The organism is Paenibacillus sp. IHBB 10380 (assembly GCF_000949425.1).
GTDB lineage: Bacteria > Bacillota > Bacilli > Paenibacillales > Paenibacillaceae > Paenibacillus_AQ.
On the sequence record NZ_CP010976.1, the window covers coordinates 5188631 to 5303973 of the forward strand.

94 protein-coding genes and 2 riboswitches (1 of these 96 cut by a window edge) are annotated in these 115343 nt (G+C 41.7%); of the genes, 55 read left to right on the forward strand and 39 right to left on the reverse strand.

The window, feature by feature from the left end:
* Nucleotides 1–70 precede the first annotated feature (70 nt).
* The 11 genes from UB51_RS23545 to UB51_RS23595 all read left to right on the forward strand — a co-directional run bounded on the left by UB51_RS23545 (nt 71) and on the right by UB51_RS23595 (nt 16310).
* A complete protein-coding gene (locus UB51_RS23545) occupies nt 71–1474 on the forward strand; it encodes an ABC transporter substrate-binding protein (protein WP_044879395.1) in 1404 nt (467 codons plus the stop codon).
* Between the two features lie 81 nt (nt 1475–1555).
* A complete protein-coding gene (locus tag UB51_RS23550) occupies nt 1556–4528 on the forward strand; it encodes an extracellular solute-binding protein (RefSeq protein ID WP_044879396.1) in 2973 nt (990 codons plus the stop codon).
* Entirely contained in the window at nt 4525–5412 is an 888-nt protein-coding gene (locus UB51_RS23555; RefSeq protein ID WP_044879397.1) for a carbohydrate ABC transporter permease, read from the forward strand. The genes UB51_RS23550 and UB51_RS23555 overlap by 4 nt, the downstream gene beginning before the upstream one ends.
* Before the next feature lie 14 nt (nt 5413–5426).
* A complete protein-coding gene (locus UB51_RS23560; protein ID WP_044879398.1) occupies nt 5427–6299 on the forward strand; it encodes a carbohydrate ABC transporter permease in 873 nt (290 codons plus the stop codon).
* A gap of 11 nt (nt 6300–6310) precedes the next feature.
* Nucleotides 6311–8350: a YIP1 family protein gene (locus tag UB51_RS23565; RefSeq protein ID WP_052676050.1), complete on the forward strand. Its 2040-nt coding sequence runs from the start codon at nt 6311–6313 to the stop codon at nt 8348–8350.
* Entirely contained in the window at nt 8337–10589 is a 2253-nt protein-coding gene (locus tag UB51_RS23570; RefSeq protein ID WP_044879400.1) for a DUF5696 domain-containing protein, read from the forward strand. The genes UB51_RS23565 and UB51_RS23570 overlap by 14 nt, the downstream gene beginning before the upstream one ends.
* Nucleotides 10589–11449, forward strand: coding sequence for a carbohydrate ABC transporter permease (locus tag UB51_RS23575; RefSeq protein ID WP_199924967.1), 861 nt, complete (start codon nt 10589–10591; stop codon nt 11447–11449). The genes UB51_RS23570 and UB51_RS23575 overlap by 1 nt, the downstream gene beginning before the upstream one ends.
* A 13-nt stretch (nt 11450–11462) precedes the next feature.
* On the forward strand, nt 11463–12398 hold the full coding sequence (locus UB51_RS23580) for a carbohydrate ABC transporter permease (protein WP_044879401.1): 936 nt from the start codon (nt 11463–11465) through the stop codon (nt 12396–12398).
* The gene (locus tag UB51_RS23585; RefSeq protein ID WP_052676051.1) at nt 12399–13283 is read left to right on the forward strand and encodes a glycoside hydrolase family 16 protein; all 885 of its coding nucleotides are present in this window, start codon (nt 12399–12401) and stop codon (nt 13281–13283) included. It begins immediately after the preceding gene.
* A 20-nt stretch (nt 13284–13303) separates the two neighbouring features.
* Nucleotides 13304–15277, forward strand: a complete 1974-nt coding sequence (locus UB51_RS23590; protein ID WP_044879402.1) for a glycoside hydrolase family 2 — start codon at nt 13304–13306, stop codon at nt 15275–15277.
* A 73-nt stretch (nt 15278–15350) separates the two neighbouring features.
* Nucleotides 15351–16310, forward strand: a complete 960-nt coding sequence (locus UB51_RS23595; RefSeq protein ID WP_234405686.1) for an acetylxylan esterase — start codon at nt 15351–15353, stop codon at nt 16308–16310.
* Between the two features lie 221 nt (nt 16311–16531).
* Here UB51_RS23595 and UB51_RS23600 read toward each other — a convergent pair whose 3' ends face one another.
* From UB51_RS23600 to UB51_RS23610, 3 genes are read right to left on the reverse strand one after another with little or no spacing between them, the layout of a single operon-like run.
* On the reverse strand, nt 16532–17095 hold the full coding sequence (locus UB51_RS23600) for a DUF4825 domain-containing protein (RefSeq protein WP_044879404.1): 564 nt from the start codon (nt 17093–17095) through the stop codon (nt 16532–16534).
* Nucleotides 17085–17768 (reverse strand): permease prefix domain 1-containing protein, encoded by a 684-nt coding sequence (locus UB51_RS23605; protein WP_044879405.1) that lies wholly within the window; start codon nt 17766–17768, stop codon nt 17085–17087. Before UB51_RS23605 ends, UB51_RS23600 begins: the two co-directional genes overlap by 11 nt.
* On the reverse strand, nt 17765–18115 hold the full coding sequence (locus UB51_RS23610) for a PadR family transcriptional regulator (protein WP_044879406.1): 351 nt from the start codon (nt 18113–18115) through the stop codon (nt 17765–17767). Before UB51_RS23610 ends, UB51_RS23605 begins: the two co-directional genes overlap by 4 nt.
* A 370-nt stretch (nt 18116–18485) precedes the next feature.
* On the opposite strand from UB51_RS23610, the gene UB51_RS23615 reads away from it, so the two are divergent.
* Together UB51_RS23615 and UB51_RS26645 are read left to right on the forward strand one after the other, a co-directional pair.
* Entirely contained in the window at nt 18486–18713 is a 228-nt protein-coding gene (locus UB51_RS23615; RefSeq protein ID WP_044879407.1) for a MerR family transcriptional regulator, read from the forward strand.
* A 140-nt stretch (nt 18714–18853) separates the two neighbouring features.
* Entirely contained in the window at nt 18854–19498 is a 645-nt protein-coding gene (locus UB51_RS26645; RefSeq protein ID WP_052676052.1) for a stalk domain-containing protein, read from the forward strand.
* A gap of 116 nt (nt 19499–19614) precedes the next feature.
* Here the strand turns inward: UB51_RS26645 and UB51_RS23625 are convergent, their stop codons facing one another.
* The gene (locus tag UB51_RS23625; protein ID WP_044879408.1) at nt 19615–21186 is read right to left on the reverse strand and encodes an FAD-dependent oxidoreductase; all 1572 of its coding nucleotides are present in this window, start codon (nt 21184–21186) and stop codon (nt 19615–19617) included.
* 233 nt (nt 21187–21419) lie between these two features.
* Here UB51_RS23625 and UB51_RS23630 point away from each other — a divergent pair, with 233 nt between their 5' ends.
* Complete coding sequence (locus UB51_RS23630) at nt 21420–21875, forward strand: GreA/GreB family elongation factor (RefSeq protein WP_044879409.1); 456 nt, start codon at nt 21420–21422, stop codon at nt 21873–21875.
* Between the two features lie 161 nt (nt 21876–22036).
* Here UB51_RS23630 and UB51_RS28380 read toward each other — a convergent pair whose 3' ends face one another.
* Both UB51_RS28380 and UB51_RS23635 read right to left on the reverse strand, forming a co-directional pair.
* Complete coding sequence (locus UB51_RS28380; RefSeq protein ID WP_160297296.1) at nt 22037–22174, reverse strand: hypothetical protein; 138 nt, start codon at nt 22172–22174, stop codon at nt 22037–22039.
* 25 nt (nt 22175–22199) lie between these two features.
* Nucleotides 22200–22391, reverse strand: a complete 192-nt coding sequence (locus UB51_RS23635; RefSeq protein ID WP_044879410.1) for a sporulation protein Cse60 — start codon at nt 22389–22391, stop codon at nt 22200–22202.
* A gap of 234 nt (nt 22392–22625) precedes the next feature.
* Between UB51_RS23635 and rnhA the strand changes: the two genes are divergently transcribed.
* Nucleotides 22626–23273, forward strand: a complete 648-nt coding sequence (gene rnhA / locus UB51_RS23640) for a ribonuclease H (protein WP_044879411.1) — start codon at nt 22626–22628, stop codon at nt 23271–23273.
* Between the two features lie 74 nt (nt 23274–23347).
* Here the strand turns inward: rnhA and UB51_RS23645 are convergent, their stop codons facing one another.
* Nucleotides 23348–23734, reverse strand: coding sequence for an SHOCT domain-containing protein (locus UB51_RS23645; RefSeq protein WP_044879412.1), 387 nt, complete (start codon nt 23732–23734; stop codon nt 23348–23350).
* Between the two features lie 207 nt (nt 23735–23941).
* Nucleotides 23942–24802, reverse strand: a complete 861-nt coding sequence (locus UB51_RS23650) for a helix-turn-helix domain-containing protein (protein ID WP_044879413.1) — start codon at nt 24800–24802, stop codon at nt 23942–23944.
* Nucleotides 24803–24933: 131 nt separating this feature from the next.
* On the opposite strand from UB51_RS23650, the gene UB51_RS23655 reads away from it, so the two are divergent.
* The 3 genes from UB51_RS23655 (at nt 24934) to UB51_RS23665 (ending at nt 27833) form a co-directional block, all read left to right on the forward strand.
* The gene (locus tag UB51_RS23655; protein WP_044879414.1) at nt 24934–25992 is read left to right on the forward strand and encodes a Gfo/Idh/MocA family protein; all 1059 of its coding nucleotides are present in this window, start codon (nt 24934–24936) and stop codon (nt 25990–25992) included.
* A 22-nt stretch (nt 25993–26014) separates the two neighbouring features.
* The gene (locus tag UB51_RS23660) at nt 26015–26893 is read left to right on the forward strand and encodes a sugar phosphate isomerase/epimerase family protein (RefSeq protein ID WP_044879415.1); all 879 of its coding nucleotides are present in this window, start codon (nt 26015–26017) and stop codon (nt 26891–26893) included.
* Nucleotides 26894–26975: 82 nt separating this feature from the next.
* A complete protein-coding gene (locus tag UB51_RS23665; RefSeq protein ID WP_044879416.1) occupies nt 26976–27833 on the forward strand; it encodes a sugar phosphate isomerase/epimerase family protein in 858 nt (285 codons plus the stop codon).
* A gap of 61 nt (nt 27834–27894) precedes the next feature.
* Here the strand turns inward: UB51_RS23665 and UB51_RS23670 are convergent, their stop codons facing one another.
* From UB51_RS23670 to UB51_RS23680, 3 genes are all read right to left on the reverse strand, one after another.
* Entirely contained in the window at nt 27895–28764 is an 870-nt protein-coding gene (locus UB51_RS23670; protein WP_044879417.1) for a cation diffusion facilitator family transporter, read from the reverse strand.
* 228 nt (nt 28765–28992) lie between these two features.
* A complete protein-coding gene (locus tag UB51_RS23675; protein WP_044879418.1) occupies nt 28993–29583 on the reverse strand; it encodes a hypothetical protein in 591 nt (196 codons plus the stop codon).
* A 144-nt stretch (nt 29584–29727) separates the two neighbouring features.
* On the reverse strand, nt 29728–30591 hold the full coding sequence (locus tag UB51_RS23680; RefSeq protein ID WP_044879419.1) for a hypothetical protein: 864 nt from the start codon (nt 30589–30591) through the stop codon (nt 29728–29730).
* A gap of 343 nt (nt 30592–30934) precedes the next feature.
* Nucleotides 30935–31081, forward strand: a riboswitch (cyclic di-AMP (ydaO/yuaA leader).
* A gap of 119 nt (nt 31082–31200) precedes the next feature.
* Between UB51_RS23680 and UB51_RS23685 the strand changes: the two genes are divergently transcribed.
* The 6 genes from UB51_RS23685 to UB51_RS23710 all read left to right on the forward strand — a co-directional run bounded on the left by UB51_RS23685 (nt 31201) and on the right by UB51_RS23710 (nt 40748).
* Complete coding sequence (locus tag UB51_RS23685; protein ID WP_044879420.1) at nt 31201–33018, forward strand: APC family permease; 1818 nt, start codon at nt 31201–31203, stop codon at nt 33016–33018.
* 158 nt (nt 33019–33176) lie between these two features.
* On the forward strand, nt 33177–34391 hold the full coding sequence (locus UB51_RS23690) for a GTP-binding protein (RefSeq protein ID WP_044879421.1): 1215 nt from the start codon (nt 33177–33179) through the stop codon (nt 34389–34391).
* A gap of 133 nt (nt 34392–34524) precedes the next feature.
* Complete coding sequence (rpmG, locus tag UB51_RS23695) at nt 34525–34674, forward strand: 50S ribosomal protein L33 (RefSeq protein WP_044879422.1); 150 nt, start codon at nt 34525–34527, stop codon at nt 34672–34674.
* 42 nt (nt 34675–34716) lie between these two features.
* On the forward strand, nt 34717–35679 hold the full coding sequence (locus tag UB51_RS23700; RefSeq protein ID WP_052676053.1) for a metal ABC transporter substrate-binding protein: 963 nt from the start codon (nt 34717–34719) through the stop codon (nt 35677–35679).
* Between the two features lie 184 nt (nt 35680–35863).
* The gene (locus UB51_RS23705) at nt 35864–36796 is read left to right on the forward strand and encodes an AEC family transporter (RefSeq protein WP_044880392.1); all 933 of its coding nucleotides are present in this window, start codon (nt 35864–35866) and stop codon (nt 36794–36796) included.
* A gap of 163 nt (nt 36797–36959) precedes the next feature.
* On the forward strand, nt 36960–40748 hold the full coding sequence (locus tag UB51_RS23710; protein WP_234405492.1) for a copper amine oxidase N-terminal domain-containing protein: 3789 nt from the start codon (nt 36960–36962) through the stop codon (nt 40746–40748).
* A gap of 171 nt (nt 40749–40919) precedes the next feature.
* Here the strand turns inward: UB51_RS23710 and UB51_RS23715 are convergent, their stop codons facing one another.
* Both UB51_RS23715 and UB51_RS23720 read right to left on the reverse strand, forming a co-directional pair.
* Nucleotides 40920–41870, reverse strand: coding sequence for an ATP-dependent DNA ligase (locus UB51_RS23715; protein WP_044879423.1), 951 nt, complete (start codon nt 41868–41870; stop codon nt 40920–40922).
* A gap of 215 nt (nt 41871–42085) precedes the next feature.
* On the reverse strand, nt 42086–42910 hold the full coding sequence (locus UB51_RS23720) for a hypothetical protein (RefSeq protein WP_044879424.1): 825 nt from the start codon (nt 42908–42910) through the stop codon (nt 42086–42088).
* A gap of 401 nt (nt 42911–43311) precedes the next feature.
* Between UB51_RS23720 and UB51_RS23725 the strand changes: the two genes are divergently transcribed.
* Together UB51_RS23725 and UB51_RS23730 are read left to right on the forward strand one after the other, a co-directional pair.
* The gene (locus UB51_RS23725; protein ID WP_144407061.1) at nt 43312–45648 is read left to right on the forward strand and encodes an Ig-like domain-containing protein; all 2337 of its coding nucleotides are present in this window, start codon (nt 43312–43314) and stop codon (nt 45646–45648) included.
* 180 nt (nt 45649–45828) lie between these two features.
* The gene (locus UB51_RS23730; RefSeq protein ID WP_044879426.1) at nt 45829–46734 is read left to right on the forward strand and encodes a diacylglycerol/lipid kinase family protein; all 906 of its coding nucleotides are present in this window, start codon (nt 45829–45831) and stop codon (nt 46732–46734) included.
* Between the two features lie 113 nt (nt 46735–46847).
* Here UB51_RS23730 and UB51_RS23735 read toward each other — a convergent pair whose 3' ends face one another.
* Both UB51_RS23735 and UB51_RS23740 read right to left on the reverse strand, forming a co-directional pair.
* Entirely contained in the window at nt 46848–48587 is a 1740-nt protein-coding gene (locus UB51_RS23735; RefSeq protein ID WP_052676054.1) for a hypothetical protein, read from the reverse strand.
* Between the two features lie 46 nt (nt 48588–48633).
* A complete protein-coding gene (locus UB51_RS23740) occupies nt 48634–49548 on the reverse strand; it encodes a hypothetical protein (RefSeq protein ID WP_044879427.1) in 915 nt (304 codons plus the stop codon).
* Between the two features lie 521 nt (nt 49549–50069).
* Here UB51_RS23740 and UB51_RS23745 point away from each other — a divergent pair.
* From UB51_RS23745 to UB51_RS23790, 10 genes are all read left to right on the forward strand, one after another.
* Nucleotides 50070–51854 (forward strand): VWA domain-containing protein, encoded by a 1785-nt coding sequence (locus UB51_RS23745; protein ID WP_044879428.1) that lies wholly within the window; start codon nt 50070–50072, stop codon nt 51852–51854.
* A 47-nt stretch (nt 51855–51901) separates the two neighbouring features.
* The gene (locus UB51_RS23750) at nt 51902–55291 is read left to right on the forward strand and encodes a tubulin-like doman-containing protein (protein WP_044879429.1); all 3390 of its coding nucleotides are present in this window, start codon (nt 51902–51904) and stop codon (nt 55289–55291) included.
* 3 nt (nt 55292–55294) lie between these two features.
* On the forward strand, nt 55295–57670 hold the full coding sequence (locus UB51_RS23755; RefSeq protein ID WP_044879430.1) for an FtsZ/tubulin family protein: 2376 nt from the start codon (nt 55295–55297) through the stop codon (nt 57668–57670).
* A 38-nt stretch (nt 57671–57708) separates the two neighbouring features.
* A complete protein-coding gene (locus UB51_RS23760) occupies nt 57709–58989 on the forward strand; it encodes a vWA domain-containing protein (protein WP_044879431.1) in 1281 nt (426 codons plus the stop codon).
* A 72-nt stretch (nt 58990–59061) separates the two neighbouring features.
* Nucleotides 59062–59697, forward strand: a complete 636-nt coding sequence (locus UB51_RS23765) for a hypothetical protein (RefSeq protein WP_044879432.1) — start codon at nt 59062–59064, stop codon at nt 59695–59697.
* Between the two features lie 112 nt (nt 59698–59809).
* Nucleotides 59810–61069, forward strand: coding sequence for a TRAFAC clade GTPase domain-containing protein (locus tag UB51_RS23770; RefSeq protein WP_044879433.1), 1260 nt, complete (start codon nt 59810–59812; stop codon nt 61067–61069).
* Nucleotides 61069–64104, forward strand: a complete 3036-nt coding sequence (locus UB51_RS23775) for a GAP1-N2 domain-containing protein (protein WP_052676055.1) — start codon at nt 61069–61071, stop codon at nt 64102–64104. Before UB51_RS23770 ends, UB51_RS23775 begins: the two co-directional genes overlap by 1 nt.
* A gap of 324 nt (nt 64105–64428) precedes the next feature.
* A complete protein-coding gene (locus UB51_RS26650) occupies nt 64429–67047 on the forward strand; it encodes a TerB N-terminal domain-containing protein (protein ID WP_052676056.1) in 2619 nt (872 codons plus the stop codon).
* Complete coding sequence (locus tag UB51_RS23785; RefSeq protein ID WP_044879434.1) at nt 67040–68359, forward strand: ATP-binding protein; 1320 nt, start codon at nt 67040–67042, stop codon at nt 68357–68359. The genes UB51_RS26650 and UB51_RS23785 overlap by 8 nt, the downstream gene beginning before the upstream one ends.
* Complete coding sequence (locus tag UB51_RS23790; protein ID WP_044879435.1) at nt 68356–70536, forward strand: DEAD/DEAH box helicase; 2181 nt, start codon at nt 68356–68358, stop codon at nt 70534–70536. The genes UB51_RS23785 and UB51_RS23790 overlap by 4 nt, the downstream gene beginning before the upstream one ends.
* A 177-nt stretch (nt 70537–70713) precedes the next feature.
* On the opposite strand, the gene UB51_RS29195 is transcribed toward UB51_RS23790, so the two are convergent.
* A complete protein-coding gene (locus UB51_RS29195) occupies nt 70714–70917 on the reverse strand; it encodes a hypothetical protein (RefSeq protein ID WP_082063347.1) in 204 nt (67 codons plus the stop codon).
* A 184-nt stretch (nt 70918–71101) separates the two neighbouring features.
* Between UB51_RS29195 and UB51_RS28385 the strand changes: the two genes are divergently transcribed.
* From UB51_RS28385 to UB51_RS23820, 7 genes are all read left to right on the forward strand, one after another.
* Nucleotides 71102–71269: a hypothetical protein gene (locus tag UB51_RS28385; RefSeq protein WP_160297297.1), complete on the forward strand. Its 168-nt coding sequence runs from the start codon at nt 71102–71104 to the stop codon at nt 71267–71269.
* A gap of 179 nt (nt 71270–71448) precedes the next feature.
* Nucleotides 71449–72450 carry an ABC transporter substrate-binding protein gene (locus UB51_RS23795; RefSeq protein ID WP_052676057.1) on the forward strand — a complete coding sequence of 334 codons (1002 nt, stop codon included), beginning with the start codon at nt 71449–71451 and terminating at the stop codon, nt 72448–72450.
* Nucleotides 72451–72570: 120 nt separating this feature from the next.
* Nucleotides 72571–74172, forward strand: a complete 1602-nt coding sequence (locus UB51_RS23800; RefSeq protein ID WP_052676058.1) for a helix-turn-helix domain-containing protein — start codon at nt 72571–72573, stop codon at nt 74170–74172.
* Between the two features lie 130 nt (nt 74173–74302).
* Nucleotides 74303–74647: a hypothetical protein gene (locus tag UB51_RS23805; protein WP_044879436.1), complete on the forward strand. Its 345-nt coding sequence runs from the start codon at nt 74303–74305 to the stop codon at nt 74645–74647.
* Between the two features lie 183 nt (nt 74648–74830).
* Entirely contained in the window at nt 74831–75325 is a 495-nt protein-coding gene (locus UB51_RS23810) for a cation:proton antiporter regulatory subunit (RefSeq protein ID WP_044879437.1), read from the forward strand.
* Nucleotides 75326–75329: 4 nt separating this feature from the next.
* Nucleotides 75330–76577, forward strand: a complete 1248-nt coding sequence (locus UB51_RS23815) for a cation:proton antiporter (protein WP_044879438.1) — start codon at nt 75330–75332, stop codon at nt 76575–76577.
* 87 nt (nt 76578–76664) lie between these two features.
* Entirely contained in the window at nt 76665–77582 is a 918-nt protein-coding gene (locus UB51_RS23820) for a YitT family protein (RefSeq protein ID WP_052676059.1), read from the forward strand.
* Nucleotides 77583–77743: 161 nt separating this feature from the next.
* Here the strand turns inward: UB51_RS23820 and UB51_RS23825 are convergent, their stop codons facing one another.
* The 6 genes from UB51_RS23825 to UB51_RS23850 form a co-directional block, all read right to left on the reverse strand.
* Nucleotides 77744–78814, reverse strand: coding sequence for an undecaprenyldiphospho-muramoylpentapeptide beta-N-acetylglucosaminyltransferase (locus UB51_RS23825; RefSeq protein ID WP_044879439.1), 1071 nt, complete (start codon nt 78812–78814; stop codon nt 77744–77746).
* Between the two features lie 61 nt (nt 78815–78875).
* Nucleotides 78876–79361: a translation initiation factor IF-3 gene (gene infC / locus UB51_RS23830; protein ID WP_044879440.1), complete on the reverse strand. Its 486-nt coding sequence runs from the start codon at nt 79359–79361 to the stop codon at nt 78876–78878.
* A gap of 218 nt (nt 79362–79579) precedes the next feature.
* Nucleotides 79580–80230, reverse strand: a complete 651-nt coding sequence (locus UB51_RS23835; RefSeq protein WP_044879441.1) for an amino acid ABC transporter permease — start codon at nt 80228–80230, stop codon at nt 79580–79582.
* A 33-nt stretch (nt 80231–80263) separates the two neighbouring features.
* Nucleotides 80264–80929, reverse strand: a complete 666-nt coding sequence (locus UB51_RS23840; RefSeq protein WP_044879442.1) for an amino acid ABC transporter permease — start codon at nt 80927–80929, stop codon at nt 80264–80266.
* An 84-nt stretch (nt 80930–81013) separates the two neighbouring features.
* Entirely contained in the window at nt 81014–81778 is a 765-nt protein-coding gene (locus UB51_RS23845) for a transporter substrate-binding domain-containing protein (protein ID WP_445322388.1), read from the reverse strand.
* A 66-nt stretch (nt 81779–81844) separates the two neighbouring features.
* The gene (locus tag UB51_RS23850) at nt 81845–82573 is read right to left on the reverse strand and encodes an amino acid ABC transporter ATP-binding protein (RefSeq protein ID WP_044879444.1); all 729 of its coding nucleotides are present in this window, start codon (nt 82571–82573) and stop codon (nt 81845–81847) included.
* A 368-nt stretch (nt 82574–82941) separates the two neighbouring features.
* Between UB51_RS23850 and UB51_RS23855 the strand changes: the two genes are divergently transcribed.
* The gene (locus tag UB51_RS23855) at nt 82942–83142 is read left to right on the forward strand and encodes a cold-shock protein (RefSeq protein ID WP_036651712.1); all 201 of its coding nucleotides are present in this window, start codon (nt 82942–82944) and stop codon (nt 83140–83142) included.
* 155 nt (nt 83143–83297) lie between these two features.
* Nucleotides 83298–83528, forward strand: coding sequence for a cold-shock protein (locus tag UB51_RS23860; RefSeq protein ID WP_044879445.1), 231 nt, complete (start codon nt 83298–83300; stop codon nt 83526–83528).
* A gap of 310 nt (nt 83529–83838) precedes the next feature.
* Here the strand turns inward: UB51_RS23860 and UB51_RS23865 are convergent, their stop codons facing one another.
* The 6 genes from UB51_RS23865 to UB51_RS23890 form a co-directional block, all read right to left on the reverse strand.
* A complete protein-coding gene (locus tag UB51_RS23865) occupies nt 83839–84825 on the reverse strand; it encodes an ankyrin repeat domain-containing protein (protein ID WP_044879446.1) in 987 nt (328 codons plus the stop codon).
* Between the two features lie 99 nt (nt 84826–84924).
* Nucleotides 84925–86082, reverse strand: a complete 1158-nt coding sequence (locus tag UB51_RS23870) for a 3-phenylpropionate MFS transporter (RefSeq protein WP_044879447.1) — start codon at nt 86080–86082, stop codon at nt 84925–84927.
* On the reverse strand, nt 86079–86729 hold the full coding sequence (locus tag UB51_RS23875; protein WP_044879448.1) for a dienelactone hydrolase family protein: 651 nt from the start codon (nt 86727–86729) through the stop codon (nt 86079–86081). Before UB51_RS23875 ends, UB51_RS23870 begins: the two co-directional genes overlap by 4 nt.
* Nucleotides 86730–86806: 77 nt before the next feature.
* Entirely contained in the window at nt 86807–88066 is a 1260-nt protein-coding gene (locus tag UB51_RS23880; protein WP_234405493.1) for a cytochrome P450, read from the reverse strand.
* A 1043-nt stretch (nt 88067–89109) separates the two neighbouring features.
* The gene (locus UB51_RS23885) at nt 89110–89805 is read right to left on the reverse strand and encodes a YcnI family copper-binding membrane protein (RefSeq protein WP_234405494.1); all 696 of its coding nucleotides are present in this window, start codon (nt 89803–89805) and stop codon (nt 89110–89112) included.
* Between the two features lie 58 nt (nt 89806–89863).
* Nucleotides 89864–91537, reverse strand: coding sequence for a copper resistance CopC/CopD family protein (locus UB51_RS23890; protein ID WP_044879450.1), 1674 nt, complete (start codon nt 91535–91537; stop codon nt 89864–89866).
* Nucleotides 91538–91840: 303 nt separating this feature from the next.
* Here UB51_RS23890 and UB51_RS28605 point away from each other — a divergent pair, with 303 nt between their 5' ends.
* Nucleotides 91841–92008 carry a hypothetical protein gene (locus UB51_RS28605; RefSeq protein WP_199924968.1) on the forward strand — a complete coding sequence of 56 codons (168 nt, stop codon included), beginning with the start codon at nt 91841–91843 and terminating at the stop codon, nt 92006–92008.
* A gap of 222 nt (nt 92009–92230) precedes the next feature.
* Here UB51_RS28605 and UB51_RS23895 read toward each other — a convergent pair whose 3' ends face one another.
* On the reverse strand, nt 92231–93574 hold the full coding sequence (locus UB51_RS23895; protein ID WP_044879451.1) for a M56 family metallopeptidase: 1344 nt from the start codon (nt 93572–93574) through the stop codon (nt 92231–92233).
* Nucleotides 93575–93643: 69 nt separating this feature from the next.
* Nucleotides 93644–94018 (reverse strand): BlaI/MecI/CopY family transcriptional regulator, encoded by a 375-nt coding sequence (locus UB51_RS23900; RefSeq protein WP_044879452.1) that lies wholly within the window; start codon nt 94016–94018, stop codon nt 93644–93646.
* Nucleotides 94019–94282: 264 nt separating this feature from the next.
* Between UB51_RS23900 and UB51_RS23905 the strand changes: the two genes are divergently transcribed.
* From UB51_RS23905 to nfsA, 4 genes are all read left to right on the forward strand, one after another.
* Nucleotides 94283–94651 (forward strand): metal-sensitive transcriptional regulator, encoded by a 369-nt coding sequence (locus tag UB51_RS23905; RefSeq protein ID WP_445322344.1) that lies wholly within the window; start codon nt 94283–94285, stop codon nt 94649–94651.
* Between the two features lie 19 nt (nt 94652–94670).
* Complete coding sequence (locus UB51_RS23910) at nt 94671–94871, forward strand: copper ion binding protein (RefSeq protein ID WP_044879453.1); 201 nt, start codon at nt 94671–94673, stop codon at nt 94869–94871.
* Between the two features lie 124 nt (nt 94872–94995).
* Nucleotides 94996–97431, forward strand: a complete 2436-nt coding sequence (locus UB51_RS23915) for a heavy metal translocating P-type ATPase (protein ID WP_044879454.1) — start codon at nt 94996–94998, stop codon at nt 97429–97431.
* Between the two features lie 59 nt (nt 97432–97490).
* Nucleotides 97491–98243 carry an oxygen-insensitive NADPH nitroreductase gene (gene nfsA, locus UB51_RS23920; protein ID WP_044879455.1) on the forward strand — a complete coding sequence of 251 codons (753 nt, stop codon included), beginning with the start codon at nt 97491–97493 and terminating at the stop codon, nt 98241–98243.
* A 92-nt stretch (nt 98244–98335) separates the two neighbouring features.
* On the opposite strand, the gene UB51_RS23925 is transcribed toward nfsA, so the two are convergent.
* The 6 genes from UB51_RS23925 to UB51_RS23950 form a co-directional block, all read right to left on the reverse strand.
* Nucleotides 98336–99166 (reverse strand): TatD family hydrolase, encoded by an 831-nt coding sequence (locus UB51_RS23925; protein ID WP_445322389.1) that lies wholly within the window; start codon nt 99164–99166, stop codon nt 98336–98338.
* The gene (locus UB51_RS23930; RefSeq protein WP_044879456.1) at nt 99163–100008 is read right to left on the reverse strand and encodes an ABC transporter ATP-binding protein; all 846 of its coding nucleotides are present in this window, start codon (nt 100006–100008) and stop codon (nt 99163–99165) included. The genes UB51_RS23925 and UB51_RS23930 overlap by 4 nt, the downstream gene beginning before the upstream one ends.
* 58 nt (nt 100009–100066) lie before the next feature.
* A complete protein-coding gene (locus tag UB51_RS23935) occupies nt 100067–100828 on the reverse strand; it encodes an ABC transporter permease (RefSeq protein ID WP_044879457.1) in 762 nt (253 codons plus the stop codon).
* A complete protein-coding gene (locus UB51_RS23940; protein ID WP_044879458.1) occupies nt 100825–101118 on the reverse strand; it encodes an MTH1187 family thiamine-binding protein in 294 nt (97 codons plus the stop codon). The genes UB51_RS23935 and UB51_RS23940 overlap by 4 nt, the downstream gene beginning before the upstream one ends.
* 37 nt (nt 101119–101155) lie before the next feature.
* A complete protein-coding gene (locus UB51_RS23945; RefSeq protein WP_044879459.1) occupies nt 101156–102193 on the reverse strand; it encodes an ABC transporter substrate-binding protein in 1038 nt (345 codons plus the stop codon).
* 99 nt (nt 102194–102292) lie between these two features.
* A riboswitch (TPP riboswitch) is annotated at nt 102293–102403 on the reverse strand.
* Nucleotides 102404–102471: 68 nt separating this feature from the next.
* A complete protein-coding gene (locus tag UB51_RS23950; RefSeq protein ID WP_044879460.1) occupies nt 102472–103668 on the reverse strand; it encodes an MFS transporter in 1197 nt (398 codons plus the stop codon).
* Between the two features lie 184 nt (nt 103669–103852).
* Here UB51_RS23950 and UB51_RS23955 point away from each other — a divergent pair, with 184 nt between their 5' ends.
* The 3 genes from UB51_RS23955 (at nt 103853) to UB51_RS23965 (ending at nt 107935) form a co-directional block, all read left to right on the forward strand.
* Nucleotides 103853–104272: a pyridoxamine 5'-phosphate oxidase family protein gene (locus UB51_RS23955; RefSeq protein WP_044879461.1), complete on the forward strand. Its 420-nt coding sequence runs from the start codon at nt 103853–103855 to the stop codon at nt 104270–104272.
* 174 nt (nt 104273–104446) lie between these two features.
* Nucleotides 104447–106738, forward strand: a complete 2292-nt coding sequence (locus UB51_RS23960; RefSeq protein ID WP_044879462.1) for a bifunctional 2',3'-cyclic-nucleotide 2'-phosphodiesterase/3'-nucleotidase — start codon at nt 104447–104449, stop codon at nt 106736–106738.
* A 162-nt stretch (nt 106739–106900) separates the two neighbouring features.
* Complete coding sequence (locus UB51_RS23965; RefSeq protein ID WP_044879463.1) at nt 106901–107935, forward strand: EAL domain-containing protein; 1035 nt, start codon at nt 106901–106903, stop codon at nt 107933–107935.
* A gap of 152 nt (nt 107936–108087) precedes the next feature.
* On the opposite strand, the gene UB51_RS23970 is transcribed toward UB51_RS23965, so the two are convergent.
* From UB51_RS23970 to UB51_RS23980, 3 genes are all read right to left on the reverse strand, one after another.
* Complete coding sequence (locus UB51_RS23970; protein WP_044879464.1) at nt 108088–110391, reverse strand: glycoside hydrolase family 65 protein; 2304 nt, start codon at nt 110389–110391, stop codon at nt 108088–108090.
* 89 nt (nt 110392–110480) lie between these two features.
* Nucleotides 110481–111155: a beta-phosphoglucomutase gene (gene pgmB, locus UB51_RS23975; protein ID WP_044879465.1), complete on the reverse strand. Its 675-nt coding sequence runs from the start codon at nt 111153–111155 to the stop codon at nt 110481–110483.
* Nucleotides 111156–111298: 143 nt separating this feature from the next.
* Entirely contained in the window at nt 111299–112339 is a 1041-nt protein-coding gene (locus tag UB51_RS23980) for a LacI family DNA-binding transcriptional regulator (RefSeq protein WP_044879466.1), read from the reverse strand.
* 737 nt (nt 112340–113076) lie between these two features.
* On the opposite strand from UB51_RS23980, the gene UB51_RS23985 reads away from it, so the two are divergent.
* Together UB51_RS23985 and UB51_RS23990 are read left to right on the forward strand one after the other, a co-directional pair.
* Nucleotides 113077–114387: a sugar ABC transporter substrate-binding protein gene (locus UB51_RS23985; protein ID WP_044879467.1), complete on the forward strand. Its 1311-nt coding sequence runs from the start codon at nt 113077–113079 to the stop codon at nt 114385–114387.
* A gap of 94 nt (nt 114388–114481) precedes the next feature.
* Nucleotides 114482–115343, forward strand: partial view of a sugar ABC transporter permease gene (locus UB51_RS23990; protein ID WP_044879468.1) — the 5' portion only. The gene runs 440 nt beyond the window's last position; 862 of the gene's 1302 nt are visible here — the first part of the coding sequence; it begins with the start codon at nt 114482–114484; its stop codon lies beyond the right edge, outside the window.

A 115343-nucleotide genomic window follows, 5' to 3' on the forward strand; every position in this document is an offset into this window, starting at 1 on the left:
CATTTTACATCTGACACTGGATACATGTAATTGTATCAATATAAGAATGACGCAAAGGGGATACCGAAAAATGAGAAACAGAAAGATGTTCATTGTATCACTGGTATTGTTATTGGTCGTATCTGTATTAGCTGCTTGCTCAGGCGGAAGTGCACCGGCAAATGAAGGTGCGGCAAAACAGCCGACAACAGATACGAAAGAGCAAGAGAAGGATCCTTCCTGGAAGAATGAAAAGATTACATTGAAATTTGCAAGCTGGGAGGATAAAAGCTTGGAGGCCAAAATGATAGGGGCTTTCATGGAGAAATATCCTAATATTACTGTCGTAAAAGATGAAACCATCAACTGGCCATGGACGGATGCTTTAACTGCAGCTGCTAGTGCTGGTAATTTGCCAGACGTATTTTGGCTGGAAAATGTACCGGTGGGTGTAGAAAATGAATGGCTTCTCGATCTGACACCTTATTGGGACGCTGATGAGGAAACACAAGCCATCTATCCGAATGTTACGAAACAGGCTGTTTACGGAGGCAAGCGGATGGCATCACCTACATTCCAGTTCATCATGGGCGTATTTTTAAACAAGACGTTGCTGGAGAAAAACAACATTCCACTGCCAAGTTATGACTGGAAAATTACGGATATGATCGATATTGCTAAGAAGGTTTCAAATCCGTCGGAGCATATTTATGGGATTGGTGGACCATGGGGCAACTTATCTTTTGATGAACATTGGCCAATGGCGAATGTTTCTTCCTTAGGTTACAACACTTTTGATGGTGAAAAGTTCCATTTCACCAACCAACAATGGATCGATGGCTATAATCAAAAGATTGAACTTCGTAATTTAAAGGTTGAAGAGCGCATGACCAAAGAAGAGAAAACAAAGGTGTTTGGAGATGAAGGTGCATGGCCGCTTCAGAAGGGGCATGTTGCAATGGGGATCGACGGTTCATGGAATGTGGGATCGTTACCTGCAGAAATGGAGAAATCCGGGGCTGGTTTGATGGACTTCTACCCGTACCCTGGTGGTGATGCGGGACAAAGAATGCCGGTTGTACTTGATTATATTGGTGTATCATCCACAACGGAGCACCCAGAAGCAGCTTATGAACTAATGAAGTTCATGTCCTGGAGCAAAGACGGATGGTTGAATCGTCTTGAGCTGTACAAAGAGTTGAAAATGAATATCGATAAATTCCCGATTGCTAACTTTCCAGAGGTCTGGGAAGTCATTGATGGAGAAGTGAAGTTGGACGGAATGAAAGCAGCACTTAAACTACTTGATAATGCAGTTCCAGACTACAATAAGACGCTACCAGGCTTTAGGGAATACAATGTTTGGGCGAATGATGAGCAGAAAATCTTGGAGAAGTTCGCAAATGGCGAATTGAAGCCGGCGGATAAAGCGAAGGAACTGGAAGATAAGGCGAACGAGTTTGTTAGCAAAGCGATGCAACGATTAAACCAATAATCTTCTGACTGTAGGTGTGAGGGTCATAGCGACTCCCTCGCATCTACGGCATTACTAAGAAGTATAGGCAGGGAAGAGACAATGAGAAAAAACTTTCAAACATTGCTAATAGCCATAATGATCACAGCTCTTCTTGTCAGCGGGCAAATCGCTCCGCTGGTACAAGCGGAATCGGATCAAGCGGAGTCGTCTCAGGCAGAATCAGCAGTAGGCTCGCTTCAACTTCTTGAACAAAGTTATACAGAGAAATTGCAGGAATGGTCAGATGTTCCCAACATTAAAGAATCACAAATTGTTGTTTCGCCTAGTGAAGTTAAGGCTAATACTGGCTTGACTGTTCCCCAAAGAGATAGCTTTGGATACAACGGAGAGACAGTGCGTTTGGATAAGGATACAAAGATTGTGGTAGACGTCAATGTCAATGAGGCTGGACTATATCAGCTGGCTTTTGATTATTACATTGTGGATGACAGTATATTACCTACTGAAGGATATATACAAATTAACGGACAGTATCCGTTCTATGAGAGTCGGCGTATCTTGTTTCCAAGTCTGTGGGAGAACAAACCGTTATCAGAACAATGGGATCGGTACGGTAATGAACTGCTGCCGGGCTCGCAGAAAGTGAAGAAATGGCAAACCGTGTATGCCATGGATGCAAGCTTCTTTCAGATGGAGCCGCTCAAGTTTAAGCTAGAGCAAGGCGCAAATACGATTACGATTGTCAATAAACAGGGGAAGATGTTGCTTGGTAATGTGACAATCGAGACCCCTACTGAGATAGAGACGTATAGTAACTATTTAGAATCTCAACCTGTGGTAGACGAGAGCATAAAGAAGGTTGAGGAACTACTGATCACCGAAGCGGAGAAACCACTGTATAAAAGTGATTCATCCATTCGGGCCGTATCTGCACGGGAAAGCAGATTGACTCCGTACGATACAGGGAAGCTTCTGCTTAATATCATTGACCCAAATTCCTTCAAAGAAGGGGGACAGTCACTGAGTTGGGAACTAGAGGTGCCACAGGACGGATATTATCACATTTCTTTTAAATACATGCAAGATAAGTTATATGATTTGCCAGTTTTTCGCCGAATTGAGCTCGATGGAGCCGTCCCTTTCCGTGAAATGGACAATTATGCTTTTCACTTCACGAAGAAGTGGAGAAATGAAACACTCGGCGACGAGAAGACGCCTTATCAGTTTTATTTGAAAAAGGGTAAACACACGCTTGCTATGACGGTTAATTTATCCAATATGCGTCCATTGGCGGAAGATATCGTTTCCAAGATGAAAGAAATCAGCCGTATAACACTAGAGATTAAGAAACTCACGGGCAACAAAAGCGATCAGAATCGCGACTGGAATCTTCTCGAGTATATGCCGGAACTGGATCAGCAACTGTTGAAATGGGCAGATGATCTAGATCAACGATATGCTGAAATAGGCCTACTTAACCCGGAAGTCGAAGAGATTGGTGAGATTGTTAACCTTAAGCTGGCGGCTAAACAGCTACGTTCGCTAGCGAAAGAGCCCGATAAGCTACCGAATCGGCTAAATTTATTTTCCGAAGGAACAGCGTCAGCATCCCAGCTACTCGGTACATTGTTGCAGAGTATTTCGGAGTCACCACTTGCTTTGGATCGTATTTATGTAGCTCAGGAAGAGAAGCTACCCTCTCCTAATGCGGGATTTTTTGAAAAACTGTGGGAAATGGTCAAACGCTTCTTTCTTTCATTCACAAATCAGTCTTACTCAAGCGCTTCCAAAGCTGAAGGTGAGCTAGAGGTTTGGGTGAATCGGCCAAGACCCTTCGTGGAGCTTATGCAGAAAATGATTGATGAGAAGTTTACACCGAAATCGGGCGTTGCCGTGAAGTTGTCCATCATGCCAGATGAGAATAAGCTCATCCTTGCAAATGCATCGGGAACACAGCCAGACGCTGCTTTAGGTGTCAGTAACTGGATTCCTTACGAGCTTGCAATTCGTGGTGCGGCATTGGACTTACGACAATTCGAGGGCTACGAGGAAAGCGTCAAGCGTTTTTCTAAAGGATCTATCATTCCATTTTCCTTCGAGAACGGTGTATATGCGCTACCGGAAACGCAAAACTTCTGGGTGTTGTTCTATCGTCAAGACATTCTAGATTCGCTACAGTTAAGCCCCCCGGATACCTGGAATGATGTCGTCGAAATGTTACCTGAGTTGCAGCGGCTTGGCATGAACTTTTATGAACCGTTAGCGCTGTATAAAGGTTTCAAGCCGTTTAACGCGACAACGCCGTTCATCTATCAATTTGATGGGGAGCTGTTTGACGATAGCGGAATGAGTACCGATATTGATAGTGAACAAGCGCTCGAAGGTATGAAGTTTATGACGGATTTATTTACGATCTATAATTTGCCGCAGGATGTACCTAATTTTTATCATCATTTCCGTTATGGCACAATGCCAGTCGGCATATCAGACTTTAATACTTACATTCAATTGAAAGCGGCTGCACCGGAAATTGCGGGTGCGTGGAAGATTGCGCCGCATCCTGGGGTGGAGAAGGCGGATGGGACAGTTGCGCGCTGGGCACCATCAGGAGGGCAGACGGGTATGATTTTTGAAGGGACGAAGTATGCGGAAGAGTCCTGGGAATTCCTTGATTGGTGGTTATCAACCCCGACTCAGGTTGAGTTTTCGAATCTCATGCAGACGACCTTTGGCATGACCTTTATGTGGAATACGGCCAACCTCGAAGCACTCGAGCAGATGCCTTGGCCGGAGGAAGACAAAGAGGTAGTTGCGGAGCAATTCAGATGGGTTCGAGAGGCGTCCCGTGTTCCAGGTGCTTACATGGTTGAAAGAGAAATTAGCAATGTGTGGAATAGAGTTGTGTTTAACGGAGACAATCCGCGGACAGCGATTGATGATGCGGTAGTACGCATAAACCGCGAAATACTTCGCAAAATGGAAGAGTTCGGTTATTATGCAAACGGCCGAATGATCAAGAAATATCCGGTTCCAACCATAACAACGATAGACAAGTGGGTTGAGAAAAAATGAAGACACGTAAATGGAATGAAGCTTATCTGTTTCTGACGCCTTATATTTTATTGTTCGGTACATTTATCGTCATTCCCGTTATGGTGGCGATGGGGCTCTCCCTGACTTATTTCAATACCGTGGGGATGCCGGAATGGATCGGGTTCAAAAACTATATCGATCTGCTGACGCATGATGAGATTTTTATGCAGTATGTACTGCCCAACACGATCAAGTTCGCATTGATTGTAGGACCGGGTGGATATATCATCGCGTTTCTTCTTGCATGGATGCTTTCACAGATTCCAAGAAAGTCACGGACAATACTTGCACTCATCATTTATTCCCCTTCGATGACGATGGGGGTCGCCATGTCGGTCGTATGGACAATCATTTTCAGCGGCGATCAAGCGGGATATGTCAACTCTCTACTGCTCAATATGGGGCTCATTAATGCGCCTATCCAATGGCTACAATCGCCCGATTATTTAATGACAATTATGATTATTGTGTCCTTATGGAGCAGTATGGGTGTAGGCTTCCTTGCGATGCTTGCAGGGGTTCTGAATATTGATCAAACGATCTATGAGGCAGGCTATATCGATGGAATCCAGAATCGATTCCAGGAAATTATATACATTACGATTCCTTCAATGAAGCCGCAAATGCTGTTCGGCGCAGTCATGGCCGTCGTTACTACGTTCCAGGCTGGTGAAATCGGCGTTCAGCTTTCTGGCGGCAACCCGACACCGCAGTATTCGGGGCAGTTAATAGTCAATCATATTGCGGATTACGGTCTTATTCGCTATGAGATGGGCTACGCGAGCGCTATTTCGGTTATTCTGATCATCGGCATCTATATGCTGTCGAAGTTTTCCTGGAAATTATTTGGAGAGAAAGAGTAGGGGGTGCAAGCACTATGTCTTATCAAGGTACAAAAATAAATCCATCAAAGTTTCAGCGAGGCCAATTGAAATTTTATGCGATTCTTATTCCATTATCCCTTTTTATGATGCTACCGATCGTCTTTATTATTTCTCATGCATTTAAGCCGATTGATGAGCTGTTTGCATTCCCGCCGCGCTTTTTCGTGCAGAAGCCAGCGCTCGATAACTTTCGAGACTTGTTCTTTACGACGTCGACATCGGGTATTCCATTCAGCAGATTTATATTCAACAGCTTGCTAGTCACTATATCCGTGATGTTCTTATCTGTAGCCATTAGTTCACTAGCGGCATATGCGATGTCCAAGATGAAATTCAAGCTTAGCAAAATAATGTTTGAGGTCAATACGCTTGCTTTAATGTTCGTACCGATTGCGGTGCAAATTCCGCGTTACCTGGTTGTGGATCGAACGGGGATTTTAGACACGTATTCAGCTCATATTTTGCCGCTTCTAGCGATGCCGATCGGGTTGTTCTTGCTGAAGCAGTTTATTGATCAGGTACCTGATGAGCTCAAAGAGGCTGCAATTATCGATGGAGCAAGTGAGTTTACGGTCTTCCGAAAAGTGATCGTACCCATTATCAAGCCAGCGCTTGCAACTGTTGCGATTCTTGCTTTCCAAGCGGTGTGGAACAATGTCGAGACGTCGAATTACTATGTGAATGATGAGAGCCTAAAGACATTGTCTTTCTTTATGAGCACGATCGTATCATCATCCGGAAATACAGTTGCTGGTCAAGGGATGTCGGCCGCCGCTTCTCTAATTATGTTCATTCCGAACCTTATCATTTTCGTTCTGCTACAAAGTAAAGTTATGAACACAATGGCACATTCAGGCCTGAAATAGAGGAGACAATCATGAGAAAACAATTCGGCAAGATATTGTTGCTTGTTCTCGTCGTCTTCTTATGGACCTGGCCCTCATCCGTAATATTGGCGGAGGCGCCTTCCAAAACCTATACGGAAGACCATAACAGGCAGTTTGTTCGAACCCAGGACGCTTATTATCCTATAGGTTCAATTGAGAAAGTGGGAGAGCTGGAATTTTCCGGACCTTCCGACATCTATATAGACGCTCGCGACCGCATTTATGTGGCGGATACGAACAACAGCCGCATCGTTATCATCGATGAAGGAGGAAACTTACTTCGTACTATGGGTGAGAAAGTGCTGAAGACGCCGACGGGAGTGTTTGTTGATCATCAGGGGTCTGTATACGCAGCTGACAGCGGACTCGGCCAAGTCATAAAGTTTGGCGAGGACGGTGAAGTGAAGCAAACGTTCGATCGTCCGGACTCTCCCCTATTCGCGAAGAAGAGTCCATTCAAACCATTAAAGGTAACGGTAGATAAGCGCGGTAATGTATACATTATTAGCGAAGGTACGACCAATGGGATCGTTCAAATGAGCTCGCACGGCGACTTCCTCGGGTATTTCGGAAGCAACGAATCCCAAGCGGGCTTACGAATGATGCTAGAGCGGTTTATCTTCACCGATGCACAGCGGGAGAAGCTATTCCAGAATGTGCCGCCTTCTCCAACAAACACGGCCATTGATGACAAAGGGTTAATCTATACGATTACACAGGGGGATGATGGCAAGTCTGTCAAACGTTTTAACATTTCCGGCTTTAATCTGCTTCCAACGGATATGACGTTTGAACCGAAATATACAGATATTTTTATTTCACAGAGCGGAAATATATATACGATTAGTCAAAATGGATTTATTTATGAATTCGATACGGAAGGCCATTTGCTGTTCTCTTTCGGTGCACCTGATGACGGTAGGTCGCGAATCGGCTTGTTCCAGAATGCCGCTGGTATCGCGTTGGATTCGCGAGACAATATTTACGTCATTGATAAAGAAAGAAATAACATTCAAATTTTTGAGCCAACTGAATTTACGAATCTCGTTCATCACGCGCTGGATTTGTATAAGGAAGGCCATTACATCAAAAGCCGAGAACCGTGGATGCAGGTATTGAGACAGAACAATCTATTCGACCTAGCTCATAAAGGCCTGGCAGACGCTTACTACAAGCAGCAATTATACACCAAGGCGATTGAGGAATATGTGATTGCGAACGATAAAGAAGGGTATTCAAATGCTTTTTGGGAAGTGCGCAACCGATGGCTTCAAAATAACCTGATTTATGTGTTTTACGGATTAATATCATGGTTCGTGTTACGGTTTCTGTTGCGATGGCTACAGCGTAAAACCAACATGTTGGAACCGCTGATTCGAATGAAACAACGATTGCTATCAGCATCGTTTGTTCGTCAAGTATTATATATATTCCAGTTTATTAAGAATCCATTTGACGGATTTTATGGCATTAAGGAAGAGAAGAGAACTTCCTTAGGGTCTGCTACATGTTTATATGCCCTTTTCTTCTTGCAATATATATTTTCGTTGTATTATACGGGATTTATCTTCAACAACGTGGAGCCATCCAACTTGGTTTTACTTCAAGAAATTGCGAAGGTTTTTGCACCATTTGCACTTTGGGTTATCGCAAACTACTTGGTCAGTACGATCAATGAAGGCGAAGGTAAATTTTCCGAGGTGTATATAGGGACTATTTATGCGATGGCGCCATACCTAATGTTTAGTCCAATCATCGTCATAATCTCAAATGTGCTGACCTATAATGATGCGTTCCTTTTTAGTTTTCCGAACGCAATTATCATAGTTTGGTGCACTGTGATCATGTTTATGATGGTTAAGGAAATCCACGATTTCTCTGTAAGCGAAACGATTCGTAATATTTTGACTACAGTGTTTGGCATGTTGATTCTGAGTCTAGTGTTATTTATCGTGTATGTATTACTCGATCAAGTGTACGATTTTGTTTATTCTGTCATACGGGAGCTGATGGTACGTGCGGAACTCTAAATGGATAAAGACTATCGTAACAGTCTGCATCGTATTGGCAGCCGTAACTATAGTGTGTTTTATGTTTATGGACAAGAAACCTGCTGTTGGAAATATGGAAGTAGCAACCGATTCTGAGCTACAGGAGGTATTCCCAGAAAACGGAGGGAAGGGAACACCTCTGTCATCCTCATACCGGAAAGTGGCGGAGAATGACCGACTCGAGCTACGACTCAAGGAACAAAATTTGTCTATCCAAGTTGTGGATAAAGCATCTGGATATATATGGTGTTCCGAAATTATCGATAAGGACTCCAATGAATCATGGACCAACTTCATGTCGTCGGGATTATCATTACAATATTTTGAAAAGGGCAAACCCAACTCGACAAGAACAGATTTAGTATCACAGACAAATAAGTCAATTACGTTCGAGCCTATCGATAATGGATTCAAAGCCATTATCCGGTTAAATAATTTGAAGCTCGGAATGGAACTCCAGGTTGGGCTGGAGCAGGATCAATTGGTCGTCCATATTCCGCAGCAAAGCATAATTGAAGGGGATCAGATCAAGCTGGGATCTGTTTACGTCTATCCTTTCCTCGGCGCTACCAAAGCGGATGAGAAGGACGGTTATATGTTCATCCCTGATGGACCCGGGGCGCTGATCCGTCTTGCAGACAATAAAGGTAAATTCAAAATCCCGTATGAAGCAAAGATATACGGGGTAAACGAGGGAATTGAGACGGTTAGTCCTGACGTCTTTACTAACCCGCCAAACACTGTACAATATCCAGTATTTGGTATTGTCCACAGAGAAGGCGGAAACGGATTGTTCGGTATCGTAGAGAAGGGCCAATATAATGCGAAGCTTCTAGCATACCCGAACGGTGTGAATACGCCATATAACTGGACGGGCGTACAGTTTCTATCTCGAGAGTCCTATCTGCAGCCAACGAGCAGGTCGTTGGGAGGTATCGTTGTCTTCGAGAAGATGAGACACCCGGAGGATATGCAGATTCGCTATACGTTTCTGAATGGGAAGAACGCCAGTTATACAGGTATGGCCAAGATGTATCGAAGCTACTTAGTAGACAAGGATGCTCTTAAGAAACAGGAAGACAGGGATGAAGCCATTCCAATACAAGTAGATGTACTCGGAGCGGAAACAGAGAAGGGTATGCTCTCGAAACGACTTATTCCGTTAACTACTGTCGGCCAACTGGAAGAAATGCTGAAGGATATGAGGCACAGTGGAATCGGGAATATGAACGTCGTCTTTAAAGGATGGAACGAAGGCGGTCTGTCTGGAAGTAGTCCGTCTCCCGTCAAATATGAGAAGGAGATCGGCTCTAGTAGTGACTTCCAGCGGCTCGCTACAGAAATCTCGGAACAGGGTGGGAAACTTCATTTATACAGCGATTTTACAGTAGCCTACGAATCGTCCAAACGTTTCTCTGCACAATCGGATGCAGCTAAGAAAATAGATAAGTCGATTCTGACTTTGCCGACTTACAAGCAGGTTTATGACAAGATGTATTATCTATCTGCGGATAACACGAGTAGGATTGTACAGCAAAATATGAAGAAATATACGGATCAGAACATATCGGGTGTAGCTGTGGACTCGACGGGTTCGGTGCTGTTCTCCGAAATGGTCAATGGGAACACTTCAAGCCGCAGTCATACAGCAGAAACTTATTTGGCTGCTATGAATGAGCTCTCGAAGGCTGTCCCTTCTGTGCTGATGTATGGAGCGAACGATTATATGCTTCCTTATGCAAATCAAGTTTTAGACGTTCCGATAGACTCTTCACAGTACATTTATATTAGTGAGACGGTACCATTCGTACAAATGGTGCTGAAGGGCTACAAGGACTATTATGCGCCATACGGCAATTTTTTTGCCAATCCGCAAACGAATCTTCTGCGAATGATCGAAACGGCGTCGTTTCCTTCGTATTACTTGACTCATGAGTCTTCTTACAAGCTCAAAAATACGAATTCCAACGATGTCTACACATCCTCCTATGAGGATTGGCGCGAACCTATGGCAGAAACGTATCGAATGCTGAATGAAGCGTTGCAACCCGTAAGAGATGCAGCGATGGAAGATAGGGTAGTGCTCGAAGACGGTGTTGTACAGGTAATTTACGACAGCGGAATGGCCGTTATCGTCAACTACACGAGCCGTGACTATCACAGGGGAAATATCAGTGTGCCAGCAAAAGGCTTTCAAGTAATCGAGGTGAACCGCTGATGGCTAAAATGAAAATAACGAATAAACGTAGAAAGGCGATCATCGGGCTTACGTTCGTCTCACCGTGGATTGTCGGGTTTCTAATCTTTACGTTGTATCCGATGATTCACTCTATGTTTCTCAGCTTCCATCAAGTGAAGATTACGCCAGTTGGAATTAAGACGGTGTATATCGGTCTGGAAAACTATAAATACGCCTTTTTCTCAGATCCGGTATTCATAGAAAAGATATTAAAATATTTGCAGGAAATGGCGCTTAATATACCGATCATCATCGTTTTTTCTTTAATCATTGCTCTTTTGATCAATCAAAAAATTAAATTCCGTGGGATATTTAGAACGATCTTTTTCCTTCCGGTTATCATCACGAGCGGTCCGGTTATTAACGAGCTGCTAAGTCAGGGTGCCACATCGATACCGAATATTGAACAGTATGGCATGTTCACCATGATAGAGAACACCTTGAGTCCGTTTATAGCTGAGCCCATTATGTATTTATTTACGCAGATCATTATGGTTTTGTGGTTCTCCGGTGTACAAATACTTATTTTCTTGGCTGGCTTGCAGAAGGTCGATCAATCTCTGTACGAGGCGGCTCGCATAGACGGAGCATCTCCTTGGGAATCGTTCTGGAAGGTAACGCTTCCGATGCTCATGCCGCTCGTCATTGTCAATGTCATCTATTCAATCGTTTACGTCTCGACGTTCGCACTGAATGAGATCATTATTTTGATTAAGAACAATATGTTCAGTACGATAACCGGCTTCGGCTATGCTACTGCGGTAGCGTGGATCTATTTCATTATTATTACTCTCGTGCTTGCGATCTGGACTGGATTGCTGAGCCTGAAGAAGCGGTAAGGAGGAGAACCCCATGTGGAAAAGACGAACGATAGACACGTCTATCAAGATCCGAAAGCTGCTGTTTGGGATGGGAGAAAATGACGGATTCGTGTTTAAGGCGTTGGTGTATCTCCTTCTCATCGCCATCGGCTTTGTTTATTTATATCCGATGCTCTTCATGTTGGTCAACAGCTTCATGAGCTTGGATGATTTGCTTAATTCTATGATTAAATGGGTACCTTCCACGCTGTATATCGAGAATTATACGAAGGCATGGCATGTTCTGGATTACGGAAATACGCTATTGCAGACGATTCTCGTTGCTGGACTTCCAGCTCTGCTACAAACTATAGCGTGCGGAATTATCGGTTACGGTTTTGCAAGATTTGAGTTTCCATGTAAGAAGCTACTATTTGTATTAATGCTTGCAACCTTCGTCATTCCGTCACAAATTACAATGATGCCAACCTACCTGCTTTTCAAAAAATATGCACTGCTTGGTTCGTTGGAAACCTTTATTTACCCGGCTATATTGGGACAAGGGTTGAAGAGTGCATTATTCATTCTTATTTTCTATCAGTTTTTCAAGACCATACCGACAGTCCTTGAGGAGGCTGCGGAGATTGATGGTGCGGGTAGTTTGAAAATATTTTATAGAATTGCTGTGCCGATGTCTGTACCCGCAATCATTATTGTTTTCTTGTTCTCGTTCGTTTGGTACTGGAATGAAACCTATTTGGCTGGTCTCTATTTCGGCAATGAGCTGACGATATTGCCGCTTGAGCTACAGCAATTTACCGACAGCTACAATAAGGTATATCCGCCTGGTAGCCCAGGAAGCCAGCTAAATGAAGCCATTAGACTTGCAGGAACAATCCTGACGATCGCGCCGCTACTCGTGTTGTACTTTGTCCTTCAGCGGTGGTTTGTCGAAGGTGTAGAGCGTTCGGGTATAACTGGAGAATAATTGGGTGATCGTGTAAAGAATCTCAGAAAAACGGTGTGTAGTGCAATGGTTTTCATCATGTTATTAGTGGGGTGCAATACAATAGATAACCAAACAAAAATTCCACAGGAAAAGAACGGCTGGAAGCTCGTATGGAATGATGAGTTTGACGGCAGAGAAATCGATACGATGAAGTGGCAGCACCAAACGGGTGGCTGGGGCTTCGGTAATAATGAGGATCAATTTTATACGAATGATTCAGCCAACTCGTATATCGATAACGGAAAGCTAGTAATCAAGGCTCTGAAGCAGGAGCATGAAGGCAAGCCGTACACTTCAGCCAAGCTGATTACGGAGGGTAAGGCGGATTGGACCTATGGCCGGTTCGAATTTCGCGCGAAATTACCCATTGGAAAAGGGATGTGGCCAGCTATTTGGATGATGCCGATGGATATGGAGAAATACGGCGGTTGGCCGAGCAGTGGAGAAATCGACATTATGGAATATCTCGGTCATGTGCCGAATCAGGTGCACGGCACTTTGCATATGGGCAATCCTCATTACTATAAAGGTGACCAAATGAAGCTGAACGAAGGATCGTTCGCTGAACAATTTCATGAGTTTGCTCTGGAGTGGACACCCACCGAAATGAGATGGTATGTCGACGATAAGGAATACTACCAGACAACATCATGGTTTACACGCAAGGATGAGGGATCGAACAATGAACTGTATCCTGCACCATTCGATCGTGCATTTTACTTGCAGATGAATTTGGCAGTTGGCGGTAATTGGCCAGGGTATCCGGATGAAACAACGGTTTTTCCACAAACGTTCGAAATTGATTATGTCAGAGTCTATCAGCCTGACAACGGCGATTACGGTCTAGATCGTGTGCCTAAATAAAACAGCAGGATGTGAGTAAGATGATTCAAACAACAATGGAATTGCGTGAAATTGATGGATTGTCCGTACCTTTTCAGAGTGGCATACCGGTACCATCTTTTGATGCTCAGAAACGCCTGAAGCTCGATCTGGCAGGCATCTGGAAGAAGGAGAGATTCCAAGCAGATCATGATTTCTCGTTATCTGAGCGTAATGATCAATGGTTCGAGCGCTTGTATGAGGAGATACAAGGTCGTACGGAGGTTCATTTCAATGATGGGGATTGGGAGACGCGAAAGCTCCCATTCCCTGAGAATGAGCTTCAGGGGATAGAGGAAGCGAAGTCTAGTGAAACGTATGAGGATGGCGTTTGGTATCGGAGAACGTTCAATCTGGAGTCAGAATGGGAGAATAAGTCTGTAACACTGCATGCGCTCTCCATCAGTTATGTGGCGGACGTATGGGTGAATGGACATTGGGTTGGATATCATGAAGGCGGGTTTACACCGTTCGCATTAGATTTGACTCCCTTTGTGAAGGTTGGTGAGGTCAATACTATCGCACTTCGTATAGATAATCCTCCATGGGGCAGCCGTACGGATGTGATACCGGCGACGGCGGGGACGGATTTCTTTAACTATACTGGAGTAATTCATGATTTATATATAAGTGGAACATCCTTCTGCCATATAGCGAGAGTGAATGCAGTTCCACTGGATGTGGAGGGACACGTAAGATTTAGCATCATTTTGGAGAATCGCGGGCCTTTGGCGGTCGAGGCAACAATCAATGGTGAACTCTTCGATGTTAATCGCGAGTGCAAAAGTTTCATGAGTTCTCCATTCGCCGCGGATATTATCGATTCCCAAACATCTTGGGACGGCGTAATGTCGTGGACGGTTGTAATGGATCCTTATGAGACTAAAGTAGTTGAGACTGTCGTGCAAATTGGTGAACCTCGCTTATGGGCATTTTGGAAGCCGGAGTTGTATGTTGCGGAATTTACAGTCACCGAACTGGGCAAATCCAACCCTGTTGACCGTTTCGCTACGCAATTTGGTATTCGTACCGTAACAACGGAAGGAACGCGTCTCCTGCTGAATGGACGCCCGGTATTCCTGAGCGGAATTGCTCGTCATGAAGAATGGCCGGATACAGGACGTTCCGCAGCATGGGAGAGAATACGTGACGATCTCGTGCAAATGAGACAAGTGATGCACGTGAATTTCGTGCGGACTGCACACTATCCGAACCATGTGTACACGGCAGTACTGACGGATCGGCTTGGCCTTGCTACCGTTAGTGAAATTCCGCTATGGCAGTTTACACGCGAGCATTTCGAGGTTCAGGAGGAGAAGAGGCTACCTGATCAAATGTGGCGTGAGATGATTTTCTCCCAGTACAATCGCCCATCTGTTCTTATGTGGAGCACCCAGAATGAATCCATCGAGGTGGAGCTTCGCACCGAATATAACAAACGTCTTGTGAAGGATTTGAAGGGAAATTACGCAGATGGCCGTCTGACCACGCAGAGTGCTGCTGCAGATCAACCAGGCGCGCATGACCCTTCCATGGAGCCACTCGACATGGCGGGATGGACGATGTACTTCGGGATTTTCCACGGTAGTACGTACTATGATGGTACGCGGGACTTTCTACAGAAAGCGCATGAGTTGTGGCCGGACAAGCCTGTTTGGAATACCGAATTCGGACACTGGTCCTCAAATGGTGATTCAATGGCGGCTGAACAAGTCAAGACGTACAGCGAAACGCTGCAAGCCTTAATGGAGCGGGCTGTCATTTCGGATGACGGTGAGGCTACCTTGAACCCAGAAGGCTTCCTTGTCGGAATCGACTTCTGGATCATGTATGATTGGTATGTGAATCATAACAAATGGATTGATACATTCGGAATTTATCATATGGACAGAAAGACGATGAAGCCTGTCGGAGAAGTTCTAAGCCAAGATTATGCGAGATTCACTGCATTTGAGGGTGGATTTATTAAAATATAAAAGAGTATAGACTGCCTCGGCTAATGTCGCGAGGCTATCTTTTTTAGAGGAGGATATGGTAATTGTGAGCTATATGGAGGATGTAACGAAGGATTTGTATAACTACCTTCCCGTATTGACGAAGAAAGATGATTTTGATGAGTTTTGGGAAAAGACGATCCAAGAAACCAAGGCTATTCCGCTCGATGCCGAAAGAACCTTGATTGATTATCCGAGTACTTATGTTAAGGTATATTCTATTTCATATAACGGGATGGATGATACGAGAATTAATGGATGGTATATTGTACCTACCTTTGTGAAGAAAGATAAGTATCCATGCTTGATTCATTATCATGGTTTTACTGGAAATCGAGGACAACCTTCGGAGTTTATGCATTGGATTAATATGGGGATCGCGGTTATTTCGGTGGATTGCCGTGATCAAGGAGGCATAACGGGTAACCATGCAGCTTCTAATCACGGGTTTGCACACAATGTTGCCAGTAAAGGCGTTCTCGATAAATACGAATATTATTATCGTTTCGTGTATATGGATTGCTTGAAGGCTATTGATTTTGCATGTGAACAAGAGGAAATCGATGTTACCAAAATTGTAATAGAAGGAGGAAGTCAGGGAGGGGGACTTGGAATGGCAGTCTCTGCCTTGGATGACAGACCTGTACTCGCTATGGTTGACGTACCAAGTAGTAGTAATCTGGTACGTCGTGTTGAAGGATATCATGGTGCCTTTTCAAGTATCGCTGAATTACTTAAAAAGCACCCAAACCAAACGGATTTGGTTATAGATAATTTGAGCTATTTCGACACTATGAATATGGCTGATAGAATTAAGTGCAGGGTTCTTGCTTCCGTAGGTTTGAAGGATGATGTGTGTCCTGCCCAAATGTACTTTGCAACGTATAATCGAATTCCCGGTGAGAAAGAAATGGTGATCTACCCCTTTAATGGTCATGAAGGCGGGGAGTCCGCTCAAACGGAAGTGAAGTTGAAGTTTTTGAAAAGGCACTTTCCGGATTGGTTTTTACTATAACGGCCTGAGGCTCTTAGTGGTCTGGAAATGGACCGTCCGAACTCTTAAAAAACTGTCAATATTAGTAGTTGCTAAGTAAGTTGTCGCAAAATAGTTGAGCATCTGAGGCTTTGAATTTAAGCTAGTTAGTTAAATCCTTGATTTGACTGACTAGCTATTTTGTGCGCTTGGATATCCTGACAAAATAGCGCGGGGGAAAGAGGGAGCGAACTTGAACTTTTCTATTCCTTAAGGAATATCGTATTCATACAATCGGATACATAGTGGTCATTGGTAAGTTTGCTCTGGACTAGCTCACGCCAAGTCGTTTTATCGGTTAGGAAAGATAGGTCATCCACTGCATACCACTGTGCAACAGCACTGCGCGTAACTTTATAAGAAGCTTCATCAAAAATAAAGTGAATAGCTTCAAGGTTATCGATTAAGGAAAATGCAGCGGTAGCATTGTATATTAATGATGTCTCTAGGTGCTTTTTATTCATATTCGAGATATCTTCTTTGAAATTTATTTCTAAAGTGAATACATCGGGAAACAGTTGAAATGATTTGTCTATATTACCTAAGGGCAATGAACCAACAAGATTCGCTATGTTCGAAGAGTTACCCATATATTTGTTGCTATATTTCAGCACGGATGTCACATCATGTGTTATCGGGTCTTGTTGATCTTCAGAATATTCTTTCTCATTCTCAGCAAGCTGTGGCATAACAATCCCATGTAAGATTCCAAATGAAATCACGCCGACAAGCAACAAGCAAATGATCACGATATTTCTAGTCTTCATAAGAGGCACCCACTTCATATTTATGCAAAAGCTTTAGAGCACTATTGAACAGTAACGGTACGATGATGGAGATCATAGGAAAGAGGAATGGAATAGCTGTGACAGCAAATTGATAGGGTCCATCGATGTGTATAGGTCTCATAAACCAAATGTTGCTTCCAAATTGAAGTGCAGTTCTAGCTGTAATGGATGCAACCATAAACAATCCCCAAATGATCCAAATGATTCTTCTGTATCGTAAGAAGGATAGTACAGGGAGAGTAGAGACTTTGTTGAGCCAATGATTTTGCTTGTTTCTATTTAAGAGTAGGAAGACCAGACCAAGTACAATAACGAACATAAATAGAAATAAGCTAAGTGGTTTTGTCGTATCTAAGATTCCAAGAGGTATAGTCAATATCCACGCAATCAGCGTATACATTAAGGCGATCTGTACAAGCTCCATCTGAAATCTGTGGATATATATCTGTGGATTACCATCAATTAAACCATCGATGGAATCCATATTGTCAATGGCAATCGTTATCGCTTGCTCCATTGCCATTCCGCCTGCTGTTAAATCCGATACTTTAGCTTCGAGGTTCGATACAATCTCATATTTCAACTCTTTAGTTTGTTTGTTCTCTTTGTATTTTGAGAATAAATGCTCGACGTGTTGCTGTAACCGATTCATAAGTGTTCCTCCTTCTTTTCTATAAGCTGGTCAATTAAGTCTTTGGCAATCTTCCAAGCTGCAACATTGGCTTCATAATTTTCAATGCCCAAAGGGGTCACAGCATAGTACTTTCGTCTGCCTCCTTGACTCTCATCACCCCAATATGACGCGATTAGTTTCTGAAATTCAAGCCTTTTTAAGCTGCTATAAAGTGAAGGTTCTTTCAGTTCATATTGTCCATGACTGTATTTAGAAATGGCCTTTATAATTTCGTATCCATAGTTATCGCTCTCACATAACACACGAAGAATAATAGTATCTACATGCCCGCGGATTAACTCAGGGCTAATATTAGCGTTAGTCACATTCTTCACCTCTTAAGTACAATGTATTACATATTACTATGCGTGTCAATGTAATTTAAATATTAGGATGGATTGGAATAATTTCGACAAATGGTTATAACTCATTACATATCAGATCTCTACATATTTAGAAAAGAATGGAAGTTTTGAAGCTAGAAGGTGTAGTGAAGTAGTTTGAAGTCCCCATTTCTTATTCGAATAATTATTCTTACAGATTTATTATAAAACATACCGTTTTCTGGACCCTGTACAAATGAACAGAATAAAATACCAATAGTTTTCTCGTTTATAATATAAGTTAATGGAACGTGAAAACGTGGTTCGTGATATACTAGACATATTCAGATTGAATAAGAAAGGTTGTCAATAGATGCATGTATTTGAAGATTGGAATCAAAAGTTAAGAAAAACCTTCAATGAAACAAGTAATGAAGTTGTATTGACAGTTACGGAAGCAGGGAATATGTTAGGTCTATCTAAAGATCAAATGAAAGTCTATGTGGATAAAAATAACCTAACTAAAATGCAGATTATGAGAAGTGCTCATAGGTACTTGCTGTTAAAAAGTGAAATAGATGAGATCGTGAAGAATAAGTAGCCTATTCCGATATTGAAGAATGATGTAGAACAGACACCTAGCGGGTGTCTTTTTTTATTCTCTAGATGCGAATAGGATATACAGCAGATAGTAATGTCATCATAGACAGGCCATACTATGTATAATTGGAGGAATTAATCATGGTGAATAAGGATAAAATGAAAGGTTTTGTATTCGGTGTTGTAAGTACGAGTTTAATTCTCGCTTCATCAGCTGCGTGGGCTAGTCCCGTTTCTAAGAAAATAAACGCATTATATAATGATATCAAAGTGGTTGTAAACGGAGAAGATGTACAATTAACGGGTAATAATGAACCTTTTATGGTTCAAAATACGACTTATTTACCTCTCAGGGCTGTAGCTGATGCATTAGATCAGCCTGTGAGATGGGATAGTACAACTCAAACCGTTCTTATTGGTAATGGGGCGACAACAACGAACCGTTATGAAGTAGCGGGAATTGAGTATCCACAAGAATTTGAAGCTTTTTTCAGTAAAGTTCAAAAGCGTGTTGCTGATGGAGATAAAGCAGGAGTTGCGGATCTTGTTCATTATCCTTTGAATGTAAATAGCAATGGCAAGACAGCCGTCATTAAGACCAAGCAACAGTTTATCAATGAGTACGATCAGATTATGACAGACAAAGTGCAAAAGGCATTGAAGAATCAGGAGGTACAGAATACCTTCGTGAATTACCAAGGGGTCATGGTTGGTGATGGTGAAATTTGGTTTAATGTTTCTAACAAGGACCCGCATACATTTTATATTTATGCTATCAACAAATAGTTAATAAGTAATAGTAATCAATGTAGTAGAGGCACATATCAAAATACCCCTCAGTTCCACTTTATAAGTGGTTTTGAGGGGTATTTTATGTGATTTTAATTGATCGTCCGCACTTTTTATACAGCCCCAATAGAAGGCCACGTCAACTCGAATCCATTATTCTTCAGACGAGTCTGGAATGCTTGCAGCAGATCAGGTGTATTTCTAACTGCACGGGGTTGAACATTCCGTTCTATACAGAATGCAGTGAGCATGCCGGCGGCTTCCCCGATGTTCCATTCTACTGGATGAAGTCTGTAGCAGCCATTAGTGATATGGGTTGTGCCGATATTCTTCGCTGCGGGTAGAAGGTTATTCACGCGCACAGGAAGCAATGCTCCAAGTGGGATTTGAAATGGAAGAGATGAGACATCAATAAAGGAACGCAGTGAGGTACTCGGATGTAGGTCGATTCTGTAGCTTCCAATGCCTACGCTATCTGGGTAAACCTCAGCTTTTCCATTTGTACGACAATCTGGGTTCAGATGCTGTTCCAATATCGTGAACTCAGCGTGAATTCGGCGTGACTCCCGAATATAAGGTGCTTGAGCAAGACCATCTTCTGCACCCGTTACATCTGGACGAGGGCGTAATCCTGGATAACCTATTCCGCCATCTGCACGAGGTGCTTCCGTCTGCATCCAGTAGAGCAATGATAATGTGAGTTGCTTCGCACTCCTAAGATGTCGCTTTCGTTCTTCTGCGGGTACATCAATAATGGAGCCAAGCCAATAGTCGTTCTGTGGGTAATTGATAATACTGATATCTGCGGAGTATGTCCCCGGTAAGAAATTAGCTTTGTCCACAATACGGCGGTAAGTCCAGAGTGGGTAGGAGGCTTCACCTGGCATAAGAGCATAAGTAACAGGTTCTAGAGTCTGTGGTGAAGGAACCGTCCAACTGAGCTGGGGTGCAGGCCAGAAGTCAGCTTGATAGTCCTTCCAAAAGTTATATTCCTTCGGCTTCGAAATGGTATAGTTCTCTCCTGGAGTATAGTCCATGGCTAGGCAATGGGTGAAAGCTTGCATATCCTGAGGGTCAGCTGCTCCAGCTAAGGCATGCGGTTCGCCTGTGTCAGTTATTGATTCTGCTCCTGTCACGTATTCTACACCTGCTAGGGGCAGAACATCGCCCTCTTCTGTTGCATCTATGAAATATTGTCCGGTTAATATGAGTGTATCTCCATCATTTCCTTTTACTTTAATGGATCGGATATCATCCCCTTCTGTTTCAGCTGAAATAGGATGATATCCAGTCCATATTCGAAGCTTACCACTATGAACATACGGTGCGAGCATGTTTTGTAGTACTGCTAGCGCTGTACGAGGTTCATGAGATAAGCGACTAACCCAAGCATTTCCAGGATTGAAGGCTGTTCTGGCTCGGGCTTGTTCGGTAAGTGGGAAGAAACGACGGTAATAGTCTCTTACGCCATCTCGAAAGGCTCTGTAGCTGGCAGTACAACCGAATTGTTCAATCCACCGACTCTCATCTGGAGGCACTGCTTGGCTCGTGAGCTGTCCTCCAATCCAATCATAAGCTTCAGTCATGACGACGGATTGACCTGAACGTGCAGCTGCTAGCGCAGCGGCACAACCTCCAGTACCTCCACCTATAATGATAACGTTCGCGTGTATATGTTGAGACATCTAATCTCCTCCTTAATAATGGGGTATATATAGTTAGACTCGAATGATTATGAAAATGTTTCAAAAAATGGAATTATTATTATTTTCGTGTTAGCTATAGCAGATAGAATTTGATACTATAACCTAAGATCTCCTAATGAGGAGGTCTATATTTTTATGAGGAGGAAATGGCATGAGAAAGCATGATTTGAATGCTCTAGTGGTAAAATCTCATACAGGGGAGGAAATTTACTATGAGCCATAGTGTATTGCTACAAGGCTCAAGAAGCCAGTTAATTCATCAACTTTGTTTCTTTGATGAAGAGAAAGAACATTTGTTGAATCAATATTACTCGAACTCTAGTCAAGACAGAAATAAGTTGGAACAGATCATTACAGACTATTCTGCAACATTAGAAACCTTACTTGCAGAACTTATTCCAGAATATTTAAATTCTACCGTACTGATCGGCAGTCAAGTGAGGCTAAATTATGTAGAAGACAACTGTACTGAAACATATATTATTGTTTTTCCCCATGAGTCAGAACCGAATGAGAATAAGATTTCATGGTTGTCTCCTATAGGACTTCAATTACTGATGAAGCGAAGGGATGAGGTCTATCAACTTCACATTCCTTCTGGGAAGATTGAAGTAAAAATAGAGGAAATTAAATATATGAACTATGGTTCTGTTGAGAAACAAATATAAATGAAACGACAAAGCAGCCCATGAGGGCTGCTTTGGTTTGTATACATTAACTATGGTTCATTGAAGATCCTACTTTGTGTCATAACAAGCTGGTCAAGCGCTAGTGATTTCATAGACAGCCTCCATGCCGTTATTGGTTAACGTATGTTAGATCGTATTAGTTATTTATTCAGAAAGTATACGGCATAGCCTAATGCTATAATAATAATACATGCCGTAGCTGCGATAGAAACGAATTTAAAGAAAACTTCGTATCGTTCATTCGTTGTGGTCTTTCGCAAATTAAATTGCAATTTCAAGTGTGTACATCCCTTTCTCGCCTTACTAGGTCTTACTTTTCTTATAAACAACTAGAATGGTGCTTCTTTGATAGGCTGTACCAGACGGTGTTGATTTGATAGTAGATCCGTAACAAATATTGATGACTTGATCATCTGTTAGATCAGCTAGGAAATCGTTAGCTCTTTTTTCAGCATAAGCTGTATCCGTATCCGCGAACTCTTTCACCTGAATCATGATGCATCGCCCTCCCTTCCCACCATTTTAACATTAAATGTAAAAAATATTTCAAAATACAGATAGGCACTCCATGAAAGAAATCACGGAATGCCTATCTGTGTTCAACATAACACTGAAGGTAATCAGTGTCAACATCTGAAATATATTAGGATACTCCCTTGTGGTATAATCAGTCTAAACATGCCTTCCTTCGTGGGAGAAGATTAAGAAATGTGCAGGAGGAAATGATACGTGGCTAAGCAAAAGTACTATGTTGTATGGGTTGGCAATAAACCTGGGGTTTATTCGACTTGGGCTGCGTGCCAAGAACATACCGCTAAATTCAAAGATGCAAAATATAAGTCCTACAGCTCTCAGGGAGAAGCGGAACAAGCTTACAAGGATGGTTGGAAGAAGCACTGGGGAATAAAGCAACCGGATACCAAGCAGAAGCAGCCTACAAGTAAAAAAAGCTCTACTTCCGTTGAGGAGGAGATTGACTATAATAGCATTTCAGTCGATGTGGGAACCCGAGGGAATCCGGGACCGATAGAATATCGAGGTGTGAACACTCAGACGGGTGAGGTTATCTTCTCTCATGGTCCAATAAGCAAAGGTACGAATAACTTGGGTGAATTCTTAGCTGTGGTTCATTCTCTTGCTTATTTGAAAAAAGAGGGAAGTCTAAAGACAGTATATAGTGACTCTAGAACAGCTCTAAAATGGGTAAGAGAGAAGCATGTGGCGACAACGTTAGAGCGTGACGAATCCACTCAAGAAGTCTGGGAACTCGTAGATCGAGCTCTGAATTGGTTAGATACCAACAGCTATGGCAATAAGGTACTCAAGTGGCAAACCCAAGAATGGGGAGAGATTAAAGCCGACTATGGTCGCAAGTAACTCATTATTTATAAAAAGGTACCGACCCATGTGGGTCAGTACCTTTTTATAGATTGACTATAACAAATCCCTTATTAATTATTCAAGCCATACGCGCTTTTCGTAATAATATCGCGTATTTCTGACTTTTGTTCTTCATATTGTTCAGGCGTAAGACTTCCGTTAGCTAGACGAAGTTTAAGTTGTTCGGTTAACTCCTCCACTTGTAAGTCAATGACATTCTGAACATCTACATCATTGTCTTTAGCAATATCAGCTAGTGTCTTACCGTTATATAGGGCGTCATAGATTTCATCATCTGACGAGAGATCTAACACTTGAAGTAAATCATCCTGGACAGGAGTGGTTGTGTTAAGGGATTTAGTGATAGAACTTGCAATCACATTGTTATTCCATGAAGCTCCGCCGACTGTGATAGCAAATACAATGGTGCCGACAATAATAATTCGCTTCGAATTCATAAAAGACCTCTTTTCCAATATGTATTTCAATTGTTATTAGGTGTTATGTTTATTATAAACATCGAACCTTAGTGATAGCTTAAGATACGTTTAAGATTAGTTAAAGTTCCGAAGTTCACCATTTGTTAACCCACATAATTATCTATAGAGTAATTAACCCAATATGAAACCCTTTAAACTTACTTATGGATTTACCATCAGCGAGAACTATTGTCCTCCTCGATTCCGATAGCGCCTTGGGGACACCCCTGTGATTCTCTTAAACACTCTAGAGAAATAAAACGTATCTTTATAGCCAAGAGCCTCGCCAATCTCCTTCACCGTCATTTCCGTATTCAGCAATATATTTCGGGCTTCCGCTGCCTTGAGCCGATGAAGAAATTCATTTAATGGATAGCCGGTGTACTCTTGAACAATTCTGCGCAACGTCGATACAGAAATGTGGTATCTAGAAGCCATTTCCTTCGTATCTTGTGGTAAATAGAGCGATCGAGAAATATCCTCAATGACTTTCAATACGAACCCACCGCGATTACCTGACTCACTCTCATCCGCCCCAGCAACAAGCTCGTATATAAACGATTCAAGCTGCATCGAAGCACGATCCAGATTGCTTGGAATTCCACTGTCAATCAGCATGAACATGATTTCTATCTTATGAAGTAGTGAATCATCAAAGACGGCATTTTTTATCAAAGACGGGTCCATTAGCCAATTCTGAAGCCACTCCGTTATGCGATTTCCTTGCACAGTAAAATAATACTCGTCCCAGAATCCGCCCGCATGCGGGCCATAGTTAAACAATGCTTCAGGAAACAGACAAAACCAAGATCCAGCCTCTACCTCCTGCCGCTCGCCACCGTTCACCTGGTAATAACCGCTTCCTCCCGTAATCAATACGAAAGCCCAGTCATTGAATTTGGCGTCATTGCGCTGTAATGTTCTCCCAGGCAAATGACCCGCATTTGTAATCGTAAGCGACTTAATTTTATACTTGCTGGGATCGACCATCGGATCAAAAATACGGATTGGATGGGAACTGATCATATAGTCCATATATTTTGTCATCCTGCACATTCTCCCTTTATAATAAGTGTGTTAAATTTATTGTGGATGAACAAATAAAACATAATCATGCATAGTTACCTGTTATAGTATAACAAATTTGCATGTGTGGCGAAAGGGTGTAAACGCATACAATGAGTCAACTAAAGATAGGCCTTATCGGGAATGGATCGATTTCGGAATCACACTTGCAATCATATCAAAACAACTCTAAAGCGGTATTATGGGCAATATGCGATCTAAACGAGAGCAGAGCACAGACATCAGCTGATAAATACAATATTCCTCATGTATACACCGATTATCGTGAACTTCTGGCCAATCCAGAAATTCAAGCGATCAGTATTTGTACATGGAACAATTCCCATGCGGAGATCAGTATCGCTGCGCTGGAGGCTGGCAAGGATGTGCTGTGTGAGAAGCCACTTTGCAAGACGCTAGACGAGGCAGAGCGCGTTGAGGAAGCAGTACGCCGTACAGGTAAGTTCCTACAGGTCGGTTACGTTCGCCGTCATGCTTCGAACATTGCTGTGTTGAAAAAGTTTATCGATGCTGGTGACCTGGGTGAAATCTACTTTGCTAAGGCTAGTATGATCCGTCGTCTCGGTAATCCTGGAGGCTGGTTCTCTGATAAGGAACGTTCTGGAGGTGGACCGTTAATCGATATCGGCGTACACGTCATCGATTTGTGCTGGTATCTCATGGGCAAACCCAAGGTGAAATCGGTCAGCGGTAATACGTACAACAAGCTGGGTAACCGTTCTAATATTGAGAATTATTCATTCTACCAAGCGGCAGATTATGATGCATCGCACAACACTGTAGAAGATATGGCCAACGCGCTGATCCGTTTTGAGAATGGAGCCTCTCTACTAGTTGACGTTAGCTTCTCGCTTCATGCCAAGCAAGATTCGGCATCCGTTAATATCTATGGTGAGAAAGGCGGGGCCGAGATCGAGCCGAATCTGTCGATTGTTTCGGAGCAACATAATACAATGATCAATATCGAACCGCAAATTACGACACCTGGCTTTGACTTTGAAGAAAGCTTCCAGAATGAAATTAATCATTTCATTGATAGCTGTCTCGGTATTATTGAGACGAACAGTCCTGTTGAAGATGGTGTGGAAATCATCAAAATATTGAACGCTATTTATAAATCATCCGAAGAGGGCAAGGAAATTTATTTCTAAATTATAGAGGAGGAATGAGAATATGCAACTGGACAACAAAATTGGTGTTATTGTCGACAGCTTTGGTATAGGAGTAATGGAAGGATTGAAGAAAGCAAAAGATGTAGGAGCCGAAGGTGTGCAAATTTATGCCGTATCCGGGGAAATGGATCCAGCTATTCTTACCCCAACGAAACGTAAAGAACTCCGCAGCTATATCGAAGGACTAGGGCTGGAAATTTCAGCACTGTGTGGTGACTTGGCTGGTCATGGATTCCAAGATGCGGAAGCGAATCCTGACAAAGTGGAGAAATCCAAACGTATTCTTGATTTAGCGCTCGATCTTGGTACTTCCGTAGTAACCACTCATATCGGGATTGTCCCCGAGGACCGTAACAGCAAGATTTATGAATCCATGCAACGGGCTTGTGACGATCTCGGCGTTTACGCGAAAAGTATGAATGCCTATTTTGCTATTGAGACAGGTCCAGAGCCGGCAGCACATCTGAAGAGCTTTCTAGACACTTTGAGCACTAACGGCGTCTCCGTCAACTTCGATCCGGCTAACATGGTCATGGTTACTGGTGATGATCCTGTCCAAGGCGTCAAAACACTCCGGGACTATATTGTCCACACGCATGTTAAAGACGGGAAACGTCTGCGCCCTATCGATCCAAGAGACGTGTATGGATATCTCGGTTACGGTACGATGGATCATGAGAAAATTGCTGAAATGGCATCATCCGGTGCAGCATTTGAAGAAGTTCCGCTGGGTGAAGGTAAAGTTGATTTCCCTGCTTATTTCGCCGCCCTTCAAGAGATTGGCTATAAAGGTTATTTGACAATAGAGCGAGAAGTTGGGGTAAACCCGGAAGAAGACATTCGTAAGGCAGTCAATTTTATTCGTGGTTATCGCGGTTAAAGGCCATTCTGGTTGTAGCAGGTTATGGACATGACTTATGTAGAATTATAATACTTTTGTGATCTTGAGAGGAGATAACATCATGAAATTAGGCGTAAGCTCTTACAGTTTGTATCAAGCCATGCAAGCGGGTACGATGAACATTCTGGATGTTGTAGAATGGGTGGCTGACAACGACGGTCAGCATATTGAGATCGTTCCGTTTGGTTTTGATTTCATAGCTCAACCGGAACTAGAAGACCAAATTCGTGAGAAGGCAGCTGAAGTAGGCATCGCCGTCTCTAATTATGCCATCGGAGCTAACTTCATCACAGACTCGGAAGAAGCATATGAAGCGGAAATTGCTCGCGTGATTAGTGAAGTAGACCGTGCCCATCGTCTCGGTGCCAAACTGATGCGTCATGATGTAGCTTCACGTCCTGACACATCCATCATTAATTTCAATAATGATTTGGACACAATAGCACGGGCATGTCAGCAAATTGCGGATCACGCCATGCAATACGATATCACGACAAGCGTAGAGAATCATGGTTATTATGTGCAGGCCAGCGACCGAGTGCAAGCACTGATACATGCTGTAAATCGGTCCAACTTTAAGACGACACTCGATGTCGGCAATTTTGTCTGTGTGGATGAAGACCCTGTAACTGCAGTTAAGAAAAATATTGGACTCGCTTCCATGGTTCACATCAAAGATTTCTATATCCGTCCGGAGCACCGAAATCCAGGGGATGGATGGTTCCGAAGTGCAGGCCAGAATTTTCTGCGGGGAGCTATCGCTGGACAGGGTGATCTCGATATATGGGAGATTCTACGTATCGTGAAGCAGTCGGGCTATGATGGCTATCTGTCCATCGAATATGAAGGTATGGAAGAGTGTAGAAAAGGAACTAAAATGGCCATGGATAATGTAAATCGCATCTGGAATGCAGTTTAATTTCAATCATTTGCTTAGCAAAAGAGACGCTCTAATCATCCACGGATGATTAGAGCGTCTTTTAGTCTTCAACGGGCTCAATATGGACATGAACATGTGAAATTTTATGCGCGATCAACATCCGTTCTTCTACCTCTTCGGTAATTTCGTGACTTTCGACAACGTTCAGGTCACCATTGACTTGAATAATAACATCAACTAATACATTATTTCCATGTATCCGAGCTTTAATATCTTTTATAGACTCTACTCCTGGGGTAGCTGCAATAGTCTGTTTAATTTTGTTTAGCTCTTTCTCATCGAAACCATCGGTTAAGGCGTGAGATGCATCTTTAAAAATATCCCAGGCGGTCTTGCAGATAATGAAACCGACAGCGGTTGCTGCTAAAGGATCTAGCCAAGGTAACCCGAACTGAGAACCCACGATACCTACGAATGCTCCTAGACTGACAAGGGCGTCAGAGCGGTTATCCTGAGCTGCTGCCATAATGGCATGGCTATTAATTTTTTTGGCAAGACGAATATTGTATCTATAAACAAAGATCATGACAACGGCGCACAGTAGTGCTATCCATGCAGCAACCATATTGGGTGTCTCTAACGCCGGCTGGAAGAACTTCTGAACAGCTTGGTATAGCACTTGAATACCGACAGCAATCATGATGAAGGAGGCCACTAGTGCAGCTATCGTCTCCGCACGAAAATGTCCATAACGATGGTTATGATCAGGTGGTTTACGAGAAATTTTCAAACCAATGAGAACGGCGAATGAAGCCATAATATCTGTTGTATTGTTAAGTCCATCAGCGAGTAAAGCTTGAGAACCTGAGAGGAACCCAATCCATAATTTCAGAGCTGAAAGGCATATGTAGGCAATAATGCTTACCCATGCTCCTTTTTCGCCTTCTTTAATTTCACTATAAGCATCCAAGTAGTATTCCCTCCGATTTGTATGTCCTCAAGAATCATACTGGATACGATACGTGTGGGTCTAGAGAAAAAGTCTTGCCCTCGTCTTTAAAAATGGTGGCATCTCAACTTATTTAGTTTAGGGGAATAAATATGGATGGAATTTGAGGTTACGAAAAAAATCTCCAACCCATTACAAATTGGGGTTGGAGATTCTTTGATTTGACTAAGTCTGTTGTGTTATTACGAACTACTCAAATGTAGCTGCATAAGCTTCCAAATCATCAGAAGATTTTTGCACAAGTTTGTATCCAGCGGCAAGCTTAACATTTCCTTGATCGAATACTTTATAATTAATGCTCTTTGAAGAGAGAGAGTTCTTGAACAAAGTAAAAGCTTGAAGCTGCAAGGATGCACCTTTGATATAAGTCTCATGAATTTTTTTCAACTCGGGAGTGGTTGGTTTAATTTTCTTCAAACCAACTACAAATTTAGTGTAATTAGGAATAATCGTATTATTGAAAGCTGCGTAAGTTTGTTTACGGTTGCTTGAAGTTATATAGCTATATTTGGTATATACAGTAACTGCTTTATCTTCAAATTTAGCAATTAATTCAAGCTGGTCTGCATAGTCAAGAAGTGCCTCATATTTAGGATCATATTCTTCTTGGGCCTCCTGATCGTCTGTGTATGTTTCCTCATACTCATCATCTACATTAAGATGGCCACCATTAATAAATTCAAGTGCCGTTTGCGTTGCTGCTGAAGATACTGTGGGAAATACGAGCGTACTAATCAAAACGAAAGCTACTAGTGTCATTATAATTCTGTTCTTAATCATTTTTATACCATTCCTTTGTTGTTAAATTTGTGATTGTCATTCTTATTAATCCAAGAATAAAGACTCTCTATGACATTATCGGTAAACGAATACCGCCTTTTGAGACGACGGAATCGTTTATCCTTGTACAATGTAACTTTATTACTACTCGAATGTAGCTGCATAAGCTTCGAGATCGGCGCTATACTTCTTTACTAGCTTGCGGCCAGCATCTAGTTTAGTTTGTGCTTGGTTGAATGTTTTCATATTAATTGTTTGAGTAGAAATGGATTTTTTTATTAGTGTAAGGCCTTCAAGCTGTAAAGAGGCTCCCTTGATAAAAGTAGCATGTATTTTCTTTAATTCGGTTTGGGAGGGTTTAATCTTTTTTAAACCTACAACGAATTTAGTGTAAGTAGGCACAATAGTATTGTTGAATGCTAGATAAGTCTTTTTTCGATTACTGGAAGTCATATAGTTATTTTGGTTATATGCGGCGATAGCTTTATCTTCTAATTTAGCTAACAATTCGACTTGATCTGCATAAAAAAGAAATGCTCCATATTCAGGATCGTACTCCCCCTGATCTTCCGTGTATGTATCGTCTTCAGAGTAATAATCTTCGTCGGTATCCTTATTGTTTGTAACGCTCTTTGAAGAATCCCCGACATTAAATTTGATTTTAATAGGTGTGTATCCTGGTGCATTTATGTTCACGTAAGTGCTTCCTGTACTAAGTGCAGTGACATCGAATTGAGTTAAAAAATCATCTGCTTTGACGATACGTGGATTCTCCACCGTTGAGTATAAGTCGGTAAACGTGATTTGCTTTATATCACAGGTTAAATCAATATGGCCTCTATCAGCATATTCAGGATTAGATGCCACAAATAGATCTTTCTTGTCTACAGAAACTGTACATACATCTTCAAGAGATCTTTGCTTTGCTGCTGAAGTCACAGTCGGGAATACAAGCGTGCTAATCAAGATGAAAGCTAGTAGTGCTGTTATAATTCTGTTCTTACTCACTTTTATACCATTCCTCCGTCGTTAAATTTGCGATTGTCATTTTTATGATCATCCGAGAATAAATGACTCTCTAAGATATTATCGGTAAAATCAACTTCATTTTTAATGCTTTTTTAATAAATTATCTATATTAGGGTAGAACTAAGAATAGATAACGCGATATCTATTGATTTAGACACTTTAGCTCATAAGAATTAGCTTTAAAGCGATAATAGTAGAGAATGAATGATATTCATGTAATACATGGTTGTTTCAGTCCAATTACATCCCTTTTTCTCCCTTTATGAAATTTTTTGGAATTTTACAGTTAGCTTCGGGCGCATTAGAATTAACTCTCGTGATAAGTTGAATAGCGCTGAATTTTCGTTAGGAAAAGCGGGGGAACCAACACTTTGGCATCATGCCAATGGGGTGAATCGTATTGTTTACGTAGGGCTATCCCACAGTCCGAATCCGACAGCTAACCTCGTAAGCTTGGGTGGTTACATGACCGATTGTTAGACATGCAGATTTCTGTATGTTTTTTTAAAGGGCAAAACCCGCAAGATAACCTTTTTAATTAGCGCACGGCATTGCTGATTCTACTTGGAAAAGAAGGGGTTTAACGATATGGTCAGCAAAGTAAAAAGATTATTAATCGGTCGTCCAATGAAATCAAATGAGCTTGATTCTGAGAAATTAAGCAAGTTCAAGGCACTTGCGGTGCTCTCTTCAGATGCACTATCATCGGTCGCTTATGGTACGGAACAAATTCTGATCGTGTTGATGGCGGCTGGGTTTACCGCCGTGTGGTATTCGCTCCCCATTTCATTAGCTGTACTTGGCCTACTAGCTATTCTTATTCTCTCTTACCGTCAGACGATCTTCTCCTATCCCATGGGCGGGGGAGCCTATATCGTTGCAAAAGATAATTTAGGAGTATCCACGGGGCTAATGGCTGGTGGTTCACTACTTGTGGATTACATTCTAACGGTTGCCGTCAGTGCATCGGCTGGGACGGACGCGCTGACCTCTGCATTTCCACAGCTTCATGATCATAATGTGCTTATCGCAATAACGGTCATAGTACTGTTAACGATTGTTAATCTACGAGGAGTCACGGAAGCGGCCTCTTTCATTGCTTTTCCGGTTTATCTGTTTGTGGTGTCTATCTTTGTCTTGATTATCTCGGGGTTGTTCAAATATGCAACGGGTAGTATTCATACAGATATTCCCGAGATTGGGGCCACTGTATCGAATATGAGTTTGTTTCTACTATTGAAGGCATTCAGCTCGGGCTGTTCTGCGTTAACTGGTGTTGAAGCCGTATCGAATGCTATTCCGAATTTCAAGCAACCTTCAGATCGTAATGCAGCTAAGACGTTAGTTATGATGGGGCTCATATTAGGTGCGATGTTTACCGGCATTAGTCTACTTGCTTACTGGTACGGGGTTACACCTAATCCGAAGGCGACCATCGTCTCCCAAATTGCTGAGTCCGTATTCGGACGTGGAGGACTCTATTTTGCAATCCAAGGTGTCACAGCACTGATTCTATTTCTAGCAGCGAATACGGCGTATTCAGCATTTCCATTGCTTGCCTTTATGCTCGCAAAGGATAAGTTTATGCCACATATGTTTATGGTCCGCGGGGATCGGTTGGGATTCTCTAATGGCATCATTATTCTAGGAGTATTGTCCTCTGTTCTGGTCGCAGCATTTCATGGGAACACAGAAGGACTAATTCCTTTATATGCGGTGGGTGTGTTTATACCCTTTACGCTGTCTCAGTTAGGCATGATGATTCGTTGGTACAAAAGCAAGCCACCCGGTTGGGGGCTACGATTTACGATTAATACAATCGGTATGCTTACGACACTAACCATCACACTCATTTTTGTTTTTACGAAATTCTCGCACGTTTGGATGGTGTTTATTTTCCTACCGCTTGTTATGGTTCTTTTCAAGCGAATCCATCGTCATTATGTAAATACGGCTGATCAGCTACGCATCCAGTTGGATATAGATAAACCGGTTATTAAAGGGAGTACCTTTTTAGTACCCGTCTCGGGGGTTACTCGCGTTGTGCTTAACTCGATAAGTTATGCTCGCTCGATGTCAGACAATGTGGTTGCAGTCTATATTGGTTTTGATGAAGAAGAAATACAGAAGATGGAGCAGAAGTGGGCGGAATGGAATCCAGGTGTACGATTGATTGTCCTTCGTTCACGATATCGGAGTGTGATACGTCCGTTGTTGAAATTCATTGAGACGATTGAATGGAAAACAGCGGCAACAGATCATATTACGATTGTCATTCCTCAATTTATTACGAAGCATTGGTGGCAGAACATTCTACACAATCAATCCAGTCTGCTGATTCGCACATTCCTGATTAATCAGAAGGATATCGTCATTACTACAGTTCCGTACCATCTAAATAAATAATAATTGGCTCATTTGAACTCCCAACCGTACGGTTGGGAGTTTTTCCTGTTTTTTTACAGGATTCATGTTCACTAGTTGACAAATGCAACAAGGAATTATATATTATATTTTATTAAATCGTAATGATTACTATTAAGTAAAAATAAAAGGAGAAATTCATGAATACTACAAAAATTCCCGTGACTGTCCTCTGCGGATATTTAGGTTCTGGTAAGACGACTGTACTTAATCATGTCCTTCATAATCGAGAGGGTTTAAAAGTAGCTGTCATTGTTAACGATATGAGTCAGGTTAATATGGATGCCAATCTTGTGAAGGGTGAGGCGATGTTATCGCGTACTGAGGAAAAGTTGGTAGAGATGTCTAACGGTTGCATCTGCTGTACGTTACGTGAGGATTTGTTAAAAGAAGTAAAGACTTTAGCAGAGGAAGGCAGGTTTGATTATATATTGATTGAATCTACGGGTATTAGCGAGCCTGTACCCATTGCCCAGACGTTCTCTTACGCCGACGAATTATCAGGGATTGACCTGACTCAGTATGCTAAGTTGGATTGTATGGTTACGGTTGTTGATGCTAATCGATTCTGGCATGATTTCGCATCGGGAGAAAGTCTATTGGATCGAAATGAAGCGACGGGAGAAGATGATACTCGAGATGTCGTAGATTTGTTAATTGATCAAATAGAGACTTGTGATGTTTTGTTGCTTAACAAGTGTGACTTGGTCGAGGAAAGCGAATTGAATAAGTTGGAAGGTATCATACGAAAGCTACAGCCTGATGCCAAAATTATACGTACAGTTCAAGGTTGGATTAGCCCATCGGAAATTTTGAATACGAACTTATTTGATTTTGATAAGGCGAGTCAGGCACCGGGATGGATTCAAGAGCTACAACAAGAGAATCATATTCCTGAAACAGATGAGTATGGTATTAGTTCCTTTGTATATCGGCGTATCCAACCTTTTCATCCACAAAGATTGGCAGACTTCATGTCTGATTGGCCAGAAGAGGTTGTTCGGGCAAAAGGTCTTGTATGGATCGCTACGCAGGAGGACTTTGCAGCCAGCTTAAGCCAAGCTGGACCTTCTATTCAATTTGGAGCCGCAGGTTCATGGCTTGCAGCCATGCCAATAGAGGAACAACAAGAAGTATTCAACAACGAACCGGATGCCCTGCAGAATTGGGATAGTCAGTGGGGAGATCGAATGAACGAAATCGTGTTTATTGGTATTGCTATGGAACAGTCCAAGATTGAACAATCCCTGAATGCTTGTTTGCTTAGTGATGAGGAAATGAAGCAAGATTGGTCGAGTTTTAAGAATCCACTACCTTGGGTTATTGAAGAACCACAACAAGAGCCATCTATCTAATCGGCAAGCTAAGAAAAGTAAGTATGCCACGTATATGATGGTTGACATGAGGTGAAAAGGTAAGTAAAATTATATTTATTCGTAATACTTACGATTACATATATGAGGTTTTTATATTTTAGGAGGTGGCGACATGCGCGTTATAGTAACTTTGGCATGTACAGAGTGCGGAGATCGTAATTATACTACGACTAAAAATAAAAGAAATCAGCCTGAACGTTTAGAGATGAAAAAATATAGTCCGCGTCTAAAGAAAGTCACAATGCATCGGGAAACTAGATAATCAGAAATATGTATATGAGAATAAGAGGGGGATTTTGTAAAGATGAAGTTAAGTAAACGGGTGGTTGCAGCATTGTTGTTCAGTATCATCTTAGTAGTATCGGGTTGTGGTTCAAATGGTGGGGATAGTTCATCATCTTCAGATAAATTAAATGTACAAGTTAGCTTTTATCCAATGTATGAATTCACTAAGAATGTAGCAGGAGATTTGGCTAATGTAGAAGCTTTAATTCCTGCAGGAATTGAACCTCATGATTGGGAACCTACACCGAGAGATCTTGCGACAATAGAGGGTGCTGATGTGCTAGTCTATAATGGCGCTGGTTTAGAAGGTTGGATTGATCAAGTAACATCTGCTGTAAATAATGACAAGCTTGTTCAAATAGAGGCGAGTCAAGGTATTGCTATAATGGAAGGTTCAGAGGAAGAGAAAGAAGCACATGACCATGAGGGTGAAGAAGCCCACGATCATGAGCATGGTGGGCTTGATCCACACGTATGGTTGTCTCCAGCACTAGCTATTCAAGAAGTACGCAATATCGAAAGTGGACTTTCTAAAGCTGCACCGGAGCACACAGATGAATTCAAGAAAAATGCCGATGCGTATATTGTGAAGCTTGAACAGTTAGATCAAGACTTTAAGAGTGGTTTGAGTAATACGAAACGTAAAGACTTCATTACACAACATGCCTCCTTCGGATATTTAGCTAAAGAATACAATCTCGTGCAAGTAGCGATTGCTGGCTTATCTCCGGAGCAAGAGCCATCTGCTGCGAATATGGCCAAAGTAGTGAAATTTGCTAAAGAGAACGATGTACAAACGATCTTCTTTGAGACATTAGTTTCTTCTAAGGTAGCCGAGACGATTGCTAAAGAGATTGGCGCTGAGTCCGCTGTTCTGAATCCTATTGAGGGTCTTTCAGATGAAGATAAAGCGAATAATCTCGATTATATCGGTATCATGCGTCAGAATTTGGAGGCGTTGAAGAAAGTATTGAATCAGTAATTTGATCATTGCGGGATGTACCTAATTCAATGAAACAGGATGAGCTAAGCGCTTGTTCTGTTTTTTTTATTGTTTCTACAGCACTTGTTACTCCCTATTAATGAAATAGGTTTTAGGTCTTAGACAGTCCATATATGATTTGGTAGGATTAAAGGCAGTTTTAATAAGGGGAGTGGGAATGCAAATGATTCAGATGGTTTTATCTACTCTTGTTCAAGTTATTGTGCCTATTTCGATACCGGTTATCGTAGGTGTTCTGCTTCGGAAGTTTAAGAATCTTGATACGAAGCCTTTGTTGACGTTATATTTATATGTTCTAAGCCCGGCTATTCTATTAGATACGTTATTAACTGCGGACATATCCCTTGATGATATCTATAGAACGGGGGCTTTTTCTATCCTTAATCTGTTGTTGCTGTGGGGAGTGGCTTATATAGTAGGAAAGTTGTTGAAATTACCTTCTCCTGAGTGCGCTGGGTTGACGTTAGTTGCAACTTTTACGAATAGTGTGAACTATGGCCTTCCACTGGTATTACTAACGCTAGGGCAGCTTGGATTGGATAAGGCATCCGTGTATGTGGTAGGTCAAATGATAATTGTTAATACGATTGGTGTTTATTTTGCTGCGCGATCACAATTTTCAACCCGAGATGCTATTAAATCGGTATTTAGGCTGCCAGCTGTCTATGCTGCATTGGTAGCGATTCTTCTTCGTACCTGTGATCTACACCTACCTGTAGGTGTTGCTAGTGGAGTTTCCATGGTTGCTGATGCATATGCACCTGTTGTATTAACGATTCTGGGAGCTCAGATGGCTAGTGTGAATAATGCTGAATTAGATCGGAGTACTCAAAAGGCTTTTTGGGCAGGGTTAGGAATTCGTTTGTTACTGTCACCGATCATCGCTAGGTTTGTTCTATATATATTGCATGTAGAAGGCGTACTTTTCTCAGTACTACTTATTCTGGCTTCCATGCCAGTAGCGGTCAATGCGGTTGTTCTCTCAGACAAGTTCAATGCATCCCCGAAGTTCGTATCAAAGTGTATTTTATGGACAACTTTGGGCTCATTTATCATATTGCCGATCATTATTGTACTTGTAGAGTATGACTATTAACGTTTTGAATGAACATGGATTAGGTAATATTGGATTAGAAGTTTATTGTCTACATGATGCGGCCCAAATATTAAGAAATTGGAAACATTTAGGCCGGTTTATACGTTAGAATAGAAGAACAAAAGAAGTTTACAGAGAAGTAAATAAACGAGGAGATGAAAGTGTGCGAAAGATAATGTCAATGGTTATTGCAAGTATCATGATCGTATCAATGTTGTTCCAGACTCAAGTGCAGGCAGCTCCAGCTATTAGTATTTATATTGATGGTGTAAAGCTATCTACAGACCAAGCTCCAATGATGATAAGTAATCGAGCAATGCTGCCTTTACGGGCTATTTTCGAAGCATTAGATGCAAAGGTATTTTGGAATCAAAAGGCAAAGACAGTAACAGCAAAGAAAGATGGGACAACAGTTGTGCTGAAGTTAGGCTCCAGAACAGCCACCATCAACAACACTACTGTCAAATTAGATGTTCCAGCTCAATCTAAAAATGGTAGAACGATGGTTCCTGTACGCTTTGTCAGTGAAGCAATGGGTGATGAAGTGACATGGAATAAGTCAACGGGTAGCGTGTTTATTACAACCTCGGCTCCAGACGAGAGTGTGGGTGGGGTATCCTATGTCACAGCTCAAGTGATCGGACAATCGGGGGATGGGCGTGATCTTAAGGTTAGCTTTGCTAAGCCGAGCAGTGAAACGAATGTAGATCATTATCGTGTTCTAATTGTGAAATCATCAAATATCTCAGGCTTTAACTTAAACCAAGCGAGTAACGTATCACCTAACAATTATACAAGAGCATCTGTAGGCGGCCAAGATTCTTCAGTCACTTTATCTGCTCAATCGCGAGATGTGGATGGTGAACTTATTCGCTCTAATCAATCCTATGCGGCATTTGTATTAACCGTCGCTAAAGGCAGTGGATCAAATGATCTTTCGAATCCTTCCTCTACTGTTGCGATAGGTAGTAGTGTATCTGTGCTAGCTGTAAACAATGTTACTGTTCGTGATGTGAGTGACTATGGAGACGGACGAGATTTATCTGTTACTTTCACTAAGCCTACGACGGATGGGAATATTGCTAACTACCGTGTTATGGTTGTAAAGACCAGAGATGCTAGTAAATTTAACTTTGCTACAGCGAATAATGTTGCTTCTCAGAATTACACTAATGTGACCAAAACAAGTTCGACGATGACGACAACACTATCTTCGTCCTCAAGAGACACTTCTGGTGAACTGATTAAAAGCAATGTGCCATACACAGTATTTGTACTGTCCGTGAGTAACATTACGAGTGTTTCTAATAAACTATCATCGGCTTCCACTTCAATTACTATAGGTAACAGTAGTATTACAACACCTGTAATTACGAGTATTTCAGATGTAAGTGACTATGGAGATGGACGGGATTTAAGAGTTAACTTCAATAAAATTCTAAATGAGTCCACAATTAATGCATATCGGATATTCGTTGTTAAAGCTAATAATGCTAGCTCCTTTAATCTGGCATCAGCGAATGCGGTAAGTAGCTCCAATTACACGTCAGTGAATAAGACAGGAAATAATATTAGTCAGATTCTTGCCTCAAATGCAAGAGATGTAAATGGTGCAAGCATTCAAAGTGGTGTAAGTTACAAGGTGTTTGTATTAGCGGTAGGTACTGGCAGTTATTCAGGTACAAGTACGCTATCCACAGCGTCTTCGGCATTAACGCTATCTTATAATAACAACGTTAATGTTGTAACGAATATCAGTGTTAGAGATGTAAATGATTATAATGATGGACGTGATTTGTCGGTATCCTTTAATCGTGTAAGCGAGGAATCCAACATCAGTCATTATCGTGTTATGGTCGTACCATCTAACTATGTAAGTTCTTTTAATCTGTCAGCAGCGAATGGGGTAAACAGTTCCAATTATACGCAAGTGAATAAGACAGGATATAATCTTAGTCAAGTCCTTCCGTCCAACGCAAGAGATATATATGGATCACTCATTAGAAATGGCGAGAGTTACAGAGTCTTCGTACTATCTGTAGGTAACGGAAGTTCAGGTAATGCGCTGTCCTCAGCATCCTCAGCAATAACACTAACTTATAATAGCAACGTTAAGGCTGTAACGAATCTCAGTGTTAGTGATGTAAATGATTATAATGATGGACGCGATTTGTCGGTATCCTTTAATCGTGTAAGCGATGAGTCGAACATTAGCCATTATCGTGTTATGGTCGTGCCATCTGGCTATGCAAGTTCTTTTAATCTGTCAGCAGCGAATGGGGTAAACAGTTCCAATTATACGCAAGTGAATAGGGCAGGTAGAGATATTAGTCAGGTTCTTGCCTCAAATGCAACAGATATATATGGATCACTTATTAGAAATAGTGAGAGTTATAGAGTCTTCGTACTATCTGTAGGTAACGGGAGTTCAGGAAATGCATTGTCTGGAGCGTCCTCACCAATAACATTAACTAATAATAGCAGCGTTAAGGCTGTAACGAATGTCAGTGCTACTGATGTAAGTGATTATAATGATGGACGCGATTTGTCGGTATCCTTTAATCGTGTAAGCGATGAGTCGAACATTAGCCATTATCGTGTTATGGTCGTGCCATCTGGCTATGCAAGTTCTTTTAATCTGTCAGCAGCGAATGGGGTAAACAGTTCCAATTATACGCAAGTGAATAGGGCAGGTAGAGATATTAGTCAGGTTCTTGCCTCAAATGCAACAGATATATATGGATCACTTATTAGAAATAGTGAGAGTTATAGAGTCTTCGTACTATCTGTAGGTAACGGGAGTTCAGGAAATGCATTGTCTGGAGCGTCCTCACCAATAACATTAACTAATAATAGCAGCGTTAAGGCTGTAACGAATGTCAGTGCTACTGATGTAAGTGATTATAATGATGGACGCGATTTGTCGGTAGCTTTTAATCGTGTAAGCGAGGAATCAAACATTAGCCATTATCGTATTATGGTTGTGCAATCTGGCTATGCAGGTTCTTTTAATCTAGCAGCAGCGAATGGGGTAAACAGTTCCAATTATACGCAAGTGAATAGGGCAGGTAGAGATATTAGTCAGGTTCTTGCCTCAAATGCAACAGATACGAGTGGTGCACTCATTAAAAGTGGTGTGAGTTATAAAGTCTTTGTACTATCTGTAGGAAATTCAGGTAATAATGCGCTGACTTCTAGTCCGGTTGCTATTAAGTTATCATTGAATTCCACCGTTGCTGCACCGACAAATGTGCAAGCAATTGTAGGTAATAGTAATTATGGTGACGGTAGAGATATATCGGTCAGTTTTAAAAAGGCATCTGATGAAACCTACATTTCTGAGTATAGAATTATGGTTGTTCGGGCTACTGGCTCTGATGCCTTTAATCTAGCATTAGCCAATTCAAATGACAATTATATAAGTGTAGCTAAGACAGGTAGCGATAAAATTCAACTGTTATCCGATAAAACTAGAGATATAAATGGAGATGCAATACTTATCGGTACTCCATACAAAGTATTTGTTCTTTCCGTAGCAGATGGAAGAGTGAGTACGGTGAATGCCCTCTCGGCAGCATCTAATCCAGTTACTGTACCAGCAGCACCGATTCAAGTCACTGTACCAGCAGTTACTAGTTTGAACCCAGCGAGAGATAGTAGTGGTAAAATTTATGTTAACTTTAGTAAAGTGACTGACGAGAAAAATGTTGATTCTTATGTTGTAATGGCTGTAAAAGGCGAAATAGTTCTTGATGTAACAAATGCCAAACTTAAGAGTGCTAATGGTTCAAAAGTATTAACAACCGTTGACCCTAGCACGACGCCAACGCCATTGGATGTTGACACTGATGGTAAACCTATTGAATCGAGTGTTAAGTACACAATATATGTTCTAACCTTAGCGCAAGGGCAAAGTAACTCAGCCTTATCTGCTGGTATTCCTGTTAATTAATCAGGATACAATAAGATTCATACTAACTTAAAAGGATATCCCCAAAGTTCATTCTGTTTGGGGGGGTATCCTTTTTCTTCTTCTAAATATCAGTCCGGATATTTCTAATGAAACTTGCACTTCCATTAAAGAATACTACAGACTACGTTAGCCGTTTCATCTTGGCTGAGCTTATTTATTCTGACTGAAACGACAATCGGATATAGACATATCCTCTATGACACCTTGAATACAAGAGTGTCTTAAGGTGCCACTATGCGTCCATTCTAGAAAATTCACTTTTACCACGATAGTTGGTTTTAACCAAATAGCCCCCTTGCTTCGCTGGGGAACGTTCGAGAAAGGGTTTGTATCTATCTGTATGGGAAGCATCCTACTCGTCAGAGCGGCCCATTCCTTCATCGTTAATTTTCCGGCTCCAGCATTCCCAATGTATATATAATTCCCTTCTTCATTAAAGAGACCTAGAAGAAGCGAGCTGACGACGCCATCTTTATACGTTAGCCCACCTACCACGGCATATAAGTCCTGCTCCGTTTTTACCTTTTGCCAACGATTATCTTTGCCATTGATGATATAGGAGCTGTCTATATTTTTGCATATAATCCCCTCCATACCCTGTTGTTTAATAGCCTCAAATAAAGTGCTACCTTCTTTGAAACTCTGGGCAATTTGTACATGGGGTTGTGGTGTGATGATTTCGTTTAGGAGATTCTGTCTCACAGATAGAGGCTGATCTATGACCCATTCACCATTTGCAAAAAGAACATCAAAAACAATATAAGTCACAGAGATTTGTCTTGAAGCTAATTCAATACTCTGTTGTTTGCGGGCGCTATCTCTTTTCATAACTTCATGGAATGAAGGTTTACCTTCCTCCCAAGCTACAATTTCCCCATCAATAATGAAGGATGATGCTGAGCAGTAGACGTTAGGAGACTGGAATTCAGGATACTGCTGCGTGCGATCGTTAAGTTTACGATTCGCCAATCTGACGGTAAGCCCGTCATAATAGGTAAGCATTCTAACGCCATCCCACTTTACTTGAGTGATCCACTGTGGACCTGTGGGTATGATCTCAGTACGTATAGGCTCGAACGGTCTAATAGGATTAAGTTTCATAGGATCTCCTTGTGCTACACTTTTGTAATGAATTTAAGTTTGCCCATGATGATGCGGTCATAATCTTTGAATTGAGCTTGAATAAGATAGAACTGATTGTGTCTAATAGCCATCTTGTGAAAAAGGTACTTCCTTATTATGAGGAAGTACCTTTTTCATGAGATGATCAGGGGTTAGTTCTTGTATTTTCTTATTCATAAGTAGAAGCTTTCAATTTATTTAGAGGGAATATTAGATTTCACTTTTGTATGGATAGCCGTTAATTTGTTCTCTAATGTGTAGATTTTATCCTTGAGATCTGAGATCTGTTGACAGTATAGAACGAGTCTCTCAAGGGATTTCAGCGTATTATTCACTTCAACCTTCTTGACTACTTGCTTAAAGGAAGTTGTTTCCGAGGACAATTTCTTCTTAGAGCTACTAAGTGTACTCTTCGCTGCTTTAATCTGAACTTTGATAGGATTTCTTGCTTCTAGCATATTACGGAGTGACTTTTTAGTTTGGGTCGTCTGACTTTTGGCAGATTGCAATGCACTTACTTTATTGGAGACATCTATTCTTGCCATTTGAACCGCCACCTTCATACTGGTCACTTGTGACCGGAGGGCAGCACTTAATTCCTTATTCTTCACTTTGTTAGCCATCGTGATCTGCTGGTTAAGTGCCGAGTATAGAGTGAACAGTGGTTTATATCGTTCCCGGGTCTGCTTTAATTGGGTATCGAGCTTATTGAGCTTATCCTCATCGATTTGTTTAATTTGTTTGCGTAGATCAATGATGACTTCTTCGTTAACAAAATGTATATGATCAATCTTCGCATCCCTTTCTGCAATTTGCCGTTGTAGACGGAGAACTTCAGAGTAGCGCTTGTTCAAGGTGGCAGCTGATGATGAGTCAGTAGTGGACAGCATAGTGTTGAAGGCAGACTGCGCTGAAGCTGGCAATTCCCAAGAAGCTGCCATTACCGTTAAGGGCGAGAGTGTGGTCAGTGTAAGAATTATGAGTATGATGATAAATCTTTTGGCAAGGGACATGGACATGATTTAACCTCCTTTTTAATAAGATACAAAAAGCACCTGTAATAAAGGCATGAATCAGCCTTAATATACAGGTGCTTCCCGTAACAGAATGAACTAAATGTATCAATTTCCATAAATATACATGATGTTCAAGTAGAACGTCAAGTACAAATGTTCGTGTGATCAGAGTCTTGTTGTATGGGCTATAAATGAAGGGCGTATCTATATCAACAACGGTAGCTACCTAGTTATTAGGTAACCGCCGTTGTTTGTTTATTTTCATTACGATTATTGAGGGGCTTTTTACATAAAAAAAGTGATAATATTGCACATGAATCTTCGTAAATCCTAATGTCTGGGTAGAAAGTTGCCGATATTGAAGTAATATGATTAATTACAATAAGAACTGGAGGGAACTTACATTGTCTATTAGATTCAAAAGGTTTTTGATTATGTCATTGATCCTGCTTGTAAGCTTTGCTAATGTCGGAACAACCTGGGCAGCTACAGAATTGTCCAAGCTGGTGCTTTCCAAGAATCAATTAACGCTTGAAGTTGGAGAATCCGCCACATTGAGTGCAACGGCTGTTTATACAGATATGACAACGAAAGTTGTGACTACAAGTACAGAATGGACTAGTGGAAATACTGCCATAGCAACGGCTTATAATGGTACTGTGACGGCAAAGAGCGAGGGAACGGTAACCGTAATAGCCGTTTATGGAGGTATTTCTCAATCTATTCAAGTGAATGTAACTAAAAAAGTAAAGGCTTTAGTTAAGGATGTTCAGAATGTGGATCTCCGCATAGGTAAGACCCAAGATGTCATATTAACGGCTACTTATAGCGATAATTCAACAGAACAAGTTTCTGATAAAGCAGATTGGACCTCTGCTAACAATAATATTGCAACTGTAGTGAATGGTAAGGTGACCGCACATAGTTCAGGAACAACTACCATTACTGCAGTTTATGGTAAACAAACCGTCTCACTAGAAGTGACAGTTGAAGTTGTAAAAAGGCTTGACCTTAGTGTTCCTGACCTTTCGTTGTTGCTGAAAGATTCTAAGAAAGTAGTATTGACAGCAATGTATCCAGATGGCGAGAGTAAGGATGTTACAGCAGATGCAGTATGGTCTTCTGATAATGAAGATGTTGCTGATGTAATTAAGGGTGAGATCACAGCTTATACTGCAGGTACAGCTACAATTACAGCTGAATATGGCTCTAAGAAGACAACCCTTAAGGTTGATGTGGATAAGACTCGTAAATTAGAAGTAAATAAACAGGATATATTCTTACATGTTGATAAGCAAGAGCAAGTTAAATTAACTGCAGTATATCCTGATGGAACCTCTGTAGAGGTTACTGACACGGCCACATGGAAATCCAGCAATGAAGCCATTGCCTATGTTAATAAGGGACTAATCCAAGCTGAGGCATCGGGATCGGCTACAATTACGGGGACTTATGGAGAGAAGAGTATCTCTATTAAGGTAGATATTGATGTTCCTCGTCATCTGGATATCAGTGATGAGGAAGTGTCACTTGGTATTGGTAAGAGTAAGGATTTAAAGCTGACAGCCACGTATGCCGATGGAACGAAAGAAGATGTAACGTCCAAGGCTGAATGGACTTCCAGTGATGCTGGGATAGCTTATGTATCTAAAGGTAAAGTTTCAGCCTATAAAATGGGTGAGGTTACGATTACAGCTACTTATGGTGGATCTTCCGTGACGAGTAAGGTTAAGGTTGATATTATAGCTAAGGTTGCTTTGAGCGCTAAAACAGCTAACATTAAAGTAGATAAAGAGTTTCAAGTTAATCTAATGGGAACCAATGAAGCTGGAATAGAGGAGAACCTGAACAGTAAGGCAGAGTGGAGTAGCAGTAAGAGCGAGGTTGCTGAAGTAAAAGATGGATTAATTAAAGGTCTTGCTACAGGAACGTCTACGATTACAGCTCTATATAATAAAACCAAATATACAATGACGATAAGTGTCGGCCTAGTGAGTAGTTTAGAAGCGGATACTAGACTTTTGATTATGAGTTCCGGTGACGAGAAGTCAATTAAAATCACATCAACAGATGCGGCTGATCTCACAGAAGATGTAACGGCATTGGCAACTTGGAAGAGTAGTAATACTTCTGTAGCTAGTGTAAATAAGGGGAATGTAAAGGGTTATAGTAACGGAAAATCTACCATTACTGCAGAGTATGGTGGTCAGAAGGCAACGATTACTGTCGAAGTTGACGTTATTTCCAAAATCGAAGCAAGTGTACAACATTTTTCAATGAAATCAGGGGACAAGGAAGACGTTACGATCACTGTGACCTATAGTGATGGTACAACCAAAGATGTTTCCTCTCGGACAGAATGGAAGACGTCTAATTACAAGGTAGCAACGGTAAGCAAAGGGAATATAAAAGCGATTAGTTATGGTAAGACCAATATTATAGCTAAATTTGCTAACAAATCTATCACTATTCCGGTAAATGTGGATATGCTGAAATATTTACAAACCAATGAAGTGGCCATGTCACTTAAAGTGGGTGAAGAAGCCAAAGTCATAGCAACAGCGACTTATACTGATGGCACCGAAAGTAATGTATCTACGGATGCATTGTGGAAATCTTCTAAGATTTTAACGGCAACGGTTAAGGATGGTAAGATTAAGGCGACTGGAAAAGGAAAAGCGACGATTACCGTTAGTCACGCGGGTAAGAAGACAAAGGTAGTCATTACAGTTACGGAATAGATACTCATAGTCATTGCAAAATTCACAAAAGCAGCTCGTCCTATATACAGGGGACGGGCTGCTTTTGTGATAATCACCTACGGGAGAGATGAGTCTTCTGAAAATTAAGGATGTTCTTTTTTCTATTTTTTGCTTACACTGAAATGACTAGAGAATTTAATTACAGATGGAGGTACATTCATGTATTTATTTGTCGTCAATAAGAGCTCTGGAAACGGAAGAGGTTTTCGGGTTTGGCGAAAAATAAGCAAGATACTTGATAAACGAGGTATCGATTATCAGCTCCAGTTTACTCAAAGTTCCGAGCAAGCGCGTACATTTTTGACAGAACAACTGTCTACTTCTGTTGCGTGGAAGGCCGTAGGAGTTGTTGGCGGAGACGGTACGATTCACGGACTGTTGCCAGTATTACGTCATTCTGGTGTTCCCTTGGCTGTATTTCCTTCAGGTTCCGGCAATGATACTGTTCGGGGTTTTCAGATTCCAATGAAGACAACCTCTGCATTAGAAGTTATGCTGGAGGGCCTAATCACAGTAGCTGATTTGATTTCTGTTTCTGAGACAAGTACGCTCACTGCGCTAGGTGTTGGATTTGATGCGGAGGTAGCCCATAATGTGAACAACAGCCGTTATAAGAAAGTTTGTAATTATATAGGCATGGGAAGATTGGCGTATCTGATCGGTATTTTCCATACACTTCTTACTTTTCGCCCTTCTCCGCTAACCGTGCAATGTGACGGTGTGACGCGAACGTTCTCGTCTGCTTGGCTGACAGCCATCAACAATGTCATTAGCTACGGAGGAGGACTAACCATTTGTCCACAGGCTAGGCCTGATGATGGGATGCTAGACATCTGTATTGTTCACGGCTGCTCCAAGTTTAAGCTCTTGCTCATCCTTCCGACGATACTCTATGGAGGACATACCCGTCTTCCCTTCGTTACGATGTTACGCGGACGGAATATATCCGTGGAAAGCGAGCTTCCCCGTCTCGCTCTTGGAGATGGCGAGAATCTTACGGCTACACCTTTAACAGCCAATGTGGACCCAGGTGCTCTCATGGTCATGTGTCCACGGATTAAATAAAGAACTCATAGTAGCAGCCCGTTTCTCATGTTAGAGGAACGGGCTACCTTTGTTCAATAGTAGAAAGTATAAATGTTCATTCGTTTATCCTTGTCTCATGAGGCAGGAGAGTATTACTCTATACTTTCGACTTCAAAGACAGGAATCGACGTTAACTCGTCGTTCACATATAAGTCTTCGTAATTATTAAATGTTCCTACTACAGTGATGGGTCCTTCATAGAAATCAAAGTCTCCGATCAACTTCACGTATCCGTAGCTCATTTCGGCGTAGGCCTCCTTGTTACCTGTTTGTATCACACGGGTACTGAATTTCACTTTTTCGCCGATATATCCAACCAGATTATCCACTGCAATGTCAGTATAGTCTGGTTGAATGCCTACAAACGGAAAGCTGTCACCGGATCGCTGATAGATGGCGATGTGGCCTGCCCCTTCGTCGTTTGGATTATCGACGAACAGAGTACCCTTCTCGTCTAATTGATATCCATCAGCGTCTATTTGAAATAGGGTAACTATACGATCTGTCTGTACTTCGAAGGCAGAGTACATCGCGATACGACTAAGTGAGTCTGCCTCAACAAGGATGACTGGAGTTGCAGGGGTGCTAAGTTGCTCATCCACTCGGATGCCTCGGATCGGCATAGTTTGCGTGATATTAGAACTGGACAAGATGTGCACAAGACCCTCGGAATCCATTTCTCCGAAATATAGGGTGTTCTGCTCATCCACTGCGATGACATAGACCCGAGCTCCGAAACGGTTACTTCCAGTGATGATATGACTATAGGTGTGAGAGCTATCTTTATTTTGTAGAAGACGTATAGGCTCGTGGATGGTCCAAGCTCGCTCGGCTGCGGTTATCTCGTCTTCTGTATTGTGGTAGGCGTTGAGTCCTTCATAGATCTCAATGGCTTGCTCGAATTGAGCAGAGGCCACTTTGCGCTTAGCCGAATTAAGCCATTGAAGTACCTGAGCCTCAATCTCATCGAGTACGCTAGAATTTAGATTTCCACGGGTTGCGAAGTCGGTATAATCCTTAGCATGCGAAGTGAACGCGGCGTAGTTCTCCTTTTGAGCATCTTTTTGGAAGATTGTTCTGCTAATCGCGTTAGCCTTGTCGATCACCCAATCCGCTGTAACGCTATGGGAAGTGTAATCTGAGAACATGGCTAATGATGTGTCTAGTACAACCTTAAATTGACCAGCAGAAGCCATTCGCGTTAGCTTGGTACTATCATAGGTTGTGAATTTGCCATATAACTGAGTTTGCTTCTTATCCTTATTTCCGAAAAATACATCTGGAATCGCAAGTAGGTTCCATTTGAAAGATTCATCTGAATAGTCGGACTTAGATAAGTTGATCTTCATTTGTTCATAGAACAGTGTTTTAAACTCTTGGAAATATCGAGTCATGTCATCGGAAATGCCATACTGCGCGGAAATCTCCTTATAGTAAGGAATGTAGGGACTTCCTTCCTTCATAAAAGAAGCGCGAACAGTAGTTAACTCAGCGTATACGTTTAACAATTCGTAGAAGTCCTGATTGCCACTTGCGTGGCTTGCCTTAAGATCAAGTACGGAAAGCTTCTCTTTGATCTGAGTAATGGGGGCAAGCGCCTCTAGGCGTGAGGAAATCTCTTGCTCTTTATACCGAATAGACTTGTTGTTCTGAGCTTTGTGGTACCAAGTTTCGGCCTCAACGAGGTTCTGCTCTTCATAGAGGCGATTTGCCTCAGTCAGCCAGGAAATCTTTTGTTGGATGTGATAACCCTTTATGCCAATCAGGATGCCAACGGCAATACATAACAAAATCAAAATATTTTGCAGGGTTAGGGCCCGTTTAATCGTCATAGGATTATAGCCTCTTCGACTTTTAATTTGAGAATCGGTATTTTATTTATCCTTGCGTGTAATTTTCACTATGAATACGAGATACTTCTTCCGCTAAGGAACCCCATGATTGATCGGGATTTTGGCGAATAAGCTGATATAACCGCATGAAACGGTCCTTGGGCAGGTAGCGAGCATAACGACGGAAGAACTCAGGATAAGATTGAACATATTTTTTCATTCTTACAGCGGCGCCAGCCACGCCGGTCATAATGTCTCTCCCATGCTCCATTTCTAGAATCTGAGGCTCATAGGTTAGAACGTAACGAATGGTTTGATTCTTTATAAGTTCTCGCTGTACTTTGGATATTTCACCTATATAAGAGGCAAGTTCACTATCAAAGTCTTTGAGGAGTAGCGGTTCAAGGACGAGATCCATATCTTTGCGCAATATGAAACTCTGTAAAAGTACTATCTGTTGTAGGCGAATTCGGTCATTATGTACTAAAGTACTGATTTCGCGCAGCATTTCATAAGTGAGGACTGCATCCTCTTGTAAATGAGCAACCGCAGTTTGGCGATTATGCTTAATGCCTTCAATAATTCGGGCTTGCTCACCTAAGATCAAGTTTTCCATCTCTTGTGGGATAACGTAAGGCATCATTTTTCTTTGAACTTTCCATAACAATAGGATAAGGAGGATGCCTACGACGGCACAGAGGCCCATCTGCATATAGTCATCTCCCAACCAGACGCCCACTAAGGTGAATAGGAGTGTTGCCAGAAGTTCATTTCTCATAGACCGTTTAGCTTTTATCGTAGCTTTCGTATGGATAGGCATCAGTGAATCTTTGCCACAGACTGCACACCGATCCTCCCAAAGGATTGTGAATGATTTGCAATGATTGCATGTTCTCAATTTCTCATAGTTATATTTAGTTTGATGGAAGGGTGATATGGTGACGGGTCTTTTTTTATTCATGGCGCTTATTACCCTCACCATTGACAATGGATATAAGTAGTTCGTCAATTTCCTCGGAGGTGGGCGATTTTTTACGATTAGAGAAATAAGAAATTGAATTTAGACTAACAAAAAGAATCAAAACTCCAAGACAAACGTATGTAACCATGTTGAGTTTCCTTTCTCATCGTTGATATAAGAATTCTGACCCATAGGAAGAGTCTGGAAAGCTGGGTACTAGCATTGAACTTTGAAAGGTTTAATTATATCATATTATTAGAGACGATGGCAGAATCTAGTGCATGAATTTACATAATTTATAAATTTATACATTATATTTATGTAACCTTAAGAGTGTCTTAAGGGATTTTTAAGACTTTTCACCTACAGTTACATGTAGAGTGGAGATCATTATAACGATCTAGAATGAACTAAAGACGACCTGCATATTCTTGTCTTTAATCTAATCTATAGAGTTTGAAGAGTATAAACTTTAGTTCAATGCTAGCTATCTACACATCTTACTATAAAGGAGTAACACTATGCTTCGGAGAAACCAACTTACATTCCGTCTACTGATGGTCTTATCTTTATTGTTGATGCCGTTGTCTGGCAGACTGCCTGAAGCTTCGGCTGCTCAGCGGGCTTCACAAATTGATGCTATGCTCGTTGTGGATGCTAGTAATTCCATGAAGACGAGCGATCCTAATAAAATCGGTAATGAAGCGATGAAGATGTTTATTGATATGTTGTCAGCTCAAGGAGATAAGGTTGGGATTATTGCTTATACCGATCAGATTCAGCGAGAGAAGGCACTACTTGAGATAAAGTCAACGGCTGATAAAGAAGATTTGAAACAGTTCATCGATCAATTAGATCGTGGACCTTACACAGATACGGCAGTAGGGATCAAGGAGGCTGTCAAAGTTCTGCAGCAAGGATCTGACCCCTCCCATGAGCCAATGATCGTATTACTAGCGGATGGTAATAACGATTTCAACAAAACAAAGGGTAGAACGCAATCTCAATCGGATCAGGAATTGACTCAAGCCGTTGCAGATGCGAATAAGAGTGGTATCCCGGTCTATACCATTGGTCTCAATGCTGATGGAAAACTAAATAAGGATGCGCTTGCTCAGATCTCTAAGCAAACAAGCGGGAAAGCATTCTCAACAGATTCGGCAGATGATTTACCACAAATCTTAAGCGAAATATTTGCCAGCCATCTGAAGCTGAAGATTGTACCTATTCAGTCCATTAATGCGAACGGTAGTTATCAGGATGTAACGATTAATGTACCGAATAGTAACGTACTTGAAGCGAATATTTCTATCATGTCCAATAAACCTGTTGAAGTGAAGCTGATGGACCCAACAGGAGCTAGCAAGTCCATCCCAGCATCCGATATCTTATTCTCTGAGTCTAAGAGTTATTCTTTACTGAAGCTTCTTTCACCTGTAAAAGGTGATTGGAAGTTGCAGGTAAAAGGGGTAGCCAAAGACAAGATCGACATTAATCTTGTTTTTAATTACGACATGGAACTTACGATGGATCCTTTACCCAGCAAGGCCTATAAGAAGGGTGATAAGATCGATATTAAGTCCCATTTAGTTAGTGGTGGTCAGAATCTACAGAATAATGCGCTCTATAACAATATGACTGCTAAAATCATAGTGACAGATTTAGATACAGGTGACACCAAAGAGGTAGAAATGAACAATAGTGGCGATCTTTTTGAAGGTACTTATAAAGTAGCTGATCGACATGAATATGAGATTAAGGTTAGAGCAGAGGATAAAAGTTTTTACCGAGAGACAGAACCTGTGAAGATTAGTGCCAAAGCGGGTGGAGCAAGTACAAGCAACCCTTTGACAGGATCGGATGTGCCAGATAAGAAGTCATCTCCACTTCTGCCCATTATCATTGGTGTTATAGCACTCGCAGTGATTGCTGCAGCAGCCTATTTCATTCTAACGGCGATGAGAAAGGCGAACCGAGGTTTTGTAGGTCAATTGGTTGTTGAGATTCGTGATGAGAACACAGGCGAGAAAACATATCCACAGTATAAGAAATTGACTGCCTTCAAGGGTAAATTCAATCTTCATCAGGTACTACAGCTAGCGCCTGAATTGAAGGAAACGGACAAAATTATGTTCGTCCCAGGCAAAAATGATCGAATATTGCTGAAGAATGGCTCCACGGTGAATATAGAGAAATCAGGACGGGTAACGGATGCTACTCAAGGTCTTGAGCTGAAAAGTGGAGATCGGATCACGATTCCACTACAAAGTGTAGATAAGACCATTCTGATCGAATATCTGGTGTAACAAGCAATCGTAATCAAGGCAAAATATTTCCCTTAGGAGGAATTAATATGAAACCGATCGTTAGAGAGCATATACAGCAGTTAGATGTTTCGTTAGGTGGGGGAATTGTAAGTGACAAAATCCGGGTAGATACCATTGATAATCCGATTCTAATTATTGGACTTGGAGGTACGGGAATTGATGCGTTACTTCGTTTGAAATATCAAATTAACCGTCGGTTTAAGCTACCAGCAGATCCGCAGTCTAAGAAGAAACGGGATAAGCCCGACAATGTTGAATTTCTAGCTTTTGAGACGAATGAACAAGATCGTGCGAAGAAATACAAAGGGGTTGGACTTGACCCTATTAATGAATTCGTACTTCTATCGAACGCGGAGATTGGTGGACTTCTACAGAATCGTAGCATTCTGGAGCCCTACATTACAGATTGGTTATCACCTGAAATGAGTATTACAGACGGGATGAATGGAGCAGCGGGGGTGCGTCAAGCAGGCCGATTGCTGTTGTTTACGAAGATCAATCAAGTGGTTCAGGCCATCGATAAGAAGATCAAGACGCTTTCTGTGGGTACCAATAAGAAATTAATGGTGTTCTTGCTTACTGGTCTATCTGGAGGTACGGGCAGTGGTTGTTTCCTTGATATCGCGTATATCGTAAGAGGGATTATTGAGCGTGACCATGGATCAGCGGGAATTGATCGGGTTAACACCCTAGGGTATTTGTTTACACCGGATATCAATTTATCTAACAAGAGCTTAAGTGAGCATACCCGTGAATATATTAAAAAGAATGGTTACGCGGCACTCAAAGAGCTCGATTATTGGATGAACGTGGATAGCCGAGGAGAACGATTCCAGCAGAAGTATGGAAACATTCTAACGGTGAACTCGCCACTTCCGCCTTTTAATTTATGTCATTTGATTTCGGCGACGAATATGGAAGGTAAGCTGCTTGAGAATGCGTATGATTACTGCATGAATGTAACTGCTGAGAATATTACGAACTTTATGGCTAGTGAAGAGAAGGCTTCGGGTGAGGAATTCGCTATTCATGACTATATCAGCAACATTCGTACGAACATTGCACAGATGAACAAGGTATATCCAGCGAATTATGAATACAACATTATTGGGGCATCCTCTGCGGTTCTACCTATTGAAGAGATGACGACTTACTTGGCATACCGACTATTTGGCAAAATGGAGAAGATGTTTGAGAAAGCCCCTAGTCAAGATGATGTTGAGAATTTTGCTCGTAAGTTGGGTGTGGATCTCGACACCATGACTAAGACATTCGAATCTCGCGTACCTGAGCCACTTCCTGGTTATCAGAATAGTGAGCGACTCAGCTATAGTAATGTCGTGAAGACGCAGGTTGTGAATATGGATACAGAACTGGAACAGAATTTTCTTGCTCGTGCACGTGAGGAATATATTAAAGCTAAGAAACAGCTTCCAGGAGAGCTTGTAGAGCAGTTCACAGAGCAGATACGTAGAATATTCCTTCATCCAGAACAAGGACCATTCTACGTATCACGGCTTATTTATTCGGAAAAAGGCTTCAGCTTACTCAAAATGTTACTCTCTTATATTGAGGCATTACGTGAGAGCCTACACCGGATTCCGCGAGATATTGATGCAGCAAGAGAGCAAGCTAATGAGAGAATGGGCGATGCCAAGAGTGCATTCGTGTCTAAAGATAAGAAGAAGAATGTATATATTGAAGCTAAAATTAATGAATATTGGCTACAGGCTGATGTAGAGCGCACGGAACAGCTCATTGAGTTCTATGAAGATTTATATGATTTATTGAATAAGGAAAACAATCGCATTTATAACGTATTTACAGAAATTTTGAACGCATTGAATGCTATTTTCTCCAAAAACGGCGATATTCTACTAAGTGGTGACGAACAAGCAGATCACAAGGGTAACAAAACGTATTATTGGAATCTGGTCAGTGTCCCTGACATTTCTAAAGTGATCAGTAAGATGATGGGACAGAAAGATGTAGATGATCTGATCCGCGACTTTACATCGGAATTGTTGAATCACTCGGATCAGTGGGTTAGAGAACAAGACATTGACATTGTGAGCTCAATTTCTGATTTCCTAAGCGATAAATTCGGAGATTTAATTACGCAATCGATGGAAGATTTCCTAATTATGAAATATGGCGAGCAAGAATCGATTGAGAAATTGGTTGAACGAAATATTGCCAGCAAATTGAATGATGAAGCCGTTCCTGTATTCCATTTGAGCAATAGTTCAGGCAACTTATATTTCCCATCATGGGGTTTTGTTTCGGTGCCTGTGCAGTCGCCGAGCATTCTTAAGGGTATACGTAACTTCCAGAACAATAATGTCGGTAATGCGCACTTTACGATCAAAGAAAGTCAAGTGAAGAACCGTATATTCTGGTTGAATACGAAGAATGGGGTCCCTTTATTCGTCTATACACCGCTCAAAGTTTACGAGGAAAGCTATGAACGAACCATTCTCGATAAGGAAGGCATTGGACGTCATTTGGTTCAAACAGATGATATCAATTGGACATACCTTCCTTCACCCATTCCAGAAAAGTCATGGGGAGATACGTATTCGAACAGTCGTGTTAAAGGATACAATGCGCGTGTCCGTAATGAGTTTGATAGAGCGGTGGCATTGAAGGTTATTACAGCGAAGAGTATTGATCAGAATACGAGCAATCGTTATGCCGTTGTCATGACTGTACCTTTTGACTTGGAGGATACACTTTCTGGATATGATCTACAATTGAAAGTTCCTAAGCCTAATTTAGGTGAAGTGAAGCGGGCAATGAACGAGCTTAAACGATTACTTTCAGAAGGACTTGAGAAAGTAGCGACTAAAGATATTTTTAGTAGTATCTCAGAAGATTTCGCCAAGGAAAATCTTATACGTTCACCTGAACTGATTGCCCGAGTTCGTGAAGAATTAGCGAAATATGATGCCATAAGTACACAGTTGGCTGAATACGAGCAATTGCTAGGACTACATCAGGATGAGGATAAATGGCTGGACCAATTCATCGAAGCTCTCTATACAGAGACCATTACGAAGAAGGGTGCTCTCTATGTCTATGACCGAGATCCTGAAGAGGAAGCTTGGGAACCATTCGCCAATCTTATGAAGAGTCATAACTATGTGGAGTATGAGGTGTTCGAGCATTTCCGTAAATTGGATGAGAGAAGCAAGAGTACGCTGCTTCGGAAAGCATCACGCCGGGGTTCGGAATTAACATCATCCGAAGATATTGCTCCGCTTCTTACGAAGCTGGATACATTATATGAGACATTTCTGGATGGACGAGATCGGCTAGAGTACGAGAAGATTGAGTTGGCTAATGGAGAAGAAACATACCAATTCTACAAACAAATGTTAGCTAAACTAAACGACATTCGAAGAAAGTTGAAATAAACCATGAGAGAGTTACTGCAACGATTCGCTACTGAATATGCGGCAGCAGAGGATAAACTGAACGGTAGAGATGACGATCAGAGTAGTATTCATTATCCTACTGTATATTTGTTCATCGGAGATAAGGTTGCTGACGCGATTGAGCCGATTATGAGTATTCATGATAAGAAATGGGATAATAGCGCAGGTGTCATGTATGTTCATATGGCAACTGAAGGTGGGAAGGCGAGTTATATTAACACCGAGGCCCAATCACGGCTACACAGGTTCGAACTGCCCATGGTCATTGATGCTGCTCAGGCTACAACGCTTCGTAAAGATTTGTACACCCGTCTTTACGAGAATGAACAGTATCTATTAGAGCTGAATCGTACGTTCAGACAGGTCAGTCATAATATAGCGGATTACGGCCTTATGTACTCTTCATTTGATCGGATCCATCTTTCTTTCATTACGCGGGTCGATGACCCGCTTAATGTGTTCATTCCGGAAATATCAATGCTGGCGGAGTCTATCTTCAGTCAATCCTTTAAGTCAGTGCAGATGGATCTATATGGATTGATCAGTGAACGAGAGGTTGAATCGTTCGGGTATACGCATTCCGTTGGTATTGCATTCTTACGTGAACTGGAATATATGCAACAGAGCGATTATACGTTCTCGGCGCCATTACATGTCACGGAGGATGGGATTTCTATTGCTGTAACGCATTCCCCATCCCCATTGTTTGATCTTGTATATTTACTATCAGACAAGAACGAGCGCGGTATATCCTCGGTTGGTGATATGCAGGATAATTATGAGATTATCTGTCAGGTGAGCCTACTCAAGAATCGCAAGCAGAAGGAAGCTCAGTATCATTCAGGAAACCATAGCTACAATAACATGTCTTTCAAGAATAATATGATGTCCGAATCAGGACGGCAGGGTTATGTATCTGCGGGTTTCTCCAAAGTGAAACGTCCCAATCAGTCCATTGCATTGACGGTTCTATATCATTTCTACAGACAGATGATCTTGCGGATGAAGCATGGTGTGTCATTCCAGAGCAAGGAGAAATTAACTTTTTTCGGAGTGGATTCGCGTTCTACATGGGCTCGTGTAGATGCTCTTATGCCAGATGAGGGTAAGATTGAGGAAATGACTGGGATCATGAGCCATCAGGTAAGTTTTAATTCCTTGAAGCGTATGACACTACGCGAAGCAGAACAGGCTTTATATGGGGATGGTTGTGATGTTTATTTTCACAATAATTACGTAAGGGAAATTCAAGAGCGTCTTGAAGGTATTCATGTGGCTACAGATTTGAATCAAGCAGTGAAGAAGCATATGCTAGAGCATCCTCAGATTGGCTTTTTTCAAGTGGCTGAATGGAGCGATGAGCTGAGTAGTGAAGGTGTCATCCAAGATTTGCGAGCTACGATACGAGAGTTGATAAGTCAGGTAGAGTCTGCCAAAGCAGAACTTGCCCAATATTATCAGGAGTCAGTTGAGGAGCAGTCTTTTCCACGTGTGCCTCTAATGGATAAGCATAATCTACGGAATTTCATTCGCTATTTTGTCGAAACCGTATATCGTAGAAAACTGGCGATTGTACGGTTGGAAACAGAGCTTACCCTCCTTCGTCGTTATGAGATAGAGTTAACACGTATGCATGAGCACTATAAGCGGCAAGTGGAGAAAATGGAGAAGCTAGAAGATACGCTTCGAAGAAGCGCCATTGAGAGCATAAACAGAGCAGATGACTATATCGGGCAGAACATTCTTGAATATTATGAGCGCGTAACGGATGGGATCATCAGAGATATTGAAGCGAAACGTGGTCCTTCTGTATTCTTCGAAGATCGTTATATGGGGAGTGTGACGGAATTACTGGATGCTGGATTAGAGCATTTGGTAGCACGGCTTATTGAGATATGTCGGAACAATCTGTTAACATCTGAACCCTTTGCTCAGACATTTGAGGAGGAACTATTGCGTCGTGCTAATGTCACGATTGATTATAGTAATACACAAGTGCTCTCTAAAGATGAATTATTCAAGAAATTGTATCGTACACTGGAGGATCATGCGGCCATTAATTTAAGATTGCTGGATTATACGCATGAGCATCGTTATGAAGAAAAGTATTTCATCGGTGACGCTGAGAGTGAATTCATCCGTTACTCTCTTGGTGCGGATGAGACTTCTCGTATTTATAAGTTAGGCTACGTTCATGAGAAACGCAGCAGCGGCGTGGAGAAATTGAATCTCATGGGAGGTTTCCACGTAGAAGACTTAATGTACTACAGAAACGGCAAGATTTATTATGAGAGTTATGTGCAGAACGGCTATGAGTTCCATGGGGTGGACCCTGTAAAGCTTCCGGAACTACGATAAGTGAGTTGAATTCCATTATGGAAAGGATGCTTTAAAAGATGCAACGTAAAATTAATCTGCTCCTCTTGTTATTCAGCCTAATCGGAGGTGCCATTGGCTTTGTCATTGGGGAATTACTATTGAGTAACTTGTATGAAGATTGGCCAGGAATGGTAGTCATTGGATTGTATTTCGGTATTCTTGCTTTCTTCATCGGTCTCTTCTGCCTTATTGCAGAAATGATTAATCCTAGGCTCAGTGGTCCCTCATGGCGTCAAAGATATATGGGGGCTTCATGGAAGTGGCTGGTACCTGCAACGTTAGTAGCGGTATTTGGACTAGGACTTCTATTTGAATTCCTATATCAAATCAATCCAGGCAGTGTGAAGTCAGTCCAGAATATCGTACTTGTGATCGATAACTCAGGTAGTATGAGTGAGACGGATCCTAACGATGGACGATACACGGCTGCTAAGAGCTTAGTTGATAAAATGGATAGCAAGAAACAAGTCGCTGTCGTTGAATTTAGTGATGAAGCTAAGCTGGTACAACCTTTCATTCAGCTGAAGAATCAAGCGAATAAAGACGAGGTCTATGGCACGATAGATTCACTAGTGACTTCAGATGGTGGCACTAATTTTAAACTGGCTCTACAAGAGTCATTGAAGCATATTGAAGAGCAGCAAGATCCAGGCCGTGGCACGATGGTCATTCTTCTATCCGATGGATTCAGTGAGATGGATCTGAGTAATGATCTTGCGGGCTATCAACAGCACAATATTGTGATTAATACGATTGGTCTGAGTGTAGTTAACGGCGCGGGCTCAGGATTGCTGAATGAGATTGCTTTAAGAACAGGTGGAAAGTATTACGATGTAACCAATGCAGATGAGATTTCGACTATTTATCAGACCATTTATAACAACATTGGTGATCGTACTCTAGTGACAGAGCGTACAGGACCCACTCAAGATAGCACGTACTACATGGTATTTCGGATTGTAGCTTTAACTTTGATCGGATTAGCGATTGGACTATCCTTGGGGCTTATATTTGATAATCGTTATTTTGCTCGGAGTTTCGGCACGGGTGGTGCCGTGGCAGGGGTGTTAGCAGGTCTACTCTTAGAGTTCGGTTTGAGTGGTCAATCGCCTTCAGATAGCATTACACGTCTGTTAGCATGTCTTATATTAGCAGGTGTCATTGCCATCTTCACCTTTATTATTCCTGTTAAAGAGAATGGGAGAATTCAAGAGGGTGGGCAGCGTCCAGGTCGTGCAGGTGTGAATAGCGGCAGAGGGTTATCTGGGCGTGATCAAGGTAGTAGTAAGGGATTCTAGTTAAAGAGGTTTCCTTCTCTGTGCTGAATAGTCGACTTTTCGAACACGAACTTATAGGGAGGCGGATAAGTGATGCAATATATCCACGCGGACTCATCGACTCCAAGCATACGTGAACTGACACATCAAATGGACGAAGACCGCTGTACATTGCGCTGGCGGTGGCCAGAAGGGGTACAGGCGGTCTATATATATCGGACGGCTGCGGATCAGCCTATCGAGGATGAACCTGTGGTGAGTAGGATGAAGTTGTATACCAGAGATGAGTACAAGGCCAACAATGGCTATCATGAACGGACACAGGATATTGGTCGTTGGGTATATACGGTGTTTGCGAGTTGGATGGATGGTCATGAACCTGTACTCATTCGACAAGAGGATGGGCTCAACCGGAAGGAAATCAGCACGGGTAAAGCTCGGATTATATATTCAATCAAGCAGAAGAGTAGTTTTTTTCAGAAATACAAAACGATACAAATGCGAGTAACGACAGAAGTCACCATCCACAAAGAGGTGCTATGTTATGTTAAGAAGCAGGGAAGCTATCCCGCGAATAAGTCCGATGGAACGGTGTATCCCTTCGTGCAGCATTTCAGCCCAGGTAAAACAATCTTGCCTATCATTGAGGTAGGTAAAAATGACTTTGTACGTTTGTTTTTTACGGATGGACCCAAATACGGGGCCATGTATGAATTAATTCCGGAGTAAGTTTACTTCGTGAAACTTTGTTTATGCTTACGAAGTGAGTTTTACTTCGTAAAACTTTTGCTTATGCTTACGAAGTGAGTTTTACTTCGTAAAACTTTTAGGAGGACAACACATGGGTATTTTCGATATGTTCAAAAAGAAGCCTCAGGAAGAGCCGCGGCCGCTGTTTTACGATATTGTGTGCCCGTATTGTTTCGAGAAGTTTTCACCAGAGGATGTCGTATTTCGCGCAGCACATCATCGTGAGGATGATGAGGATTATGCATTAGGCGAGGACGACGCTCTGAATAAATACCGTGAACGGTTCGGGCTTGATACGGTAGACGATATTGAAGCCATTATCCGTCCAAACAGTATTCCAGAAGAACATCAGATGTACTCGGACAATGTGTTAGTGGGACTTAATGATCGCTATGGCATAGTTACACGGAGAAGACTTTGTCCTAACTGTCATAATGAGCTTCCTGTGACAGCGGGTAAGGTGCCAAGTAATATTATATCTATTGTCGGTGCATCTCAAGTGGGTAAGTCAGTGTACATGACGTCATTAATCCATACGCTTCAGAATACAACAGCTGATCATTTCAATGCGGCTTGTATGCCACTGAATGCTGAGATAAGTCGTAAGTTCCGTACCTCGTTTGAGGAGCCTTTATTTGAGCGTGGTGATCTTCTTGCTTCAACGCAAAAAGAGAAGATGCAGGAACCTTTTATTTTTCAATTTGTATTTAAAGATGAATCTAAGCCACCACTGACACTTGTGTTCTTTGATGTTGCAGGTGAAGGTATGGTCGATCAAGATTATCTGGGCCTTCATGGTCAGCATATCAAGAATTCTGCGGGTATATTGTTCATGGTTGATCCACTCCAAATCCGCTCTATTCGAGAGAAAATCCGTATTAAATTCGGTGATTCTGAAGGGGGATGGGTATCCCAATATGATGAGCCACGGGATGTGGTACTGACGATGTTCGGGGATTTCATTGCTTATGAAGAGAAGGGCAAGACTAACATTCCCACCGCAGTTGTACTCACTAAGAGTGATATGTTGCACTCGTTGAAGGATGAAGATGGCGAGTATATTAAATCTAACAGTAATGTGTTTAATAATATGGTGCATCGGAATTGGCTGAATCTCACGGAATTTGAGAATATTGATGGGGAAATCCGCCGTTTCATTGAGAAGGTCGATCGTCCGTTCAAAGGTACGATGGATGTGTATTTCTCCAATGCAGCTTATTTCGCTGTATCAGCACTCGGAAGTAATCCGGTAAATCAGAAGCTAGATGGGGTAGCCAGCCCGATTCGGGTGGATGAACCGTTCATTTGGCTACTCTATCAATTGAAATATATTGAGGGGAGAGAGGAATAGTGACTCAGACAACACCCCACAAGATTCAGCAGCAGTTGTACACGCGTGAGAGACGCGGAATTTTTCGCTCAGCCGAAGGGTTTGATACGATTGCTAGATCGAAGGGATTGGATCATTCATTTATTAAAAAGATACTACATCCCTTCTGCTTGTACGATGCACCGACAGAGTTATCTGCGCGTGGTGAGAAGGATACATCTTTATATCCGGATGCTATCCATCTATTTCATACGGATGCTGGGCAGACCGTACTTGGGCGTAGTATTTACCAGGCGACAGATTTCACGGGACTCCGTAGCGCCTTTTTTACACATAACTATGTGATTCCGAAGGAACGTTCGGAGGAAGTGGTTCACAATTATTCTACTTGGCTTCATGCTGAATTTGTAGATAGCTATGACATTGAACTGGGTATCGATATTCCTGATTTAGATCAAGTGCCATTATTAGCTGGACGCTCTAATCAAGGGGAACTGAGCCCAATTGAACGACTTGCGAGTCTAAATATCAATGAGAAAATATTCAAGCAGCTCTTATTTGCAGTGATGACCGCCTCTTCAAGTAAGAAAAAGGTTTATGTTGCCTTAGACGTGCCTGCACAGCAGATATCAGCTAAAGCAACGCAGTTACTTGAAGTGTTATACGCGAGTCTACCTTATGAATTTAGAAGGCAACTCGGATTCATGACTTATGCGAACGAACCTCAGAGCAAAAAGGGTGTTCATCTGATGTTCGTAGAGAGAAGTAGTTTACGAGCGAACGATCGTAATACAGAGAAGGATTTCACATTCGATCTACATACGCAGCGTGTAACGAATGCAGATCTTGAAGTAAGTAAACTGCCTTATCTAGATTTCATATGGAGTAATCTGAGTTCCCCAGATCGTGCAGAGCAGTTCTATCAATTCGCTGATACGATGCTGTCGGATCTGGGCTTGATGCGTAGAATGGCTATATCTAGCTACCAAGAACTAGCGCTCTTTTTTCAGATTGAGGAAGGAAACGTGGTCCTCTTCAACGAGAGCAAGGGTGCAATATTGAGGGGACTTCTGGAATACATATCTCCTCCGGGAGCGCTCTCTGTCAAAATGCGGTTAAATGATATTTATCTTGCTGCTTTTGATCGTGAGTTTGATCTGATTAAGCAGGGACATGTGCCAGATATTGCAGTTGTGGAAGCTTTCAAAGATTATTACCCGATAAGCGGTAGAAATAACGAAGGTAAAATCGTACGTTATTTCATAGTTGCTATTAACAATGCGATATCTCAAAAGCGCAAGGATGTGGCGACTTCTTTCTATTCAATGATTGAAAGTCATCCTCCACTAAGCAAGACATTTTTTGATATGGTATTTGCAGGTGGTCTATCTAAGCAGCTATTTGAACCGTACATTCAGCAGAAATTTACGGCAGCTCCTAAACCGAAAGATGTGATGAAGCTCGTAGGAATATGGGGTAAAGCGCATCCAGCGGTACTAAGTAACGCTAATTTCATAGATATGGCTAAGTCTCACATACAGGACAAGCTTCGGCGTGATCCCCAACCCGTATCCGCTGTTAATGCGCTTTTAGATCAGCAGCAACAGGTGGAGCGAGAGTGGAGGGGGACAGGATCTAATCCTGATGTGGACTTGTTAGATCAGCTTGCCTATGTGGCTAATTTATTCCTGTTAACGGAGATGAGCCTAGATAAGATCACTAAGGATCAGCTCTTGAGTATTCATTTCTTGAAGCAGCGAGCAGAGGTTAAGGCTTGGGCTGCGAAATTTGAACAACGAGTGCAATCGAACGCCGCGGTTATGCTTGCCGCTTATTCATGGTTTGGCGAGAGCCATCCAGATGAGCGTGTATTTAACGGACTTACGCCGATGGAAATGGATCGTGTGCAGGAGCTAGGTTGTCAGTGGCTACAGGAGCATGTGAATACAGAGGAATTCGAACGAATAACGTTAGCTTTCTATCAAGGCGGAAGAGCAGGACTTAACTACTCCGGATTGTTGAACTTTGTACTTAAGCACGGTAGGAACAAAGAGATGGTGTACGAGTTCATGGAGTGGTCGGCCAATCAGCCATTGTTTACGCAAGATCGTAGGCTGACCCCTGCCTACGCTTCAGCGATCGTATCTTATTTCAAAAAGCATGATCGAGATGCCTTCAAGAAACGTGACCTTGTGAAGCGTTACTTCAATTCACCAAGTCCTGTGCTGAAATCGGCCTATTCGAAAGCTAAAGTGGAGCTATCTTCTCCATTGGCTAGGTTAATACATCGTAATAAAAGAAAATTGTTTCTCTCGTCAGCTGTGATAGGTGTGCTGGTTATTGTTGTAGTCGGAGGGATGTTCGCCCTGAAAGCTGCGGGTGTATTTGACAAGGAGGAACCCCCTGTTGTCGCAACTCAACCTGTTACACCCTTAGAACCAAACATACCCGTATCAAGTGGTCCTGAAGTGGTAGTATATGCTGAGCAAATTAAAGCCACTGCTGATAAGCAGGGGGAGACGAAGCTTGTGTTTCTTTTCAAAGAGGCTGGAACTTGTCAACAATTTAAAGGGGATAAGGTGACTATTGAATCCGCAGATGGATTAGAATCAGAAGCTTATTCTGATCTAGAGCCTGAAGTGACATGTGAAGTTGTACCCGAGGCTACTATGATAGAGGGCAAGGGTGATACGAATAGTAGTCATTCTACGGATAATAAGATAACACCAGACCCGAAGGATAACATGACAGGTGAGGATGCTGGGGAATCAGCAACAAAGGAATTGGATGTGAGTAAGGAACTTGATGCAGATCAGGCTGATCTTTCTTCAGAAGATGCTGTTACAACAGATAAGGATGCTGAGAAGGTCAAGAATCCTGCTACAGATAAGGAAGAGGTTGAGTCCAAAGAGAAAACTCCTCTTACTCTGAAGTTAAGCGATTATAAGAGTTCAGTCACTTTAACGTTGAAGAAATTAACCCAAGAAATTCCGATGGACAGTACGATCGAAGTAAGTGGACAGAAGTATACATTAGTGGAGAAGCCTGCGGAGTAACGCAGGCTTTTTAGTTCGAGTATAAGAAAGTATAAGTTTTCACTATACTTTGCTTATATTTCTACAAGAGGCGGTTACCGTCCCTAAGGACGGAGAAACCGTTTCTTTTTGGTTGGGTAAGACTTTTATTATATTTGCATCAATATCCATTGGATCATAAAGAGTGTTATAATCATTATCACAATATATTCGGAACATAAGGGGCATATGAATGTCAATTGCGCAAAGAATGATTATGAAGAGACCTAGCATTGTGTCATTGCAAGTTAATGATCGTCGGGTTTTTTTGTTATATATAGATGGGTTAGGAACGGGGGACCTTGTATGAGTGAGGATAAGGAACCGAAGCTAGGTGTATATCCTATGGATGAGAATTCAGAGTTGATCCTGAAAGGGTACACAGAAATGAGTAAGGGTGTGGGGACAGCATTTGCAATTCCTGTATTAACGGTAGGAGATCAACGGTTTAATGCTGCGGATATCTCGCGAGAGATTAGACCGGGTGTAGATATCGTTAGGGTAGGAAACAGAGACATTCCCGTTGATCAGCTTAGGGAGCTAGGAATAGGTCTGATGGGGCGAACGATTCATGGTGCACTCATGGATAAACCGTACAAATTGACACCGTTAGAAGTGATTTATCGTGGAAGTGAGCGATTGCAGGGTGCTTGGAGTCGGATTGAATTTCCCGATCTAGTATGGCCTTACGGTGGCGAACATCCTGTGTTGGAGCATTTGGAATTTTTGTCGAAGTGGGGCCTGAATGGTGGCATAAAGGGTGGGGCACTCCATCATGCAGTGGAACTCCGTATGTTCATGGAATATACGGTGCTCAATTACCCAGAAGCAAGGGTATTAGTTGTAGGGAAGAAGAATTTATTAGACAAGCTGAAGGTGATGTGGCATGAGCTGGACGCACTTTGGCTTGTGGGTACCCAGAAGCCGGAAGCTGTATTGGAGAACATAACGAATAGTATTGTGATCGCAGCACCTAATGTGGCCAAGCAGGCGATAGTGCAGACGATATCTTTTGATATCATGATCATGCTCGAACCAGACGATCTAACGAAAAGCACAACGACCCAGATGTACAAACAACTAAAGCGTATGAAGTCTCGAATCAAGCTGGCGGTTTATTCTGAAGAAGGATATGTGACACAACCGAAGGTTTCAACCGTTCACATGAATCTATTGAAGATAAGTGATTATACCCTACAACAGTATGCAATATATAATCCTAAGCATCCAAGAAAAGAGCTACCGAGGGCTTACCAAAGGATGCAGAGTACACCGACACCTGTCCCATCCCCGTCGTTACATTTGACCGAAATAGATGTGGGTATGGTAAAGGATCAGAAAGGATCACCGATTCCGCGTAGAGAAGCAGGACATGCACCTTTGCCAGTATTACCATTACAGCAATTACCTGTGCAGACTGCAATGCATGACCTTGCATCCTTATTTAAATCTGTACCGAATATGAATAAGTTAGGCTCTGTACCGGAACATCGATTCACTAGGAGAGCGAGGGAGCTGGTAGATCGCACAGAGTCCTACGCATTATTCGTACCCTACATGAATTATTGGCCCACCTATGACAGCATGACTGCAGTCCAGTCCAAGTGGTATTTCTACTGGAGAGGAGCGGTAAGACGTGGTGAATATCCAGATACCGATCTTTCTTATATTTTCCTATATGTCTATGAGCTGATTAACGGTGTGGGATGGAGTGATGCTGTTGATGGCTATCATTTGATGGTGGCTGTATGGGTAGCTTACCGTGAGCGCCATTTGAAGCTGAATGACTACTTGATCAATTGGATCGCGGATTATGTACTAGTCCATCAACTGGATGTTTCCTTAGATATTTTTGATGATGTACTACACCAATTGTCAGGTGATTTATTAGAAATAGAGATGGCGCGTAGATTTAATGCCGATCCACTAGATATTCCATTTCCTCTGATGCGGAAACTGTCAGATTATGATATAAGCAAAAGTAAGTTTTATAATGAAGGTGGTAGTGCGCTCTTTGAAGAATATGCACCTAAAGTGCTGACCTTAGTTGACTCCTATGTATTGAAGCAGCAAAATATGCGACTAATTAACATATTCTATCCGGGGTTACCTCTGGAAAAAGAAAGATTTGTATTCCGTAGTGCGATGTATGATGATTCGCTATTCGGCGGTACGATTACTGTACATCTAACTCGAATTAGTGAGCATATGCCTTTACGTGAATTCATGACTCAATTAGTTAGAGTGATCGAGAATAAGTTGCGAGAAATACGTAATTTTAAAGGTAAATTACGTGGAATTGAGATCGAGCCTGAGATTGAAAGATTGGTGTCCCGTTACTTAGATCGTGAGCTGAATGCATTGCCAATTAGAGAACAGAAGGGGCCTGCTGTTGTTATTGATGCAGAGAAGTTAGCTCAGTTGCAGCAGGATTCAGAATTCGTTCGGGACATTCTAACCGTAGATTTGGATGATACAAGTCAGGATGAGACACATCTAGAACCTATGGAGACAGAGGAGTCTTTCAACGGGGAAATATGGAAAGCGGGTGATCTGCAGGCACGGTATGTCAACGATAACGATAATGAGATGGATGTCGAGTCTGAGATCGAGCCTATGGCGTCTATATCGCCTATGTCATCTATTTCATGGGATACTACGGGTATTCCTGAGGAATGGCAACAGTGGGTACAAGCTTTAAGTTCTAGTGACTTGGAGGCTCTATATGTGCTTAAGCAGGGTCTGGGTTACTCTGAATTGCAACGTATCGCTCAGAATGTAGGTACGATGCCGGAGCTATTGCTGGATGGTATTAATGAAGTCGCGATGGACATGCTTGGCGATCTTGTGATCGATGGAGATGACTTAATGGAAGAGTATGTGCCACTCTTCGCAAAATTAACAAGAGGTGAACCTTATGAGTGAAGTCAAAATTCCGAGAAGAATGACAACGGCCCTCGTCAATTCATTAACCGCAGGTGTGGTACCTAGAATTGGACTGGAGCATATTGCCGTTGGGCGTAAATATGAGGTTGAGGCTATACTGCGTGATATGGATAATGTCGCTGAAGGTGGCGCCACATTTAAGCTGATTACAGGTCGTTATGGTAGCGGCAAAAGCTTCTTATTACAAATGATTCGTAATTATGCGATGGATCGTGAGTTTGTTGTCGCAGATGCGGATCTATCCCCTGAGCGTAGATTGGTGGGCACCAAAGGGCAAGGACTGGCAACGTATCGTGAGCTAATTACCCACCTATCTACGCGGACTAGACCGGATGGGGGAGCGCTTGAAGTCATTTTACAGAAATGGATTTCTTCCATCCAGCAGGAGGCAATGAAGGAGCTAGGTCTGCGTCCTAATGATGCTGCCTTGAATCAGGAAGTGGAGCAGAGGATTTTTGCAATAACAGGACAGATGCATAATTTAGTACATGGGTTTGATTTCGCTAAAGTGCTGGCGATGTACTGGAACAGTTATAAGTTAGCCGATGATGAGGGGAAACAAGCAGCGCTTCGATGGCTTCGAGGGGAATTCGCTACAAAGACGGAAGCCAAGAAGGAAATGGGTGTTGGGGTCATCATTAATGATGATAATTGGTATGACTATATGAAGTTATGGTCTGAATTCGTGGCTCATATTGGCTATAAAGGGTTGCTGCTCTTTATTGATGAAGGCGTGAATCTTTATAAAATTACGAATAGTGTTTCTCGTCAGAGTAACTATGAGAAGCTGTTAATGATGTTCAATGATACGATGCAAGGGAAGGCAGAACATCTGGGTATATTCATGGGCGGGACACCGCAATTTGTAGAAGATACGCGGCGAGGACTCTATAGCTACGATGCACTTCGTTCACGATTGGTGGAGGGGCGTTATGGTTCGGAAGGTCTGAAGAATTACACAGGGCCGATGATTCGATTGGATATGCTGTCGCACGAAGAAATATTAATTTTGTTACAGAAGTTGAGAAGTATTCATAGCATGCAATATGGATACACCGCTCAGTTAACAGATGATCAGCTTGTGCAATTTATGGAGCTTGCGGTCGGCAGAATGGGAGCAGATGAATTACTCACCACGCGGGAAGTCGTAAGAGATTTCATGGATCTACTCAATACGTTATATCAGAATCCAGAGAAGTCGTTCGATGATCTAATTGGAGAGAGAACGATTCTCTCAGCAACCGAACATCCGGATGAAGTGAACGATTTCCTTGCAGAGTTTGAGCTATGAGCGATAACCCCTTTTATAGATTAGCGCCATTTATTCAAGAATATATCTATAACAAAAGATGGGATGAGCTACGTGAAGCTCAAGTCGAAGCTTGTCGTGTTCTATTCGATACACCGAATCACTTACTCATCGCATCGGGGACTGCATCAGGCAAGACCGAGGCCGCTTTCTTCCCAGCTTTGACAGAGCTTCATGAACGGCCATCGAGGTCTGTAGGGATACTGTATATTAGTCCATTAAAAGCACTGATTAATGATCAATTCGAGCGCTTGAATGATCTGTTAAGAGAGGCAAGAATTCCTGTGTGGCATTGGCATGGGGATGTATCGCAAGGAGAAAAAACAAAGTTGATGCGCAAACCGTCAGGTGTATTGCAAATCACACCCGAATCGCTTGAAGGATTGCTGATGAATCGACCTAATGCTATTCCTGCGTTATTTAATGATCTTCGTTACATCATTATTGATGAGGTTCATGCTTTTATGGGTTCCGATCGGGGGATTCAGGTGCTGTGTCAGCTGACTAGAATCGAACGTATGGCTTACTGTACACCGAGAAGAATTGGTCTATCTGCGACGCTCAGTGACTATGATGCCGCGACAGATTGGCTAGGTGCAGGGACAGCGAAGCCTGTTGAAGTGGTTGCTCCACAGGGCGGACGCAAGTTGAAGCTAAGTGTGGAACATTTCTCATTCCCCGATGCTCGTAACGAGGAGCAGGCGCAAATGCTGGAGATGGCTCGGCAAGCCTACCATGATTATATTTATGACCATACGCATCGTAAAAAAGCTTTGGTCTTCACTAATAGTCGCTCTGACGCTGAATTAATGACACTTGAACTACGCCGTATTGCTGCGAAACGTCACGAGCCTGACGTGTTCTATGTGCATCATGGGAGCATCTCAGCCATGCTCCGTGAAGAGGCAGAAGCAGCGCTACGCACAGGTTATGGTCCTGCGGTAGCTGCAGCCACCCTGACGCTTGAGCTGGGGATTGACCTAGGCGAGCTTGAGCGAGTCGTGCAGTTAGGCGCACCCTACAGTAGCTCTAGCTTCGTGCAACGACTGGGACGTTCGGGTCGCAGGGGGAGTGCTCCATCTGAAATGTTGTTTGTATGTCCCGAAGAGGAGGATGAGGAAGCTCAGCTTCCTGCTCGCATGCCATGGACACTGCTACGAGCGATTGCAGTCATTGAGCTATATGTGCGAGAGAAGTGGGTGGAGTCGTTGACAACGCGGCAGATGCCGATTGGTTTACTGTATCATCAGACTATGAGCGCACTTAAAAGCTTAGGGGAAGCAACACCAGCAGACCTTGCACGGGCCGTACTAACGTTACCTTCTTTTAAGCAGATAGAGCCTAGTGATTATAGAATATTCTTGAATTATTTACTGCAAACCGATCATATCCAGCGGACAGAGGAAGGCTCGCTCATCATCGGACTTATGGGTGAGCGGATCGTGAACAATTTTCGCTTTTATGCTGTGTTCAAAGATGATGAAGAGCATGCAGTATACAACGGTACAGAGGAGATTGGCTCCATTACGACAGTTCCCCCTCCAGGGTATTGCTTCTCGTTGGCTGGGAAGCTGTGGAAGGTGGAGGAAGTAGATACGAAGCATAAAGCCGTTTATGTTAAATCGGCACGGGGAAAAGTGGACACGCTTTGGCTGGGGGCAGGAGGAGATGTACATACGCGTGTCGTGCACAAAATGCGCGAGATATTGGCGGATGATGTCATTTATTCCTATCTAGCACCAAACGCAGTTAACCGTCTGGAGCGAGCACGCCGGCTTGCGCGCGAGAGTGGAATGCTGAAAAGTATCGTGATTCCGGCAGGGGGAGATTCATTATTCGTGATGCCCTGGATTGGGAGTAAGCAATTCCGTACATTAGAGCGGCTTATTAAGAATAACTTGATGGATAAATTAGCCTTGCGCTCGGTTATTCCGATGGAGCCGTATTACATGGTTGTATCCGGTAGGACGAATGCGGAGAACCTTCTGGGGCAGATTCTAGCAGAGTGCTCAAGCTGCGAAGACCCTATTACTTTATTGGCCCCAGAAGAAGCGCCCTATTTAGGGAAATATGACGAATTTGCACCTACGGAGTTAATACGTAGAGCCTTTGCAATCGATGGACTTGATGTAAGTGGATTGAATGAAGCTTTGCGTTAATGTGAAGAACCCATTATCCAAGAGAACTTTGACTCGTAAGGTGGATACTTTGAGAAAAGTGACTATTTTACGGGTCATTTATGTTCTAATCAGACTATTAGGCATGAGCGTAGACAGAAAAATGGAGTCTTCAAATCTTTGTGTTAGTTCTTCCTTTGTATTTTCTCTTAGGACCCTTTAGTCTTTCCTACTTAAGTTGATGATAATCAAAGTTGCAACTGGACCCAATATCATTGAAATAAAAAACCAATTAAGCCCACTTCTATTTTTTGTTTGTGCTAATCCTGCATTAATTAATGATAGGGTAAACCATACATAGAAATAAAATTGATTATTTTGTAACAAAGTATCACTTCCTTTCCATCTAGTAAATATTTGCATAAATGTATAATTAATATTATAGGTGTCTGGATCAGCAATAAAAAAACTATAGACACATAGATCCCTTCTATACAAACTGATTGATTCCTTTAAATTTTCCGGAATTTTAATGGCTATAAATTATAATCAGTGATTGCATAAAATATAAATCAATGCTGATCGTAGCGGAGAGGATGGAATTGTTGTGGAGAAGCGTAGCGTTCGTCTACAAGCTTTCCTTTGGAAGGCTGCTTCGAAAGCATTGGGAGCTGTCGTAAGTGTACGTTCTACAGCGAAGCAAAGCTTATACGAGCGAGACAATATGGTGTCTATCAGGCATTTAAATGGGCATAACTTTTCAGTGAATGTGTGACGGCGTGCAGGTTGGTGAAATTGGAATACAGATCAGTTGAACTTATGGCTAAGAGGGAGTTTGTATAAGAAATAAGAGGAGAAAGTGCATTGAAATAAGGACATTCTATAGGATACTATTGTCACTATACCGATTGAGAATGATAATCAATAACAATGGACATAGGAGTGAATAAAAGAATGTTTAAATGGGGTCAAAAGACGGCTTGGACAGCTTTGTTAGTGATTGTAATGGTGGGATTGACTGCTTGTGGAGCGAAGGATAGTAATCCTTCTGAGGATATAACCCCTACAACAGAGAACCAGCAGCCAAATACAACAGCGCCAGAAGACAAAGTTAAAGAGAGTGCAACACGCACCGTGACTGATGAATTTGGAGAGGTTACAATCCCAACACATCCTAAGCGAGTAGTAGGTATTTATGTAGAGGATTATTTAAAAGCTCTGGGAGTTACCCCTGTAGTTCAGTGGTATCATCCGAGATGGGGTAAGCAGGAATATCTGAATCTTGATGTTCCCAAGTTTGATATCAGTGGCAGTATTGAAGCATTGCTTGAGCAAAATCCCGATCTGATCATTGGGGATGGCGGTACAGACGCAGAGAAGTATGAGCAGTATTCAAAAGTTGCGCCAACCTATCGTTTGAAGGAGAATATCCTAGAAGATCCTAAAGAGATGCTTAAAGCAATCTCAAGTGTACTGGGCATCCCAGAAAAAGCGGACAGCGTACTTTCTGAATATGATCAAAAGGTAGCGGAGGGCAAAGCGAAATTAGAGCAGGCTGTCGGAAAAGAAAAGGTAGCCGTCATTCGGTTGAATGTTGCAGATAAGGCTCTTGCCCTGTTTGGAATTAAGAACAGATTGACCGGGGTAATTTATAAGGAATTTGGACTCGAGCCTGTCGACATGGCGGCCAATATGACCGATTTCCAGGCGGTTATTTCGAAGGAACTCATTCCCGAGCTGGATGCGGATCATCTCATCGTTTTCCCGGATAACGGAACATGGAATGACCCGGAAAATCAGGAGGCCTACAAGGCTTTAGAAGGTCCCCTGTGGAAAAACATCCCGGCGATCAAGAACGGAAACATCTATAAGATGGAGCGATCTCACTGGCAATCGGGAGCGATCATGGCAAATTCCATGAAGCTGGATGATCTGTTGAAATTTATGGTGAAATAAGTAATCGCCATTTTAAAATCATTAGTTTTAATAGAGAAAGCTCTTCAACTCTGGTTGAAAGGCTTTCTTTTTTGTTTTACACTAGTAAGTGAAAATGATTCTCACTGGAGATGGTGAAAAATGACGGAGATTATTGGACCTAACAAACAAGAGGCGATTTTTTATTCTCTCATACATATAGAGATGGTGAACCTATCTGAACATAGCAAGAGCAATAGAACGGTTTTTCAGGAGCATACCTTAATTATTGTGACTGAGGGACAGGGACGGGTGGTACTGGAAGGTGACGATTTTCCTTTGGAAAAAGGAGTGGGCTTTATTCTTGAGCCGGGTATGATGAACGGGATTGAGAGCAGCATTGAGTGCGGAATGAGCTATTATCAGATCACGTTCGAAATGATTAGCAGAGACGGGGAACGGTTCAGCACGTTGACGGATTTAAAGAGGGGGTTGCTCCGTTCCGGACCGGTGAGCTTTCAGCCTTTTTCCCAATGCATTCTGCTGCTGGATTCCTTGTATCAGAACCGGAACTATAATGAAGGACTCGAAGCGTTCGCTAATCATACGCGGTTTCAGGAGTTGTTGCTGCTGATTCTTCGGTCCAATCCTGCGGTCAACCTGGACAAGGATTGCAAGGCTGCTGTGCAGCGCTCAATTGATTATGTGAAAGAGCATTATCAGGATACGCTGACGGTGAATCAATTGTCGGAAATAGCGGATATCAGCCGCTCGCGCTACTCACAACTATTTAAAGAAATTACCGGACAGATCCCTCTGGAATATCTGAACGGCATCCGTATCGATCGGGCGCAGCAGTTATTGCTCCTAACAGATGATCGTTTATACGACATTGCACAAGCGATTGGCTACAGTAATGAGTATTATTTTAATCGCCGCTTCAAAGGAACCGTCGGTATTACACCTGGGCAATACCGACGTACACATCAGGAGAATATACGAGTATTTGCGCCCTTTCTGGAGGATTACCTTCTGGCACTGGGGATAACACCTGTGGTGCAGTATTCCAATCCGTTATGGGGGAAGCAGGATTACCTCGGTCTTGATCAGGTTCCCGAATTCGATATCTCGTCAAGAAACTGGAAGGACTTGTTGGGTCACAAGCCAGAGCTAATCATGCTCGATGATGGCTTCCAACGTTGGAATCTCGAAGAATGTCGCCAGATCGCTCCGTTATTTAAACTTCCTTCCAGAGGAGAAGATTGGCGCTCTACTCTCAGGTCAGTCGCTGCAATTTTTGGGAGATTGGACAGTGTAGGGGAGATTATCGCCAGTTACGAGCATCAAGCTGAGGAAGCCAAAAGAACGCTTAGCCGTACTGTTCATCGGCAGACGGTAGCCTTCCTACGGATTTCAGCATACGGAATTAGACTTTATGGTGGGGAGGAACTGGGCTACACTGGAGGAGTTCTGTATAGAGATTTGGGCTTAAAGCCAGATTCCCTCGTGCAGCAATTGACCCATGGGAAAAGGTACGTGAATCTCACCAGTGAATTTCTACCCCACCTGAATGCTGATCATCTGTTTGTTACCTTTGATAAATGGGAGGGAGAGGGTAGAGAAGTACTGGACACTCTACTATGGAAAACCCTTCCTGCCGTTCAGAATCGATGTGTCTATGAAGTCGACTTCTTGGCCTGGATGAACTACGGTGTATTGTCCCACAGTCGGAAAATCGAAGATGTTCTCAGAGTTTTGGCTTGAGCAGCACAATTTTACGCAAACATTCTAATGCATGCTCTCTTTTTCACGATTGAAGGGTGTTATGGTTTGAGGTAGCTTTTGTTATGTGTTATCATTTTAGTAACAGTATGTAGAAAAGGGGGAGAGAGCTATGAAACCAATCCATTCGTTACTTAGACTATTTATGTTTATTAGCATGGTTTTAGTGATGGCTTTTTCTGTTCCTGTATCTTCTCATGCTGAATATACGAGTGAGACTACTCCTGAGGAAATCAGTAGTGGATCGACTATGCCTGCGGCCGCTGTTCGTAAGCCATCACCGGTTCTCCTTAAGCTGAAGATGTTGACTAGATTATTACCTATTTTGTTTATGGTTTATTTTGTGGCATTGCTATGTCTTCCGAACCGCCATACACCACTTAAATCCAGTATACGGGTATTATTACGTAGATTATTTTTGAACCCCATTCAATTCACCTCCACTTTTGTGAGTTAAGAAAGTCCCTCTTATTTATTAATCCATTTAATCTAGAACATCCGTTTAATATTGTATGAGATAGTTAAGTATAGTTCTATGCCCTAATTCCGTTGAAAATAGAGAATCAACACCGTTCATTTTCGGACGATGTATTTGAGTCTATTTAAATATACAAACAGAATAATTGGAGGTATTTCAATAATGAATGTAAGAGAAACAGATCTACCTGGAATTGGTAAGAAATTTCATGTTACGACCCGTGGTGGAGATAAGTTAGTCATTATTATCCATGATGATGGAAGACGTGAAATGTACCATTTCGAATATGACGACCCTGATGAAAGTATCTCCGTGATTACGATGGATGATGATGAAGCTCGTATCATTGCAGCCATTGTAGGTGGAATGACTTATGTTCCAAAAGCGCTTGAGAAAGTGGATATGGCCTTTGATGAATTGATTATTGAATGGTACAAACTGGACAATAGTTACCGGGCCATCGGTAAATCGATTGGTGATCTGGATGTAAGACAGAATTCAGGGGCTATGATTATCGCAGTTATTGAGAAGAATCATAAGAAGCACGTTAATCCAGGTCCAGACTTCATTATTCCTGCGGAGTCCACACTGGTTGTTGTTGGTGAACGCGAACAGCAGAAATCATTCAAACAAATTTTACTGAACGGAAGTGGTTAAATAGATGGATCATATTGTTTTTGAAGTGGGCTTGGCTATCGCCTTAATAGCGGCGGCCGGTCTTTTGGCTAATAAGATACGATTTTCAGTGATACCTTTCTACATCCTCATCGGGATGGCTGTAGGACCACATGCGATGAGCTTTTGGCATTTCGATTTCCGGTTCATTGAAAGTGCTCCATTCATCGATTTTATGGGTCGGATAGGCGTCTTGTTTCTATTGTTCTATTTAGGGATTGAATTCTCGATTGGTCGTCTGATTAAGTCAGGTAAATCTATCGTTACGGGTGGATCTATATATATCGGTATTAACTTTGGTTTAGGTCTTATACTAGGGTGGCTCGCTGGATTTCCCATCTCAGAGATTTTAGTCATTGCAGGAATAACGACCATTTCCTCTAGTGCAATCGTGGCTAAAGTCCTCGTAGATTTGAAACGTACCGCCAATACAGAGACAGAGATGGTGCTTGGAATTACCATGTTTGAAGATGTATTCCTTGCCGTATACTTATCCATCCTCTCTGGTATTGTACTAAGTGACTCCTCAAGTGTATGGGGTGTATTACTCACCGCTTCAATCGCGTTAGGTTTCATGCTTGCTATGATTATCATTGGACGCAAAGCAGTTCCTCTATTAAATAAGCTGCTCAACATTCGATCGAATGAGTTATTTATTCTAGTTGTTTTTGGTGCATTGTTTCTAGTTGCAGGCTTTTCTGAGACCATTCACGTAGCTGAAGCGATCGGGGCCTTGCTCTTTGGACTTGTGTTAGCAGATACGGAGCATGCAAAGCGTATTGAACATCTAATCATGCCTTTTAGAGATTTCTTCGGAGCCATCTTTTTCTTCAGTTTCGGTCTTTCGATAGATCCGATGGCTATGTTCGGGGCGGTTTGGTTATCTCTTGCGGCAGTTGCTCTGACCATTATTGGTAACTTAACATCGGCTATTTTAGCTGGGAGAAGTGCAGGGTTAAGTACTAAAGCATCCTTTAACATCGGATTTACCATCATGGGCCGTGGAGAATTCTCCATCATTATGGCTAACTTAGGTAAAGCAGGCGGGCTTATGCCTGTATTACAAAGCTTCACTGCATTGTATGTGCTAATCATGGCCATTCTGGGTCCACTCCTCTCTAAAGAATCCAAACATATCTATAACTTTATGGATAAAATATTTAAATTCAAAGATTCTAAAAGAGGGAAAGAGGGTAAAGGCAAGCCACCTCTTCCGGAGAAAAGCGGAACGTAGTCTTAATTCACAGGTCGAAGTGCTGATCTAGAGTCTAGAGCTATCCGTTTGGGCTATAAGCCTATAACGGAAGAGGAGGATTCGCTAGTGAGAATACTACCTGCGTCATTAGAATCTGCTCATCGTCCTTATAAAGAGGACTCTTTCAAGAAATGGTGTATCAAACTATTGTTCGTTATTGTGGGAAGTATCTTAGCCTCCGTAGGGCTTGAGCTGTTTTTGATTCCCAATCAGATCATTGTGGGTGGAATGACTGGGATATCAGCGTTATTTGCACATGTGACGGAGATGAGGTTAGGCTTATTTCTCTTTCTATTCAACGTTCCTTTTATGCTTATGGCCTATAGTCATATTCGGAGGGAATTTGTAATATTGGCGGTCCTTGGACTTGTGGTGTTCTCATTCACTGCCATCTTTCTTCACCCCATTCCTGCGCTTATTGAACATCCCATCTCTGCTGCTATTTGTGGGGGAGTATCATTGGGACTAGGTATCGGTATTGTTGTCAGGTTTGGTGGAATGCTGGACACACTTGAAATGGCAGATCGCTCTTTAGCGAGAGTACGAATCCCGCTGTCGCTAGATAATCTTATTATGGTGATCAATTGTGTGGTATTAACAGCTGCTGGTGTTATTTTCGGTTGGAATCAAGCTATGTACTCGATTATTGCTTATTTGCTCGCGTTTGAGATGGTGCATATCACACTTAGGGGATTCTCTTTGCACCGGATTACGTATGTGGTTAGCAATCAGCATGAAGAAATTGCAGAAGCATTAAGTATGCGGCTGCGTCTGGAGAGTATACAGGAAGAGGATATGACAGAGCGACATCACGAACAAGTGAAAATCGGTAATACAATTATTTATGATGTTTCTGGATTGCCCCGCTCTTTAGTCTACAAAGTTCATATTCTGGAGCAAGCTCAATTCAGAGCAATTGTAAAGGCAATTGATCCTGATGTTAGTATTTCGAACGTTACGGATAGAACGATAAATGTAGTCTAGAAATAGGGACGCGTGCATTTGGAAGTAAATATAGATGTAGCAAAAGGCCTACTTCATGGTTAAACCACGAAGTAGGCCTTTTATTATTCCCCTCATTGTTGGGAAATGCACATCCGATTCCGAATATGAGAAAGCTTGAGATGAATTTACGACTTTGTGGTCTATTTCTTAGCCGTGTTTTGAATCATCTCCATGACCTGATCTATCGTATTTGCACCATTATAATTAGCCATGTTCTGAGCGATGTCATCTCGTTTAGATGTTAGCAATTCTACGGCGAGGACGAAGGATTCATCATTTAATGCTTCCTCCTCTAGTACTTCTGCATAGCCCGCTTGTCTAAAAGAATGGGCATTCAATATTTGATCGCCCCGGCTTGCCGCTCGAGAAAGTGGAATTAACAGCATCGGTTTGCGGAGGGCTAGAAATTCAAAAATAGAATTGGAGCCAGCTCTAGTTACAACAATATGTGCAGCAGCTATGACATCGGTTAGTTCATCATGAAGGTATTCATATTGTTGGTATCCCTCCAGTTCAATAGAAGGATCGATTTGGTCTTTGCCACAAATATGAACGATTTGGAACTGGGTTAGTAAGTGATATAGGTTACCCCGTACAATTCCGTTAATTCGCTTAGAACCCAAGCTACCACCCATAATGAGCATGACAGGTTTAGAAGGGGTGAATGTCAGAAATGCGAGTCCTTTAGTGGCATTCCCACTTCGTAAGTCATCACGGATAATAGATCCAACATAGATAGCTTTATCGCTCTTTAGCTCATTTAACGTCTCTGGGAAGGTTGTACACACTTTAGTAGCTAGAGGAAGAGCGATTCGATTAGCAAGACCTGGTGTAATATCTGATTCGTGTATGACGATGGGGACATTATTTAATTTTGCGCCAATAACAACAGGAACGGAGACAAATCCACCTTTAGAGAACACGACATCTGGTTTTATTTTTCTAATGAGTGAGTAAGCTTCGAATACACCCTTAACGATTCGAAAAGGATCTTTGAAGTTCTCTATATTTAAATATCTACGTAGTTTGCCAGTTGAAATGCCATAATAATCGACATTGTCGAAGGGTTGAATCAGCTCTGCTTCAATTCCCTTTTTGGAACCCATATAGGCGATGCTCCAACCCAGTTCCATGAACTTAGGGATAAGCGCCATATTAACGGTGACATGACCGGCTGATCCGCCGCCTGTGAATAAAATTCTCTTGGACATATTATAAACCTCGCCTTTTCTTAGGTAGCGAACGAAAGTGTTGCGGCTACTCATTTCAAATCTAGTTGGGATTAACCTGAACCATAGCTTGTTTACCGCTAAGTTGTATACCTGATTGCTTAGTGCCTAGGGGTGCTAGTTCTTTGGTTAGGTTTTCAAGTAATTCTTTGGCTTTTATGCCTTCTTTTCCTTTGATTCGTACAACAAGCATAACAGCATTACCTGACTTTAGCATACGTTCAGCTTGATTCTTCTTCGTCTCGTAATCATGCTCCTCAATCTGTGGTGTCAGACGGATCTCTTTAACCTTAATACTTTGCCCTTGTTTACGGCTGGTTTGCTGAGATTGCTGTACTTCTTGTTTGGCTGCGCCTGCTCGAATTAGTTTACAGGGCGGCGGACTGCTTAAGAGAGAGGTACATACTAGATCTACCTTGTGTTTCTTGGCCAGAGCTAGAGCATCAGCAGTAGCCATGATACCTAGATCCTCACCATGAACTCCTGTTAATTGAACCTCGGAAGCTTTGATTTTATCATTCTTAATCATATGGAATACACCTGAACTTTCACTTGGGATAATGATCCCATGTTAGCGCGTGGCAGGGTAAATATCAACTTTTCTAGTATGTAGTAATTGTTAGAACTTAGATAAGAGCCTACTTAGGGTAGCTATCCCGGGGCGATAAAAGGTCGTAGGGATGTTCATCCTGCATAGGCTCTCTACCATTAAATTATCCGAATAGGACACACTGTTCTAAATGCTTCTTAATACGTTTTTGCCTCTAGGCGTCGAGCAATAATAGACAGTGTGTAGTTGACAATGAAATATAATAGGGCTGCTAGCAAAAGGGCTGGAATGACATAATTGAAGTTCTGTCCGCTTAAAATCTGTACATTATGCATAATCTCTGGCAGTGAAATGATAATAGCCAGAGAGGTGTCTTTAAGTAGTGAAATGAATTGACTGACCATGGGTGGAGACATTCGGCGAAGTGCCTGCGGTAGAATGATATTCCATAACGTCTGCATGTAACTGAGCCCAGAGGAACGAGCAGCTTCAATCTGCCCCTTGTCAATAGAATTCAATCCACTCCGTACAATTTCAGAGATCATGGCCCCTTCGAATAACGATAACGCTGCCACCGTTGACCAGAAGGGAGACATGCCTATGCCTAGTTGAGGCAGTACCAGATGAATAAAGAATATAATGAGTAGGAGTGGCAGATTACGAATGGTATCTGAGAGAATAGCAGTTAATCGAGCAACAATAGGCATTTGAGTGTATCTTAAAGTACCTAACATAACCCCAAGTAGGAAACTTAATATAATTGAAATTAGAGCGACCTCTAACGTAACTAGGAAGCCTTGCATAATATACTTTAGATTAGGATAAGAATAAGCTCCGATGAAATCCATGACAATACTAGCTCCTCTCCTCATCGTTATGAATTAGTTGTTGTCAGTTGTATTGAAGCGTCGTTCCATATAAAGAACAGCGAAGCTGAGAGGAATAGTTAAGACTAAGTAGAATAAGGCTACGAAAGTATATACCGTTAAGGGGAGGAAGGTACTCGAGTTAATGAGATCGGCATAATACATTAAGTCCATGCCCGCAACAACAGCAAGAATAGAAGAGTTTTTCACTAAGTTAATGAACTGGTTGCCGATGGCGGGTAGTACAATTTTAATGGCCTGAGGTAAGATGATATATAGCATGGCTTGGAGATAAGAAAGTCCGGTCGCCCTTGCAGCCTCCGACTGACCACAGGGTACAGATTGAATACCTGCACGGATAGCTTCAGCAATGAAAGAGGCAGTGTATACTGTCAGACCTAGCGTTCCAGACGTGAAGCCATCCAGTCGAATACCAAGAGAGGGCAGGCCTAGATAGAAAAAGAATACAACGATCAGAAGTGGAATATTACGAATAAACTCTACATAAATCGTCCCCATCCAATTTAGCGGTCGAAGAGGAGCAATTCGGCAGACAGCAACGACCGCTCCGAGAATAAAGCTTCCAATAAGAGCGATAATACTAATCTGTATCGTATTTAAGAAACCCTCCATAAAACGGTCCCAGTTGTCGAACAAGAGATTAACATTAAATGTCCCCATATTGGTTCTTCGACCCTCCGTTCTGTCAGTAGACAAAAAGAGGAGAGGCTTATATCGCGTCTCTCCTTTGATCCAGATATTTTATTATTCGGGTTTGACGCCCATCCATTGTTCGTATAATTTATCGTATTCGCCAGTATCCTTCAGTTCTTTTAATAAATCATTGACTGTTGTTACGAATTCATTATCCCCTTTGCGGATAGCTATTCCATAAGGCTCGTCTGTGAACGTCCCGCCCACCAATACATAATTAGGGTCTTGCTGTTGCATACCTAGTAGAATAGCGTTATCTGTGGTGAGAGCATCGCCCTTGCCGGCCTTGAGGGCTGTGAAGGCATCTTGGTAGTTCTCAAGCTCAAGTACTTCAGCATCAGGAGCCTTCTCACGAATATTGTTCGCAGATGTAGAACCTTTAACAGCCAAGACCGTAGTTCCATTGGCTAGATCGGCGATGCTTTGGATGTCGCTCCCACTTTTCACTAGAAGAGACTGGCCTGCTTTGAAATAAACATTACTGAAATCAACTTGTTCTTTACGTTCTTCTGTAATAGTCATCGTAGCGATAATGAGGTCTATGTCGCCATTCTGGAGAAGGGGGATACGAGTCTTAGAAGTAACTTCTTTAAGTTCTATTTTTGTTTCATCACCCAGAATTTTTTTAGCGAGTGCTTTAGCGATATCAATATCAAAGCCTTCCACATTTCCGGTTGCCGGATCTTTAAGTCCGAATAACTTGGTATCATATTTAACACCTACAACAATTTTCCCTCGTTCTTTAATCGCTCCGAGAGTGGTATCCTCCTTGGAACTACAACCTGTAAATATGAGGGCGGCAGCCATCAGTACCATCAGAGACAAATGCCAATGTAAGTTACTCTTCATTCTTCAGTTCCCCTTTCGATTCCAAACGATCATTTAATGATTAATCAAGCGACTAAGAAATGTGCGAGCGCGTTCTTCGTGCGGAGTGGTGAAGAAATCAGTGGATGTGGCTATCTCCAAAATATGGCCTTCATCCATAAATACGACTCGGTCAGCGACTTCGCGGGCGAAGCCCATCTCGTGTGTAACGATGACCATGGTCATGCCGTTATGGGCTAGTGAGCGTATAACGTCTAGTACTTCGCCAATCATTTCGGGATCAAGAGCGGATGTGGGTTCGTCAAATAGCATTATTTTTGGTTTCATTGCTAATCCGCGAGCAATCGCAACACGTTGCTGTTGTCCGCCGGATAGCTGGGAGGGGAAGCTCTGCGCTTTGTCTTCGATACCGACTCGTGTGAGATAGGACATGGCTGTCTGTCTCGATTCTTCTTTAGAGAGTCGCTGAACTTTGATGGGAGCTAGAATAATGTTATCGATGACTCTTTTATGTGGATAAAGATTAAAGTGCTGAAACACCATGCCGATGTCGCGGCGAAATTGATTAATATCAATCTTTTTTTTGTGTAGAGGGACTCCATTTACGATTAATTGGCCTGAGGAAATGCTCTCGAGCTTATTGATGCAGCGTATCAATGTACTTTTACCTGAACCCGATGGACCGATGATAACTACAACTTCCCCTTCTTCAATCTGAAGGTTGATGTTCTTCAATACATGGAATGAGCCGAAGTACTTGTTAACGTTGTGAAATTCAATCAGTTAGAAACACCCCCTTATGGTAAGTATCCAAAGTTCGTTTTGGCATCATATTAAAGTGTAGTCTTCGTGAAAATATTATATGCGGATTGTTATAAAACATATTATTTTGGTTATGATGTAATATATAAAGCCGAAGTTGCGTCTAAGTATGCGGTAGATTGAAATGAGTTCTTGAAATTAATGACAGAGCAGCTTGCGTTTGGTTTCGGCATATGATACACTGTGTTTAGTTAAGAAACGTTGATCCTTTTCACATATTGAAAAGCAGATTCAGAATCAAGAGAATACACTTTTCAATGTGTGAAACTTTTTTATATGTAAGTGTAAAAAATGATCAGCATTAAATCAAATTTTTGGAGGAATTACAAATGCAAACAGGTACAGTAAAATGGTTTAACGCAGACAAAGGTTTCGGTTTCATCGAAGTTGAAGGTGGAAGCGACGTATTCGTTCACTTCTCCGCTATCACTGGCGACGGATTCAAAACTTTGGACGAAGGCCAACGCGTTCAGTTCAACGTAGTTGAAGGAAACCGTGGACCACAAGCAGAAAACGTTGTAAAACTGTAATTAAAACAAGACTGCCCTTAACGTCTGTTAAGGGCAGTTTTTTTTCTATAATTACGAGCGTAAAGGTATTATTTTGTCTTACGGATGATTCTATTTTTATGCAAGGTGTCCGTCTATACTTGTTTCGTTCTTAAAGTCTATTGAGGGGGTTGAGTATGAACTATCGCAAAAAATCGTTAGAGGAAATTCCGGAGGAAAGTACTTCGATTTGGTCCTGTACGAAAGAAGACTGTAAGGGCTGGATGCGTGATAACTTTGCATTTGAGCATGAACCGACTTGTCGGTTGTGTGATTCTCCTATGGTTCGTGATTCGAAGATGCTTCCTATACTTAACAATTCGAATGGTGACTTGAAGGCAATCAAGAAGGGCGTTCAAATTGATTAAGTAGTACATCTAAGGAGAACTTCCATTTGTGGATGTAACGCTTCTGATATGAACAAAAAACAGACCGTAATCCTTTTGGATTACGGTCTGTTTTTTGTGTGTTGCCCAGCATGGTCGATATCTAAAGGATTTAGTTGACACAAAGATGGTGACTTCAAGACGATCTTTGCAACAACGTAAAGTAAGACTAGAGATACTATCGGGAAAAGGTTCAATTCCAATAGATGGAGATTAAGGAGCTCTGCAAGTAATCTAATACGATACTGGGAATATTGTGCACTGAGACACCATGCTGTCTATTGTACTCATATTATGACTTTGAAATTAAGGATATAAAACCAGAAGGAATACTTTCGTTATTCTCATGCCTTTTTAACGTGTCGCTATAATTTTGTAAAAATAAGAACGTCATAAAATCTGCATAACGAGGTACCATTTGAAGGGGAGTTTTTCCTTCAGAATTAGTAAGGTTTGGATCACACCCGTAATTAAGAAGTAATTCAACCATTTGAAAATCAGATTTAGACGCAGCTAGAGAAAGCATTGTGTTACCATCAACAAAACGATCTGGGTTTGCTTCACGTTGCAACAATTCTTTTACAACATCATAATAACTATTTTTAACTGCATAATAAAGAGGCGTGTAGCCTTCATCGTCTAGCGGATCAGAAAAAGAGCCTTTTTCCAATAAAATCAATGCAGCTTTTGGATATCTCTGCCTTAAAGATTCATGAAGTAATGTGCGTCCGTTAACCGTAAGTTGATCCACATCATAATGACCGGTATCGAGTAAAAGTGTTAGGATTTCTGAAGATCGTAAAATGTAATAGCGAGATAATAAAAAGGTCTGATCTTCTTCATATATTGAAAGATCTAAGTTAACATTGAGTAAAAGTTGAACCATCTCTATATTTTTAGATTTGCATGCATCCATTAACAAATCATATTCTTGATTCTTAGCGTTATTTTGCTGCGGAAGTCCAAATCGAAGAAGAAGTGTAAGAAGGGAATAGTTTTTTTTTGTTATAATTTCGAGTATAAGCTCTCTGGGAAGAAGTTTAGTATCAGCTCCATGTGAAAGTAACAATGGGACAAGTTCCATTTGATTCTTTACAATTGCAAGATGAAGTGCTGATCTGTATGTATCTGAAGTGCATAAAATATCACTGTTTTCCTGAAAAATAGTGTTGACGTTGATACCTTCATTTAGCAAGTGAATTACTTCTTCGTTTGATCCTTCAGAGACTGCAATTAAAAATTGAATGTTAAGTTCGTTTGATTCGGTATTTAATGACATACTATAATCTCCATTCTATTATTTATTGGTAGAGAACAAACAATAATTTGGCTAAGCTTGGTTTTTTATCAATTTTACAGGAGTGGTAGAGAAATAAAGTTATATCTTGAGCTCAATTGGCTTTGAAATGATTTGCCTTCGTAATACATAGCAGAGAAATATAGTTGGTATAGCGACTAAGGACATCCATAAAAACGGTAAACTAGGAGATATTTGATATAAATATCCAGATAATACTGTTAAAAGTCCAGTGCCAAGACTCATCGCTAATGATGCGTAAATGCCTTGTGCAGATGGTATCAACTCAGGCGGAACCTTTTCATTTACAAATCGAAAAAAGGCGTAATGGGTCAATCCGAATGTTAGGGAGTGAAGAATTTGTGAAAATACAAATACAAGTATGTTGCTCTCGAAGTAAATTAACAACCACCTAGTCGCCGACCCCAGAGCTGCTATGAAAAACAAAGATGGAATTGAGAAGTTTTGGAACACTCGGTTAGAGATATAAAAAAAGAATATTTCACAGAAGACTGCCAGCGATAGAATAATGCCAATTATGCTGTTTGCTGCTCCTAGATGCTGTAAATAGAGTACACCGTAGTTATAGTATGCTGCATGCGAACCCTGAAGTAGAGTGCAGATTGTGATACAAATCAAAAAGTCTTTTGACTTGAAAAGGTAAAATAAAGAAATTCGATTAGACTCAATTTTGATGTTTATTGGGTGTGGAACTCTAAAAGAAGCAGATAGTGACAATAAAAAACTACCAGCGATCATAATGTAAATAATTACTTGTTCACCATTGTTGGTGATAAACCATCCGACTAAAGTGAGTGCAAAGACGTATCCAAAGGACCCTAAGGATCTACTTTTTCCATAATTAATTGTTTGAGCTTTGACTAGCAAGGAAGCGATCGTTTCGTTCATGGGCAATAGCATTGGATAGACTAAGCTGAATAAAACGGTTACTAAGACCAATATGTCAACACGGTGTAGCGGTATAAAGAGTAATAAAATTGTAGTAGTCAACCAGGAAACTAAAATCGATAACCTAGAAAGCCGAACAAATTTGCATAGCATTGGGAATAAATACAACGTAGAAACAGATCGTGTCACATATCCAATTGCAATTATTAGACCTACCGTCTGAACCGGAATTTCTTTTGAGGTTAACCATACTGTCCAATAAGGAAGAAATATACCCCAAGTAAAAAAAAACGAAAAAAATCGAAGTGACATCCATCGTTGATAAATCATAAATAAGCCGCCCTAACTTTTGCAACGATTTCGTGATCCAGACCCCCACGGATTATTTGAAACCATTCCACCATTTTTTGAAAAGCGATTAAAGCCGACTCTTTGCGGTATTGAGTAGAGTACGGGTCACACCAACCATGTCGTCCAGCAAGCTGAAATATGGTAATTTTTCTATTTGTTTCTAACTCAGCTATAAGTTCTTTCGCTTGAAAGGCCGTTTCTCTTTCAGAATAAAAAAGTAACACTGGACATTTAGGCTGAATATCTAGATGGTCCCTTATTCGGGAACCGTAATAACCAATTACTCCATCGCACAAATATTCATCTTCACAACATAACCAAGCACAAGTTGCCCCGACGCTATAACCAATTATCAACACAAACTCATAGTTTGGGCGGATTTGCTGTAACAAATGTTTGATTTGAATTGTAGCGTCTTTAAATCCAACATATTCAGTGAAATTACGATAAGCTTCTTGCTCTTGGTCATATCCATACGATGTATCGACACCTAGCAAGTTTGGGCAATATACATCGAACTGCAATTCAGAAAACTGTAAGCAGATATTTTGTATATGTTTATTGACACCATATATTTCATGAACAACTATAACAGCATTGCGTGAGTCGTTGTTAAACATCAGCATAAATTACATTTTCCTCCTTTAGTGAAAATTAGGTAAACCAAGAGGTTAAAAACTTCTTGATTTACCTAGTAAGTATTTTAGAATTTTACTGGCATCGTAGTAATTCCGTGAAATGTTGGATTCATCGTCCACGACGGCTTGTTCAAATCGTAAAGTGGAGAGATGTTCGGGAATTTCTCGATCACTTCTAGCATGATTTCCGTGATTTCTGCACGTGCAAACGATGCTGCTATGCAAGCGTGATAACCTCCACCAAATCCTAGATGCTTGCTATTTCGTTCGAGAATAAATGCTTCTGGATTTTCAAACTTTCTTTCGTCACGACCTGCTGAGCCAAGGAAGAAGAAAACAGAATCTCCTTCTTTTATCAACTGACCGTGAATTTCTATGTCATGTGCAGCATGACGTGTGATGTATTGGATAGGACCTTCCAAGCGCATACACTCATCTTGTACTTTTGGTAACATAGACATGTCATTTTTTAACTCGTTAAACACTTTCGGGTTTTTGAATAATAAGTGTAAAGTGTTACTCAACATGAATTGAGGGATTTTATGTCCGCCAAATATTAAATGAATAGTTTGTGCAATGATCTCATCATCACGCAACCCATCATTTTCTCCAGGATTATCGGAAATTAACCGGCTCAACAGGTCATTTTTTTTCTCTCTTCTACGGTCTGCAATTGCTTCAGAGAGAAAGGCATACATTTCTTTTAAACTCTTTTTAATTTGTTCACTTATTTCTTTATCTGGCACGAGTGCTACCACGAAATTCTGCATGAACATAGCAATATCATCCGACCATTTAATAAATCTCTCAATTTCTTGAACGGGTATCCCTAACATTTTACAAAGTACCATTGCAGGAATTGGATGAGCAATATCAACAACGAAATCAAAGCCATCAGGTTTGGTTTCAACAACTTTTTGGATAATTTGAGAGACAATATTTTTTATTTCTGGTTTGATTGCCTCGACCTCATTGGTCCAAAATGCACGATTCATATGGCTACGTAGCCTTGTATGGTCTGGACGATCGTTATAGATCATCCATGTGGAAATTATATCTACGATATCCTTAAAATGACGGTCTTCCCCTTCGGGCAGGCTATTCATTTTGTGAGTAATTAATGGACTTGTTATAAACGTCTCACCAATCAGATATTTCATAATGTCATCATAGCGGGTGATGAACCAGGATTTCATTTCTTCATGCCAAAAAATAGGTTTTTTTTCACGTAATTCCGTGTAGTGGTCATAACAGTTGTACAGATACTCCTCGTTGTTGACACTAAATTGTTTAACATTTTGATCTTCTTCGATTACATTCTTCATTTCTATTCCCCCATGTTTGTTATTTATAGAAGACCAATTGGTCCTTCTGTTGTAAGGATATTGCAACTACTTCCCTATCTGATAAATGGAAAATCGTATCACATATCATTCTTGTTTTATGAGTATCACTCTGGGTCTCTTGTAACCATTGTTCAGAATCAATGAGAAGGTTTCTGAATGCCAATTTGGGTAATTTTCCTTCAAACAGACAATCGAAAATTCGTTTAATATGATCGTGGGTCCTATTCTCATACTCAAGATCTAAGAACAAAATACGTTTTGTGCTATCTGCATGAGTATTGACAGTTTCACCTGTTGAAGTTGAGTGATCTCAATTTTGCTAAGACAAGGTTGTAAATGATTTATTCTGAAATTTTCGAGTTAACGAAGTGCTTGTGTTATCAATATCTTGAGATACAATAGCGATATATTCCACAATAGCTGATCGAACCTCTGTTGAACGAACCATGTTAGAGAATTTGTTTCGACGAAAAAACTTGACTAGACCTTTTAGATCATAGATAGCATTCTATGTCGTCTGCAATCTCAACTATTCTTATAAAGCATTTTTAAGACAACGATATAATATCACACAAAAAAGGAATAATATGTCGAAAAATAAAATAAACAAAAAAATTTTTTGGAAAAAAATTAATGCGTTACTTGAGTTTGTAGAGCATTCATGGTTGGGATTTGGTTGTAAAGGCAAAAGTATATTTCTAATGGCGAGGCCAACGTGGGGGATAGTAATCTTTGATCAACGAATAGCAGAATCTAGATACACAAGACATGTGTGCTCTAGTGTATCTAGATTCCATAAAACAAGATGGGCATATCATTAATAAGACAGGCCTACTTGAGAAGACAAGTGACATCTGGGAAATATAGGAGTGAATATTAGTGATCTACTGGTTTGAGGAGGTTGTTTAAGAGATAAAAAATCATGCGAAATATACCATAATGTACGTTGGTAAACAGAGATTGGGGGCTAATCACCCCCTCCTACTTTATATGTGGGTTGTAGAGAAGCTACGGTTGGGAAGTTATTTTTTTTCGTTTTTAAGTGCCTTAAGTAAAGCTACAATCGATAAGAGGAAGGCTGCAATAGATACAATCAATATAATAATATCCATAATTGAAGAGGAACTCGTTGAACTGGAAGTGTCCGATATGTTAGAAGGTTCTTGATCTGATTCAGATGGTGCAGGTGTTGTCGAGTCATGACCATGAGAATCGTTGTGGGATGCTTCATCGCTGGCTGGTGCTGTAGTGACTTGTGTCATCGAGTGAGGCAATTCGGACTTCTCATCGCCAGTCCATTCTACAATGCTTCCATCGTTATAATATTGAAATGCATCCCAGGCAATGACTTCATCTTCTTTAGGATTCTGGGCAACGAAATTAAATTGTTGAAATTCGCCTGCGGAGATACCATTACCTGTAGCGCTCCATGTAATGGACACTACTTTGCCGGTACTGTCTTTCTCAGTGCTTACTTCCCACTCGGGCACAGGTTGATATTGTTTGAAGTCGACCCCGGCTGGGATTTTGAGTGTAACCTTAGTCGTGGGAATATCCTTCTCGACTGGAATCTTGATGGAATATGTTTCCCAAGCACCGGGGGCAGATGTAGCCGGTTTGACAGTTACGTGAGCGCTGGCAACACCGCTGAATAACAATAAACTTGCAGTAACAGTAACGAATAAGGTGGATAATTTGGACTTTTTAATTTTAATCAAGATAATTTCCTCTTTTCTGATGATTATTATTGAATATTTAAGCATGAAATGTAATGGGTTATTCCGTTCCTACTCGGAAGGTGAAGGTGGTATCCCAGGACTCCAATGAATGAGTTAATACATGAACTTGAGCATTCCATCTTCCCGCTATGCTTATAAGATCCTCTTTACGTAACGGTGTAGAAGGGGTGATCGGAATAATAATCTCATACTTGCCCATATCCATATCTAGCGAAGTAAGGGTAAGCTTAATCTGCTGAACATCTGTGAATTCTTGTCCTGCAGCATTGTGAATATTAACCTCGAAGGTGTTATTCCCTGTTATATTAGGGCTAACCCCGAGAGAGATTCTATACCCATTATCCAGCTTGTGACTTTGATGAATCGGACCGGGGGAACTTAGTCCTGTTGGTATGTTGCTTAGAACGGCTGATAGGACAAGAACAACAACACCTACACTGAGCTCTGACCATATACTTCGGTTTAGTTCCTTATTCATCTGTTTACCACGGAATAAGTTAAACGCGGCCAATCCAATCATAATAAGCAGTAACCCTGATTTCATAAGCAAAATTTGACCGTATAAAGTGTGAAACAATGCATATACCGTAGGTACATGTTGAAAGCTTGCATAGATACCGCTCACAATCAGCAGTGCCACAAGTATCGTTCCCCAGCGAGAGAACGTGCGTATGACCGAGAAATACACTTTCTTTCGATCTGGACGATAGGTGGGTAGAGAAGCTTCACCAGGTAGAATAGCAGCTAATGCCAATAATGAGCCTAACCAGATGGAAACAGCCGATAGATGGACGAAATCCATAAGAATGGATATTACTTGATGTTCTGTTGTGGGTGCATGACCTATGAATGCTTTAGATAAAAGGATACCGAATCCTAATAGCAAGGCTACGAAGGCACCATTTTTTCTGAAGCGTGAGCTTAAATGGTTACGATGAACAACAATCAATGTTCCGCCAACTAGAATGATCAGTACCAATTGAACCATCCACACGGTACCAAAGCTTGTATGAATCATTTGACCTAACCACACTGTGCTCCATACCTTGCTCCACCCGATCCTTGCGTCAATGGTCGTTTGTAATGGAAGACTTAGCAATATGCTCAGAGCAATGCCGAAATACGAAGTCCATAGCAGTCTGCGGCTACGCTGTGGTAAAAGGAAATTTCCTTTTGGGTTGGCCGGATACATGAACAAATAGAAGCTGAGAATGCCCATGAAGAAAGCGATGCTTAAATACAGTAACCAACGAATGGTGATTAAATCTAATCCAGGGAAGTAACTAGAAGTTGTTTTTGTAGAAGGAAGAGGATTCTCACTCTCGTTATTCCCCATCTGAAATTGAAGGGTTCCTTCTATAGGGTGACCATCCCCTGATACTGCCTTCCACACGATAACGTAATTTCCATCAGGTAAATCAGGCTTCACATTAACCTCTAATACGGATGGACGATCTTCTGCTATATGAACATCGTCTAAATCTACACGATCTCCGGCTGAATTGATAACCTGTACGGAATGGAATGCCGGCTGAATAGATTCGTTAAATTGAAGTGTGACCTGAGCCGGAGATTTTGTTAATACTTCGTTATCGGAAGGACTTGATTGTTGAAGAAAAGCATGTGCATAGGTGGGAGTCGGAAGCAGTAATAGGCATATAGCAAACACCACCATAATTCCCATGCACAGTAGCCTTTGAATCTTATTCATATTGCAACACCTTCTCATTAGTACTTAGGAGATTATTTTATCTTGATTATGTGTAAATTGTAATGACTCTAATGGGCTATAGAGGGATACTGGAAGATATGACATTCATTTAGATGACGTAGTAAGTAAGAGTATATGGGAGGATGTCTTTGACTCGGTAGGGTGAGTCCGGCTCTCATGTGCTCAGTCTGTTATATAGCAGGAGGGCAGCGCTTAGGTTGTTTTCACTATAACTCCGTAACCTCTATAATTAGAGAAGAAGATATCGACCAAGTCAAAAACCAATCAGGAGTGATTAAGTTAATGAACCAAGCGGTGTTGGAACGTCGTAGTGTAATCTTGAAAAAGAACATTCATGAAATGATTCTTCAGGATAATCAGAGTGGAATTAGCCACCAAAAGAGTAATTTGTTACAGCATATGATTAAAGAACTTCACCAAACTTCGCATGAAATGAATGCGAGAAGGTAAGTGAAGCAATACCTAATTTTCAATGGCTCTTTATAACGAATATGATATGAATAAGGCTTCGAGTATCCGATTTTGCATTGATTGTCGACTCCTCTTCCCAGATTTAAATAAAAAAATGGCCTTTATTCGCATCATCTGCGAAAAGGCCGTTTTTATTTAAAGGTATCGCTCTAACAAAATACGTTTGTACGCTTATTGCCGTAATGCGCAGTTTTTGGGGTACTACGGGGCCGTTACTTGTGGCCCTACGGAAGAGTCAGCTCCCGATTTTTGTTTGGAAGCTGTTACTTGTGGGCCTACGGAAGAGTCAGCTCTCGATTTTTGTTTGGAAGTTGTTACTTGTGGCCCTACGGAAGAGTCAGCTCTTGATTTCTGTTTGGAAGCTGTTGGTTCTAGCACTGCGGAAGAGTCCGCGTTCGATTTTTGTTTGGAAGCTGTTGGTTCTAGCTCTACAGAAGAGTTAGCGCTTGATTTATCTTTGGAGACTGTTGGTTCTAGCTCTACGGAAGAGTCTACACTCGAATTCTGTTCGGAGGCCGTTGTGCTCGGCAATTGTGTAGGTGTCTGACTGGCTTTGGGATCGGTTAAAGCGCAGCCACTTATGAAGACTAACGTTGCCATTCCAAGGAACGACCAACGATACGAATTTGATTTAAACTGTTTGATCATTTTAATTCTCCTTTGTAGTTGTATTTTGCTTCCTGTAATATTTACGTTTCCTGCAACTTGAACAGGCTGCGAGAAATTTTCCAACAATTTAATGAGTGTATATCCATAATCATGTCTTTTGTCAGGAGTAAGGTAACTGAGTGCAAGAGCGTCGCTTGCGATTTCCTGGTCTTCCCGCATTCGACGATAAGCGTACCAAAGAACTGGATTAAACCAATGAATAATCAGTAAAACATTCATGAACCAATTAATCCCAATGTCGTTTCGTTTGCTGTGAGCCAGTTCATGTAAGAACACATGCTGCAATTGGTCATCACTTAAGCTGTTTAGAATAGTGTGGGGCATAATCAATTGGGGTTTCACCACACCGAAAAGAGTTGGTGTTCCCAAATTATAAGATTCGACAAGAGCAATGGGTTTATTTATCGACATCATTTTTTTACAATGATCGAAAAGCTGCAGTATTCTTACGTTTGTTATCGTAACGGTCTCTTTTTTCAGCTTTTGGGCAAATTTCCTATTGATATGGATTGTGTATGTCCCTAATAAACACACTCCAACTAGCCATATAAACAATACATATCGGTAAATAGATTGTGCAGTAGTTTCCGGTGCAACAGCACTTGTAAGTAGTTCTTCCTGATTAACTTGTACAACCGATTGAACTGAGTCCGTATTACCGATCCAATTATAAATACTGAATTCGCTCTCTGGGCTCCATGGCAGAATTAATCGTACAATAACCAACAGCCACATTAAGTAATGCCATCTTGGTTTCAGACGATGCTTAAGCATGTACTGCATCATTACAATCAGTACAACCAAAACACTTGCCATGGCCGAGACAGACCATACCCAATCAAAGAGATTAATCAGGTGTTCGGTTATTCTAGTCACATTCACCCTTCCCTTTCCTTAATCGAGTCAAAGATTTAACGCCAACTACAATGCCAATCCGCAAATGATTTATTCTGTTTTGTCGTCAAGGATGTTTTTTAATTCTTTAATATCTTCCGGAGATAGCTGTTCTTCTTTCAAAAAGTTAACAAGCAACGGCTTAAATGCGCCGCCGTAGATTCTTTTTAGGAAGGACTTGGTCTCGGACTTTACACATTCGTCTTCGGATACTAACGGGAAATAAGCATATACCCTGTTTTTTTGTGAATAGGAAATGGCTTGTTTTTGAGCTAATCTGTTTAAAAGCGTTCTTATTGTATTAGGTTTCCAATCCGTTTGACCTTCTAAAGCCTCAATCACTTCGTTTGCCGTGCATGGTGTTTTTGCCCAGAGAATTTTCATTACTTCCCATTCCGCATCGGATATATGGGGAACATTTTTCACTGGTTTACCTCCTAACCTTTATTGACTACAAATGTAATACTACATGTGTAATACTCAGTTGTCAAATACATAATCAAATGATGAATCCTAAGCTGCTCTCTCCGTCAAAGGTGCTTTGAGCAATGAGGCTCTGAGTAGGGAGAATAAAAAAACGACTCTGAAGAAAAATAATAAAATAAGTGGACAGTTAAAATACTTGATATACCCATGGGGGGTATGATAAGATGAGGTTACATCCTAGGATGTGTAGATGGAGCAGGAGGTATGTCCATGGAAATGGGTAATGAAGGTAATACATCGGAACAGCCGAAGACTCCTGAAATTGAGGCCGATCATTGTCATACAGATGCTACTGAGAGACATAGCCATCACTCAGATCAGACCAAGAGTAACCTCATAACTCGCTTAAATCGTATTGAGGGCCAAATTCGTGGTATTAAAGGAATGATTGAGAAGGATACGTATTGTGATGACGTGCTTAATCAGATTGCAGCCAGTCAAGCAGCATTAAATGGTGTAGGTAAATTATTGCTTGAAGGACATATGAAGAGTTGTGTCGTGGAGCGTATTGAAGCCGGCGATCATGATGTTATTGACGAACTACTGAAGACGGTAAACAAATTAATGAAATGAACATTAGGAGGAAATGAATATGCAACAAGCAACGTTAAAAGTGGAAGGTATGTCTTGTAACCATTGTTTGAACGCAGTAGAAGGAGCAGTTAAGAGTGTGGGTGCGGTTGGTAAGGTTAACCTAGAACTCAAGAATGTGACTGTTGAATATGATGATACTAAAGTAAATTTGGACACGATCAAGGAAGCCATTGTTAATCAAGGGTATGATGTAGTTTAATTCAATTAGAGGTGCGGGTAGAGGATTGTATAATTCCGATAACCGCGCATTTTTTTAATGTTATTATACCCTATGGGGGTATTATACTATAAATGGTGAATCCTCAAAAAAGGGAGAGCGTGAGATGACAAATTCTCAAAAGACGGGTGAAAAGCAAGTTTCGTTGCAAATTACGGGTATGACTTGCGCCGCATGTGCGACCAGGATTGAAAAGGGCTTAAGTCGGATGGAAGGGATAGCGGGAGCTAACGTGAATTTGGCGTTAGAGCAGGCCTCGGTCACCTTTGATTCTAACCAAGTAGATATACAGACTATTGAGCAAAAAATTGAGTCTCTTGGCTATGGGACTTTAAAGGAAACGATGGATTTCGAGATTACGGGCATGACCTGTGCCGCATGTTCAACTCGGATTGAAAAAGGGCTTAACAGGATGGAAGGCATTACTCAAGCCAATGTGAATCTAGCTCTCGAAACGGCTCATGTTGAATTTGCTCCTGGGCAAATAACGGTTAAAGAAATAGTAAATAAGGTAGAGCAACTTGGCTATAAAGCTATTCCGAAGGAGGAAGCGAGCGATACAGCCGATCTGCGTCAACGAGAAATGAATCGGAAGAAATGGAAATGGATCATCTCCTCGTTGCTTTCATTACCTTTACTTTGGGCAATGGTAGGTCATTTCTCATTTACTTCATGGATTCCCGCTCCATCATTGTTCATGAATCCATGGTTCCAGCTTGTTCTGGCCACACCTGTACAGTTCATTATTGGCGGTCAATTCTACATTGGCGCTTACAAGGCACTGCGTAATCGTAGCGCTAATATGGACGTATTAGTGGCCTTAGGGACATCGGCAGCTTATTTCTATAGTCTGTATCTCACGATAGATTCATTGAGTATGGCGATGAACCATCAAGTAGAGATGTACTATGAGACAAGCAGTGTCCTTATTACGTTGATCTTAGTGGGCAAGTGGTTCGAAGCTGTAGCGAAGGGGAGATCCTCGGAAGCGATTAAGAGCTTGATGGGATTACAGGCTAAGACGGCTTTAGTTGTTCGTAATGGGGAAGAGATCAGTATTTCTATGGAAGACGTTGTGGTTGGCGATATCATTATCGTGAAGCCAGGTGAGAAGATACCCGTCGATGGTAAGGTGATTGAGGGGATTTCTTCTATAGATGAATCTATGCTTACCGGTGAAAGTATACCTGTAGAGAAGAATATTGGCGATCCTGTGATTGGAGCTACACTGAACAAGAATGGTATGCTACGTATACAAGCGACTAAAGTCGGTAGAGAAACAGCGCTTGCTCAGATTATAAAGGTCGTAGAAGAAGCGCAAGGATCGAAAGCGCCTATTCAGAGAATTGCTGATGTGATCTCAGGTATCTTCGTACCGATTGTAGTGGCGATAGCAGTCATTACGTTCCTTGTGTGGTATTTGGTTGTGGAGCAGGGACAATTCTCTAGTGCGCTAGAGAAAGCCATTGCGGTGCTCGTCATTGCCTGTCCATGTGCGCTAGGTCTAGCAACACCAACTTCTATTATGGCTGGCTCGGGCAGAGCTGCGGAATATGGCATTCTTTTTAAAGGTGGAGAGCATCTAGAATTGGCACAAGGAATTGAAGTCGTTGTACTGGATAAGACTGGCACAGTGACTCATGGTAAACCTGTCTTAACAGATGTCTTACCTGCGGACAGCATGACAGAAAGTGCCCTTCTTCGGATGACTGCTGCTGTAGAGAAGCATTCTGAGCATCCACTAGCGGATGCTATCGTTCAGGGGGCTCTTCTTCGAAGTAATGGCTTAGAACTTCCTGTGGCGAAGCAATTTGAGAATGTTCCTGGATATGGTGTGAAGGCTTTTGTTGATGGTCGTAAAATGCTAGTAGGCACACGTAAACTAATGGCTGAGAATGGAATTGATCTAGGTACAGCAAGTGAAACGATGAATCAACTTGAAACGGATGGAAAGACAGCCATGCTCGTATCTATTGACGGTAAATATGCAGGAATTATAGCTGTGGCGGATACAATTAAGGAGACTTCTAAAGCGGCAGTGTCTAGGCTGCAAAGCATGGGCATTGAAGTCGTTATGATCACGGGGGATAACAAACGAACAGCTAAGGCGATTGCTGATCAGGCTGGAATTAAGTCTGTGCTTGCAGAAGTTCTACCCGAAGGTAAGGCTGAGGAAGTGAAGAAGTTACAGCAGGGTGGGAAAGTCATTGCTATGGTAGGTGATGGGATTAATGACGCACCAGCCTTAGCGACTGCTGATGTTGGAATGGCGGTTGGTACAGGTACAGATGTAGCGATGGAAGCTGCTGATGTGACATTGATGCGTGGTGATCTGAACGCAGTAGCAGATGCTATTGTGATGAGCCGTAGAACGATGAGTAACATTAAGCAGAATTTATTCTGGGCACTGGGATATAATGCAATAGGAATCCCAATAGCAGCTGCAGGATTTCTAGCACCGTGGCTTGCGGGGGCAGCTATGGCATTCAGTTCAGTCTCCGTTGTTCTGAACGCTCTCCGTCTACAACGTGTGAAGTTGTGAGATTCTCCTTGTTCATTCTTAAGTAGTATTTAATTGAAACAATCAGGAGTGATGGAGTTATGAGCAATGATGTAAACGAAACTCTTGCTTTACTAATGAATCATCGGTCTATTCGCGCTTATAAAGATACCCCAGTCAGTCAAGGTCAGCTTGCATCGATTGTGGCTGCGGGTCAAATGGCTTCGACCTCAAGTAATGTACAGGCGTACTCCGTTATTGCTGTGACAGATCCAGAGCTCAAGAGCAAGCTTGCGAAATTAGCGGGTAATCAGGTCTATATTGAGCAATGCCCCGTGTTTCTTGTGTGGTGCGCGGATTTATATCGGTTAAAAAAGACGTCAGAACCGTATCTTGGAGATACATCCTTCGAGGACTCTACAGAGAATTTCATTGTTGCTACTGTAGATACAACCCTTGCTGCACAGAATGCCGCTGTCGCCGCTGAATCGTTGGGACTTGGCATCGTCTATATTGGTGGTATTCGTAATCAAATTGCGGAGGTGTCTGAATTGCTCGGGCTACCTGAGCTGGTATATCCTTTATTCGGCATGTGTATCGGATACCCTGAACAGGAGCCGGGATTGCGTCCAAGACTTCCGATGAAGGCAGTTCTGCATATGAATGGATATTCTAAAGAGCAGAGCGTGGAAGAGGCTAAGGCTTATGATGCTACCACAAAGCAATACTTATTAGAAAGAACCAACGGTCAGAATGATGCCACTTGGTCGCAAATGATGGCAAAGCGATTGGCAGAGCCAACTCGCATGCATATGAAAGACTTTTTAGATAGCAAGGGATTCATGCAACAATGACAGTTGGGGATACAAAAGGATAAAATAGACTAATCACCCCAAGCCATCCTTCAAAAGGGTGGCTTTTTATGTGTACGGTTATATGGACGAATTTATAGCTTGTAGAATCGCCGTGTATTGTCATACATCAATTTACGGGCTTTACTCACGGGCAGACCTTGTAATTGGCTCCATTTCTCGATAACCGTTGACACCATCTCCGGATGGGTCATTTGACCGCTAAAGGGACCCTCGAAGGGCCAAGGTCCATCCGTCTCTGCCATGACTTGATCTTTGGGATATAGTCTGGCTAATTCTTGGATTTCTGGTTCGTAGACGATATCAGGGGTGAATGAAATATAATATCCGTTATGAATCATTCGCTCTACGGTGTTCGCAGATCCCTTGAACCAATGGAAGTGTGCACGAGTGACATTATACTGTTCTAATAAGTTACAAGCAATATCAGCATCTTCATATACCGCGTGCAGTATAATAGGCTTCTTGTGAATGCTGGCAAAAGAAATAAAGCGCTCCAGAAGAGTTACATAGGCCGCATGATTAAAGGAGAGGCCTGCCTCCTGCGCTTCTAGTCTAGAATAATACGGTAGCCCGACTTCACCCACGGCGACCATCTGTTTCAAATGTTCCTCCATAAATGAGAACAACTGAAGGATCTCCTCTTCTAGTGGTAGTGGTTGTTCCGGATGGAAGCCGAAGGCTGGGTGAATAAGTGAGGGATACTTCTGAGCCAGCTTTAGATTATATTGACTCGATTGCTGATGCATGGAGACTGCAATTACAGCGGCAATGGAGGGACTTAAGCTTGTAAGTAGAGCATGTTGTTGCTCTTCCGTATAGGTATCAAGGTGAATATGGGCATCAATGAAGGGAGCGAGTGAGGCATCGTCTGCGATCCGTTGGTCATTATGATTGTTCATCATAGCATTCCCTTCAATCGTTGCATTTTTTGTTGCTCCTCCCGCATCCATTGAGAAAGCTCACGTTTTAGCTTGAGGAAGTTGGGATCATCGGTCATCTCTTCTTTACGTGGACGTGAAAAAGGGACATCTACGGCATGTAGTACAGCAGCAGGTCTACTGGAGAATACGTATATACGGTTTGAGAGAAGGAGTGCCTCCTCAATATTATGGGTGATGAATAGTACAGAGCGTCTACTTTCCTCCCAAATATCAAGTAGCCAACGTTGCATATCACTTCGAGTTAGGGCGTCTAACGCGCTGAAGGGCTCATCCAGACACATCAGTTCTTGAGGGCTAAGAAGTGCACGTAGAAAGGCTACTCGTTGCTGCATCCCCCCAGATAACATATGCGGATAGGCGTTCTCAAATCCAGTCAGTCCTACTTTGGAGATCCAATGACGTGCTTCTTCCCGAGCTTGATTCTTTGGAATTCCGTTTACTTCCTGAGCTAAGATGACGTTATCTTCAATGGTTCGCCAAGGAAATAGGGCAGGCTGTTGCGGCATGTAGCTGACAAGGCCCTTTTTACCTGTCACCTCGCGGCCGTTCATTCGTATCGTTCCCGTCTCCGGTTGAACGACACCGCCAATAATATGAAAAAGGGTACTCTTCCCACACCCCGATGGACCAATAATGGATACGAACTCGCCAGGGGCAACGGTTAGAGAAATCTTATCTAGCACGGGGAGGTTCTGTTTACGTCCGCTGAACCCCTTGATAATATTGTGAACTTCTAAGGCTGGTGGCGTAGCGGGTAGATCTTGGTGTTGAATACTGTTTATTTGCTGTATTTGCTGTTCCATGACTAGGTGCACACTCCTTTCGCGAATTAAGATGCGAGTTCTTTTTATCCTAAGTTCACTAACGATCTTGACGTGGACTCCAGCGTACGAGTCCTTTCTCTAATAGGACAATGGCTGTATGCATAAATAGGCTGAGAATAACGATAATGGAAATACTTAAGAACATACGATCGGTACGGTAGCTAGCTTTTTGAAGCATCATATAGTAGCCAATACCTTTGTCAGAGCCAACCCACTCGGCAATGACTGCGCCCATAACACTGTACGTTGCCGCGATACGTATCCCTGAGAACATAGAAGGAAGGGCATGTGGAAGCTCTAGCTTGGTAAATATTTGACCTTTGGTAGCCCCGATCATTCGCATATATTCCAGCATCGTTCGATCTGCTTGTCTGAGCCCATCCATTGCAGCGACAGCTACAGGAAAGAAGCAAACGAGTGTAATGAGAATAAACTTAGGAAGTAGGCCAAAACCGAACCAAATCATAAGTAGTGGGGCAAGGGCGATGGTAGGGATATTTTGACTCAATATGAGAAGTGGATAAAGGGCAGAATGAAGAAAAGGAATTCTATGTAACACGAAGGCGATCACAAGCCCCACGGTTGTTCCAATAGCAAATCCACCTAAGGTGAGTTTTACTGTAGCTAGAGCGTGTTCCCATAATCTTGCGGATTCAGCGGAAGCCTCATGTGCAATATCTGATGGAGCTGGGAGAATCCAATCTTCGATGTTAAAGAGTGAAGTACTGAGCTGCCATGCCGTCAAAAAGATAAGGACCGCCACTAAGGGCGGCCACACTTTGTTCCATATCAAGCTCATGGACGATATTTCTCCGTTAATTTACCCATGCTTATACCTTTTGGATTGTGGGCTATTTTAATTTGAGAGATGACACTAGGGCTACCTGCGGCTATAAGCGCTTCATGCATATTCTTAACAATACTCAGCAACTCATCCAGCTCGCCTTCCATAGTGGTCTCTAGAGGATGAACCTCATGCTTAATACCGGATTGTTGTATGACTTCAATGGCGCGATCTACATAAGGAATAGAATCTTCATTATTGGGTGTCTTAGGGATTACTTGAATGCTTAGTAAAGTATTAGCCATGGTGATATCATCCTTTCAAAGTGAGGGTGTAGTCTTATTATTTTGCCTGAGGTAGAAAGTCATTCGTATAAGCACTTTCTATCTCTAATGGTTTATCCAGAAGCTTATGTTTGTACATCCAAGCGGAATATCCTTGCCATATTTCGGCTTTCTGTTCTCCCCAATTCTCAGCATCGTCTTTATAGAGTGGACTGAGCCATTTCTGACTAGCGAGTACTAGCTCTTTGTCCAGATCGGGTACAGAACTACTAAGAATTGCAGCAGCAGCTTCAGGTTTATCAATCGCATACTGATACCCTTTGGACGTTGCACGCATGAAAGCTTTTACGAGTTCGGGGTCATCTGTAATCTGTTTCTCATTCGTCACAATGACGGGTGTGTAATAATCAAGCTCCTTAGCGTAGTCTTTCACATACAACATATCAAGCGGCTCTCCACGAAGCTCCGCTTCAACTCCTGTCCATGCATAGAAGATCCATGCGAAATCAATATCACGCTTCACAGCTGTAAAGTAATCAGCCTCGCCCATATTCACTATTTTAACCTTCTTAACATCGCCTTTATCATTCTCCATGATAGAGTTCATTACAGCCTCTTCTACTGGAGAACCCCATCCCCCGTAAGTCTTGCCTTCGAATGCCTTCGGAGTCTTAATATTGCGATCCACAGGTGCAGCAAATCCAGAAGTGTTATGTTGTATTACTGCCGCAATGGACACAAGGGGTACACCTTGGATGCGTGCCTGGGTGACTGCTTCTTGATAGCTAATGCCAAAAGGGATGGCTCCCGATGCCACCATCGTATCCGATCCTCCAGCACCAGGCTGAATGATCTCAACGTTTAATCCTTCTGCTTCATAATAGCCTTGATCCTTAGCTACATAGAGTCCAGTATGATTCGTATTAGGAGTCCAATCCAGAACAACTTTAACATCCTTTAATGTCTTAGGTGTGGATGGAGTCTCACCTGCTGGTGTCGCTGCTTGTTGATTCGTTTCGTTGTTGCGGGTTGCTCCGCATCCTGCTACGACTAGTATGAGCATACATACGAGAAGTAACGTTCCTAACTTTCTCATTTCTTTCTCTCCCCTTTTGTGAAATACACTGTGTTATTGTGCAACAAAAAAAAGCGCCCCGTAATCGGGACGCATATGGGCGCAAGATAGATATATGGATGAACCATATCGGCTAGTTCCTACGCTGGCATTATCCAGATCAGGTATAAGGGTCAGTGTCTTGTGGGACACACTCTCAGCCGGCCAATTCCAGCACCCCTGTACTTATGAAATTAGATCATTTCAATGAGTATTATAGTCTACAAAGGAAGAGGTGTCCAGTAACTCTGACATGCTGACTAATGATATCCCTGAACTGTCTGATCATATCTATGTTGAGCTCTAAATGCAGCTATACTGAGCAGGAACAGACCTACGGTGAACACAGCAAGCATACCAGCCGTTTGGTTAACCACTAGATGATCCATACACCAGCCAATGATTAAGGGAAGGACAGCACCACCTACACCTCCAGCGGCAATTAGAATGCTTGTGGTTGACTCCTCTGTACCGGGCATAAGCTTGTTAGCAAATACTAACGTTATGGAGAAAAGACCCGACATGAATAGACCCAGTAGTGTGATAACGGTAAAAGCAGACCAGATCTGATTCGTGAATGGGAAAAGAGTAAGTAGGATGAGGGCGGATAGACTACTTATAAGTACATAGGAACGGTAGCGTATTTTCTCTGCTATATATCCTGCAAATAGGCGACCGATTGACATTGCAATCCAAAAGAAGGTGACACTAAGTGCAGCCCCTGCTTTGTCCATACTCATCTTCTCTACAAGCATAGATGGCATGAAGTTGGCTAAGCTCATTTCTACGCCAACATATAGAAAGAAGAAGACAACAAATATCGCTAGCGTTCGTTTTTGGCCCTTGTGATACACCGCTACTTTGGGTTGCTTCGGCTGTTGAGGGCTTACGTTTCGTGCATTCAATATGGAGTCTAACGCTCCAAAAGAACCCTTAGCCCAGAATATAAATGTAATGAGGGCAAAGAGGGAGACGACAAGGAATGACCAGCGCCACCAGCCAAAGTAGATCATACCGCTAGCTAGGAGTGGCATAAGCATAGCACCTACGCCGAAGAATACTTCGAGCCTGCTCATGGCTACAGCGGTCTGATGGGTAACCCCTGTGATAATGATGGTTCCGATGACAGCCTCGATCATTCCGAACCCAAATCCTGCGACAATTCCTGTGACATACATCCATTCCCAAGGCGGAAGGAGGGTGTATACGGATTCGGCAATAAAAAGTGCAACTAGGGCAAGAAGGAGACTACCCTTTTTGCCGAGACGGCGGTTTAACCATGGGGAGAGCATCACGCCACCTAAGAAACCGGCAAACTGAGCAAAGATCAGCTGTCCGCCTTCACTGTATTCACGATCATAATGCTCCAGAATGACTGGGAGCACAGAACCAAGTACGACATGTGCCAAACCAATTAAGAAATAAGACAAACAACCAATCCAAATTAAGCGTTTCATAGATGAATTTAAGCTCCTTTTCAAGACAATAGACCTATCCATCATACCCTAATATGAAGCTGTTCGTCATAGTAAAGTCACAACGTATGATAAAGAGGAGATGGGTTGAAAATAGTAGAGATGGGTACATTACTCATACGTGTGTTTTATCACTCAAATAAGAAAAGGAAGAGGTTATGACATCATGTTAGATAAAACTAGAATAGAACAGGAAATTGTCAAAGCATTGGATCACAATAAAATTTGCTCGTTTGCTACGATAGAGGGGAATAAACCGAAACAAAGGTATATGGTATTGTTTAATGAAGGGTTAAGCTTACACTTGGCTACGAACCGCCAAACACATAAAGTTGAAGAGTTAGAGGAAAATCCCCATGTGTCCTTGTTAGTGGGTTATGAAATAGGTGGAAGTAAGGATGTTATAGAGATCGAAGGGATCTGTTCTATATGTACGGATGAAAGTCTACGAGAAAAGGTATGGAGTCCTGAACTTGAGAAATGGTTTACAGGACCCAATGATCCCAATTATGTCATTTTAGATATTAAACCGACTCGTATGGCGTATACAGGTCAAGATAATGATAAGCGTGAATGGATCGTATAAACCCCCTGTGAATTGAGATTTTATAGATGGTTCAAGAGTGCTAATGTAATGCCTGAGGCAGGGTCTCAGGCATTGTTTGTTATGCGAGATAAATATATCTCTTTATTTTTAAGATGACTCGATATAAACTTAGGGGGGACTAAGTAATACATACTATTATTAAGGGGAGATACTATGTTTAACTCGCACCACAAAACGCTGAAGGTTGTAGCATCAACTGCTGTTGCTTTCAATTTGTTAGCGCTTTCACTTTCTCCAATCCATGCAGCGGGAGATAGTGCAATTGCTAAGCTACGGATTATGGAAACAACGGATTTGCACGTCAACGTCGTGAACTATGACTATTATGCTGATAAGGATACGGATCAGTATGGATTTGCCAAGACAGCTAGCTTAATTAAGGCTGCAAGAAAGGAAGCTAAGAACAGTCTTCTTTTTGATAATGGAGATTTGATTCAAGGTAATCCTCTTGGAGACTACGTAGCAAAAGTAGACCCACTGAAGAAGGGTGAAATCCATCCTGTTTACAAGGCTATGAATCTATTGGATTATGATGCTGGTAACCTCGGTAATCATGAATTTAACTTCGGTCTGGATTTCTTGAAGCAATCCTTAGAAGGTTCTAACTTCCCATACGTTAATGCGAATCTTTACATTGCAGATGGAGATAAAGATGAGAGCAATGATAAGAACTATTTTACTCCCTATCAAATTCTAGATAAGAAGATCACGGACGAGGCAGGGAAAGAGCATACCCTTAAAGTGGGTGTGATTGGGTTCGTTCCTCCACAAGTATCTCAATGGGACAAGGCTAATCTAGAAGGTAAGATTGTGGCTAAAGATATTGTAGAAACAGCTAAGAAATTTATTCCTCAAATGAAGAAGGAAGGCGCAGACATCATTGTTGCTATTCCCCATTCTGGATTTGAAGAAATTCCACAGACGCCTTTAATGGAGAACTCCGTATTGTATTTAAGCCAAGTGGAGGGCATCGATGCTATCTTATTTGGACATGCACATAAAACCTTCCCAAGCGCTGATTTCAAAAATGCTAAAGGTGTAGATATTGAGAAGGGTACCATTAATGGTGTTCCATCTGTAGAACCAGGTTACTGGGGAGATCATCTTGGAATCATTGATCTTGATTTGAAGCAGATTGGAGGAAAGTGGACTGTCGTTGATTCAGCAGTTGAAGCGCGTCCGATCTATGACATTGCCAATAAGAAGTCCTTGGTGGAGGCGGACCAAGCCGTCGTAGATGCTGTGAAAGATGAGCACAAACAAACGTTAGACTATATTCGGGGTCCAGTAGGTAAGACTAGTGCAGCAATTAACAGCTACTTTGCCCTAGTACAAGATGATCCATCCATTCAGATCGTGACCAATGCTCAGAAGTGGTATGTGAACAACAACTTACAAGGAACTGAGTATGAGAAATTGCCGGTATTATCTGCAGGTGCTCCATTCAAAGCAGGAGGCCGTGCAGGAGCTTCTTATTATACGAATATTCCGGCAGGTACAATCGCGATTAAGAATGTGGCAGATCTTTACGTATATCCAAACACCGTTCATGCGGTATGGGTAACAGGTGCAGAATTGAAGGAATGGCTAGAATGGTCTGCTGGACAATTCAATCAGATTGACCCAACTAGCAAGGAAGAACAGAATTTGGTTAACTCAGAGTTCCCTACTTACAACTACGATGTTATTGATGGAGTTAACTATCAGATCGATGTGACTCAGCCAGCTAAGTATGATGCTAAAGCTATCATTATTAATCCATCCTCTAGTCGTATCAAGAATTTGGAGTATCAAGGTAAAGCGATTGACCTAAAACAGAAATTTATTGTTGCAACGAATAACTATCGTGCTTCAAGCTCGAAGCTAGCCAATCCAGATGGCAAACGAATCGTGATGGCAGCACCAGATGAGAATCGCCAAGTCATTATTGATTATATTCGTGAAGAAGGTACAATCAATCCTACAGCAGATGGTAACTGGTCACTAGCTCCTATCAATGATACTGTGAATGTTACATTTGTATCTTCTCCAGATGCACAAGCTTTAGCGAAGAATAACAAAGCAATGTCATATATAAGCACAGGGGAAGATGGTTTTGCGAAATATAGCTTGAAAATGGTAGGTCAATCAGGCGAAGTTACAACTCCGGTGGCTCCAATTGAACCGTCGAAACCAGAGCCAACGAAACCAACACCAACCAAACCAACACCAACCAAACCAACACCAACCAAACCAACACCAACCAAACCAACACCAACCAAACCTGTAACACCTCCTGTTCAGGAGCCGGAAGCTTCAAAGGTTGTATATGTGATTAAAAAGGGTGATAATCTCTACCGTATCGGTCAAAAGTATGGCGTTGATTGGACGGTAATTGCTAAGTTCAATAAAATTGCGGATGTACATGCCTTGAAAGTCGGTCAAAAAATAACGATTCCTCAATAATACAACAAACTGACAGTGTTTTATTGCTGTCAGTTTATTTATATCTCGGATGAATTACCCCTGATGAATTATAAATGAGAACAAAAGTATTCCCACAAAAATAACCATCATGTTATAATAACTACAGCGATTTTCGGCAAAATATGCCAAGGAGGAGTTCTATTGATCTGCAGCGGCTGCGCTCCAATACAACCTATAGAAGACCAAGGTACGGTACGATTGAAACCCTTGAATTTACAGTTAACGGCTGCAATTCAAGAAAAGGGACTCAGCATGGAAGTTTTCACGGAATTTGTAGCCATTTCATATAACAGCAAAGAGGAGATGTTATATTTACTGCAATTAATACATAATTTACCAATAGAAGCTACAGATCAATTAACAATATCTATAACCGGAATTGAAAAAGATATCAAATTAAGTCCGTGGCTTACCTTATCACAGATTGAGGCTACCTTAGAGCATCACGTTGTTGTTGACATCATTCGTCAAGAAAGATTCACGAATCATATGCAGCCAATTGTAGATATAAATGAACAAATTGTCGGGTTTGAATTTCTGCTTCGCCCAGCCGTGGAAGGGGTATTTTTTCAGCCATCTAATCTTTTTGAGGTCGCTCGAGAGACGGGATTACACTCATTTCTGGATCGGGCGGCGCGGATCTCGGCGATTGAGACGAGTGCGAAGTGGCTTCCGACAGGGTACAAGAGATTTATTAACTTCTTGCCTTCTTCCATTTATAATCCAGAATATTGTTTGACGCATACCTTTGAAACGATTGACCGTCTGAACTTGGACCCTAAAGATTTCGTATTTGAAGTGGTGGAGACGGAGAAGATTGATGACCTACCTCATCTACTAGATATTTTTAATGTATATCGAAGTAATGGGATGACCGTTGCACTTGATGATGTAGGTTCTGGATATTCTACACTAGAGTTGATGACCACCCTTGAGCCTGACTATGTCAAGATTGATCGTAGTCTCATTGATCTTTGTGACAAAGAACCAGTGAAACAGTGTGAGATTAGAAGAATCATTGAAGCAGCAGCCCAGTTCAACGGATTGGTACTTGCAGAGGGTATTGAGCGGTATGAAGAATTTGAATTCTGCAGAGATGCAGGTATCAAGTTTGCTCAAGGGTATTTCTTCGGAAAGCCTGCAGGTCGTCCTCCACACGGTATTCATATTAACTGATAGATGATCCTATAGGGCCGTTTTTATTGCGTCTTTTCATCTAAAGTTATAGAAGATAACCAAACCAACTAAATTCGTATAACGTAACAACCCCCACGGCAGTCTGATGGCTGTGGGGGTTGTTACGTTATATGAACTGCTTTCTTATTGTGTTACAGGTCTACTTGAATGGTGGACAATCCAGTAACCGTATATTCACTACCATGTACATTAACTTGTACTTGGGTATCTGTTTCATTACTTACTGTAACATCATGTTCTGACACCGTTACTTTAAGGCGCGATGTGCGGAACATGACTTTGAAAGAGAAGGACTTCCAATAGCCAGGATTGAATGGGCTTAGGTGGAGTTGACCATCCTTTATACGGAGTCCTCCGAAGCCGTGAACTACAGACATCCAAGTTCCTGCCATGCTTGTCGTGTGGCAGCCATCCTCGGTATCATTATTGTAATTATCAAGATCAAGACGAGAGGTGCGCATATACATTTCGTAAGCTTTTTCCTTATATCCTAACTCACATGCCAAGATGGAGTGCACACATGGAGATAAGGATGATTCGTGAACGGTAAGTGGCTCGTAGAAATCGAAATTCCGTTTGACTGTATCTAGGTCGAAGCGATCTCTTAGGGTGAATATGCCTTGCAAGACATCCGCCTGCTTAATATAGCAGGAGCGAAGAATACGATCCCATGACCACTTTTGGTTGAGTGGTAGGTTGCTAGGATCAAGCTCACTGACAGGAGTAAGATCCTTATCTAGGAATCCATCTTGCTGAAGGAATACGTTCAGTTCAGTATCGTAAGGATAATACATTTTGGCTATAATATCCTGCCATTTAGACGTTTCTTCTTCTTTTAATTGCATTTTATCCATGAGTTCTTTATAGATGAGAGGTTCATTTTGTTGTAAATGAGTTAGTACCTCAAGTGTGTATTCCATCGTCCATGCTGCCATATGGTTTGTATACCAGTTGTTATTGACGTTATTCTCGTATTCATTTGGTCCTGTGACCCCAAGAATCATATATTGATCTTTGGCAGGTACATAGTTGACGCGTTCTTCCCAGAAACGTGAAATCTCTGTGAGTACTTCTAGACCATATTGTCCTAGATAAGCTGTGTCTCCAGTATAATTTACATAGTTATAAATAGCATAGGCGATTGCGCCATTACGATGGATTTCTTCAAAAGTGATTTCCCATTCATTGTGGCATTCTTCCCCATTCATCGTAACCATGGGATATAAAGCCCCTTTGCTGAACCCTAACTTTTTGGCATTTTCCTTTGCTTTTTCTAGATGCTTGTAACGATAGACTAGAAGGTTGCGCGCAATGGATGCATCTGCTGTACTGAGGTAGAACGGTAAGCAGTAGGCTTCTGTATCCCAGTAAGTACTACCACCATATTTCTCACCTGTAAATCCTTTAGGACCGATATTTAGTCGATCATCTTCACCATTGTAGGTCTGGTTAAGTTGATAAATATTGAAGCGGATTGCTTGTTGTGCAGCAATATCGCCCTCAATCACAATGTCGCTCTCGCGCCATTTACTATCCCAACTACTTATTTGTTCTTGGAGTAGCTCTTCAAATCCTAGTTGCATGGCTTCTTGCAGTAATGCTCGTGCTGTACTAATCAATTGACCCAGACCATGGTCACGTGAAGTCACATTAGCAACATATTTATAGAGTACAATTTGCTCCTGCTCTTGTACATCCATTACTAAATGGTGAGCCACATATTTCTCTTGTTGTACGGATTCGGGCGTAACCGTTAGGGGTTGCCCATTCTTACTTAGCGTGTAGGACATGACAGAAGTGACGTGAAAGTCTAGTTTCTTAGTCTTGATTGTGAGTACGGCATCATCAACACCAGCCTCTTTGAACACTTCCATCCAGAATTTCTCGTCATAATTAGAATCTTTATTCTTAATATCGCCATCAAGGTATGGGGTGAAGGAGATTTGCCCACTAAAGTTAAGAGGAGTCAGTGCATATCGAATGGCTCCAATTTCGCGGTGGCTAACACTGATGAAGCGAATCGCTTCCACTTTAACTTCTTTTCCATCAGGAAGCTCAGCAATGAAGCTACGAGAGAGAGTTCCTTCTCTCATATTTAATACGCGGATGAAATCCTTCACGTTACACGTAGCCAGATCAAGAGGCTGGCCTTCGATATTTACGTGAATTCCAATCCAGTTGGTGCAGTTAAGAACTTTCGCGAAATATTCCGGATACCCGTTCTTCCACCAACCAACACGAGTTTTGTCAGGATAATAGACTCCAGCCATATAGCTACCTTGCAGTGTGCTACCGCTATAATCTTCTTCGAAGTTAGCACGTTGACCCATGTATCCATTACCAATGCTAAAAACACTTTCTGAGATTTCATGGTTATGGGGATCAAATCCTTCTTCGATAATATTCCATGGGTCCAACTTCAAATATTGTTTCACATAAATCGTCTCCTTCAGAGGTTATGATATCGTATAGTGTCGCTTATTCTTACATTTCTATGAATGAAGATAGAATGGGTGCGGCTGATTTATTTTGTGGACATGATACGTTGTAATTTCTCAACAGACATTTCTTCAAGTGAAGATACGACATATTCTGCTTGGGTGAGGGTATTGGTTGATCCAATACCTATACTACGCATTCCTGCACGTAGCGCTGCCTCAATACCAGCTTCGGCATCTTCGAAGACAACGCAATGCTCTGGAGACACTTGAACTGCCTCTGCTCCGAGTATGAAGACTTCAGGATCTGGCTTAGCATATGAAGTTTTGGTTCCATCAATAATGGCATCGAAATAAGGAACCAAGTGGGCATTGTTTAATATGGTCATGGCATTTTTGCTGGCAGAGCCTAGGGCTACTTTAATCCCATATTGTTTCAACTCTTGGAGAAAGGTGAGTGCACCGGGTAAGATTTCGGACTCATCCATAGTTGAAATGTATTCTACATACCAGTTATTTTTCTTCTCTGCGAGCGCGATCTTGGTCGCATCATCGAGTTGAACATTACCGACCTCAAGCAAGATATCTAAGGAAGCCATACGGCTTACGCCTTTTAATCTTTCATTATCATTTTCAGTAAACTCAAAACCAAGTTCATCCGCGAGTCTTTTCCAAGCTAAAAAGTGATATTTTGCAGTGTCAACAAGCACGCCGTCAAGGTCGAATAAACAAGCTTGAATAGGGGTATTCGTAGTGTTCATTATTAGTTCCTCCTTATTTGTGCAAACGTTTGTACTACTTTTAAAAATATATGAAGCAAATGATTGCTTCACATGTTCTAATATTTAAGCAAAGACTATATGGAGTTCATAAAGTCGATGTGGAAAGGTAATTATGTCTAGATTTAATGGGTTGGATCAGCTGCCGAAATCATAGAAGATTCCCTTACGACGAGCCGATGTGGGATAATATGCCTTTTTTGAAATTGTTTTTCTCCATCATGCTGGATCGATTGAATTAATGCTTGTGAAGCAGTATAACCCAGATTATAAATACCAATATCGATGCTACTTATGGGTGGGGTTGAAAGTTCCGCAATGGATATATTATTAAAGCTGACAATACTTAGATCATCAGGAACTTTATATCCAAGTTCATGTAAACCACGTAGTACACCGAAAGATACAAGGTCGTCCACGACAACTAAGGCTGTAGGTCGCTCTGGTAAATTCATGAAGAATGACATGGCTCGGTATCCACTTTCTTGTAGAAACTCACCTTCAACAATCCAGTCCTTGCGCATTTCAAGTCCACTTTCTTCAAGAGCTTCTTGGTATCCTTTAAGCCGATCTAGTGAAACGACATGATTGGGGGGACCACTGACAAATCCAATTCGTTTATGACCGAAGGAAATCAAGTGCTTGGTAGCATCATAAGCGGCTTGAACATTATTATTATCTACAGATAAAAGATTAGGATATTTATCGCTACGCCCAATTAAGACGAAGGGGTGATTGTTACTTTGCAAAAATTCAACAACAGGATCATCTTTACGCGAATAGAGCAGGATAGCGCCGTCGACCCTTTTCCCATTAATTAAACGGGATACAACGTCAATTTCCTCTTGCTCGCTTCCTCCCGAACTAAGCACAACATCATAGCCGGAACGATTAGCTTGTGTCACAATACCACGAACTAATTCCATGAAAAATGAATTCAAGAATAACTCTTCAGCAGACTTAGGCAGAATAACGCAAATGCTGTTCGTTGTCTTAGACACGAGGCTCTGAGCCATGATATTGGGATGGTATTCCATCTCCTCTAGAATGATCTTTACTTTACGAGAAGTTTCACGGCTAATTCTTGGGTGATTTGATAGCACACGGGACACCGTGGAGGGTGATACGCCAGCTTTTTTAGCAACATCTTTAATCGTTACAGACATAATGACCTCCCAGTGATACCGTTTGCGTAAATCGTTAAATCAAACAAACGAGATATTCGTTTTTACAATTGATATCTTAATCTAATGTCTACTGCTTGTAAATAACAAACCTTGCATAATGATAATAATCATACCACAAATAAGAATAAATTAGATGAAAGTAGAGGGAAACGGAGAAATAAGAAGCCTATACCCCATATTATCTTCTCGAAATCAATGAATTATACGGAATATAGGAGTACTAACGTTTTGACTAAAAAGATTGTCCACTATGATGACACCCATAAAAAATCACAAGAAGTAAACAAAGGGATATTAGTGTGATAAATATTAAATCGCCCTCGGATTCATGGGGGTGATCTGCTAGGAACGCTATTGGTAGGCTGTAAATATAAAGCAATGCTAAAAGTAAGTACTGCCCTATATTCCACAGAGATAAAGAAGTAAATCATTGTAATAAGGAGTTATTATGTGCAAAAGAAAGATATAGGGACATATTGTAAATAAAATGGTTGAATATAGGTGGAATGATCATGTGCAAACGTTTTTACAAAACAACTTCTGTTGTGTATGATTAAGTCGTTAATAAAGCGCTTACCTCAAACAAAATAGATATAAATACAGATATTAAAGTATGTAAGCGGGTTGATTTAATGGATTTATGAAATCGTTTGCGCATATTGTCAGGCTTTTAAGAAGTGCAAGGTATAACCATTAGAGAGGGGTTTGAATTTGAAATGAAAATGAAAAAAATGTTGATGTTGTGTGCTACCGTTACTTTGGCTTTCTCCATTACAGCTTGTGGATCCAACGAAGTAAAGAACAATGCTACACCAGAAGCATCCAACACAACAACCGAGACAGCTGCACCGGAAGAAGTTATTGCTGACGGGGCGCTTCAACCCGAAGAGGGCGCTACTCTGACTGTTTGGGAAAGTAAGGAAGAGAGAACATTCACAGATGAAATGGCGAAGCAATTTGAAGAGAAATATGGCATTCCTGTTAAAGTTGAAGAAGTGCAAGCAACAGATCAAGTTACGAAATTAACTCAAGATGGCCCTTCAGGATTAGCTGCTGATATTGTAATGTTCCCACATGATAACTTGGGTAGAGCGGCAGAGGCGGGTTTACTACTAACAAATGAAGCGCTAGCTAAAGAAACAATAGCTAACAATACACCAGCATCCATTCAAGGGGTAACTTTTAATGGTGAGCTGTACGGTTACCCAAGAGCAGCTGAAACCTATGCACTCTTTTATAATAAAGAACTTGTAAAGGAAGCTCCGAAATCATTCGATGATGTTATCGAATTCAGCAAAACGTTCACGGATAAATCGAAGAACAGATACGGGATTATGTGGGAACCGGGTAATCTGTATTTTAACTATCCGTTTATTGCTACCGGTGGTGGATATATTTTCGGTGACAATGGTACGAACAAAGAAGACATTGGAATCAATTCGGCTGGAGCCCTTGTAGGATTACAAACGTATGTGAAACTAAAAGCAGCACTCCCTATTAAGAGCGCTGATATTACGTCAGATATTAAACGTAGCTTATTCAACGCGGGTGATGTAGCCATGGATATTACGGGTCCTTGGGAACTTGCAGGTTATAAAGAAGCACTAGGAGATAAGCTTGGAATTGCACCTATTCCAACGATTGATGGCAAACCTGCCATTTCGTTGTCTGGTATTAAAGCTTGGTACGTTAACTCTTTTACACAGTATCCTAATGCTGCACAATTGTTCGCTGAGTTCGCATCCACTAAGGAAGCACAGCTTCTTCTGAATGAAAAAGTGGGTTCTATCCCGACAAATAATGAGGCATTAGCATCTGATCAGATTAAGAGTGATCCGTTTGTGTCAGGTTTCGCTCAACAAGTTATCAATTCTCAACCTATGCCTACCATTCCTGAAATGGGGAATATATGGAGTCCTGTAAATGCAGCTTTCCCGGAAATTTGGGATAACGGTAAAGATCCCAAAGAAGCGATGGACAAGGCAGTACAACAAATTAAAGACTTAAATGGCGGTGCAACGAAGTAATCAGGATGGACTGCACGAGGAATAACAATTTGAAGTACCCGTCGCATCATGCGGGGGGTAATTCCTTGGGTTTTCTAGGGAGAGGAGAAGGCTCGTGGACCGATATCGCAACAAAGCCACAATACTGTCGCTTATAAGCATGGGACTGGGACAAATATATAACCGCCAGTTTATAAAAGGCTTCGTATACCTGCTAATTGAGGCGTATGCGATCATTTATTTCAGCAGTAATCTGGGTAGATCTTTGTGGGGCATTGTAACACTTGGAGATACGCCAAGAATGAGAGTCAATGGTAAGTGGATCGATGGGGATCACTCGATCTTTATTCTAATCCAAAGTTTGATAACCATTTTACTTTTGATTATTTTTGTCATTATTTATATCATGAATGTAAGAGACGCACGTAAAACTGCGGAGAAAAGAGAAAATGGAATCCAACCGAACAGTTTCAAACAATCCATTCGGTATGTTCTGGATTATAAATTCGCGCAAGCCTTTTTGACTTTACCGGCAATAGGTATTCTATTCTTCACGGTTATGCCCATCATCTTCATGGTTATGCTGGCATTTACAAATTACTCTGCACCTAACCACATCCCACCAGCTAAGCTGATCGATTGGGTAGGATTTGATACATTTAGAGATTTGATTTCACTCAAAACGTGGAGTCACACGTTCTACGGAGTTCTGACCTGGACCATTATTTGGGCCGTTCTATCCACGGTAACTACTTATTTTGGAGGCCTGCTCGTTGCGTTACTTATTAACCAAAAGGGTATCAAATTTAAGGGTTTGTGGAGAACGATTTTAATTATTCCTTATGCTATTCCGCAGCTTATTTCGCTGCTTGTGATGAGAAATATGTTTAACGGTCAATTCGGACCGGTTAATCAGTATCTCGGATATTTCGGATTTGGACAACTTCCTTGGCTGACTGATCCATTCTGGGCTAAGG

What these genes read in the sequence shown, in the direction of transcription:
- UB51_RS23815 (WP_044879438.1), top strand. Translation starts at nt 75,330, where the DNA reads ATGGATCATATTGTTTTTGAAGTGGGCTTGGCTATCGCCTTAATAGCG.
- UB51_RS23720 (WP_044879424.1), bottom strand. Translation starts at nt 42,910, where the DNA reads ATGTCCATGTCCCTTGCCAAAAGATTTATCATCATACTCATAATTCTT.
- UB51_RS23630 (WP_044879409.1), top strand. Translation starts at nt 21,420, where the DNA reads ATGAGCCATAGTGTATTGCTACAAGGCTCAAGAAGCCAGTTAATTCAT.
- UB51_RS23560 (WP_044879398.1), top strand. Translation starts at nt 5,427, where the DNA reads ATGTCTTATCAAGGTACAAAAATAAATCCATCAAAGTTTCAGCGAGGC.
- UB51_RS23845 (WP_445322388.1), bottom strand. Translation starts at nt 81,778, where the DNA reads ATGGTACTGATGGCTGCCGCCCTCATATTTACAGGTTGTAGTTCCAAG.
- UB51_RS23945 (WP_044879459.1), bottom strand. Translation starts at nt 102,193, where the DNA reads ATGAGAAAGTTAGGAACGTTACTTCTCGTATGTATGCTCATACTAGTC.
- UB51_RS23860 (WP_044879445.1), top strand. Translation starts at nt 83,298, where the DNA reads ATGAACTATCGCAAAAAATCGTTAGAGGAAATTCCGGAGGAAAGTACT.
- UB51_RS23955 (WP_044879461.1), top strand. Translation starts at nt 103,853, where the DNA reads ATGTTAGATAAAACTAGAATAGAACAGGAAATTGTCAAAGCATTGGAT.
- UB51_RS23645 (WP_044879412.1), bottom strand. Translation starts at nt 23,734, where the DNA reads ATGAATTCGAAGCGAATTATTATTGTCGGCACCATTGTATTTGCTATC.
- UB51_RS23810 (WP_044879437.1), top strand. Translation starts at nt 74,831, where the DNA reads ATGAATGTAAGAGAAACAGATCTACCTGGAATTGGTAAGAAATTTCAT.
- UB51_RS23685 (WP_044879420.1), top strand. Translation starts at nt 31,201, where the DNA reads ATGGTCAGCAAAGTAAAAAGATTATTAATCGGTCGTCCAATGAAATCA.
- UB51_RS23855 (WP_036651712.1), top strand. Translation starts at nt 82,942, where the DNA reads ATGCAAACAGGTACAGTAAAATGGTTTAACGCAGACAAAGGTTTCGGT.
- UB51_RS23790 (WP_044879435.1), top strand. Translation starts at nt 68,356, where the DNA reads ATGAGCGATAACCCCTTTTATAGATTAGCGCCATTTATTCAAGAATAT.
- UB51_RS23840 (WP_044879442.1), bottom strand. Translation starts at nt 80,929, where the DNA reads ATGGGGACATTTAATGTTAATCTCTTGTTCGACAACTGGGACCGTTTT.
- UB51_RS23925 (WP_445322389.1), bottom strand. Translation starts at nt 99,166, where the DNA reads ATGATGAACAATCATAATGACCAACGGATCGCAGACGATGCCTCACTC.
- UB51_RS23730 (WP_044879426.1), top strand. Translation starts at nt 45,829, where the DNA reads ATGTATTTATTTGTCGTCAATAAGAGCTCTGGAAACGGAAGAGGTTTT.
- UB51_RS29195 (WP_082063347.1), bottom strand. Translation starts at nt 70,917, where the DNA reads ATGCAAATATTTACTAGATGGAAAGGAAGTGATACTTTGTTACAAAAT.
- UB51_RS23935 (WP_044879457.1), bottom strand. Translation starts at nt 100,828, where the DNA reads ATGAGCTTGATATGGAACAAAGTGTGGCCGCCCTTAGTGGCGGTCCTT.
- UB51_RS23715 (WP_044879423.1), bottom strand. Translation starts at nt 41,870, where the DNA reads ATGAAACTTAATCCTATTAGACCGTTCGAGCCTATACGTACTGAGATC.
- UB51_RS23875 (WP_044879448.1), bottom strand. Translation starts at nt 86,729, where the DNA reads ATGCTGATGTTTAACAACGACTCACGCAATGCTGTTATAGTTGTTCAT.
- UB51_RS23985 (WP_044879467.1), top strand. Translation starts at nt 113,077, where the DNA reads ATGAAAATGAAAAAAATGTTGATGTTGTGTGCTACCGTTACTTTGGCT.
- UB51_RS23735 (WP_052676054.1), bottom strand. Translation starts at nt 48,587, where the DNA reads ATGACGATTAAACGGGCCCTAACCCTGCAAAATATTTTGATTTTGTTA.
- UB51_RS23770 (WP_044879433.1), top strand. Translation starts at nt 59,810, where the DNA reads ATGGGTATTTTCGATATGTTCAAAAAGAAGCCTCAGGAAGAGCCGCGG.
- UB51_RS23605 (WP_044879405.1), bottom strand. Translation starts at nt 17,768, where the DNA reads ATGAATCGGTTACAGCAACACGTCGAGCATTTATTCTCAAAATACAAA.
- rpmG (WP_044879422.1), top strand. Translation starts at nt 34,525, where the DNA reads ATGCGCGTTATAGTAACTTTGGCATGTACAGAGTGCGGAGATCGTAAT.
- UB51_RS23740 (WP_044879427.1), bottom strand. Translation starts at nt 49,548, where the DNA reads ATGAATAAAAAAAGACCCGTCACCATATCACCCTTCCATCAAACTAAA.
- UB51_RS23765 (WP_044879432.1), top strand. Translation starts at nt 59,062, where the DNA reads ATGCAATATATCCACGCGGACTCATCGACTCCAAGCATACGTGAACTG.
- UB51_RS28605 (WP_199924968.1), top strand. Translation starts at nt 91,841, where the DNA reads ATGAACCAAGCGGTGTTGGAACGTCGTAGTGTAATCTTGAAAAAGAAC.
- UB51_RS23650 (WP_044879413.1), bottom strand. Translation starts at nt 24,802, where the DNA reads ATGACAAAATATATGGACTATATGATCAGTTCCCATCCAATCCGTATT.
- UB51_RS23590 (WP_044879402.1), top strand. Translation starts at nt 13,304, where the DNA reads ATGATTCAAACAACAATGGAATTGCGTGAAATTGATGGATTGTCCGTA.
- UB51_RS26650 (WP_052676056.1), top strand. Translation starts at nt 64,429, where the DNA reads ATGAGTGAGGATAAGGAACCGAAGCTAGGTGTATATCCTATGGATGAG.
- UB51_RS23580 (WP_044879401.1), top strand. Translation starts at nt 11,463, where the DNA reads ATGTGGAAAAGACGAACGATAGACACGTCTATCAAGATCCGAAAGCTG.
- UB51_RS23930 (WP_044879456.1), bottom strand. Translation starts at nt 100,008, where the DNA reads ATGGAACAGCAAATACAGCAAATAAACAGTATTCAACACCAAGATCTA.
- UB51_RS23980 (WP_044879466.1), bottom strand. Translation starts at nt 112,339, where the DNA reads ATGTCTGTAACGATTAAAGATGTTGCTAAAAAAGCTGGCGTATCACCC.
- UB51_RS23635 (WP_044879410.1), bottom strand. Translation starts at nt 22,391, where the DNA reads ATGATTCAGGTGAAAGAGTTCGCGGATACGGATACAGCTTATGCTGAA.
- UB51_RS23545 (WP_044879395.1), top strand. Translation starts at nt 71, where the DNA reads ATGAGAAACAGAAAGATGTTCATTGTATCACTGGTATTGTTATTGGTC.
- UB51_RS23890 (WP_044879450.1), bottom strand. Translation starts at nt 91,537, where the DNA reads ATGAATAAGATTCAAAGGCTACTGTGCATGGGAATTATGGTGGTGTTT.
- infC (WP_044879440.1), bottom strand. Translation starts at nt 79,361, where the DNA reads ATGATTAAGAATGATAAAATCAAAGCTTCCGAGGTTCAATTAACAGGA.
- UB51_RS23785 (WP_044879434.1), top strand. Translation starts at nt 67,040, where the DNA reads ATGAGTGAAGTCAAAATTCCGAGAAGAATGACAACGGCCCTCGTCAAT.
- UB51_RS23655 (WP_044879414.1), top strand. Translation starts at nt 24,934, where the DNA reads ATGAGTCAACTAAAGATAGGCCTTATCGGGAATGGATCGATTTCGGAA.
- UB51_RS23555 (WP_044879397.1), top strand. Translation starts at nt 4,525, where the DNA reads ATGAAGACACGTAAATGGAATGAAGCTTATCTGTTTCTGACGCCTTAT.
- UB51_RS23870 (WP_044879447.1), bottom strand. Translation starts at nt 86,082, where the DNA reads ATGATTTATCAACGATGGATGTCACTTCGATTTTTTTCGTTTTTTTTT.
- UB51_RS23915 (WP_044879454.1), top strand. Translation starts at nt 94,996, where the DNA reads ATGACAAATTCTCAAAAGACGGGTGAAAAGCAAGTTTCGTTGCAAATT.
- UB51_RS26645 (WP_052676052.1), top strand. Translation starts at nt 18,854, where the DNA reads ATGGTGAATAAGGATAAAATGAAAGGTTTTGTATTCGGTGTTGTAAGT.
- UB51_RS23950 (WP_044879460.1), bottom strand. Translation starts at nt 103,668, where the DNA reads ATGAAACGCTTAATTTGGATTGGTTGTTTGTCTTATTTCTTAATTGGT.
- UB51_RS23880 (WP_234405493.1), bottom strand. Translation starts at nt 88,066, where the DNA reads ATGAAGAATGTAATCGAAGAAGATCAAAATGTTAAACAATTTAGTGTC.
- UB51_RS23625 (WP_044879408.1), bottom strand. Translation starts at nt 21,186, where the DNA reads ATGTCTCAACATATACACGCGAACGTTATCATTATAGGTGGAGGTACT.
- UB51_RS23600 (WP_044879404.1), bottom strand. Translation starts at nt 17,095, where the DNA reads ATGAAGACTAGAAATATCGTGATCATTTGCTTGTTGCTTGTCGGCGTG.
- UB51_RS23755 (WP_044879430.1), top strand. Translation starts at nt 55,295, where the DNA reads ATGAGAGAGTTACTGCAACGATTCGCTACTGAATATGCGGCAGCAGAG.
- UB51_RS23615 (WP_044879407.1), top strand. Translation starts at nt 18,486, where the DNA reads ATGCATGTATTTGAAGATTGGAATCAAAAGTTAAGAAAAACCTTCAAT.
- UB51_RS23550 (WP_044879396.1), top strand. Translation starts at nt 1,556, where the DNA reads ATGAGAAAAAACTTTCAAACATTGCTAATAGCCATAATGATCACAGCT.
- UB51_RS23575 (WP_199924967.1), top strand. Translation starts at nt 10,589, where the DNA reads ATGGCTAAAATGAAAATAACGAATAAACGTAGAAAGGCGATCATCGGG.
- UB51_RS23665 (WP_044879416.1), top strand. Translation starts at nt 26,976, where the DNA reads ATGAAATTAGGCGTAAGCTCTTACAGTTTGTATCAAGCCATGCAAGCG.
- UB51_RS23865 (WP_044879446.1), bottom strand. Translation starts at nt 84,825, where the DNA reads ATGTCATTAAATACCGAATCAAACGAACTTAACATTCAATTTTTAATT.
- UB51_RS23565 (WP_052676050.1), top strand. Translation starts at nt 6,311, where the DNA reads ATGAGAAAACAATTCGGCAAGATATTGTTGCTTGTTCTCGTCGTCTTC.
- nfsA (WP_044879455.1), top strand. Translation starts at nt 97,491, where the DNA reads ATGAGCAATGATGTAAACGAAACTCTTGCTTTACTAATGAATCATCGG.
- UB51_RS23705 (WP_044880392.1), top strand. Translation starts at nt 35,864, where the DNA reads ATGATTCAGATGGTTTTATCTACTCTTGTTCAAGTTATTGTGCCTATT.
- UB51_RS23760 (WP_044879431.1), top strand. Translation starts at nt 57,709, where the DNA reads ATGCAACGTAAAATTAATCTGCTCCTCTTGTTATTCAGCCTAATCGGA.
- UB51_RS23750 (WP_044879429.1), top strand. Translation starts at nt 51,902, where the DNA reads ATGAAACCGATCGTTAGAGAGCATATACAGCAGTTAGATGTTTCGTTA.
- UB51_RS23940 (WP_044879458.1), bottom strand. Translation starts at nt 101,118, where the DNA reads ATGGCTAATACTTTACTAAGCATTCAAGTAATCCCTAAGACACCCAAT.
- UB51_RS23960 (WP_044879462.1), top strand. Translation starts at nt 104,447, where the DNA reads ATGTTTAACTCGCACCACAAAACGCTGAAGGTTGTAGCATCAACTGCT.
- UB51_RS23825 (WP_044879439.1), bottom strand. Translation starts at nt 78,814, where the DNA reads ATGTCCAAGAGAATTTTATTCACAGGCGGCGGATCAGCCGGTCATGTC.
- UB51_RS23905 (WP_445322344.1), top strand. Translation starts at nt 94,283, where the DNA reads ATGTCCATGGAAATGGGTAATGAAGGTAATACATCGGAACAGCCGAAG.
- UB51_RS23910 (WP_044879453.1), top strand. Translation starts at nt 94,671, where the DNA reads ATGCAACAAGCAACGTTAAAAGTGGAAGGTATGTCTTGTAACCATTGT.
- UB51_RS23595 (WP_234405686.1), top strand. Translation starts at nt 15,351, where the DNA reads ATGGAGGATGTAACGAAGGATTTGTATAACTACCTTCCCGTATTGACG.
- UB51_RS23835 (WP_044879441.1), bottom strand. Translation starts at nt 80,230, where the DNA reads ATGGATTTCATCGGAGCTTATTCTTATCCTAATCTAAAGTATATTATG.
- UB51_RS23700 (WP_052676053.1), top strand. Translation starts at nt 34,717, where the DNA reads ATGAAGTTAAGTAAACGGGTGGTTGCAGCATTGTTGTTCAGTATCATC.
- UB51_RS23675 (WP_044879418.1), bottom strand. Translation starts at nt 29,583, where the DNA reads ATGATTAAGAACAGAATTATAATGACACTAGTAGCTTTCGTTTTGATT.
- UB51_RS23795 (WP_052676057.1), top strand. Translation starts at nt 71,449, where the DNA reads ATGTTTAAATGGGGTCAAAAGACGGCTTGGACAGCTTTGTTAGTGATT.
- UB51_RS23745 (WP_044879428.1), top strand. Translation starts at nt 50,070, where the DNA reads ATGCTTCGGAGAAACCAACTTACATTCCGTCTACTGATGGTCTTATCT.
- pgmB (WP_044879465.1), bottom strand. Translation starts at nt 111,155, where the DNA reads ATGAACACTACGAATACCCCTATTCAAGCTTGTTTATTCGACCTTGAC.
- UB51_RS23690 (WP_044879421.1), top strand. Translation starts at nt 33,177, where the DNA reads ATGAATACTACAAAAATTCCCGTGACTGTCCTCTGCGGATATTTAGGT.
- UB51_RS23805 (WP_044879436.1), top strand. Translation starts at nt 74,303, where the DNA reads ATGAAACCAATCCATTCGTTACTTAGACTATTTATGTTTATTAGCATG.
- UB51_RS23800 (WP_052676058.1), top strand. Translation starts at nt 72,571, where the DNA reads ATGACGGAGATTATTGGACCTAACAAACAAGAGGCGATTTTTTATTCT.
- UB51_RS23660 (WP_044879415.1), top strand. Translation starts at nt 26,015, where the DNA reads ATGCAACTGGACAACAAAATTGGTGTTATTGTCGACAGCTTTGGTATA.